General features: G+C 32.3%; 90 protein-coding genes, 1 tRNA gene and 4 riboswitches. Of the genes, 76 read left to right on the forward strand and 15 right to left on the reverse strand.

Annotated features, from left to right (window positions below; translation table 11 throughout):
* Window positions 1-14: 14 nt before the first annotated feature.
* The 4 genes from QJ521_RS02575 to QJ521_RS02590 all read left to right on the forward strand — a co-directional run bounded on the left by QJ521_RS02575 (window position 15) and on the right by QJ521_RS02590 (window position 3,356).
* The gene (locus QJ521_RS02575; protein WP_282838854.1) at window positions 15-1,136 is read left to right on the forward strand and encodes a GGDEF domain-containing protein; all 1,122 of its coding nucleotides are present in this window, start codon (window positions 15-17) and stop codon (window positions 1,134-1,136) included.
* A 97-nt stretch (window positions 1,137-1,233) separates the two neighbouring features.
* Window positions 1,234-1,740, forward strand: coding sequence for an LURP-one-related/scramblase family protein (locus QJ521_RS02580; protein ID WP_282838855.1), 507 nt, complete (start codon window positions 1,234-1,236; stop codon window positions 1,738-1,740).
* 2 nt (window positions 1,741-1,742) lie between these two features.
* Window positions 1,743-2,201, forward strand: a complete 459-nt coding sequence (locus QJ521_RS02585) for a methylated-DNA--[protein]-cysteine S-methyltransferase (RefSeq protein ID WP_282838856.1) — start codon at window positions 1,743-1,745, stop codon at window positions 2,199-2,201.
* Window positions 2,202-2,228: 27 nt separating this feature from the next.
* A complete protein-coding gene (locus QJ521_RS02590; protein WP_282838857.1) occupies window positions 2,229-3,356 on the forward strand; it encodes a M20 metallopeptidase family protein in 1,128 nt (375 codons plus the stop codon).
* 86 nt (window positions 3,357-3,442) lie between these two features.
* On the opposite strand, the gene QJ521_RS02595 is transcribed toward QJ521_RS02590, so the two are convergent.
* Window positions 3,443-5,047: a PAS domain-containing hybrid sensor histidine kinase/response regulator gene (locus tag QJ521_RS02595; RefSeq protein WP_282838858.1), complete on the reverse strand. Its 1,605-nt coding sequence runs from the start codon at window positions 5,045-5,047 to the stop codon at window positions 3,443-3,445.
* 166 nt (window positions 5,048-5,213) lie between these two features.
* A riboswitch (Lysine riboswitch) is annotated at window positions 5,214-5,361 on the forward strand.
* Between the two features lie 69 nt (window positions 5,362-5,430).
* Between QJ521_RS02595 and lysA the strand changes: the two genes are divergently transcribed.
* The 30 genes from lysA to QJ521_RS02745 all read left to right on the forward strand — a co-directional run bounded on the left by lysA (window position 5,431) and on the right by QJ521_RS02745 (window position 49,693).
* Window positions 5,431-6,720 (forward strand): diaminopimelate decarboxylase, encoded by a 1,290-nt coding sequence (gene lysA, locus QJ521_RS02600; RefSeq protein WP_282838859.1) that lies wholly within the window; start codon window positions 5,431-5,433, stop codon window positions 6,718-6,720.
* Window positions 6,721-6,728: 8 nt separating this feature from the next.
* Window positions 6,729-7,934, forward strand: coding sequence for an aspartate kinase (locus QJ521_RS02605; RefSeq protein ID WP_282838860.1), 1,206 nt, complete (start codon window positions 6,729-6,731; stop codon window positions 7,932-7,934).
* 9 nt (window positions 7,935-7,943) lie between these two features.
* A complete protein-coding gene (gene dapF, locus QJ521_RS02610) occupies window positions 7,944-8,759 on the forward strand; it encodes a diaminopimelate epimerase (RefSeq protein ID WP_282838861.1) in 816 nt (271 codons plus the stop codon).
* Entirely contained in the window at window positions 8,746-9,732 is a 987-nt protein-coding gene (locus tag QJ521_RS02615; RefSeq protein ID WP_282838862.1) for an aspartate-semialdehyde dehydrogenase, read from the forward strand. The genes dapF and QJ521_RS02615 overlap by 14 nt, the downstream gene beginning before the upstream one ends.
* Window positions 9,729-10,616, forward strand: coding sequence for a 4-hydroxy-tetrahydrodipicolinate synthase (gene dapA / locus QJ521_RS02620; protein ID WP_282838863.1), 888 nt, complete (start codon window positions 9,729-9,731; stop codon window positions 10,614-10,616). Before QJ521_RS02615 ends, dapA begins: the two co-directional genes overlap by 4 nt.
* The gene (gene dapB / locus QJ521_RS02625; protein ID WP_282838864.1) at window positions 10,613-11,344 is read left to right on the forward strand and encodes a 4-hydroxy-tetrahydrodipicolinate reductase; all 732 of its coding nucleotides are present in this window, start codon (window positions 10,613-10,615) and stop codon (window positions 11,342-11,344) included. Before dapA ends, dapB begins: the two co-directional genes overlap by 4 nt.
* On the forward strand, window positions 11,337-12,047 hold the full coding sequence (gene dapD, locus QJ521_RS02630) for a 2,3,4,5-tetrahydropyridine-2,6-dicarboxylate N-acetyltransferase (protein WP_282838865.1): 711 nt from the start codon (window positions 11,337-11,339) through the stop codon (window positions 12,045-12,047). Before dapB ends, dapD begins: the two co-directional genes overlap by 8 nt.
* 4 nt (window positions 12,048-12,051) lie before the next feature.
* The gene (locus QJ521_RS02635; protein WP_282838866.1) at window positions 12,052-13,230 is read left to right on the forward strand and encodes an aspartate aminotransferase family protein; all 1,179 of its coding nucleotides are present in this window, start codon (window positions 12,052-12,054) and stop codon (window positions 13,228-13,230) included.
* Window positions 13,231-13,446: 216 nt separating this feature from the next.
* A complete protein-coding gene (locus tag QJ521_RS02640; protein WP_282838867.1) occupies window positions 13,447-16,032 on the forward strand; it encodes a putative bifunctional diguanylate cyclase/phosphodiesterase in 2,586 nt (861 codons plus the stop codon).
* Entirely contained in the window at window positions 16,029-17,507 is a 1,479-nt protein-coding gene (locus QJ521_RS02645) for a bifunctional diguanylate cyclase/phosphodiesterase (protein ID WP_282838868.1), read from the forward strand. The genes QJ521_RS02640 and QJ521_RS02645 overlap by 4 nt, the downstream gene beginning before the upstream one ends.
* A 320-nt stretch (window positions 17,508-17,827) precedes the next feature.
* Window positions 17,828-18,535: a hypothetical protein gene (locus QJ521_RS02650; protein ID WP_282838869.1), complete on the forward strand. Its 708-nt coding sequence runs from the start codon at window positions 17,828-17,830 to the stop codon at window positions 18,533-18,535.
* 3 nt (window positions 18,536-18,538) lie between these two features.
* Window positions 18,539-19,516, forward strand: coding sequence for a hypothetical protein (locus QJ521_RS02655; protein ID WP_282838870.1), 978 nt, complete (start codon window positions 18,539-18,541; stop codon window positions 19,514-19,516).
* 62 nt (window positions 19,517-19,578) lie between these two features.
* Window positions 19,579-20,523, forward strand: coding sequence for a hypothetical protein (locus QJ521_RS02660; protein ID WP_282838871.1), 945 nt, complete (start codon window positions 19,579-19,581; stop codon window positions 20,521-20,523).
* 110 nt (window positions 20,524-20,633) lie between these two features.
* On the forward strand, window positions 20,634-21,335 hold the full coding sequence (locus tag QJ521_RS02665) for a signal peptidase I (RefSeq protein WP_282838872.1): 702 nt from the start codon (window positions 20,634-20,636) through the stop codon (window positions 21,333-21,335).
* Window positions 21,336-21,359: 24 nt separating this feature from the next.
* Entirely contained in the window at window positions 21,360-22,886 is a 1,527-nt protein-coding gene (locus QJ521_RS02670; RefSeq protein ID WP_282838873.1) for a hypothetical protein, read from the forward strand.
* A gap of 12 nt (window positions 22,887-22,898) precedes the next feature.
* The gene (locus QJ521_RS02675; protein WP_282838874.1) at window positions 22,899-23,663 is read left to right on the forward strand and encodes a hypothetical protein; all 765 of its coding nucleotides are present in this window, start codon (window positions 22,899-22,901) and stop codon (window positions 23,661-23,663) included.
* A 32-nt stretch (window positions 23,664-23,695) separates the two neighbouring features.
* Window positions 23,696-24,352 carry a hypothetical protein gene (locus QJ521_RS02680; protein WP_282838875.1) on the forward strand — a complete coding sequence of 219 codons (657 nt, stop codon included), beginning with the start codon at window positions 23,696-23,698 and terminating at the stop codon, window positions 24,350-24,352.
* A gap of 2 nt (window positions 24,353-24,354) precedes the next feature.
* On the forward strand, window positions 24,355-25,038 hold the full coding sequence (locus QJ521_RS02685) for a hypothetical protein (RefSeq protein ID WP_282838876.1): 684 nt from the start codon (window positions 24,355-24,357) through the stop codon (window positions 25,036-25,038).
* Between the two features lie 11 nt (window positions 25,039-25,049).
* Window positions 25,050-32,093 (forward strand): autotransporter outer membrane beta-barrel domain-containing protein, encoded by a 7,044-nt coding sequence (locus QJ521_RS02690; RefSeq protein WP_282838877.1) that lies wholly within the window; start codon window positions 25,050-25,052, stop codon window positions 32,091-32,093.
* Between the two features lie 283 nt (window positions 32,094-32,376).
* Window positions 32,377-32,450, forward strand: a riboswitch (cyclic di-GMP riboswitch).
* A gap of 61 nt (window positions 32,451-32,511) precedes the next feature.
* Window positions 32,512-32,585: riboswitch (cyclic di-GMP riboswitch) on the forward strand.
* A 60-nt stretch (window positions 32,586-32,645) separates the two neighbouring features.
* Window positions 32,646-33,347: a hypothetical protein gene (locus tag QJ521_RS02695; RefSeq protein WP_282838878.1), complete on the forward strand. Its 702-nt coding sequence runs from the start codon at window positions 32,646-32,648 to the stop codon at window positions 33,345-33,347.
* Between the two features lie 9 nt (window positions 33,348-33,356).
* Complete coding sequence (locus QJ521_RS02700; protein WP_282838879.1) at window positions 33,357-34,325, forward strand: hypothetical protein; 969 nt, start codon at window positions 33,357-33,359, stop codon at window positions 34,323-34,325.
* Between the two features lie 75 nt (window positions 34,326-34,400).
* Window positions 34,401-35,339 carry a hypothetical protein gene (locus QJ521_RS02705; RefSeq protein ID WP_282838880.1) on the forward strand — a complete coding sequence of 313 codons (939 nt, stop codon included), beginning with the start codon at window positions 34,401-34,403 and terminating at the stop codon, window positions 35,337-35,339.
* 141 nt (window positions 35,340-35,480) lie between these two features.
* Window positions 35,481-36,146, forward strand: coding sequence for a signal peptidase I (locus QJ521_RS02710; RefSeq protein WP_282838881.1), 666 nt, complete (start codon window positions 35,481-35,483; stop codon window positions 36,144-36,146).
* Window positions 36,147-36,177: 31 nt separating this feature from the next.
* Window positions 36,178-37,713, forward strand: coding sequence for a hypothetical protein (locus tag QJ521_RS02715; protein ID WP_282838882.1), 1,536 nt, complete (start codon window positions 36,178-36,180; stop codon window positions 37,711-37,713).
* Between the two features lie 18 nt (window positions 37,714-37,731).
* The gene (locus QJ521_RS02720) at window positions 37,732-39,597 is read left to right on the forward strand and encodes a DUF2357 domain-containing protein (RefSeq protein ID WP_282838883.1); all 1,866 of its coding nucleotides are present in this window, start codon (window positions 37,732-37,734) and stop codon (window positions 39,595-39,597) included.
* 21 nt (window positions 39,598-39,618) lie between these two features.
* Window positions 39,619-40,371, forward strand: coding sequence for a hypothetical protein (locus QJ521_RS02725; RefSeq protein ID WP_282838884.1), 753 nt, complete (start codon window positions 39,619-39,621; stop codon window positions 40,369-40,371).
* An 11-nt stretch (window positions 40,372-40,382) separates the two neighbouring features.
* On the forward strand, window positions 40,383-41,048 hold the full coding sequence (locus QJ521_RS02730) for a signal peptidase I (protein ID WP_282838885.1): 666 nt from the start codon (window positions 40,383-40,385) through the stop codon (window positions 41,046-41,048).
* Between the two features lie 67 nt (window positions 41,049-41,115).
* Window positions 41,116-41,190, forward strand: a riboswitch (cyclic di-GMP riboswitch).
* 60 nt (window positions 41,191-41,250) lie between these two features.
* On the forward strand, window positions 41,251-41,907 hold the full coding sequence (locus QJ521_RS02735) for a hypothetical protein (RefSeq protein ID WP_282838886.1): 657 nt from the start codon (window positions 41,251-41,253) through the stop codon (window positions 41,905-41,907).
* On the forward strand, window positions 41,907-42,590 hold the full coding sequence (locus QJ521_RS02740) for a hypothetical protein (RefSeq protein WP_282838887.1): 684 nt from the start codon (window positions 41,907-41,909) through the stop codon (window positions 42,588-42,590). Before QJ521_RS02735 ends, QJ521_RS02740 begins: the two co-directional genes overlap by 1 nt.
* Before the next feature lie 29 nt (window positions 42,591-42,619).
* A complete protein-coding gene (locus tag QJ521_RS02745; RefSeq protein WP_282838888.1) occupies window positions 42,620-49,693 on the forward strand; it encodes a hypothetical protein in 7,074 nt (2,357 codons plus the stop codon).
* Window positions 49,694-49,742: 49 nt separating this feature from the next.
* Here QJ521_RS02745 and QJ521_RS02750 read toward each other — a convergent pair whose 3' ends face one another.
* The 7 genes from QJ521_RS02750 to QJ521_RS02780 form a co-directional block, all read right to left on the reverse strand.
* Window positions 49,743-49,937 (reverse strand): hypothetical protein, encoded by a 195-nt coding sequence (locus QJ521_RS02750; RefSeq protein ID WP_282838889.1) that lies wholly within the window; start codon window positions 49,935-49,937, stop codon window positions 49,743-49,745.
* Window positions 49,938-49,946: 9 nt separating this feature from the next.
* Window positions 49,947-50,663, reverse strand: a complete 717-nt coding sequence (locus tag QJ521_RS02755; RefSeq protein WP_282838890.1) for a hypothetical protein — start codon at window positions 50,661-50,663, stop codon at window positions 49,947-49,949.
* Between the two features lie 2 nt (window positions 50,664-50,665).
* On the reverse strand, window positions 50,666-51,400 hold the full coding sequence (locus tag QJ521_RS02760; RefSeq protein WP_282838891.1) for an ABC transporter permease: 735 nt from the start codon (window positions 51,398-51,400) through the stop codon (window positions 50,666-50,668).
* Window positions 51,393-52,250 (reverse strand): ABC transporter ATP-binding protein, encoded by an 858-nt coding sequence (locus QJ521_RS02765; protein ID WP_282838892.1) that lies wholly within the window; start codon window positions 52,248-52,250, stop codon window positions 51,393-51,395. The genes QJ521_RS02760 and QJ521_RS02765 overlap by 8 nt, the downstream gene beginning before the upstream one ends.
* 1 nt (window position 52,251) lies before the next feature.
* Entirely contained in the window at window positions 52,252-52,860 is a 609-nt protein-coding gene (locus QJ521_RS02770; RefSeq protein WP_282838893.1) for a TetR/AcrR family transcriptional regulator, read from the reverse strand.
* 117 nt (window positions 52,861-52,977) lie between these two features.
* On the reverse strand, window positions 52,978-53,289 hold the full coding sequence (locus QJ521_RS02775) for a hypothetical protein (protein WP_282838894.1): 312 nt from the start codon (window positions 53,287-53,289) through the stop codon (window positions 52,978-52,980).
* A gap of 35 nt (window positions 53,290-53,324) precedes the next feature.
* Complete coding sequence (locus QJ521_RS02780; RefSeq protein ID WP_282838895.1) at window positions 53,325-53,828, reverse strand: hypothetical protein; 504 nt, start codon at window positions 53,826-53,828, stop codon at window positions 53,325-53,327.
* Window positions 53,829-54,080: 252 nt separating this feature from the next.
* Here QJ521_RS02780 and QJ521_RS02785 point away from each other — a divergent pair, with 252 nt between their 5' ends.
* From QJ521_RS02785 to uxaC, 5 genes are all read left to right on the forward strand, one after another.
* Window positions 54,081-55,379 (forward strand): ATP-binding cassette domain-containing protein, encoded by a 1,299-nt coding sequence (locus tag QJ521_RS02785; RefSeq protein WP_282838896.1) that lies wholly within the window; start codon window positions 54,081-54,083, stop codon window positions 55,377-55,379.
* Window positions 55,379-56,233 carry an ABC transporter permease gene (locus tag QJ521_RS02790; RefSeq protein WP_282838897.1) on the forward strand — a complete coding sequence of 285 codons (855 nt, stop codon included), beginning with the start codon at window positions 55,379-55,381 and terminating at the stop codon, window positions 56,231-56,233. Before QJ521_RS02785 ends, QJ521_RS02790 begins: the two co-directional genes overlap by 1 nt.
* Window positions 56,214-57,026: an ABC transporter permease gene (locus QJ521_RS02795; protein ID WP_282838898.1), complete on the forward strand. Its 813-nt coding sequence runs from the start codon at window positions 56,214-56,216 to the stop codon at window positions 57,024-57,026. The genes QJ521_RS02790 and QJ521_RS02795 overlap by 20 nt, the downstream gene beginning before the upstream one ends.
* Complete coding sequence (locus tag QJ521_RS02800) at window positions 57,023-58,201, forward strand: ABC transporter substrate-binding protein (protein ID WP_282838899.1); 1,179 nt, start codon at window positions 57,023-57,025, stop codon at window positions 58,199-58,201. The genes QJ521_RS02795 and QJ521_RS02800 overlap by 4 nt, the downstream gene beginning before the upstream one ends.
* A 313-nt stretch (window positions 58,202-58,514) precedes the next feature.
* Window positions 58,515-59,909: a glucuronate isomerase gene (gene uxaC, locus QJ521_RS02805; RefSeq protein WP_282838900.1), complete on the forward strand. Its 1,395-nt coding sequence runs from the start codon at window positions 58,515-58,517 to the stop codon at window positions 59,907-59,909.
* Here the strand turns inward: uxaC and QJ521_RS02810 are convergent.
* Window positions 59,906-60,802, reverse strand: coding sequence for a pectinesterase family protein (locus QJ521_RS02810; RefSeq protein ID WP_282838901.1), 897 nt, complete (start codon window positions 60,800-60,802; stop codon window positions 59,906-59,908). The genes uxaC and QJ521_RS02810 overlap by 4 nt on opposite strands.
* Window positions 60,803-60,853: 51 nt before the next feature.
* On the opposite strand from QJ521_RS02810, the gene QJ521_RS02815 reads away from it, so the two are divergent.
* The 22 genes from QJ521_RS02815 to recN all read left to right on the forward strand — a co-directional run bounded on the left by QJ521_RS02815 (window position 60,854) and on the right by recN (window position 81,405).
* Window positions 60,854-61,405: a hypothetical protein gene (locus QJ521_RS02815; protein ID WP_282838902.1), complete on the forward strand. Its 552-nt coding sequence runs from the start codon at window positions 60,854-60,856 to the stop codon at window positions 61,403-61,405.
* Window positions 61,406-61,408: 3 nt separating this feature from the next.
* The gene (locus tag QJ521_RS02820) at window positions 61,409-62,467 is read left to right on the forward strand and encodes an ABC transporter permease (protein ID WP_282838903.1); all 1,059 of its coding nucleotides are present in this window, start codon (window positions 61,409-61,411) and stop codon (window positions 62,465-62,467) included.
* A gap of 9 nt (window positions 62,468-62,476) precedes the next feature.
* Entirely contained in the window at window positions 62,477-63,340 is an 864-nt protein-coding gene (locus tag QJ521_RS02825) for a carbohydrate ABC transporter permease (protein ID WP_282838904.1), read from the forward strand.
* 20 nt (window positions 63,341-63,360) lie between these two features.
* Window positions 63,361-65,472, forward strand: coding sequence for a type 2 periplasmic-binding domain-containing protein (locus QJ521_RS02830; protein ID WP_282838905.1), 2,112 nt, complete (start codon window positions 63,361-63,363; stop codon window positions 65,470-65,472).
* 94 nt (window positions 65,473-65,566) lie between these two features.
* A complete protein-coding gene (locus QJ521_RS02835; RefSeq protein ID WP_282838906.1) occupies window positions 65,567-66,097 on the forward strand; it encodes a hypothetical protein in 531 nt (176 codons plus the stop codon).
* The gene (locus tag QJ521_RS02840; protein WP_282838907.1) at window positions 66,094-66,585 is read left to right on the forward strand and encodes a hypothetical protein; all 492 of its coding nucleotides are present in this window, start codon (window positions 66,094-66,096) and stop codon (window positions 66,583-66,585) included. The genes QJ521_RS02835 and QJ521_RS02840 overlap by 4 nt, the downstream gene beginning before the upstream one ends.
* Complete coding sequence (locus QJ521_RS02845) at window positions 66,566-67,672, forward strand: ABC transporter ATP-binding protein (RefSeq protein WP_282838908.1); 1,107 nt, start codon at window positions 66,566-66,568, stop codon at window positions 67,670-67,672. The genes QJ521_RS02840 and QJ521_RS02845 overlap by 20 nt, the downstream gene beginning before the upstream one ends.
* The gene (locus QJ521_RS02850; protein WP_282838909.1) at window positions 67,656-68,186 is read left to right on the forward strand and encodes a hypothetical protein; all 531 of its coding nucleotides are present in this window, start codon (window positions 67,656-67,658) and stop codon (window positions 68,184-68,186) included. The genes QJ521_RS02845 and QJ521_RS02850 overlap by 17 nt, the downstream gene beginning before the upstream one ends.
* Entirely contained in the window at window positions 68,164-68,682 is a 519-nt protein-coding gene (locus tag QJ521_RS02855; RefSeq protein ID WP_282838910.1) for a hypothetical protein, read from the forward strand. Before QJ521_RS02850 ends, QJ521_RS02855 begins: the two co-directional genes overlap by 23 nt.
* Window positions 68,683-68,684: 2 nt before the next feature.
* Entirely contained in the window at window positions 68,685-70,229 is a 1,545-nt protein-coding gene (locus QJ521_RS02860; RefSeq protein ID WP_282838911.1) for a glycoside hydrolase family 28 protein, read from the forward strand.
* A 112-nt stretch (window positions 70,230-70,341) separates the two neighbouring features.
* Window positions 70,342-70,989, forward strand: a complete 648-nt coding sequence (locus QJ521_RS02865) for a bifunctional 2-keto-4-hydroxyglutarate aldolase/2-keto-3-deoxy-6-phosphogluconate aldolase (RefSeq protein ID WP_282838912.1) — start codon at window positions 70,342-70,344, stop codon at window positions 70,987-70,989.
* Between the two features lie 32 nt (window positions 70,990-71,021).
* A complete protein-coding gene (locus QJ521_RS02870) occupies window positions 71,022-72,044 on the forward strand; it encodes a sugar kinase (RefSeq protein ID WP_282838914.1) in 1,023 nt (340 codons plus the stop codon).
* Window positions 72,041-72,751: an IclR family transcriptional regulator gene (locus QJ521_RS02875; RefSeq protein ID WP_282838915.1), complete on the forward strand. Its 711-nt coding sequence runs from the start codon at window positions 72,041-72,043 to the stop codon at window positions 72,749-72,751. Before QJ521_RS02870 ends, QJ521_RS02875 begins: the two co-directional genes overlap by 4 nt.
* Entirely contained in the window at window positions 72,744-73,562 is an 819-nt protein-coding gene (locus tag QJ521_RS02880) for a sugar phosphate isomerase/epimerase family protein (RefSeq protein WP_282838916.1), read from the forward strand. The genes QJ521_RS02875 and QJ521_RS02880 overlap by 8 nt, the downstream gene beginning before the upstream one ends.
* Window positions 73,563-73,566: 4 nt before the next feature.
* Window positions 73,567-74,403, forward strand: coding sequence for a 5-dehydro-4-deoxy-D-glucuronate isomerase (kduI, locus tag QJ521_RS02885; protein WP_282838917.1), 837 nt, complete (start codon window positions 73,567-73,569; stop codon window positions 74,401-74,403).
* A gap of 12 nt (window positions 74,404-74,415) precedes the next feature.
* Entirely contained in the window at window positions 74,416-75,186 is a 771-nt protein-coding gene (gene kduD / locus QJ521_RS02890; RefSeq protein ID WP_282838918.1) for a 2-dehydro-3-deoxy-D-gluconate 5-dehydrogenase KduD, read from the forward strand.
* A 103-nt stretch (window positions 75,187-75,289) separates the two neighbouring features.
* Window positions 75,290-75,679 carry a transcription antitermination factor NusB gene (locus QJ521_RS02895; RefSeq protein ID WP_282838919.1) on the forward strand — a complete coding sequence of 130 codons (390 nt, stop codon included), beginning with the start codon at window positions 75,290-75,292 and terminating at the stop codon, window positions 75,677-75,679.
* 4 nt (window positions 75,680-75,683) lie between these two features.
* Window positions 75,684-77,012: an exodeoxyribonuclease VII large subunit gene (gene xseA, locus QJ521_RS02900; RefSeq protein ID WP_282838920.1), complete on the forward strand. Its 1,329-nt coding sequence runs from the start codon at window positions 75,684-75,686 to the stop codon at window positions 77,010-77,012.
* Window position 77,013: 1 nt separating this feature from the next.
* A complete protein-coding gene (xseB, locus tag QJ521_RS02905; protein WP_282838921.1) occupies window positions 77,014-77,199 on the forward strand; it encodes an exodeoxyribonuclease VII small subunit in 186 nt (61 codons plus the stop codon).
* Complete coding sequence (gene dxs / locus QJ521_RS02910; RefSeq protein ID WP_282838922.1) at window positions 77,199-79,025, forward strand: 1-deoxy-D-xylulose-5-phosphate synthase; 1,827 nt, start codon at window positions 77,199-77,201, stop codon at window positions 79,023-79,025. The genes xseB and dxs overlap by 1 nt, the downstream gene beginning before the upstream one ends.
* Window positions 79,022-79,762: a TlyA family RNA methyltransferase gene (locus QJ521_RS02915; protein ID WP_282838923.1), complete on the forward strand. Its 741-nt coding sequence runs from the start codon at window positions 79,022-79,024 to the stop codon at window positions 79,760-79,762. The genes dxs and QJ521_RS02915 overlap by 4 nt, the downstream gene beginning before the upstream one ends.
* The gene (gene recN / locus QJ521_RS02920; RefSeq protein WP_282838924.1) at window positions 79,756-81,405 is read left to right on the forward strand and encodes a DNA repair protein RecN; all 1,650 of its coding nucleotides are present in this window, start codon (window positions 79,756-79,758) and stop codon (window positions 81,403-81,405) included. The genes QJ521_RS02915 and recN overlap by 7 nt, the downstream gene beginning before the upstream one ends.
* 20 nt (window positions 81,406-81,425) lie before the next feature.
* Here recN and QJ521_RS02925 read toward each other — a convergent pair whose 3' ends face one another.
* On the reverse strand, window positions 81,426-81,608 hold the full coding sequence (locus tag QJ521_RS02925) for a hypothetical protein (RefSeq protein ID WP_282838925.1): 183 nt from the start codon (window positions 81,606-81,608) through the stop codon (window positions 81,426-81,428).
* Between the two features lie 67 nt (window positions 81,609-81,675).
* Here QJ521_RS02925 and QJ521_RS02930 point away from each other — a divergent pair, with 67 nt between their 5' ends.
* A complete protein-coding gene (locus tag QJ521_RS02930) occupies window positions 81,676-82,863 on the forward strand; it encodes a Y-family DNA polymerase (protein ID WP_282838926.1) in 1,188 nt (395 codons plus the stop codon).
* On the opposite strand, the gene ispH is transcribed toward QJ521_RS02930, so the two are convergent.
* The gene (gene ispH / locus QJ521_RS02935) at window positions 82,858-83,787 is read right to left on the reverse strand and encodes a 4-hydroxy-3-methylbut-2-enyl diphosphate reductase (RefSeq protein ID WP_282838927.1); all 930 of its coding nucleotides are present in this window, start codon (window positions 83,785-83,787) and stop codon (window positions 82,858-82,860) included. The genes QJ521_RS02930 and ispH overlap by 6 nt on opposite strands.
* Window positions 83,788-83,882: 95 nt before the next feature.
* Between ispH and QJ521_RS02940 the strand changes: the two genes are divergently transcribed.
* From QJ521_RS02940 to QJ521_RS02950, 3 genes are read left to right on the forward strand one after another with little or no spacing between them, the layout of a single operon-like run.
* Complete coding sequence (locus tag QJ521_RS02940; protein ID WP_282838928.1) at window positions 83,883-85,124, forward strand: DEAD/DEAH box helicase; 1,242 nt, start codon at window positions 83,883-83,885, stop codon at window positions 85,122-85,124.
* Window positions 85,108-86,001: a deoxyribonuclease IV gene (locus QJ521_RS02945; RefSeq protein ID WP_282838929.1), complete on the forward strand. Its 894-nt coding sequence runs from the start codon at window positions 85,108-85,110 to the stop codon at window positions 85,999-86,001. Before QJ521_RS02940 ends, QJ521_RS02945 begins: the two co-directional genes overlap by 17 nt.
* A gap of 39 nt (window positions 86,002-86,040) precedes the next feature.
* Window positions 86,041-86,652, forward strand: a complete 612-nt coding sequence (locus QJ521_RS02950) for a DNA alkylation repair protein (protein ID WP_282838944.1) — start codon at window positions 86,041-86,043, stop codon at window positions 86,650-86,652.
* A 26-nt stretch (window positions 86,653-86,678) separates the two neighbouring features.
* Here the strand turns inward: QJ521_RS02950 and QJ521_RS02955 are convergent, their stop codons facing one another.
* Window positions 86,679-88,103, reverse strand: a complete 1,425-nt coding sequence (locus tag QJ521_RS02955) for a glycogen synthase (protein WP_282838930.1) — start codon at window positions 88,101-88,103, stop codon at window positions 86,679-86,681.
* Between the two features lie 179 nt (window positions 88,104-88,282).
* Between QJ521_RS02955 and QJ521_RS02960 the strand changes: the two genes are divergently transcribed.
* The 7 genes from QJ521_RS02960 (at window position 88,283) to QJ521_RS02990 (ending at window position 95,512) form a co-directional block, all read left to right on the forward strand.
* Window positions 88,283-89,548, forward strand: coding sequence for an adenylosuccinate synthase (locus QJ521_RS02960; RefSeq protein WP_282838931.1), 1,266 nt, complete (start codon window positions 88,283-88,285; stop codon window positions 89,546-89,548).
* Window positions 89,549-89,560: 12 nt separating this feature from the next.
* On the forward strand, window positions 89,561-90,865 hold the full coding sequence (gene purB, locus QJ521_RS02965) for an adenylosuccinate lyase (protein ID WP_282838932.1): 1,305 nt from the start codon (window positions 89,561-89,563) through the stop codon (window positions 90,863-90,865).
* 92 nt (window positions 90,866-90,957) lie between these two features.
* Window positions 90,958-91,551 carry a hypothetical protein gene (locus QJ521_RS02970; protein WP_282838933.1) on the forward strand — a complete coding sequence of 198 codons (594 nt, stop codon included), beginning with the start codon at window positions 90,958-90,960 and terminating at the stop codon, window positions 91,549-91,551.
* A gap of 36 nt (window positions 91,552-91,587) precedes the next feature.
* On the forward strand, window positions 91,588-93,261 hold the full coding sequence (argS, locus tag QJ521_RS02975; protein WP_282838934.1) for an arginine--tRNA ligase: 1,674 nt from the start codon (window positions 91,588-91,590) through the stop codon (window positions 93,259-93,261).
* Between the two features lie 83 nt (window positions 93,262-93,344).
* A tRNA-Leu gene (locus QJ521_RS02980) sits at window positions 93,345-93,432 on the forward strand.
* Window positions 93,433-93,658: 226 nt separating this feature from the next.
* On the forward strand, window positions 93,659-94,735 hold the full coding sequence (locus QJ521_RS02985; protein WP_282838935.1) for a PTS sugar transporter subunit IIC: 1,077 nt from the start codon (window positions 93,659-93,661) through the stop codon (window positions 94,733-94,735).
* 81 nt (window positions 94,736-94,816) lie between these two features.
* A complete protein-coding gene (locus tag QJ521_RS02990) occupies window positions 94,817-95,512 on the forward strand; it encodes a hypothetical protein (RefSeq protein WP_282838936.1) in 696 nt (231 codons plus the stop codon).
* A gap of 71 nt (window positions 95,513-95,583) precedes the next feature.
* Here the strand turns inward: QJ521_RS02990 and cls are convergent, their stop codons facing one another.
* Both cls and QJ521_RS03000 read right to left on the reverse strand, forming a co-directional pair.
* The gene (cls, locus tag QJ521_RS02995; protein WP_282838937.1) at window positions 95,584-97,065 is read right to left on the reverse strand and encodes a cardiolipin synthase; all 1,482 of its coding nucleotides are present in this window, start codon (window positions 97,063-97,065) and stop codon (window positions 95,584-95,586) included.
* Entirely contained in the window at window positions 97,062-97,784 is a 723-nt protein-coding gene (locus QJ521_RS03000) for a YaaA family protein (RefSeq protein ID WP_282838938.1), read from the reverse strand. Before QJ521_RS03000 ends, cls begins: the two co-directional genes overlap by 4 nt.
* 88 nt (window positions 97,785-97,872) lie before the next feature.
* On the opposite strand from QJ521_RS03000, the gene QJ521_RS03005 reads away from it, so the two are divergent.
* The 4 genes from QJ521_RS03005 to QJ521_RS03020 all read left to right on the forward strand — a co-directional run bounded on the left by QJ521_RS03005 (window position 97,873) and on the right by QJ521_RS03020 (window position 101,849).
* A complete protein-coding gene (locus QJ521_RS03005; protein ID WP_282838939.1) occupies window positions 97,873-99,309 on the forward strand; it encodes a nicotinate phosphoribosyltransferase in 1,437 nt (478 codons plus the stop codon).
* Between the two features lie 96 nt (window positions 99,310-99,405).
* On the forward strand, window positions 99,406-99,942 hold the full coding sequence (locus QJ521_RS03010) for a tRNA (cytidine(34)-2'-O)-methyltransferase (protein ID WP_282838940.1): 537 nt from the start codon (window positions 99,406-99,408) through the stop codon (window positions 99,940-99,942).
* Complete coding sequence (gene trhA, locus QJ521_RS03015; protein WP_282838941.1) at window positions 99,939-100,595, forward strand: PAQR family membrane homeostasis protein TrhA; 657 nt, start codon at window positions 99,939-99,941, stop codon at window positions 100,593-100,595. Before QJ521_RS03010 ends, trhA begins: the two co-directional genes overlap by 4 nt.
* A gap of 75 nt (window positions 100,596-100,670) precedes the next feature.
* Window positions 100,671-101,849 carry an acetate/propionate family kinase gene (locus QJ521_RS03020; protein WP_282838942.1) on the forward strand — a complete coding sequence of 393 codons (1,179 nt, stop codon included), beginning with the start codon at window positions 100,671-100,673 and terminating at the stop codon, window positions 101,847-101,849.
* 25 nt (window positions 101,850-101,874) lie between these two features.
* Here the strand turns inward: QJ521_RS03020 and QJ521_RS03025 are convergent.
* Window positions 101,875-102,774: BadF/BadG/BcrA/BcrD ATPase family protein (locus QJ521_RS03025; RefSeq protein WP_282838943.1), on the reverse strand; the 900-nt coding region annotated here is incomplete at its 5' end.

The following is a 102,774-nucleotide window of genomic DNA, read 5'->3' on the forward strand; positions in this document are numbered from 1 at the left end:
TATAAGGGGATATTATGGGAGTTTTTTTGAAAATCGATATTAATTTGATATCAATCTTTATGTTAAGTCTAGTTTTTTTAATTGCTTACAGAAGACTTGATCGATCAGATACACTTAACAGATTATATTTATATACAGTTGTTGCGATTATATTTGGTTTACTCATCGAAGCAGCTACAGTTGTCATGAATGGTGTCAATATACCTTGGCTCATTTTCGTAAACAATGGTTTTCACGCAGTTCTCTTTATAGTTGCACCAATCTTGAGTTGCTTATGGTACTTTTTACTTCGTAATTTTATTTCTGTTAAAGTTAAAGTGACTAAACAACAAAAAATATTACTTTTTATTCCAGTGGCTTTAAATCTTGTATTAAGTTTATTATCGCCTTTCTTTGATTTTTATTTCAACATTAGTCAAACCAATGTTTATGCTAGAGGATCATGGTTTATGATTTCTATCATTATTATTTATTTCTATTTGATACTCGGTATAATACATGTAATTACACATCGAAAAAACATTATAACAACAGAGTATTATTTACTGATTGCATTTGGGTTTTTACCGATTATGGGTGGTATTGGACAAGGTTTGATTTATGGTATCCTTTTAATGTGGAGTAGTGCTGCATTTGCACTGATTATTGTATATATTTATTTACAAGAACGACTTATACATTTGGACAATCTAACTGGTGCTTGGACGAGAAAATCATTTATTTACTATATGAATAAAAAACTAAATCAAAGGAAAATTGAACCATTTGGTGGTATTTATTTTGACATTGATGATTTAAAGAAAATCAATGATAATTATGGTCATTTAGAAGGAGATTTCGCAATTTCTGAAATTGTAAAAAGAGTCAAAGGTATTATGTATGATGGAGAAATCATAGCAAGACTTGGTGGCGATGAGTTCGTAATCATAACGAATGATAATAGCGAAAAACGACTTAAATCATTAGCTGAAGACATTGATTTCTCATTATCCGTATTTAATGAAAATTCAGATAAAGCTTATCAATTATCGTGTAGTTATGGAACTGGTGTGTTCAATGATGAATTCAAAAGTGTTGATCAATTCTTAAGATATATTGACTATAAAATGTATTTAAACAAAAAGAATAATCACTAATAAGTTGCTTAGGCGACTTATTTTTTTACAGATATGTTTTATCTAAACTCATGGTGTTGTATAATAGAGTTATCATGATTCAAAATAGAGGTGAACAATGAAACATTTTTATTTGAAACAAAAGGTTTTTTCTGTTAGAGATAAGTATAAAGTGCATGATGCAAATCAAAATGTAGTTTATCATTGTAGAAGTAGTATGTTTTCATTGAGACATAAACTCAATTTTTTTGAAACAAAAAGTGAGAAACTTCTTTTTACATTTAAAAGAAAGTTATTAAGCTTTATGCCTACTTATTATCTTTATGATCAAGAAGGTGAGCATTTAGCGAAAGTAAGAAGAAAATGGACACTGTTGAGGCCAAAAGTATTTGTAGAAAGTTCAATAGCTAATTATCAAATTGATGGTGATTATTGGAGCCACAGTTTTGTAATTCTTGATCAACAACACGAAGTGGCAAGCGTAAGGAAGAAATTTCTGTCGTGGGGAGACTCATATGAGATTTCTATTGACGATGATCAAAACGATGAGTTTTTATTAGCATTAGTTGTTTCTATAGATAGTATTTTCCATAGTAAAAAATCTAAAAAAAGAAGAAGATATTAAATATGTTAGGTAAATATAAATCCAAATATGGAATGATTTATTATCTTGTGCAAGATGATAAACTTCGAGAATTAATGATTCAAGACTTAAAAATGGAAACTGATGAAAATATGTTGATCAACGAGGTTAAAAATCAACTCAATTTATATTTTAATCATCAGTTAAGAAAGTTTGATCTGCCCATTGGCTTTAATCGGGGAACAGATTTTCAAAAAGATGTATGGCAAGCATTATTAACGATTCCATATGGTGAGACAAGATCTTATCAAGATATTGCAAACCTAATTGGAAAACCTAAAGCTGTCCGTGCAGTTGGGCAAGCATGCAAGAAAAATCCAATTGGTATCATTGTGCCTTGTCACCGTGTTATTGGAAAAGATGGATCAATGACTGGGTATTCAGGGAAAGAGCATACTGATTTAAAACAGAAATTAATCAATCATGAGAAAATATTAGATTAATAATAAGACATTTGAAAGTAGGTTATTATGACGAAAGATAAGTTGAAAATATACCGACAAGAATTGCATCAAATCCCCGAGTTAGCATTCGACCTTTTTAAGACACATCAATACGTGGATGAAAAATTAAAAGGTTTAGGTTATCAAACAGAAACGGTTGCTAAAACAGGTTTAATTGCAGTTAAAAAAGGGAGAATTAAGGAAGCAATTGCCTTTAGAAGTGATATGGATGCACTTCCAGTTACCGAAAAAACAAATGTTTCTTTCAAATCAAGACATGTGGGAAATATGCATGCATGTGGACATGATGGTCATATGGCTATGCTTTTAGGGTTTGCAGAATATGTTAGTCAACTCAAAGAAATCAATCAAACGATTGTCTTTATTTTTCAACCTGCAGAAGAAGGACCAGGAGGGGCAAAAGTCATCATTGAGGAAGGTGTTTTCGAAAAATACCATATTCAAAAGATTTTCGGTATTCATTTATATCCCGACCTAGAAGAAGGATTGTATGGACTTGTTAATGGTCCGATGATGGCTCAAAATGGCGAGTTCAATCTTAAAGTTACTGGTCTATCAGCTCATGGGGCACAGCCACATTTCGGTCATGATGCGATTTTAGCAGCATCAAATCTAGTGACTCAGTATCATCATATTGTTTCAAGATTTATTGATCCGCTAGATCCTGTTGTCGTAACGATTGGAACCATATCAGGAGGAGAAGCAAGAAATATTATTGCTCAAGAAGTTAAATTAACTGGAACCATAAGAAGTTTTAATCAGTTAAATTATGATACAATCAAGCAAAAAATGAGAGAAATCGATCAAGGCGTATCGATAGCTTATGATGTCAAAGTTGAAAATGATATTATTGATTATTATCCACCTGTTATCAATGATGGGCAACTATTTGAAATGTTAAAATCTAGTTTAGATGCAAAGCAATATCAATATTTAAAACCCATGATGTTTGCTGAAGACTTCGCTTTCTATCAACAAAAAGTTCCGGGTATGTTTGTTATGCTAGGTACTAGAAATGAATCCTTAGGATATGTTCATCCACTTCATAGTTGTTATTTCAACTTTAAAGAAGATGTTTTAATTAAAGGTGTTGAGTTATATATACATATCGGTAAGACATTAAAACTATTTTAAATTACTTAAATAAATATAAAAAGAAAAAAATAAACCATATCTATGATAAGGTTATTTTTTTTATAATATTGATTTATTTTTTTAGCTTAATCTTCTGATGGTAACCAGTTTGATAATGCCTTACTTAAGGACTTTGGATCAATTGGTTTAGCTAGAAAATCATTCATACCTGCATTTAAACATAGGGCTCGATCTTCAGCAAAAGCATTAGCAGTCATCGCAAGTATAGGTGTTTTTTCATCAATTTTTCTAATTTCTTTAGCAGCTTCTAGACCATCCATAATTGGCATTTGAATATCTAAGATAATCAGATCATACTGATTTGTTTTAGAAAGATCAACAGCAATCTTCCCGTTATTAGCAACCGTTACAATCATCCCCATATTGGTTAAAATACGATGTGCTAATTTTTGACTTAAAAAATTATCTTCAGCAACCAATATTCTCGAACCTACTTTAGGTTTAGGTAAAACTTCTTCATCTTTTTCAATTTGCTTTCTTGTAGATTCGTGTTCATCAACTTCTAAAGGTATTGTAACGATAAATTCGCTACCTTCATTTAATTCAGACTCAACTTCGATTTTTCCGTGCATTAATTCAGCCAACTTCTTACTAATGGATAATCCTAAACCTGTTCCTCCATAAATTCTCGTTGTTGATGTATCAGCCTGTTCAAATTCTTCGAATAGACGTTTTTTCTGACCTTTTGTCATCCCAATGCCTGTATCTTTTACTTTAAAACTTATTTTAACAAGGTGATCTTCTAACTTTTCATCAACATAACATACAAGGCTAATACCGCCAGTTTCCGTAAACTTAACAGCATTACTTAAAACATTGATCAATATTTGACGAATTCGATTGACGTCTCCAATAAATACTTCGGGACAGTCGATTTTTTCGATATCAAAAAATAGATTTTTTTGTTTCACATTTTCATAAACCAAGGACTTGACTTCTTCAAGTAGTTTATCTAATTTAAAAGCTCTTTGTTCAATTAACATTTTGCCAGCTTCAATTTTAGATAAATCTAGAATGTTATTAATAATCCCTAGCAAATGGTTAGAAGCATCCTTAATCCGATTAATATATTCTAAATGTTCAGGATCGTTTGTTTTTTCCTCAATTAAATGTGTGAAGCCAATAATCGCGTTCATTGGTGTTCTAATTTCATGGCTCATATTAGACAAGAAACTCGTTTTTGCTAAATTGGATTGTTCAGCTTGAGATTTTGCGTGTTCAAGTTCTAGTATTTTTTCTTCAATGCTTTGTATTAACTCACTTTTCTGACTTTCTAATAAATGAATGTGGTCTTGATGATCCGTAACGTCTAGCATTGATCCATAAGCACCAATCACCATTTTTTCATCATTAAAAAGTATTTTGGAATGGACAGCAACCCATTTTATACCTTTGCTCGTTATAATACGATGCATGATATGATAAGGTGTTCCAAAAGTCTTACTTTCATCCCAGGTTGCTAAAACCACTTCATAATCTTCTGGATGAATCATTGAAATAAATTTTTCTTCTGTAATCGGTATTTTAGTATCCAACTCAAAAATTTTGTAACTTTCTTTAGACCATAACAATTGGTCATCTTCAAAGTTAAAATACCATTTTCCTATTTTTGTTAAGGCATCGATTTCATTGAAAATGTTTTCTACATGTTTTGGTAGTGTGGATTTCATCATCGTTCTCCTAATATGTATTAGTATTGATTATTTTTATTATATCACGTATGTAAGCATCACACATTTTAGATATCTTATATTTAATGGATAAAATTAGAATAATGATACATTTTCATAGACATTTGATTAAACTTATGTTATCCTTTTTTTATAATTAAATCACTACGATTTTAGAGGCTGCGTTGATTCAATAGTACCATTAGGGAAAGGGAGTGACGCCGAAGCATTGAAAATATGCTGGGCTTATGTTGAACAAACATAAGACTGTTCCCACAAGTTGCCCAACTTGAAAGGAGTGCGCTAGATCGTGGAAGGGCGAAAGCATTGTACATTAACCGCAGGCTTTTGCTGTGGTTTTTATTTATTTTAAGGAGAAAGTTATGTCAAAAAACACAATAAACAATCATTTATATATCGGTGGAGTCAGTGCTTTTGATTTGGTAAGAACATATCATACGCCACTTTATGTGATGGATGAATCAAAAATAAGAAGTCAATGCCAAATGTTTAAAAAACATTTTGTTAGTGACCATATAGAAACTGAAACGATTTATGCATCGAAGGCTTTTTTGAGTCTTGCAATGTGTGAACTTGTTGATTCTGAAGGTTTATCATTAGACGTTGTTTCAGGAGGAGAATTATATACAGCTCATCAAGCTGGTTTCCCGATGCACAAAATTTATTTTCATGGAAATAATAAATCACTTGAGGAATTGAAACTTGCAATAGAGTATCAAGTAGGAACGATAGTTGTTGATCATAGACATGAGTTATTAACTTTGATCAATTTAATACCAAAGAATCAGAAGATCAATGTGATGTTAAGAGTTAATCCAGGCATTGAAGCGCATACACATGAGTATATTCGTACGACACATCATGATTCCAAATTTGGTTTGAGCATCTATGATGAGTCAACACTTGATTTAATCAAAGAGATCAATCAATATGACTCTTTGATATTTAAAGGCTTCCATAGTCACATTGGCTCACAGATTTTTGAAGAGCAATCCTTTATTGAACATGCACAAACCGTATTAACTTATATATCTGATGTCTATTTAAAAACAGGTATTGTTGTTGAAGAAATGAATTTAGGTGGTGGGTTTGGTGCAAAATACACAGCTGAAGATAAACCATTTGAACTAAAGTTTTTTTTACCTACACTATTAGAGCATATTGGTGAAACTTCTAAGAAATTAAGGATTAAAGTTCCTAAAGTGTTCATAGAACCTGGAAGAAGTATTGTTGCTGAAGCTGGATATACATTGTATACCGTAGGTGGTACAAAAAAGACAACCAGTGGTAAGCAATATGTTTTTATTGATGGATCTATGGCTGACCATATGAGAACTGCTTTATATCAAGCTAAATATGATGCTGTTATTGCAAACAAGTTAAATGATGAAGCAAATACATCATATACAGTTGCTGGAAAAGCATGCGAATCAGGTGATATTATCATTAAAGATGTAAAACTTCCAAAACCAGAAGCAAATGATATTCTTGCAGTTAAAACTACAGGTGCTTATCATTATTCTATGAGTTCAAACTACAACCGTTTAACAAGACCTGCAGTTGTATTTGTAAAAGATGGTAAATCAAAATTGATTGTTCAAAGAGAAACTTATCAAGATTTAATTAGAAATGACTTGAAGTTAGAGGACTAAACATAAAAATGGAAAATAAAATCGTTTTAAAGTTCGGGGGTTCATCTGTTGAATCCATCGAAAAGATGCAACAAATCGTTCAAAAAATTATTAGAAAGAAAGAGAAGTACCAACAAATAGTTGTTGTTGTATCCGCAATGGGAAAAACAACAAATCAATTACTAGATCTTGCAAAACAAGCATCTAAGTCTCCTTCTAAAAGAGAAATGGATATGCTGATTTCAACTGGTGAACAAGTCTCAATCTCTTTATTAACAATGATATTAAATGAACAAGGACAACCTGCTATTGCGTTAACTGGATTTCAAGCAGGTATCAAAACTGCTGGTCTCCATACGAAAAATAAAATATTGGATATAGATACCTCAAAAATAGAGAAACATCTTGATTCAGGAAAAGTTGTTGTTGTTGCTGGATTTCAAGGGTTTAATGAAGATGGAGATATTACAACACTAGGTCGTGGTGGATCTGATACGACTGCTGTTGCAATCGCTGCGAAACTTAAGTGCCCTGCAGAAATATATACAGATGTTGAAGGTATTTATGGTGTTGATCCCAGGTTATATCCATATGCAAAAAAACTGGATGTTATTAGTTATGAAGAAATGAAAGAAATGGCGTTTTTAGGTGCTAAAGTGATGGAACCAAGATCGATAGAGATTGGACAGAAATATGGAGTTGTTATCTATGTTTCATCATCACTAACCGAAAACGGTGGAACATACATAAAGGAGTATAAGAAAGTGGAAGAAAAAAGTATAACAGGTTTATCAATAAGCGAGAAAGTGATGATGGTGACCATTAAAAACTTTCCGAATCATTCGAGTGATATTGCAGCGTTATTTATTCTATTAGCTGATAATGAAGTTAATGTCGATATGATTAGCCAGACACCTACAGAAAATGGGTATATCAACTTATCATTTACTGCATCAGCTGACGATTTAGATGCGATTAATGAGGTTTTAGGTTTAATGGGCAAAAAGTATCATGATATTGAAACTGTTAAAAATATAAATGTTGTTAAATTGTCTGTTGTTGGTTCAGGTATGAGAACACAATCAGGTGTTGCTGCTGATATGTTTAAATTATTTGCAGATCATAACATTGATTTTATGTTAGTTACGACATCAGAAATCAGTATTTCATATACGATTGATAAAAAGTTAATGAAAAAGGCAGTATTAGCAATCTCCGAAAAATTCGGATTATAGGAGGAAACCATGGAATTTCAAAAGTATCATGGAACAGGCAATGATTTCATTTTGATTCATGAAATACCTAATAACCCAAATCAGTTAGCAAAGAGCATTTGTGATCGTCATTTTGGTATTGGTGCTGATGGTTTGATTTATGCAAGTCCATCTCAAATCGCTGATATCAAATTTAACTACTATAACAGTGATGGTTCGATTGCACCTATGTGTGGTAATGGCATGAGATGTTTTGTTAAATATTTAAAGGATAACGATTTAATTGCTAAAAACGAGTTTATGGTAGAAACATTAGCAGGTTTAGTATCTGTATGTTACAACACAGAGACCAAACATATTAAAATAGGTCTAGGACAACCGAAATTTGATCTAGACACACCAGATGTAAATCCACCTATCAAGTCACTAGAAGAACAATCAATTGCTTATGAAGGGCAAATCATTAGATTTTATGTTGTCAACCTAGGAACGTTACATACAATCGTTTTTGTGAATGACTCAATTGATATCAATCAAATAGGTCCTTATCTATCATCAATTCCGTTGTTTCCTAATTTAAGTAACATTAATTTTGTTGAAATTGTTGATCAAAATATACTTAAAGTAACAACATATGAGCGGGGTGCAGGTTGGACATTATCATGTGGCACTGGTGTAAGTGCTAGTGCAGTTGTTTCCTATCAATTAAAAAAAACAAAACAAGATGTTAATATCATTGTTCCAGGTGGCAAATTAAAAGTATATGTGCAAAAGCAAGTTTTCCTAGAGGGACCAGCAGTTAGAATTGCTACAGGAGATTATGAGGTTTCAAATGAGAAAATATAGAGTTGCAATTGTTGGAGCAACCGGTATGGTTGGTCAAACATTTATTGAAGTGTTGAAAGAAAGGCAATTTCCAATAGAATCTATTTCATTTTTTGCATCAGCAAATTCTCATGGTAGAGAAATTGCTTTTGATGGGAAAATATACTTAATAGAAACGTTAACAAAGTCATCTTTTGATCGTGGTTTTGATTTTGCATTATTTTCAGCAGGTAGCGATATAAGTTTAGAGTATGCGCAAATTGCAGCTGACCAGAATATTATTGTGATTGATAATTCAAGCGCATGGAGGATGAAACCAGGTATTTCTTTGGTTGTGCCAGAAGTGAATGCAAGTGTATTAACTAAAAATGATAAAATCATTGCGAATCCAAATTGTTCAACCATTCAAGCGGTTGTACCATTAAAGATTATCGATGACTTATTTAATATCACACGCATTACTTATAGTACATATCAAGCAGTATCAGGCTCAGGATATCAAGGTATTGCTGATCTTAAAAGAGGATACAATAACGAGGAAAATCTATTTTATGATAAATCAATATATGACAACTGTTTTCCTCACATTGATGATTTTTTAGAAACAGGGTATACTAAAGAAGAACAAAAAATGATTGATGAAACGATGAAAATCTTAAATAAGAAAATCAAGATTTCAGCGACATGTGTTCGTATCCCAGTAACCATTGGTCATAGTATTTCTGTTCATGTTGAATGTGAAAAGGCAATTGATTTAAATCAATTAAGACATGCTTATAAGGAAAATAATGATATTGTGTTCTATGAACACAATACATATCCTACTCCAAAAGATGTTGTTGGAAATGATTTGGTTCATGTAGGCCGATTAAGAAAAGACTTAAGTGTAGATCATGGTGTTATATTATGGGTGGTGGCTGATAATATCAGAAAAGGTGCAGCAACCAATGCAGTTCAAATTGCTGAATATTTAATCAAGGAGGATTTAGTATGAAACTATTTACAGGATCAGGCGTTGCAATCATTACACCGTTTAATAAAAATGGTGTAAATTATGAAGTTTTTAGACAACTTATTGAGTGGCACATTAAGGAAAAAACGGATGCAATTATTGTTTACGGAACAACTGGAGAGTCAGCAACTTTATCACTTGAAGAGAAAAAGGAGATTGTAAAATTTGCAGTAGAAGTTGCACAGAAAAGAGTGCAAATTATTGCAGGAACAGGCAGTAACAATACCCAAGCAAGTATTGAACTATCTCAATATGCAGAATCTGTTGGTGCAGATGGACTTTTATTGATAACACCATACTATAATAAACCAACTCAAAAAGGTTTATATGCGCATTTTAAAGCCATTTCAGACCATGTTAATATTCCGATTATTTTATACAATGTTCCATCAAGAACAAGTATTAATTTACTCCCAGAGACAGTCTTAGAACTTTCAAAAATAAAGCAAATATTAGCAATAAAAGAGGCTTCTGCAGATATTAGTCAAATCGCAAAAGTTATTGAATTATGTCCCAAAGATTTTATTGTTTATTCGGGTAACGATGACCAGACTTTACCTATTCTTTCTTTAGGAGGAAAAGGTGTTATTTCTGTAACCGCTAATATAACTCCCAGATTAATTCATGATCAAGTTATCAGATACTTAAATGGTGATCAAGGCGTCATAGAATCATTTCTAAAAACAAGAGAATTACATCAAATGATGTTTATTGAAAGTAATCCAGTACCTGTTAAAAATGCACTCAATTTGATGGGATTTAATGTTGGATCTGTTCGATTACCCTTAGTTGAACTAGAGTCAGAAAATTTAATAAAACTTAAAGATATTTTAGATAAATATAAGTTATTAGGTGATTCCAAATGAAAGCTTTAGTGATTGGTTCATTAGGAAAAATGGGAAGTTTAATTAAGCAATTGTTAATACAAGATTCATTTTTTAGTGAGGTACTAGGATATGATATTAATGATGAAAATCATCAGTTACTATCAGAGTATCCAAAAGTTGATGTTGTTATTGATTTTTCTCATCCTAGTTTGATTACACATATCTTATCTTATGCTAAAAAAAATAAAACTGCTTTAGTTATCGCTACCACGGGTTATTCGACCCACGAACAAGAACTTATTGAAGACGCACAAAAAGATATTCCTATCTTTATGAGCTCAAATTTTTCGTTTGGTATTGAAATTGTGACTCAAGCTTTGAAACATATATCAAAATGGATTGAGCATGATTTTGATATTGAAATCATTGAAAAACATCATCACCATAAAATTGATGCTCCTAGTGGAACAGCAATTCATCTAGCTAGAACCATCAATGAAGCTTTAAAAAGTCCGAAAAATGTTATTAACGAACATAAACAAGCTCATTCTACTGATCTTGCTATTCATTCCATTCGGAGTGGGTCCATTGTTGGTGAACATACGGTTATGTTTGCAGGAAATGATGAAATTATTGAAATTAAACATACCGCACAATCAAAGTCAATTTTCGCATATGGTGCCATTAAGGCTGCAAAATATTTAATCAACAGGAAACCTGGTTATTATACAATGGAAGACTTAACAAAGGAGAATAGTCATGAGTGAATTTTTACTAGATGCATATGAAATTGCTAGATACATTAAAGAAGCTACTAAAAAAACACCAATTAAACTACATTTAAAAGGTGATATGAATCAAATTGACTTTAGCCAAGTCAAAGCTTTTGGTGATCAAAATCATCAAACAGTTTTTGGTGAAATCAAAGATATTGAGCTTATATTAGAAAACTATAAAAATTATATAACTGATTACGTTATAGAATACGATCGAAGAAATTCTGCAATTCCATTACTAGATATTACGAAAATACCAGCACGTATTGAACCAGGATCATTCATTAGAGAGCATGCTGTCATCAATCAAGATGCAGTTATCATGATGGGTGCAGTCATTAATATTGGTGCGGTTATCGGTGAAAAAACAATGATTGATATGAATTGCGTTATCGGTGCACGGGCTATTATTGGACAACGGTGTCATATTGGTGCTGGTGCAGTCGTTGCTGGTGTTTTAGAACCGCCATCAAAAGATCCAGTCGTCATAGAAGATGACGTCTTAGTTGGAGCTAATGCTGTTATTTTAGAAGGTGTAAGAATCGGTAAAGGAGCAGTAGTTGCTGCTGGAGCGATTGTTACACAAGACGTCCCTGAATTATCGGTTGTAGCAGGATCACCTGCTCGTGTGATTAAAATGAAAGATGAAAAAACGAGTGACAAAACAAAAATACTTGATGATTTAAGAAAGTGAACTTATGAATGATTTTAATTTAGACCAAAAATATATATTAAATACCTATAAAAGACTACCTATCGAAATCAAAAAAGGTCGAGGGTCTTATTTATATGACATCAACAATAAGAAATATTTAGATATGTTCGCTGGTATTGCTGTATCAAGTTTAGGACATCATCATCCGAAAATTATAAAAGCAATTAAAAAGCAGTCAAAGAATTACTTACATTTATCGAATTATTATACATCAAAAACATCCGTTGCACTTGCGAAAAAACTTGTTGAACATAGTTTCGCATCAAAAGTTTTTTTCACAAATTCTGGAACAGAAGCAAACGAAGCTGCACTTAAACTTGTTAGAAAATATGGCAAAACAATTGATTCTAAAAAAACAAAGATTATTGCCCTTCATGAAGCGTTTCATGGCAGAACATATGGTGGACTATCCTTAACAGGACAACCTCATTATCAAGAAGCATTTAAGCCTTTAATTCCAGATATTATTCATATCCAAAGAAATGATGTTAAAGCATTAGAAACTGTAGTTTCAGATGATGTATGTGCGATTTTTATTGAAATGATTCAAGGTGAAAGTGGTGTTCAACCCTTGGATTCAGATTTTATTAACGCGATTAATATATATGCAAAAAAACATCAATTTTTAATTGTTGCTGATGAAGTTCAGACTGGCTTACTTAGAACAGGAAAACTATTTGCATATGAACATACGAATTTAGTCCCAGATATTTTAACATTAGCGAAATCCTTAGGTGGAGGTCTTCCATTAGGTGCCATGCTTGTTAGTAGACTCTATGAAGATATTTTAAAACCAGGAGATCATGGAACCACATTTGGGGGAAACCCATTATCATGTGCAACTGGCCTTGTCGTCATGCAGGAACTATCAAATTCAAAAATGATTTTAGCAGTACAAGATAAATCAGAGTACTTGTTTCAACAACTAGAAAACTTGAAAAGCAAATATCCGGTCATCACAGAGATTCGTGGAAAAGGATTAATGATAGGGGTTGAGGTTGGACAAAAGGCATTAGATATACAGGTTAAGGCATATGAGTTAGGTGTTTTACTAAATGTAACTCATCAAACGGTAATTCGGTTACTACCGCCATTAAACATTCATAAAAAAGAACTTGATCAGTTCATCAATATATTTGAAAGTATACTAAAAACCGTATAAAATATACGAATATTAATAAAAATGGGGACGAGATGCTACCCATTTTTTCTTTATAAGGTATAATGTTTTCAAAGCACAATAGTTTATAATCATTTTTAATAAAATGAGATTAGACGATTATTATAACCTCTTTAATTTAACTGTTCACTTGTGAAAGGTTGAATTTATATTCGATATACACTAAAATAATATTATACAAAAGAAAGAAGGACATGAATGAAACGCTACACGTGGAAACTTGCAATTGCTTTTATCTTATCCTACGTACTGCTTATGGTAGTTGTTGTTTTTTCGTATACCCGAATTTCTGAAAACTTTATTTTAAATCAAGCAAAACAAAACTTGATTGATCAAAATCAAATTATAACAAATAGAATCAACGCTCAATTTGATTTCGACTATCAACAGTTTAATGAGTTAATTTTATATTATGAAAACTTATCATTAAATCCGATTGATGAGTTAAATGCAAATATCGAAATGATTTCAGTTAATGGCCAAAACTTTGAAGGATTTGGAACCCTTGATCAAAGAACTTTAAGTTTATTAGAAGAAACTTTTACTTATCTATCTGCTTTTGATAATGAAGACTTTGAGCAAAACATTGCAATCTATTCGTTTGCTGAAGCTTTTGGCGATGCTAATCAAACCGTCTACATATTTTTTATGGTTGATGAATATGTTGCATATTTTGATGCGCAAATATACCTTGACTCTATTCTAGATTTATCAGATATGCATGATCATTACTTGATTGTTAGTGCTGATAATGTAGTTGCATACCGTAGTTTTTTAAACGGATCATTTAATTATTTCTATGACTACTTAAGAGCTGAAGGTGTTAGTGAAAGCTCAATTGATGTTATAAAGAGTAAACTGATGAGTGGCACTAGTGGTGCGAGCCAACATAAATTTTTAGGTGTTAACTCTTTTATTGTTTATAGTCCATTAAATACAGAGCTATCAACAAAGAACTATTACCTAATTCAAACATTTAATGAGAATGTTGTGATTACATCATTGGGATATTTAACAAACATTTTATGGGCATTATTCTTTGTTATATTTATTTTGTTTGCAGGGGCACTTGTTTTGCTCTTTAAAATCCTTGAACAAAAAGTTAATGATATTGAAAATGCAAGGTTAGCACATTATTATGCGAAACCATATATCGTTAGAGTCTCTCATAAAGGCAAGATTAAGTCATACAATCATAGTTTTAAAAAACTACTTGGAGATTATGATATCTATGATTATGTAACTGATTTTGATACAAGACAAGATTCAGACCTTGATTTAATTGAGGACGTATTAAAAAGACAACGTGCCTTTACTGCAATATTTGAACTTGGATTTCACAAACTGGTCTATGTGCGTTTTATTCCACTGAAGACGACAGGTGGATATATTTTAATTGGTGATGATATTACATCTATTGAAGGTAAATTTGATGAATACCGTCATATGGCATTGTTTAACAAAGTAACTCATTTACCGAACTATAATAGTTTAAAACAAGATTTGCAATCATTTTTTGATAATGTAGAACTCCTTGAAAAGAAAAATTCATTGTTAGCTTTAGATATTGTCTCTTTTTCTAAGATTAATTTACTTCTAGGAGAAAAAAGTGGGGATCGCTTCTTAGTCATTGTTTCAGAATTAATAGATGAATCACTAGAAGGATACCCCGCAACCCTTTACAATATCGTCGCTGATAGTTTTGTCGTATTCTTTAAAGATATTGAAAACTATAATTGGGTAACAAGGTGGGCACAAAAATTGATTACCACTTTTGAAAAACCGATAACCATTGACAAGAACTTTATTAACATCGATGTTAAAATGGGTATTTTCAATATTGAAGTAGCAAAATATGAAATCATGAATAGTGAAATTGTTTATGAGAATATGCAGTTAGCACTAAACCATGCAAAAGAGTCTACACAACAAAAATACTTTATCTATGACGTTAGTTTAAGTATGGTAGCATCAAGAGAGCAGCGCATGGAACAAGACTTGGCATATGCAATTAAAAATAATGAGTTTTATATGGCACTTCAACCTCAATATGATAATCAAAAGGAAAAGATTACAGGTTTTGAAGCTTTAATTAGATGGAACAATCCTAAATATGCATCTGAATCACCACTTAAGTTTATTGAAATGGCTGAAAGAAACAATATGATTATTGACATTGGTCGTATTGCACTTCATGAAACATTTTTAATTGCTAAAGAATTAGAAAGATACGATATTCATATTTCTATGAACATCTCACCTGTTCAGTTGTTACAAGCAGGGTTTGTTAATGAAGTATGTACCATTTATGAACAATACGATTTAAAAAAAGGTGCTGTAAGCTTAGAGATTACCGAAACATTTTTAATTGGTTCATTTGAATTGATTATTAATAAATTGAAGCTATTAAAAAAATATGGATTTAATATTCATCTTGATGACTTTGGTACTGGCTATTCATCACTTCAATACCTAAAAGATTTACCAATTAATACTTTAAAAATTGATAGAGCGTTTATTATTAATCTTGAATCAGATGCCTATTCAAGAGCAATTGTTCAAATGATTTCATCTTTAGCGAAAAACGTTGGACTTGAAGTTATTGCTGAAGGTATCGAAAACGATCGTCAAAATCAATTGGTGTACAAGAGTGGATGTAACATTATTCAAGGTTACTTAATTTCACCAGCTGTTGTCAAATCAGAAGCAATTAAGTTAATTGAGGATTATAATATAAATAAGACTAAAAAAGTAGAAGTGCAAAAAAAGGAGATTAAGCGATGACATGGTTCACAATTTATCAAATCACTGATCAAGCAACTATCATATTATCCATCTTATCTATGCTCATCATGCTAGGTGGCATTTATTGGCTTGCACGTTCTTATTTTAAAGAAAGACAACGAATTATTGAAGAAAAAGCTATGACAATTGAAGGTGTTTTGACAAAAGCAGAAATTTCTTCAATTATTACAACTCATATTGCTAGATCTGGAAAAGATGGTCAATTTAGTTTGGTTTATTTGGATTTAGATAAGTTTTCTGATTTCATTAATGCATTTGGTCAAAATGAAAGTGAAAAGATATTAGAAAAGATTGTTAAGAATATGGAGTATGCAATACCAAAAGGTGTAAAAATTGCAAGACTTCAAAATGATGAGTTTCTGATTTTCTTATCGATGGATTATGACCGTACTGAAGCTGTTGATATCGCTAACAAGCTTAAAGCAGCAATTGCAAGACCAATTAAACTCTTTGGTGATACAGCAATCAATGCGACAGCATCGATAGCGATTGCCTTTTATCCAATTCATGGTGGAACGTTAAAAGACTTAATAACTTCATTGAAACTAGCAACCTATATTATTAAAAAAAATGGTGGTAACAATATTAGAGTCTATTCTGATGAAATGGATAATGAAGGTGGAGAACATGTTGAGTATTACTATCAAATTAAACATGCGATCCAGCACAAAGAATTCCAACTGTATTATCATCCAATGATTGATTTGAAAAATAACGATATTTACGGTGTTGAAGCACTTATTCGTTGGAATCACCCTGAACACGGTTTATTATCACCTTTTAAGTTTTTAGGGATTATGGAACAATCAGGTGATATTAACTGGATTGGTCTATGGGGATTAGAAACTTGCATTAAGACATATCAAGAGTTGAAACAAGAGTTTCCTAAAAAAGATATCAAGTTCAGTATTAACTTGAGTCCTAAGCAATTAATGAATGAGACATTGCCAAATGAATTTCAAAAAGTATTGAAAAAGTATAGAATGAACGCTGAACATATTATATTAGAAATCATTGAGTTTGCAGTGTTCGATCGCCCACTACAAATCCATAAAAACATTGAGACATTAAAGAAAATGGGATTTAAGATTGCAATCGATGGTTTTGGACTAGACTATGCAACACTTTCAAAAGTTAAAGTATTAGATATTGATATCTTAAAACTTGATAATGAGTTTTTAAAAGAAGAAGAATCTTATATGAAAGCTAAGTTTGCATCATTACTAGTAGAGTTTGCTAAGAAGAATAACTACGAAGTTATATGTGAAGCGATAGAATCTTTAGAAATGCTAGAAGAAGCTAAGACATATGACATTAATATTATGCAAGGCTTTTATTACACGAAACCATTATCAGCAGAAGCACTAAGGGGATATATCGGAACAGAGAGTTGGAAAGATGTCAGTAGACATGGCGTAGACTCACCTGATCAAAGGAATGAACTTCTAAAATAAACAATATTATTTTAGCAAATAAAATCAATTAAGGAACAACTTACTTTAGGTAGGTTGTTTTTTTTATACCATGAAAACGAATGAAAATGTTGTATGAAATCAAAAGATTTCATATACGTGTAAGATGTAAAATTAAGAATAATAGTCGTATAATCAATTAAAATATGTGCAAAAAATAGTATAAATTAACTTAATAATCGATTTTTAAGGAAAAGTAAGAAAAGTGAAAGAAAGTTAATAAAAACTTAACTGGAACTTAATTTTATTTTGATTGACAGGGTGATATAATCGACCATGTAAAAGGAAAGAAGTGATCTTAAATGAAGCTGTCCAGAGTGCTACAAGTTAAGAAATCGATGCAGCGTAAGAGGATTCACACACTGATGTTTATTAGTAGTGGAATCTTGTCTATCATCTTTGTTTTAATTACCTTTTATGGAACACAAGCTGGAAATTTCATCATGACAGTTGACTATGATGCATATAAGCGAGGGATTGTCTTATCACAAAATGATGACTTCGATGATCCACAAGCTAGATTGATGACAAGACCTGTCACAGAAGCAAGAGACATGACATACTCCTGGTTAAAGATTGAAGAAGTATTATCAACAACCGGAAACTATACAGACCCAGATTATGATTATGTCGCGTACACATTCTATTTACAAAACAATGGATTAGAGACAGTCAACGTCATCTATCACATCCGTATTACAGAAGTTTATAAAAATATGGATGAAGCAATTCGAGTTCTTGTTATTGAAGAAGGTGAAGAAACAATTTATCAAAAGCCTGATAAGAAAGTTGGTGGTGTATTGATCAGTTACCCACTCGAACTACAAGAAACAAAACACTTTCTATCAGACACAATTGTTACTAGAAAGAAAATTGAGAATTTCAGACCAGGCCAATTAAGAAAATACAGTGTGCTGATGTGGATTGAGGGAACAGACCCTGATACGACAGATGACATTTTAGGTGGTATGGTCAAGTTACAAATGAACTTCTCAATTGAGAATCCATAAAATGTGAAGATAGCTCATTTTAGAAAAATCAATTTATCAATCTTATCACTGATCTTCATCTTATTAATCTTTGGAACTGTAACATATGCTTGGATATCCATGTCAACCATTAACAACATTGAAGGTATGTCGATTACAGCTACAGCAGGAAATGAACTTGAAATATCACTCGATGGTGAAAACTTCGCAAACAACTTAACCATTCAAGAACTCAATGATCTCTTTGAAAACATTGTTCTAAGAGATGTTACAACAACAGATGGTATAGATTTCACGCGAGGTGGACTAACACTCGGTGGACGAGCAACTCCAAATCAACATTATTTATCATTTGAGTTGTGGTTTAGAACAACAAGAACTGAACTTAACGTTTATCTCATCAACAATGTCAGTCATGAAATGGAATATGACTCAATAAAAGACGGTACTTATGTAGTATCAAGAGGCATAACTTGGATGAGTAGTCATGATTTCCAATATGGTCCTGAAATAACAGATATGATCTTTAGAGGAGAAACAAGACAATATTTTGCAAGTGAAGCAATCAGAATCGGTTCAGTTGAACTACATGATGAATCCAATGAACTTGACAATAGAACCGATGAGCAACTCAAAAGATTTATATTTGATCCTTCAGAAAATGAAGGCAGAGGATATGGAAAACCCTACGGAGCTTATAGCTTCTTCAAAGAAAGAACAAGGGTTACTCTGGAATTACCCGAAACCCTACCTAATACATCATATCGATTATCAACACTTGATCCAATCAATCCGTATCAAGCACTAGATAATGAGAGTTTGATTGCTACCTTGCAGGAAACCAATCAAGTCGATGCACAAGGTAGAACAATTTATCAAGGCAAAATCAGAATTAATGTATGGATTGAAGGATGGGACGCAGACGCATTCGATGCAATTATCAATGACCGCATCAAAATACAACTGCAATTTAAGATAGCTAGAAGAGCTATAAATGAATAGGTTTCAATTTAACAATCGTTAATTGATAAAAAAAATAAAAAGAAAAAATAAGGAGAAAGAAAATGAGTAAAGTTACTAGAAAATTATTATTATCAGTATTATCAGTCGTTTTAACAGTCGTAGCACTTGGAACAACGACATTTGCGTGGTTTACAATAACCAATATTGCATCAGTTCAACCGTTTGAGGCACAAGTACTAGCAGATGCCGGTATTGAAATTGCATTAGGTGATCTCGGTGATGGTGTAAACCCATCGACGTTAAACTGGGTGACTACTTTAACAACAGAAGATATTATGGCATATATAGGAGAATTAGGTACATTTAGATTTGATCATGTTACTACTTCAGATGGAATAGAGTTCTGGACTTTAGGTAGTGGATCATTATCACGTGTTTATAGTGGATTTTTAGAAATCCCATTGCATTTTAGATCTAATAATGCAACTGGTATTAATTGGACAAGTGTTTCTTTAACGTCTGGTTTAACACCGTGGATTGCAGATGTTGCGTTTACTTCAGCACAAGGTGATGCTGTTCAATCAGGACAATCTATTTCAGTCGATGCAGCAAGTGCAATGAGAATAGCTATTCAAGGTACAGTTAATGAAGATCCAAATCACGTTGTTGGTTATGAAAAAGCTGGAAGCACAACAAATGTTTATTTAGGCACTGGTGGAGACTTACGCGGTGATGAAATTGGTGAGCCTGAATCAGGTATATATTATGGTGCTAATGGTGCGATGAACTATTTCTATAGAAAAAATAATGAACTTCCTGCTGGAATTGATGCAGTAGCAACTTTAGCTACATTAACAGAAATTGGAGCAGAAAAAGTTCTAGATATGGAAAGTGGTCAAGCATTAACAGCTGGAAATGAGTATTATGGAAAAGTTACATTACGTATTTGGCTAGAAGGTTGGGATGCAGATGCATACAACGCAATTTTAAACCGAGTAGTTACAGTTGCTTTAAGTTTCCAAGGCGACGTTGAGGACCAAGAATAATTAAACTTTCTAGGTAACTTCATTTTAGTGAGGATTGGTGTAAATGTTTACACCAATCCACTCCATCTTGAAGTTAATATAGTTTATTAGATCAAAACAAGGAGTATTATATGGAAAAGAAAAAACCAGCAGGCATCAAAGTCCTGAGAGTATCCATGAATGTATTATTTTACACGTTAATCCTATTTTTAATGGTCTTTTCAATTGCAAACATTAAAATCAAAACAGAAAATGATATTGCTAATGTCTTTGGCATGGGCTTCTTATCTGTACAATCTGATTCGATGGCTGGCAATGAAAAAGATTCATTTAGCCAAGGTGATATGGTATTCGTTAAGCTGTTAAATGATAGTCATCGTCAAAACCTTCAAGTCGGCGATGTTATTACTTATTATGATATATCTATTAAAGCTTTTAACACGCATAGAATTGTTGAAGTTTTAGAACTTGATGGAGAAAAGTTTTTATACACTAAAGGTGATAATACATCAGGTATAGATAAGCCCATTCATATATCAGAAGCTATAGCGGTTCACCAATCATCAGTAAGTTCATTAGGAACTACATTAGATTATTTACAATCACCTGGAGGATTCGCATTATTTGTGATCTTACCAGTCGCAGTATTGTTAATTGTCGAAGGTATATTCTTAGCAAGAAATTTATTGAATATGAATAGAGTTAAGCTTGAAGAGAAATTTAAAAAAGAAGTTAAACAAACTCAAGAGAGCTTAGAAACAGAGTACGAGAAAATCCGTAAGCAAGTCTTAGCAGAGATAGAAATGAACAAGAACTTAAAAACAAGTAGATAGCAAACACGATTTATTGGAGGATATATGGTCGAATTTGGACGTTATTATATCAACTTCATTAGAGAATTTTTTGAGAATGTTGGTGCATTTTTTAGAGGTTTATTCGAAGTCTTCGTAGGATTCTTCGTTAATGATATTGGTCAAATGTTTAGCAACTTCATCATATCAAGTATCCACTTTACATTACTCGATTGGGTAATGACTTTAATCGTGTTTGCAATTAACATTGTCTTTATTGTCTTTTTGACAATGAAAGTTGCACAAGCACTTAAGAAATATATTAAGTTTAGAAAAGAAGAAATAGAAAAAGATGAATTGGTAGCTGAAATAGCTTTCTTGAATCAAAAAACGATGGAACTCATCGATGAGAAAAACAAGATATTAGCTTTAAAGGTATCTAATTTAGGCATTAATCCAAATGGTGATGATGAAGATATTGAGTTAACAGAAGAGGAAATAGCAACTTCAAGATTTGTGAAATTACTTCAAGTCGATAAAAAATATGAAGATACAATTACACAAATTCATATGAATGAAAATGATATGATTACACTGAATGAACTCGTTGTTAGATTTATAAACTTTTCTGCAAACAAACTTGGTCTTTATTATGATCGAAAGATCATTTCAGCATTCTTTTCTGGTATGGCAGCATCTAAAACAATGATTTTAGAAGGTATTTCTGGTACAGGTAAAACATCATTACCTTACGCAATGGGAAAATTCTTCCAACATGATGCAAGTATTATTGCTGTTCAGCCTTCGTGGAGAGATCGTGCAGAAATGATTGGTTATTTAAATGAGTTTACCAAAAAATTTAACGAAACAGATTTTTTAAAGGCAATTTATGAGACAACATATCGTGATGATATCAATATCATCGTCTTAGATGAAATGAACTTAGCACGTGTAGAATATTACTTTGCTGAGCTACTGTCATTACTAGAAATGCCAGATCATGATGCTTGGTTAGTAGATGTTGTACCTGATACACAACCTGGTGACCCTAAAAATCTAATCAACGGTAAATTATTGTTACCGCAAAACGTATGGTTTATTGGTACAGCAAATAAAGATGATTCAACATTTATTATTACTGATAAAGTTTATGACCGCGCTACACCGATTGAAATTAACACGAAGAGTCAATATATTGATGCACCAAAAACTGAGGGAGTAACATTTAGTTATGATTATCTTCAAGAGTTGTTTGGACAAGCATATAAAGATCATCCAATGAGTTTACCAGCAATTGAAAATCTTGAAAAATTAGATAACTTTATCACTAAAAACTTTAAAGTTACTTTTGGTAACCGTATTATGAAGCAAATTAGAGCATTTGTTCCAGTCTATGTTGCTTGTGGTGGTTCAGAATATGAAGCACTTGATTATATGGTTGCACGTAAGATCTTTAGAAAATTTGAAGGATTGAACTTGCCATTTTTACAAACTGAAATTAATGACTTGTCAAAACTTCTAGATAAACTATTTGGTAAAAATAATTTTGAAGAGTGTCAAGCATTTCTAAACAATATTAAAAAGCAGTTTTAAGGTGGTGAAATGATGACAAATAATAATACAAACACATTACGCCGTTTAATGCTTGTCTCTGTTGTATATTTCCTTTTAGCATTAAGTGTTTTTACAGTCGTTGTTTATGCATGGTTTACATTAACCAATACGAATCTCACAGCTTTAGTATCTAAAGTATCTGAAGTTGAAGCAGAATATGAATTTTATGTGTATAAAGATCAATTGCATAATGGAAGTACAAATTTAACATTAATTGATAATGTATGTCTAACAGAAACTGATGATTTATGTTATCGATATATTCCGAATCCAACAACAGCACATTTAATTGATGGTAGTGTTGCACCTGGAGAGCGCTTTTCATTTGCAATAAAAATTTTAAACATCGGATCATCACAGGCTTATTTGAAACTTGATTTTGGTGGTGTAGAGTCTAGTGGTTACGATTTAGCAGTTAATAAGATACAAACAGCATTTTTATATGAAGTCACCCAGATATCATACATCATTGATGGGGTTGAATCAGAAGATATGAAAGAAAATGCTCCTAGTATTTATCATTCAAGTTATTTTTCATCTAACAGTGAGATGATATATCCACTGGTAAAAAACATACCTATGACTGTAGGTGGAGCTAATAACTCCATGGTCGTTATTTATTTTGATTTATATTTTGATCCAACTATATATGGTGAGGATGAGTTTGGTGTTCCTTATACAAATAGTAATATATTTAAAAAACAGTCTTTTATCGTAGAGCATGTCTATATGATTATTACTGCAAATACGGACTAAACCAAAGGCTTTAAGTTAGAAAGGAGATCCTGATGAAAAAACATTTAATCATTGCACTTTCTATCTTTTTAATCATTGTCTCTATCACTGGAGTAACGTATACTTGGTTTACTTATGTGCATAGGAAGTCTTTAGCACAGTTTGTTTCTAACGAGATTGAAGTTATCGCGGAAATCAATCAAACGATTGTTATCGACGAAATTCTTATGGATAATTTATCATTTATCGATTATGAAAATGATTTAATTCAAGATCAGACCGGTATGTTAAGTTATATGTCATCAACAATTGAAATTGTCGTTAGAATTCCTAATGGATCTCCATTATCAAAACACAAAATTCAATTTGAGAATTTATCTAATGATGATAGTCTTATTTATTTAATTGTCTATGATGGCATGAATTTAGAAGAACCCTATACATTTACAAAAAACTATCATGAACGCATTGGAATTATTATTGATGGATTAACGACTAAAGCAGATCGGTTGAATGCGATTAGTAGTTATAATCAACAAGTACTAGATGACTTATATCAAGTAATAACCAAATCAGATGATGTCCTATTTTTGCAAATTGCAATCTGGGGAGACTATGATGCAGTGGTTGATCAAACCAATTATCTCAATCAAGTCTATGCATTTCGTTTCGTTATTGATACTGTAAGCTCAAAAGGTGAGGTGAGTTAGATATGAGAAAATTAAATAATAAATGGGTAATCATAACCATACTATATTTGATATTATTGATATCATCTTTTGCGATTACCTATGCTTATTATGTCTCACAAAAAGCGTATGGCATAACTTTACAAACAGGAGAGTTTGAAGTAGAAATCTTTATCTCTTTTGATAACAATGCCATTTTAATTGATAGTCCTTATTATGATCAAGAAAAAAATGTTGTCCTGGTTAATAGTTATGATCCAAATAGCGAAAACTATATCGGGAAACTTAAAATATCAGTTTTAATTACACCAGCAGTTGCTGCTCGTGTCCGTTTTAAAATTATGGATGAATGGGAACTTACAAGAACTTACTTAGATCAAAACCCTGAATATCCAGTTGATCCCGTTGTTGAATCAATTTATCATACTGCTAAAGATGAGACATACTATCCGTTTTCATTGTTAAAAGTTGATCCAACATTTGATGTTAAATTTGATTTAGATAGCTATGCCTATTTTAATGATGTTCTTCAACATGGTAAGCCAAGAATGATTCATTTGATTGACGGTGGAGACAGGTTTTTAGTACGTTCGAATAATATTTTCGAAGAAACAGTTTATATTAAACTTGGTTTTCTAATTGAAGTTGTTCAAGCAAATCGTATCGTAGAATTATGGGGGATCGATCAAACATTTTATACAGAATAAGAGGTGAAAATATGACAAAAACAATTGTAAAAAAAATCGTCTTACTTGTTTTTGTCGTGGTTTCACTTTTTTTGTTTATAAACTCTGTGGGACTTTCAAAAATAGGTGCATATGACGTTCAAATGTTTAGTCCTTGGAAAGGAAACGATTTAGATTTTAGTCATCTAGAAGATATCCCTTTTGAAAGTTCATATCAACCATTTAAGACCATCATAGAATCAACACAAGAAGTTAATATGAATCATTATTATGTTATCGAAGACGCCTATGACTTATATAAACTGTCAGAACTTAGTTTGGGTGAAGATAAGATTACTTATTTGAGTTTAAATTATGTATTAGGTAATAATATTGACTACTATGATACTGTATTAGAAAATATTAACCATAGATTCCATCCAATAGGCTTTATAGAGCCTTTTGTTGGAACATTTGATGGACAGGGTTTTGAAATATCAAACTTGTATTTTCAAACGATATTAGATGAAGAAACTTATAACAATCAATATTCAGGATTGCGTTTTTTCTCAATGTTTTCTAAAGTTGGGATTCAAGGAACAATTAAAAATTTAGGATTGATTAATCCGATTATTATTCAACCAATTGAATGGGGAATCATGGATCATGCTTCAGCTTTAGTTGGTGAAAATTATGGACACATCGAAAATGTTTACCTAATTGATACAAGAATGGAAACTGCTGGTTTCCATGTTGAAGGTGCATTTCATGTATCTGGTATGATTTCTATTAATCAAGGAACTGTTAGCAATGCATTTATAGCAACTCCTTATGTTAAATCAAATGCTGTCGTTAATCTTCAATCGATTAATGTCTTTATGCATCAAAATTATGGAATTGTTACACAATCATATTATGATCAAAGTATTTATGGAGATATCAATGGATTAACCAATCATGTTGTTGGTTTGAGTACAGAAGATTTTCAAGATGATGCATATTTTTCTAATGCTTGGTACTTTAACGATCATTATTTAGGATTAACTTTGCAAGTCTATGAAGAATCACAAGCATCCTTAAACCATACATATCCAATTTTACAAGGTTTATCATATGATCAAGGTGTTTTGCAAATAAGTAACGCTATTGAGTTTAATTATATGAATAAGCTTTTGGTTCTATCAGGATTTTTTAGATCTAGACATTATCAAGTTGTAAAAGATATTGATATGAATCAAATTGCACGAGGTGCATATCGAGGTGCAAGTGTTGGATTTAATGGTGAATTTTCAAGTGCACTTCGCACACCACAAAGTTCACTTTATGAAAGAAGTATTGATCAAGGTGGAGATCTTAATTATCACACAGTGATAGGATTAAAAATATGTCATGCCTCAGAAGTAGGTAATTTTTCTAGTTATGCGATGTTTGCTTCATTGTTTGGAATTGTTAGAAATGTCAATTTTGTTCGTTTTGAAATTACAACAAACGACTTGCAAACTCATACGAATAAAACAAAAATTTTAATCGGTACAATTGCTGGACAAATGAACAATGGCAGAATAGAAAATGTTCATATTCTAGGTGATATTGATATAATATCTATTCAAACCTCTACAACTAGAATATACGCTGGAGGCGTTATTGGTGAAGGTTCAGGTACAATAAAAAATGTCTCTACTAAAGGAACAATAACACATGGAGTACAAATCTATGCATCTAAGAACAATGAAAGTTCTACTGCAGGTATCATCGCTAAATCGAATGGTATAACCATAGAAAATCTCATTAATAGCTTTGATGTAATGGGTATGAGTTATTCAAATCATGTATCATCAAAACATTATGTATCTGGAGTGATTGGATACGGAAAAGTAAATAGTTTAACTAAAGTAGTTAACTTAGGACATATTAAGTCTCACGATGTTTTAGGCTATATGGATACACTGTATATCAGTGGTATTATCGGACTACAAATGAGTCAAAATAATGAAATAGAAAAAGTATACAATCAAGGTTCTATAACCACTTATATGACAAATCCAATGACGCTAAGTCTATCTGGATTTGGTTCAGTTGATGGTAGTTTGGATGCTAGTGAATCAACATATCTCTACCGAAGCTTAACGAATAATGGCATCATTTCATTAAACCATCCAAACGGCAATCAATTTACGGAATTAGAGTTAAGTGAAATGGATATAAAAATATCAAGCTTAATTATTGCTGATGCAGTTGATGCATCCTTTTATGGCTTGTTTAATGAAAGAAGTATATCTCTGGATTTAAGTTTAATTGACGCATATAGTTCAAATCTAATTATTTCTAACTCTAATAAATCATCAATTACTCAATCTTATAACACTGGAAATATTACATTGACATCAGAAAATACTATAGTTAAAGAAAATATTAGAGTGTCTGGGAATATATTGGGGTCTAATATTTCAATGACGCATTTGAGAAATGAAGGAAACATTAATGTTTCGTTTAACAATGCATCACTGAATAACAATGGTCAATTATATGTATTTGGTTTGTTTGAAGATGTTAGTCAAGATATGACTGCAAACGATGGTTTCAATGGAGGAGACATCACGATATCAAAAGCACCATCAGTTGATGTTTATCATGATATATGGGTATCAGGTATTGGTTACAAACATTCAAATACAAATTATATGGATGAACACCATATCGATCCAACATCGATTCAAATTACTGATATTACAGGATCAATGAATCATTTTATTAATGATGGTGATTTATCGATTGTAGGAGATTATCATAGCTCTACAAGAGCATCAGGTATTCTGCTTCATAATTATGGATTGCTTACTAAAGCAATCAATCTAGGTTCAATTCAAAATAAAAATAATCTTCAGGTCTTAAATCACGAAGTTGAGTCATCAGGTATTGTTTATATGATGATTGGTGCATATGCTCAAGTTAAAGACTCAGCAAATTATGGTGATATTGTTTCAGTTTCGACAACAGATCAGGGTTATACATCAGCATCAGGTATCGTTGGAAGAAATGATCGTTTAGAAAATTTAAGTTATACAACTCAAGGTACAAATCATAAGTATGCTAAAATATTGTTTAGTATTAACTATGGAGATGTTTATGCATATAGTGGTGTTGATGAATCAACATATACCATAACAAATGAGACGAGATCTAAAGCATCTGGTATTTTTGGTCAAGGTTTATTAAGTATCGTGAATGTGATTAATTATGGAGATACTTTCTCAAAATATTTAGCAGCTGGTATTTTTGGGTTTGTTGACTTCCCTAAGTTTGGTGAAATCGCTAAAACTCAAGTTTACTTAGCAAACGCAATCAATTATGGAAAAGTAAGAGCAATCACAAGTTATGATGGAACATTTAATATAGATATGACTTCATATCCTATGAGAACAAGCTATAATGCCTTTAGTTCATTTATCGGTAAATATCATACAGGAACATCATCATGGGAATTCTTATCTGTATCCTCTAGTGCATTATATCCTATTGACAATATAAACTTTGGGTACATCGTTAACTTTGATGATTTAGGCAATATGTTAGGCAATGCACCACAATTTACACTAGCCGATAATTTAGCCGATAACGGTATAGGAAACTCAGATTTATTAGCTATTATCAATAAATTTTCAACTACAAATGATACAGACAGCTCAAAAGAACCATTTAAATTATTTTATGTAGGTACACATCCAAAAGGTTCTAATTATGGTAAGGCTATTCATAGTTACTTATTAGATGAAACTAGTTTTGGAATTTTCAACACAAATTTTATCCTAAAAACACCACCTGTATCATTTACTGGAACTGATCAGTATTTGAGAAACTATATATCATATGTACCGATTGATAAAGCAAATAGTGTTTTAATTGATCAACTTGAATCGAATACAACACAGGAATACATGGGGCTTTATGTTTTAACCAGTAGTCGTGGAGTTGCAAATGGTATTTATATGCCTGACCATATGGATCTAGAAGCTCTACATCCATATTATGGTGAAATCGAAGATACGACATGGTTAGGTGATACTAGTGATACAAACAGTGTTATCTATAAGTTGACGCACGGTATGCGTCAAATTCAAGTGTCTTATGCAACAACGATTTATGATTTAGAAATCATGCAAGTTGATGAAAGTGGAAATCCAATTCAAAATGGGTTATCACTGCAAAAACCAATTATTGATGAACAAAGAGGTTTAATTACTTATTATTTACCTAGTAATGCACAAATATTAAACCATTTAACATCACAAACCAAATCGACCTATAGTTTCGTTGAAGCATCTCAAGGTATGGAAGGTGTTAGAAAAGTACCTTATGTTTATGATGAAGCTTCGCAAACATGGAGTTATAAGTATGTTGGTGATTATCAAAAAGTTGGATATTATTATGAAGAAATAGGTCCCTATCATTCAACTGGGACAGTCAATTTAACATTTTCTGTTGATCCTATATTGATTGAAAGTAAGAATTCAGAAAACTATGTGACAAACGCTACTTACACATATCAAACACAAGAAGCAGAATCTATATTGAATCAAGTCTTTAAACATTTACCACATTACCAACGTTACGTTTCACATAACTTTTGGTGGACACAAACCGGACATACTGTCACTGGTATTTCAACAGTTCTTGGTAGCTATGGTGCATATAAAAGAGTTGTTGAACCTTATCCAGCATCAATTTATGGTGATGGAGTTTATGAGTATGTTGGACCCCATGAAGCCATCGTCACCTATATGCGTTCAGAATCAGAGACGATGACAATTTTTGAAGATGCAGGTGTTTACTTTAAAGCAAGTACAGCAACAGGAAGTTACGTGATTGCTGATGGTGCATCACTTTTGAATAATGGAATGCCACAATTAGAACTGATTACAATCCCTAAATCATTTGGTGCTTATGATGTGATTCATGATAGTACAAATGATGATTTAATTGATAGTTTAGAAAGTCATTATGGCAAAGTTAGAATTTATTCATCAAACTATGAATCAGCAGATCCACAAACATATCGCGATTATGACATTAGAATCATTCGTACAGCTGATCAAAGTTTAATAGATATTGAGTCTTTACATGTTAATGGAATTGACGCAATACCGACAGTTACAGACTTTAGAGATATAACATCGACTGTTGATATCAATTTTATTTCTGATGGCTCAAATGGTGTTTTAAGTGTGCGCTATCAAACGATGAATATGGCTACGGGATATAATATTTTATCTTTGGTGTCGTTGTATGATGAAATCACATCAAATATGATAGAATCAGATTTATATTTGCTTCATAAAGGTGTTGTAGAAAACACGAATGTCTTTAATAATTTGACAGGTGTATGGGGAAATGGTTATGTGACCTATGATTTTGAAGTAACAGATTTACTTCCAAGTGGGTCTTATCGTTTAGAACTAGAGCTTGTTACTGGAGAAGTCGCAACCATATTTTTTGAAAAAATAGAGAGTTCTAACGGATTTATTGTTGAATTTAATTATCAAAATGAAGTGATTCATCCAGATGGTTTAATAGAAATTTCAATGATTCCTTATGGTATCTTTTATGATGTATCTGATGCTAGAACTGAAATTGTCAATTTTTCTAACTTATCAAGTTTATCGAATATTGATTACTTAGACATAGAAAACAATATCCCTAGTTATTTAAATCATTTAGTAATTTCACCGTTTTCTACGCTTATTAGTATTGATTTATCGATTGCTCAAATTGGAGGATATAAATATCAATACGATATCCTATACACTATTGAAGCAGAAGATGGTACTTTAAGTGGTTTCACACATCGTTTGTTAGAATATGATATCAATCCAAACCCGATTTATATTTATAATAATGGTGGGGAAGTTGATTTACCATTTGATGAACTCGTTATCGGATATATGGATGCTCCAACAGTACGTGTTGAATTTAATTTAACCAATGTTTATTTACCAGATACACAAACACTCAATGTATCATCATCCATGACACCAACAGATCAAACAATAGGTTATCCAGATGTCGATTTCTTTATAACTTATTTAGGTGGCATTGGTTATAGCGTTGACTTCAATCAAAACATGCCTTTAGGTTATTATGAGTTTAATTATGTCTATACATCTGAAGTTAGCCTATGGGGAGAGTTGCTATTATGGACATTTGAGTTTGAGGAAGTTACTGTTTTAAAAGTTAAGAATAGTGATAGTTTATTAAAAAATATCTTGTTTGTTTCAGACTCTATTTTCACAGGATTTAATACAATCGTGGATATTGCAGAAATGACAGTTGAAACGTATGTTGGTTACCTAGAAAACCCTGAAACAAGAAAAATGACTGTGCTACCTACAAAAGGTATCTATTATGGAGACTATGATCATTATCCGATTTATTGGATTGTTGGACAAGTTCAAAAAACAAATCTAACTGTATATCAACCATCATTTGAACTTCCAAATGGCGCAGTAATTAGAAAAGTCGTTGACTTTATGAATGTTGGTATTGAATATCAATCTGAAGAGTTAACAGCAGATTTTTCTCCAGTTGGAGATATGCTCAACTATATTCTTTATCGTGTATATGCACATGATTTTGATGATTATCCTACACACTATACAGATTATTATGTAGCAGTTCAAGACATAACCAATAACATTAGATTTAACTTGACAGTTGAAAATGATACGAATTATCCATTTAGTGAAATCTATATTAAAGTTAATGTTTGCCAAGTTGAAGTTGGATATACTGGTATATGTAGTCAAAAAGATCGCATATTGGGTATGGGTGTATTCTCACATTATAATCAGTCAACTGAACAATTTGAAAATAATCAGTTCCAAACGACGATGTATGGAACATATGTTATTGAAGCTGTACTTCCAAAAGGATTTACATTTACCCTAAGGGTTCAAGATGTTGAAGTTCCTGGTCGATCATTTTATTTAGAAGATTCATTGTTACCAAGAAAGTATTATATAACATTAACCATTATTGAAGATGGAACACCGATTCAATGGGGACAAGAAGAGATTATTGACTATGTTCCTAACAGTAATTAATCCAATTTTCTTCCTAAAATAAAACAATAGAAATGATAAAATGATAGGAATATTTCGGTATTTCTATCTTTTTTATGAAAAAAATAAAAAAAAATTTTTATAAATATTTCTCTATTTTATGAAGATGATGAGAAAACCTTACATAAGTAAAGTTTCAAAATAGCGCAGATAAGGGTAAAAATTTAGAATCAAAATAAATAGAGTTCAAAAAGAAAATGAGTTAAAAGTATTGACAGCGTTTGCAAAATGAAATATAATTATGGCGAAATGAGTAATTTCATACAAATGTAAAAGGCAAAACTAGGGAAACCTAGCGACGCAAAGCTATAGGGCCTTCAATGGTAGCCAGTTGTCATCTTAAATGACGCGGGCTTTTTTGTTTCTATTAATATAAGAAAAAAGCGCGATAATTCAATAAAAATGTAAAAGGCAAAACTAGGGAAACCTAGCGACGCAAAGCTATAGGGCCTTCAATGGTAGCCAGTTGTCATATCAATGACGCTGGCTTTTTGTTTCTTAAAAAGTAAGTAAAAATAAAGGAAGTGATGAAGGATGCGACTATCTACAGTTCTTGGCATTAGACGAATAAAGTTAAGAAATAGAATATTCTCACTCGGAATCATCATCACTGGGATGCTATCATTAGTTTTTGGGGTTGTTACATTTTATGGACAAAATGCAGGTAACTTCGTCATGTCAGTTGATACAGCAGCAAGACTTAGAGGTATTGTACTATCAACTGATCCAGAGTTTGAAACGAAATCAGCAAGATTAATGAGTGATCCAATCAATGAAGCAAGAGATATTACATATGCATGGCTTAAATTAGATGAGATTACACAAACAAATGGGAATTATACAGATATAGATCACGATTATGTTGCCTATACCTTCTATCTGAAAAACGAAGGAATGGAAACAGTTGATCTTAACTACTATATAAGAATCACGGAGGTATATAACAACTTAGATCGTGGTATTCGCATATTGGTTATTGAAGATGGTGTAGAAACCATGTACATGAAAAGAGATACAATTAGTGGAAACTTCTACCCAGAATATATGCCAGAAGCTGAATACTTTCTAACAGATAATACAGTTATGAGAAAGATGATTGTTAACCTCAAACCAGAACAAGTCAAAAAATTTAGTATCGTTGTTTGGTTAGAAGGTAATGATCCAGATACAACAGATGATTTACTTGGTGGCATGATCAAGATGCAAATGAACTTCACGATTAATAGGCTAAACTAGGTGATCATGATGAGAAAAACGAAAAGAATTTATATTTCTCTTCTAGGTTTAGTTATTTCAATGTTTATTTTCGGTACTGTATCATATGCCTGGATTAGCTTAGCAACGATTAACAATATCGAAGGATTAACATTAACAGCATCATCAGGAAACGAATTACAAATTTCTATAGACGGTATTGAGTTCTCAAATAGATTACCAACTGCAGTCTTAACAGAAATTTTTGAAGATATTAGATTAATTGATTTAACGAGTTTAGATGGTATCAACTTTGAATTAGGCGGATTAAGAGATTTTGAAGGCGTAATAGCAAATGAACACTATTTATCATTTGATTTATGGTTTAGGACAATTAGACCTGAAAGAACGATTTACTTAATTAATAATGTCAATGATCAAGTAGATTTTAATACAGCTATTCAAGGAACTTACGTCGTATCTCAAGGTGTTAGTTGGAGAGCAGATCATTCATTTATCAACGGAGCAACCATGGATGATATCGTCGAAAAAGGTGATATTGGAATCTATCATGCTAGTGACGCGATTAGAATTTCAGTCATTGAATTAAATGATGATTTAAATCCTCTTGATCAAAGAGATGAAGAGGAGTTAAGAAGATTTATATATGACCCTTCTGAAAATCCAAGTAGAGGTTATGGTGTACCAATTGGCATGTTTAGTTACTTTGTACAAAAAACAAAATGGTATATCAAACTTCCAGACACATTTCCAGAAACAAGTTATAGATTGACAAAATTTGATACTCATAACCCTTATCAAGCTTTAGATAATGAATCATGGGTAGCAACACTTCAAGAAACTGATGAAGTAGATAACTTAGGAAGAACTTATTATAAAGCAAAGATTAGAGTTAACATTTGGGTAGAAGGATGGGATGCAGATGCATTTGATGCAATCGATAAAGACACAGTCTTGATCCAACTACAATTTAAAGCGGCTGACAAAGCTATTGAATAAGGATTAACTTAACGAAAGTTAATAGAAATAAAAAAATAAAAGAAAAAATAGAGAAATAAAAGGAGACTAGAAAAAATGAACAAAATTGCAAGAAAATTAGTATTATCGATTTTAACGGTCGTTCTCACAGTGATTGCACTGGGAACTACGACATTTGCGTGGTTTACGTTAACCAATACAGCACAAGTACAACAATTCCAAGCACAAATTGTTGCTGATACCGGTATCGAGATTGCTATAGGTGTTCCAAATCCTGCAGAACCTAACTATGGATTAAACTGGGTTACTACACTTACAACTGCAGCTGTTAATCAATATATTTCAGATGCATATGGTGGAGCATTTAGATTTCAACATGTAACAACAACTGATGGTAGAAGTTTTAGAACTTTAGGTCTTGATGAGTTTGGTAATCCAATTACATCACAAGGTACCACTACTGGTATTCTTGTTCTTCCAATCCATTTTAGATCAGCATCATCAAATCAAATTAGATGGACGGGGGCTTCATTATCAAGCACTAAAGCAGATTGGATAGTTAACCAAACGTTTACTGATGAAACAGGAACACTTATGAATGCTGGTAGTACAGTAGAAATTGATGCATCTGATTCTATGAGAATTTCAGTATTTGGTACTTTAAACGAACCTACTGGGATAGCACTTGCTTATGAAAAACCTGCTGGTGATCGTAATGTTACCAGTCAAACAGGTGACTTAACTAATGGTGGAATTGGTGTTAATGGAGCAATGAACTATTACTTTAGTTCTACAGCTTCTTTACCTGGTGGAGCTGATAATGTTCAACTAGTTCCAACATTAACTTCAATGGTAACTTCACCTCTAGTATTAGATATGGCTAGTGGATTTGCTGCAACAGCTGGTCAAGAATACTATGGTACAGTTAACGTTAGAGTATGGATCGAAGGTTGGGATGCAAATGCATACAACTCAATTCTTGATAGAGTAATTAATGCATCATTAGTCTTTGAAGGCGATTACTTAGCACCTTAATAATTAGTAATCATACATTTCAATAAATAGAGTTTAAAAATTATTCTAGTCGGGTAAGTACAGCTTACAAAAATAAGTTGTACTTACCATCCATCTTGGATAAAACTAGATCCATGTTTAAAAAACAATTGGGGAGTACATATGGAAAAGAAAAATACGCAAGTTGTTAAACGTGTCTTTAAGATTGTTTTTAACACGATATTTTATAGCATGATTGCCTTACTTATAGGTTTTTCAATTGCTACGATGAAGATCAAAAGTGAAGATAACATTGCCAATATATTTGGTGCTGGTTTTCTATCTGTTCAATCAGATTCCATGGAAGGTGACTTAAAAGATTCATTCTTTAAAGGTGACATGGTTTTTGTAAACATGCTTAACGATCAAACAAGAAAAGAACTTCAAGTCGGAGATATCGTTACATATTTTGATACCAATATTAGAGCGTTTAACACCCATAGAATTATTGAGGTTGTTCAAATTGAAGATCAACTTTATTACTTAACAAAAGGTGATAATACATCTGGTGATGATGGTTTACTTCATAGTAACCAAGCACTGGCTGTTTATCGTTCATCTGTTTCAGGTTTAGGTACCGCACTTGATTATTTGCAAACACCGTCAGGATTTGCATTATTTATCATATTACCTGTTGTTATGATCTTAATTTTTGAAGGTGTTGTACTTATTAGGAACATCATGGCACTTAACCATGCGAAACTTGAGGATCAATATACATCTGAAAAAGAGAAGATTCGTCAGCAAATATTAGCTGAAATGAAAAAAGAACAGGGAACACAAGTATAATCAAATCACGTAATGAATTATAGGAGAACGTATGGTAGAATTTGCTCGTTACTATATTAACTTCATTAGAGAATTCTTTGCAAATATCGGTGAATTTTTCAGAAGAATTTTTGAGGCATTTTCCGATTTATTTTTTAGTGGAGTCGCAGATTTTTTTAGAAATTTCATCTTAGCAAGTTCAAATTTCTCATTACTCGATTGGGTAATGGCTTTTCTCGTTCTTATTATCAACATGGCTTTTATTGTATTTTTGACTCTCAAACTATATCAATTAATCAGAAGATATATTAAGTTTTCAGTCATTGAAATCGAAAAAGACGAATTACTCGAAGAAATATCATTCTTAAATCAAAAAACTGTCGAATTAATTGATGAAAAAAACAAGATTTTAGCATTAAAGGTCTCAAATTTAGGTATTTCACCTGAAGATGAAGAACGTATCCTAGGCGAAGATGGTAAAGGTGATGAACCTTCAGGTCCATCAAGATTTGTTAAGTTAATTCAAGTTGATAAAGAATACGAAAACATGGTCACATCGATCCATATGAGAGATGAAGACATGATCAACTTAAACGACTTAGTGAAAAGATTTATTAATTTCTCAGCTTCAAAACTAGGTTTATTTTATGATCGTAAAATTATATCAGCATTCTTTGCTGGTATGGCAGCATCAAAAACAATGATTTTAGAAGGTATCTCTGGTACCGGAAAGACTTCTCTTCCTTACGCGATGGGTAAATTTTTTGGTAACGACTCAGACATTATTGCTGTTCAACCATCATGGAGAGATCGTGCTGAAATGATTGGTTATTTAAATGAATTTACAAAGAAATTCAATGAAACAGACTTCTTAAAAGCAATTTATGAAACAACTTATAGAGATGATATATGTATTATTGTCCTAGATGAAATGAACTTAGCACGTGTAGAATACTACTTTGCTGAATTATTATCCTTACTTGAAATGCCAGATAGTGATGCATGGTTAATTGATATTGTTCCAGATATGCAACCTGGTGACCCAAAGAACCTAAAAAATGGTAAAATGTTATTACCGCAGAATGTTTGGTTTATTGGGACTGCAAATAAGGATGATTCAACGTTTACGATTACAGACAAAGTCTATGACCGTGCGACACCAATTGAAATTAATGCAAAGGCTGCATATATCGATGCACCTGAAACAGAAGGCGTTACTTTCAGTTATGATTATATGTCTGAACTATTTAGACAAGCTTATAAAGATCATCCGATGACCATTAAAGCGGTCGAAAATCTAGAAAAATTAGATGCTTTTATTACCAAGAACTTAAAAGTAACGTTTGGTAACCGTATTATGAAGCAAATTCGTGCATTTGTACCTGTCTTTGTTTCATGTGGTGGTTCAGAATATGAAGCACTGGATTACATGGTAGCACGTAAAATTTTTAGAAAGTTCGAAAGCTTAAACCTTCCATTCTTGCAAGATGAAATCAATGAATTGTCAAATCTACTTGATCGTTTGTTCGGTAAAAACACATTTGTTGAATGTCAAACTTATTTAGCAAACATCAAAAAACAATTCTAATTCTTGTTAGGAGGAACTATGAAAAAAATTAGCGATCTTAGAAAATTTCATGAACAGCTAACAGATGCATTTTATGAGCTAGAAAAAGAAGAAGAATTTCCCAATCATTTTTATCAGGCATTTTTATCAGGGGAAAACAGTTTATCTCAAAAAAGTATATCTGAAACCAAAACTTTTCATGAAGATTGGATAGGGACGATTGAGTCCTATTTTCCAAGTTTAGATAAAATAACAAAAGATCCAAAATCAGGGTTGAAGTATCTTCAAGAAGTTACAGCAATCGAAAAAGCAAAAAAGACCAATAGTGATTCTATTCGTCATTTAGCTGCTAATACGCATTTGATTAAAGAAATTAGAAATCATCAAGTGGTCCCTAAAAAGATCTTAACAACTCAAGCTGAAATTGAATATGCAATTTACGAAAATCGCTTTATTAAAACGTTAGTTGAACGTCTATTTGATTTTGTTAACAGACGATATAAACTCGTAAAAGAAAATGTGGATTCATTTCAAGATAAGCTATTTAACTTGAATTCAAAATTCAATATTCGTGATACAGAAATACAAATGGATATTGATTTAAAAATAAGAGAAGATTTAGGTGATGAAACTGTTAATAAATATAATCACGATGTGTTAAATCGGATTCAAAATTTATTAAAGAAAGTTAATGGTATTAGAGTTTCTCCGTTTATGGAAGAAATTAAAAATGCTAAGCCAATTACACCACCTATTATGAAGACATCAATTATTTTAAAAAATATTGATTACAATAACTGCTACAACTTATGGTTATTTTTAGATAAATATAACACTCTAAGTTTTGATATTGATGTAAAAGAACAAAATTTAACATTTGATAAGTACTATTTAAAAAATATATATCAAACAGCATTAACGACATTTACAACAGTTTATGGAAATCAAAAAGCATTAGAAGACCATTATCAATATTTAGATGTAATGGAATATCAAAGAAAAAGTCCAAAAATCGCCAAAAAGAGTTTAAAAGATATTATAAAAAATCCTGATCCATTGGTTGTTGAAGATAACCTAATGAATCAATACTTCCTAGATCAAAACAAAGAATTATTCAAAGAAAAATTAAATCAAAACGTTGATGAATCTTCGACATATGAAATTGGACTAAGAAAAGCTATTCGAGATACATTAGCAATTACCAATGCATTGTTTGAAGACTATTTTGAATTTAATGATGAAGATAATGATGAAGATATGTTTTTCCAAAGAATGGTTAAGACAGATCTTGAGACTGAACACTTAAAAGCAAAAGATAAAGCAAGGGTTGCCAAAATCATTCGAGAAGTTAAAGAAGTTGATTATAATAATGCCATTAGATTAGAAAAACGAATGCTTAAAGAAATTGAGTATTATGATAAACAAATCGCTAAAGAGTTAAAGAAGAAATCAATTAAAGAATCTAAGAAACAAGCGATTGAAGAAAAAATAAAACTTGAAAGAAAAAATTTAGACAGAAATCAAAAGATTCTTACTGAGTATCTTGAATTCGTAAGTGCTCAAAAAGAAATCTTGACAGAAGAACATCGAGCGGCTCAAGAAAAATTAAGACTTGAGACCAAACGAATCAAAGAAGAAGAATTAGCTTTAATTGAAGTTGAAAAGAAAAAAGTTAGAGAAAAATATGAGCAAGAAATGAAGAAGCTTAAAGAAAAACAACGTATTCAAAAACAAAAAGTTGTTTCTCAGGCAAGAAAAGAGAAACAAGATGAAAAGCGCAACCTAAAGAATGAACAAAAGAAATTAGAAAAAGCTTCCAAAACTCGTATTAGAAAAGAAAAGACAAAAATTAAAAAGCAAATGGATGATAAAATCAAGAAAGAAAAGGTTAAATTAAGCAAATAAAAGGATATAGGTGGTGATTTCATGTCAAACAAAAAATATCAATCACTTAATCGTTTGATTATGATTTCAGTCGTATATTTTATCCTTTCATTAGCCATATTAACATCAGTGATCTATGCTTGGTTTACATTGACAAACATATCAAAAGCAGATTTAGTAGCACAAATTGCAGGTGTTGAAGCAGAGTATCAGTTTTATGTTTATAAAGATGAAACGCATACAGGTAGTTTAAACCCTACTTTAACTGATAATGTGTGTTCCATAGGTCAAGATTTATGTTATGAATATATTCCTAATCCAACGTATTCACATTTGATTGATGGGTATGTTGCTCCTGGTGAAAGATTTTCTTTCGCAATTCGTATAGTAAGCGTTGGTGCAGCTGGTGGAATGTTAAAACTTGATTTAAGTGGTTTAGTTTCAGCAGGGTTTGATATCCCTCAAAATAAAATTCAAAGAGCATTCTTTTATGAAGTCACTAAACTAACATATATTAATAACAATGTAGAATCTAGTGATTATAAAGACCATGATCCAGTTGTCTATTATGCTCAACATTTTCAATACGACCATGATGGTATTTATCCGCTTATTGCCAATGTTCCTATGGGTGTTGAAAATACAAGCAACTCTATTCTTATCGTTTTCTTTGATATATATTTTGATCCTGAAATTTATGGTCAAACAATTGATGGTGTATCACATGAAAACAGCAATATTTTTATGAATCAACTATTTATTATCAACTTTATATTTATGAACATTTATTCTTAAAGGAGTCACACATGAAAAAGATAATTGCTTATACTTTTACAACTATTGCCATCTTAATCTTTATCTTTTCCATCGCAATTATGCTTATAGGTTCTAGAGCTATGAGAAACAATGAACCCTTATATATTTTTGGATATACCTTTTCAATCATCCCAACAGATTCAATGATTGGTGATCAAGATGACTCATTGGATCGTTATGATATAGCTATTGTTCGATCTGCAAGTTTTGATGAAATCGAAATTGGTAATGTGGTTGTTTTTCAAAGTGAGGTAAGTGGTGTAGAAATACTTGTTATCCATAGAGTCATTGGTTTGCATCCTGATGGAGGATATCAGACTCAAGGTGACAATAATGAATTTGCAGATTCTGAACCTGTAACCGAAGAAAATTTCCAAGGTATCTATTATTCAAAAATAACTTTCTTGAAACCGATTGCAAGTATTGCAGTAAATTCAAGAAATCTTATTTTTGGATTACTCAGTGTTGTTTTAATTGTGTTACTCGTTACAGAAGGAACTCATATCATTAGGACAATTAGTAAAGAGAAAAAGGCAGAATTAGAGCAGCAACATCAACAAGATTTAGAGTCACTTCGAGAAAAAGAAAGACAAAAAATAAAAGATCAAATCATGGAAGAAGAAAAAGCTAAAAATAAGGACAAAAGCGAGTCATAACTATTGAAATAATTAGCTTTTTGAAGTATAATTAAATCAAAGATATATATATATATTATATATATCACATAAAAAAGGGCAAAACTAGGGAAACCTAGTGACGCAAAGCTATAGGGCCTATAAACGGTAGCCAGTTGCATCTATTTATTTAGATACGGCTGGCTTTTTGTATTTTTATAAACCGTCGAAAGGAGGCAAGTCGATGAGAAAATATTTGATATCCATCATAACCATTACATTGCTAATAGCATCTATTGCAACTGTGACTTATGCATGGTTTACTTATGTAGAAAAAAAATCACTTGCTACTTTTGAAGCAGGAGAAATATCGATTACAGCTGCTGCCAATGATCAATTGTTGGTTGACAATATTTTGCTTGAAGATTTAGCCTTTATCGACTACCAAAAAGATTTGATAGACGATACAACAGGTCATTTTGATTTAATGGCATCCACATTGACGATTACGATTCAAAATTCTGATCGCTCAGTTTTAACTAGAAACAAAATTGTTTTAACCGAAGAAGGAACTATTGATGGTTTACTTTACTTTCTAGTTTTAGATGGTGTTAATATTGGCGGAACTGAAAATATCAGTACAAATTATCAATCCATGATTCTTTCAGTTATATCTAGTTATGCTACGAAAGAAGAGCAATTACTTGCTATCATGGACCATAATACTTTAGTTCTAGATGATATTTATAACACTGTTATTGGTGCATCCGACGTACTAACATTCCAAATCATATTTTGGGGAGATTATGACGAGTTAACCGATCCAGAGTCATATTTGGATATGATATATAGTTTTAGTATTTTCATTGATACCATCAACTCTAAAGGCGAGGTGGTATAATGACATTTCGACTAAAAACTAGATTAATGACATTATCACTCGTGATTATCCTCTTGCTATCAAGTTCATTACTTGTTGTTTATGCTTACTTTATTAAGAAACAAGATCATGGCATTATCGTTGTTACAGGTGAGTTTACGGTTGAAATTTTTGCATCATTTAATGATGAAGTTATCAACATAGAAAGTCCCTTTTATGATGCTGATAAGAAGATCATTATCGTTAATGCGTATGATCCTGAAAGTGAAAACTATATTGGAAAATTAAAAATTGATATCGCTATAACTCCAGAAGTAGCAGCAAGAGTTAGAATCAAGCTAAAAGATGAATGGGAGCTTACAAGAATATACTTAGACCAAAATCCTGAGTATCCGATTGCTCCAGTTATTGAAAATGTATATCATACGCCAAAAGGTAGTGGTTATTATCCATTTTCATTACTCAAAGTTGACCCATCACTCAATGCTTTATATGATTTACAAGGTTATACATATATCAATCAAATTATTCCTAAGAATAAAACAACAGTAGTTCATTTTATTAATAGTGGTGATCGTTATCCAACACGATCTAATGAGGTTTTCCATGAAATGAGTTTTGTCTACATTGACATGATTGTCGATGTCGTTCAAGCCAATAGATTCGCAGAAAAATGGGGTATTGAACCAAACTTCTTCGGATAATAATTAATTAAAAGAAATGAGGTGACAGAATGAAAAGAATCATGTTAAAGAAAATGATTTTAAGTCTTTTTATTGCTGTCGCTTTTTTGTTTTTAGTTAACCTATTAGGATTTCATGGCATTAAAGGTATTGATTATCAAGAATCAAGTTCTTGGAAGGGTCATGATTTAGGATTTGTTCCTCAATCGGATGTAAATTTTGAAAGTCAATATGTACCATTTGGTGATATTATTGAATCCATTAGTTCAATTGATGTTAATAAGAAATATGTTATTGAATCTGCTTATGATCTATATATGTTTTCTGAACTCAGTAGAGGTCCTCATAAGACAGCATATTTATCATTAAATTATGTGCTCGGTGGACATATCGATTACTATGAAATTGTTCAACAAAACATTAGTTATCGATATATACCTGTTGGTTTCTTAGAACCATTTACAGGAACTTTTGATGGACAAGGTTATGAAATTACCAATCTATTTTTCCAATCAATTTTAAGCGAGGATGACTATAATAATAATTATCCTGGGTTAAGATTTTTTGCTATGTTTTCAAGAGTAAGTTCAACAGGTGTTGTAAAAAATCTAGGACTTATCAATCCAATTATTATCCAGCCTATTGAATGGGGAATTATGGATCACGTTTCCATCGTTGCTGGAGAAAATTTCGGTTTAATTGAAAATGTTTATGTGATCGATGAAAGAGGAACAACAGCTGGATTGAATGTCGAAGGGGCATTTAATATCTCAGGATTAGTCTCCATTAATCAAGGTACTTTTAGATATAGTTATATCGCATCGCCACATATTAAATCTTCAGCAGTCGTCGACAACATTTCTACGCACGTAGTGTCTTACTTAAATCTAGGAACAATGAATCATGTATATTATGATGAATCTATATTAGTAGGTGTTGATACGATAACAACAATTGGTATCGGTTTAACAACTGAAGCCTTTCAAAATCATACTTATTTTTCTGAAGATTGGTTCTTCAATGATTCATATCATGGACTGGCAAATGGATCAAACGGTCATGCGTTACTAACTTTAAATGATACATATCCAATCTTACAAGGCTTAAAAGTTAATGAAACCAAAATGTATATAACAAATGCAGTTGACTTTGTTTACATGAATAAGCTTTTGAATACTTCAGGGTATTTTAGAGATAGTCATTATCAAATCACACATGATATTGACATGAATCAGGTTTCAGCAACCGCTTATCAAGCAGCAAGAGTTGCCTTTACTGGAACATTGTCAGGTTCAGTTTCTAGTGAATCTACAAGACTTTATGAAAGAAATTCAAGTCAAGGTGGAGATATTAATTACCATACGATTCTTAATTTAAGAATCACAATTGCATCAGAAGTTGGTAACTTTGCAAGTTATGCTCTATTCTCGTCTTTCTTTGGAACGGTTGAAAATATTAACTTTGTAAATTACTCAATCGAAACGAGTGGTATTAACAACTATACACATAAAGCGAAAATTCTAGTTGGTTCAATAGCTGGACAAATGAATTCTGGAATGATTCATAATGTACACGTTCATGGAAACATTCATGTGGTCCAATCACCATCAGATATGACAAAACTTTATGTCGGTGGTCTCGTTGGTGAAGGTAGTGGCTTGATTGATTATGCATCAACCAATGGAACATTAGTTCACGATTTGCAGTCCTATCATGCGAAAAGTAGTGGAAGTGCAACCGGAGGTTTTGTAGGACGATCAAATGGCTTAACGGTTGAGTATGGTTATAATGCGTTAGACATAACTGGTTTAGGTTACTTAAATATGAACACATCAGTAACTTATATTGGAGGCATCATCGGTTTTGGTCAAATCGACTCTATGTTAAAAGTCATCAATGAAGGATTGGTTTTATCACATGATGAAATGGGATATCTTCATACTTTATATGCAGGTGGTATTATTGGTCTTAGTTCGAATCAATTAGGTGCGATTAAGCAAATCTACAATGAAGGTAATGTTGATGTGATTGTAAATAATCCTTTAACACTGACTTTAGCTGGATTTGGCTTTGTTGATGGTTCTAATAAAGAACTTGAATCTAGATATGAATTTGTTAGCATTACCAATAATGGACGCTTAAGAATGGTGTTACCAAGTGGTAACAATTTTAATCAAAGTGAATTAGGACAGTTTAATATACGAATGGCTGGAGTTGTTATAGCTGATCAAGTTGATGCAGCTTTTTATGGCTTATTTAATGATAGAAATGTCGGAATTGACATGAGTTTAGTCAATCAATATGCTGGTGTTCTATCTATAGAAAATACGACAAATTCTTCAGTTACACAAGCCTATAATACTGGTTTAATTAATGTGGTTACAGAAAATGTGATTACAGATCAAACTGTAAAAATATCAGGTAACATCTTAGGCTCAAATATGGATTATGAACACTTACGTAATGAAGGAGATATCAATATCGAATTCAATCATAATACGACATTTGCATCAGGTAATCTATATGTCTATGGGCTATTTGAAGAAGTTAGCCAAAATAAAACAGCAAACAATGGTTTCAATGGCGGTCATATCTCTATCATTCAAAATCAAGCAACAATCATTAACTTTAATGTGTTTGCATCTGGTGTTACACACGCTAACAAAAACACAAACTATTTTTCAGAGCACGATATTAATCATATGTCTATTGAGAATATTACAGGCATTCATGGTTCAATAGATAACGTATTAAACCATGGGAACATTCTCATTGATGGATCATTTAATGGTTCAACAAGAGCATCAGGAATCGTGATGATTAATGAATCATTATTAACAACAGCAATCAATTTGGGGAATATCATCAATCATAATGATATCGCATTAACGAATGGTGAAGTCGCATCTGCTGGTATATCATACCTACTTGCAGGTCAATATGCCCAAGTCAAAGACTCTGCAAACTACGGTAGAGTAGAAGCGCTATCTTTAACAACTAACGGTTTTGCACATGCTTCAGGTATTGTTGTAAGAAATGATTTAAATGCGAACTTATCTGTTGTAAGTAGTGGCACACTCAGTAAATACGCTAAGATCCTATTTAGCATTAACTATGGCGACATTTATGCCTTTAGTGGTAACGATGAATCAGCATATGCCATAACAAGTGAAACAAGATCAAAAGCCTCAGGTATATTTGCCTCAGGTCTTTTAACCATTATGAATACCATCAACTACGGTAATGCGTATTCTAAATATTTAGCTGCGGGTATCTTTGGATTTGTCTATTTAAATAGATTTGGAACAATCCAATCTAATCAAGTCTATATTGCTAATAATATGAATTACGGGAAAACTAGACAAATAACTGGATATGTTTCAGATTACACCATCAATATGATGAGTATTCCAACAAGAACTTCATTCAATGCATTTTCATCATTTATTGGTAAATTCCATACTGGAACAACAACTTGGGAATTCTTATCAAATTCATCTTATGCTTTATACCCACTTGATTTAATTAACTTTGGGTTTAATCATAACTTTGATTCAATCGCAAACATGCTAGGTAATGCACCAGCAACAACGATGGATCCAAATCTCGCTGGTGGGGATCCTAGAGGTCAAGGTAACACTTTACTAACTGCGATTGTAGAAAAACTATCAACAACCAATTTAAATGATCAATCGATTGCACCATTCACACCTAAAGAACTAGGAGAGCATCCTAAAGTTGCTATTTACGGGATGCCAATACCAAAGTATCAGATGGATGAAACAACAGCAGGTGTTTTCAATCCACTATTTATCTTTAGAAGATTACCAGTAAGAACATCTGGTCCTGATCAATATTTAAAAAACTATTTTGCTTATATGCCTTTAGATAAAGCTAATAGTGATTTAGTCGACCGACTAGAAGAAAACACATCAAATACATATATGGGACTCTATGTTTTGTCCAGTAGTGAAGGGATTAATAATGGGATATTTATTCCAGATCATCTTGATTTAGAAACGCTTAATCCACATCATTTAAATGAGGATCCTGATACAACATGGCTTGGAGTTAAAGAAGATTCTAATAGTATTATCTATAAACTAACGATTGGTATGAGCCAATTAGAAATGACTTATGCAACGACAATTTATGATTTAGAAATTATGCAAGTTGATTCAAATGGCAATCCAATTCAAAATGGATTAACGTTGAAGAAACCAATCATTGATGAAGATCGTGGCATGATTACTTATTATTTGCCAAGTAATGCATCAATCATCAATCACATTACATCTAGTCAAGTTATGACAACAAGTTTCGTAGAAGCATCAGAAGGTGTTGGACGTAAAGTTCCAGATTACTATGATGCTAATTTAGGTGACTGGGTTTATAAATGGGTTGGAGATTATAAAAAAGTTGGCGATGATTACGTAGCGATTGGTCCATATGATACTGTTGGTACACATCATGTTACTTTCAGTTCTATTCAATACGAAATAGAATACAATAGATCCAATGAAATATTAGTGCCTGTTTATTCAAGATCACCTGTACTTTCAAATATTCCAGGGTTAAATTATGTTCATAAACATGTTGATCATATTTATAGCTGGACAGGTAATCAAGGCAACTATCGTTATATTGCTACAGGATATACAAGAAGTACTGCAACACCTGCAGATCCAGGATATGGAGCATATCGTTTTGTCACGCATTCTAACCCAGGAACACAAACATTACCCTATTACATTAATGGAACTTATGAATATGTAGGTCCAAGTAAAGAACTTGTTACTTATGTTGAATCAGAACAAAGCATTAATACAGTTTTTGATGATGCTGGTGTTTATTTCCAAGCTAATTTAGCACCAGATACTTACATGCTAGCTAATGGAGCAACCTTCTATGAAAACGGATCTCCTATCTTAACTTCTACAACCATTCCGTTATCCTATGGTATATATGATAGTCTAAATGATGCGACCACTGGTGAGTTGATTGACAAATTAGAATATCATTATGGATCAGTAAGAGTTTTTTCTGATCAATACGATGGTATGAACCCTAATACTTATAGAGATTATCAAATTCGAATTATTAGAACTGCTGATCAATATTTAGATAGCTTAAATACATTATCTGTTAATGGTATCAATGCAATGCCATCATATAGTGATTTTAGAGACGTCATTGCCACACAAGATATCCATTATGAAAAAGATGGAGATTTAGGTGTACTAAGTTTCTCTTACAGTATTTTAAATGCATCTAATGAATACAATGTTTTACCATTAATCAATTTATATCATGATGTAACTGATGAAATGATTGACAGATCACTTTATATCCTATTAAGTGGTGTTGTTGTTAATGAGAACCAATTTAATAACTTAACAGGTGTTTGGGGGATAGGGGTAACTGTAATTGATTTTGAGGTTACTGATAAACTACCAAGTGGTGCTTATCGACTTGAGCTTGAGCTTGTTACTGGTGAAGTCGCGATGATTCACTTTAGTAAAATTGAAAGTTCTAATGGATTCTTGCTGGATATTACCTATCAAGGAAAAGTTGTCGTTCCTCAAAATGGAAATATTTTCTCAAATATACCATTTGGGATTCATTACCTAACATCAGATGAAAGTACTCATATTGTCAATTTTACAAATCTAGAATCACTAACAAACATATATGAAGAAGATTTGACAAATGGGTTGTTGCCTGATTATTTAGAAAATATGACGATATCTCCTTTTGCTACATTGATTTCTGTTGATTTATCAATTACCATGATAGATAGTTATCGTTATCGCTATACAATCACATATGATATTGAAGCAGAAGATGGTACGCCATTTACATATACCCATGTTTTAGAAGAAAATGAAATATCAACGACACCAGAATTTGTTTATCAAAATGGTGGTGAAATTGAAAAACCTTATGGAGATTTAATGATTGGTTATAATGAATCACCAACCATACGTGTTGAGCTAGATACAGATCGTATTTATTTTCCACATGATGAGGTTCTCAATATATATGCTACATTTACGCCAGAAAATGGAGTTGATCAAGCAATTGAAAATCAACATTATTTCATGTCATTAATTTCTGGTATTGGTTATCAAGTGGATTTTAATAAAAACACACCTATTGGATATTATCAAACACATGCTGAATATGAATATACGATTAATCTTTGGGGTCAGTCTTTTACTTGGGTATATGTATTTGATACAATATCTGCACACAAGTTAAAGAATAATGAGAGTATGCTTTTAAATATTACGTTTGTATCTGATACAGTATTTTCTGGCTTTAATACGATTGTTGATACTGAAGTTATTAATGAACCAATGTATATCAATTACTTACAACATCCAGAAACAAGAAAAATGTCTGTCTTGCCAACAACTGGTATTTTCTATGGTGAATATGCAAACTTACCTGATTATTGGATTATTGGTCAAGTGCAAAGAACTTCATTAACTGCTTATACACCAAACTTTATCTTACCTGATGGAGCAATCATCCGACGTGTTGTTGATCAAGAAAATATAGGTTATGAGTATCAAAGTATCTTATTAACAACAGATTTTGAAGGAACAGATGGTGTGATTAAGTACATTCAATATCGTGTCTATGCACATGATTATGATGACAATCCTACAAATTATACGGATTATTTTGTAGCGGTTCAAGATGTTACGAATAATATTAGATTTAATTTGACAGTGATTAATGATACTGATGAGATTTTTGATAAAATATTTGTTAAGATCAATGTATGTCGTGTTCTAGATGAAGAAACACCTTGTACAATCAACGATATGATTTTATCTATGAATGCTTTATCATATTATGATGCAACAACAGATAGTTATATCAATAACCAGTTCCAAACCACCGCATACGGAGTTTACTTAATCTATGTTGACTTACCTGTTGGTTATACATTTAGTGTCCAAGTTCAACAAGTATCGATTGATGGCAGTCAATTTTTCTTAGAAGACTCAGTTCTTCCCCGTAAGTATTATGTTACGATTACCATCATTGAACAAGCATATGATGAAGCATGGGGCTATCAAGAAATCATTGATTATGAACCACAAGATAATTAACAAAAAAAGTTATGAAAAAAGGACCGTTTTGGTCCTTTTTTTGTCTTACTTAGCCTAAAATTAAGATGCCACCGACAAGTGCTGCTATACCGAAGACAAGAATCAAAATATTAAAACCTGTCTTTCCCATCATTTTAATAAACATTTTAGATTTTGCGTTGTTGTAGAAAAATGGGAACTGAAACAATAAACCTGCTAACATGAATGCTCCATAAATAATTAAAATTATACCTAATATTTCCATGATCTCCTCCTATATATTAACTCTTTTTGTATAGAGCTTGAAAAACAATAATCCAATGACGATATTGACGATACATCCAATAACAAAATAAATCCATGATGCAGAAAAGAAAAACTCAATTGGTAATAACTGCATCGACACAATTCTTGCTGTCCAAAAACCAGGAATTATACCTAAAAGTAATTCAGTCCAGTTCGTTAGGAATAAAGCTGCAATAGGTACTAATAAGATAATCCCGGATAACTTCATAAAAACAAAACCTTCAACTTTGTTCGTAGCAAACGAATTAATAAACAAAGCAATAATAGGGCCTTGCATCGGTGCTAAAAGGATAATGAATAGGAAGTCTATTAAAGATATCGAATTTAAAAACCCAGTTACCAAAATTAATAGCATTGTTGCTAGGACGCCTAGCACATAACTAATGGATAGTTTGATTGCTACATAGTATTTGACGTTAATTGGTGTAATTCTTAAGGATAATAAGACTTTATCATCTTGATCATCTAGTAATGTAAATCCAGTAATCGCACCAAACATAAAGCTATTCATTAAAACAAAGATTAAAACAACGATATCTGCAGCAATTTGACTATCTAAATCTCTTAAATAAGGAACTAGAAAATAGGCGATAACTGCCATAATGATTGGATAAACAAGTAAGAATGTATACATTTTATCTCTCGTCATGCTTTTTAATTCGTGAATAAATACTCGATTAAACATCATTACACCCCACTTTGCTTAACAGCATAAGCTTTAAATTTTGGTAGAATAAAGTATTTGTACCCTAATATACTTCCACCAAACAATAAAACGAATGCGATGATTGATTTTACTGCAATATCTGCACCAAATCCTAATTCAATCAGTTTGGTTGCTGATTGTGTAGGTGCGATCAGTAATATATGTTCCCAGACTTCACCTTTGAAAACCAAACCAAAGAAATTTAATGCTGAAGGTATTAAAAATACAAATGTATACATCATTACACCAACAAGCATAGATGTGAAATCTTTAGAATAAAATGAGAACACAAAGCCTAATAAACTATGAAAGAAAATCGATACGATTAGAGCAATAATAATAAAGATCCAATTGACCTCAACACCTTTAACAAGATGAAAGACTAAGATGATTAAAAGTGATGATAATAGGTTATGGATTGTGTTCGCTACCGCTTTTGATAGGATGAGTTCTTGATTGGTAACAGGTGTAACAAGCATGGTTGAAAATGTTGATTCTGTTTTTTCAAAAAACATCACTGCTCCAATAAAGATGATTGACATCATGGTTGCATCAACGATAATAACAAAGGGTAACATGGCTGCTAGTATATCCATATCATCGATAAAGTATAGAAGAAGAAACCATAACAAAGCTACAACAAAACTAATCGTTGTTACATTGTATTTGTTTAATCTTTGCAATTCTCCTTTAACCAATATTAAAAATCTACTCATGGTTCAATCCTACACCAGTTACATGGATGAATATATCTTCTAGAGTTGTTTCTCCACTATGAAGGGTTTCGATATCTTTGGTTTGAAGTAAGTTTAAAAATGTTTGGTTTTGACCAATACCGTCCATAGGGAATTCTTCAATAACTGTCTTTCCATTTTCTTTATATTCAAGTTTCATGGTTCTTTTTCCATACTTAAGTTTTAAGTTTCTTGGTGTATCCATTTCTTTGATTTGACCGTCGACAACAAAAGCTACACGATCACATAATTGATCGATATCAGACATAATATGACTTGTGATAAATACAGTTCCACCATCTTTTTTAAATTCTTTAATCATATCTTTTAAAATCATAGCGTTTGTTGGATCAAGACCATTTGTTGGTTCATCTAAAAATAACATTTCAGGAGAGTTGAGCATCGCTCTAACAAAGTTAAGTCTGATTTTCATACCTTTTGAATACTCTGAGACCATCTTATCTTTATCTTCCCATAAACCTACACGCTTCATTAATTTTTCTATATCATTATTTTTCTTATACAGTTTTAAGAAGAAGTTGATGTTTTCCATTGCTGTCATTTTTGAGAAATGGATTGGCATTTCAAAGCTAACTCCAATACTTTCAAAAAAGGAATCATTGATTTCAGCAATATTTTGATTGTTATAATAAATTGCACCTTTGTATTGATCTAAAAGCTTTATTAAAATCTTTTGTGTTGTACTCTTGCCAGCTCCGCTTGGCCCTAAAAATCCAAAAATCTCACCTTTAGAGATTTCAAAAGATATACCTTTTATGGTTTCATCTTTATTTTTTGGATACGTAAAATGTAAGTTTTCTACTTTAAACATGTTATTCGATTCCTTTCTTGAGAATGTCAATGAGTTGATTGACAATATCTTCTATATTTTCTAGATGAATATCGTCTTTTAAATACTCATCTAGCGTAACTTTATTCATAAACTCTAAAATAAAATTAGCGAGCAATCTTGGTTCAATGTCCTTCCTGATTCGACCAAGTTTTTGATCGCATTCGATAAAACCTGCATACATGGTAACAGCTTGCTTAAGACCTTCTTTAACTCGAGGACTTTGCTTGTAGTAATCTGAATCCATCATTTTTTTTGCTGCTTTGACTAATCTAGGGTTCTCTTTTGCATAATAGAATCCTTTAATGTAGATTTGATAGAAGCGCTCTAAAAATGGTAAATCTTGGTTAGATGTAAATAAATCACCCCAATATTTAAACTTGTTCATAGCAACATAAGTCAAGAAGTAATCAAATAGGTCGTTTTTATCTTTAAAGTACTGGTAAAAACTACCTCTTGGAATTTGAGACTCTCTAATGATATTTGCAAGATTTAAGCTTTCATAAGCATGAAGTGATAGTTCATTTAGAGTCGCATCCATTATACGTTCTTGTTTTTCTTTTGGTAAGTTAAAAAATGTTTGTGTTGGCATAGATTCACCTCAATGTGACAACCTTGTCATATTGATATTGTACACCAAAAAATACAGGTTGTCAATAAAAAAAGAAGAGAACCCGAAAGTTCTCTAATGTAGGTGAATATATTTTATTTATTCTTCTGAATCTTGGCAACAATCGTCGTCATGATCTTTGCAACAATCTTCATGTTGTTTTCTTCGCATGACTAAGACTTTGTATAAATCATTTTCAATCTTGAATACTTCGACATTTTCGATATCTTCAAGACCATTGACATATTCAACCATTTCGGCTTTGTCAGTAAATAACTTAACTTCTTTTTTCATATGCATACCACCATGTCTACGCTTTTTATCGTAGTTAAACGGCCCATGCTCTGCAATATCTTTAAATCTTTTTTTAAACTCTTCTTTATCGATTTCTATGATCTTTTTCTTTTCCATAAGATCTCACGCTCTCTCTCACCTACACTTATATCTTATTCAGATTCAGTGTCTGTGTCAAGCGAGTTTGTTTTTATGGTACATTTCCCATTTTTAATCTCATGCATTACCCATGTCAATCCAATAACGATTAAGATAAGTGAAAACAATTTATAAGGTAGACCTGCTAGTGGTAATGCAATGACTGAAAATGCGATACCAACAGCTGCGAAAAATGCGATGACACAAGATGTACAACCATAAGTTAGGATACCGAAGAAGACGGAGAAGAAGCCAAATTTAGCACCTTTACCTTCTTTACCTTTAAGTTCAACCATCGCAGTACTTAAGTTCATTAATAATGCACTTAAAAATGACATTGTGAAGTTTAGAACAATGTTAATGATGACTAAATATAATCCATATGTAGAAATCATATTGATATAGGACATATTGAGCCCGTCAACCAATGTATAAATTAAGAGAAATGTCAAAAAAAATAGAGAACCTTGAATGATATATTTTTTTGTTTTCTGCAGTTTGATTGCTTCTGTTAACATATAAATGCTCCTTTTTAATAGTTTATATCTTCCATTTATTTAAGTATAACATAGAGGGGTCTATTTTTTGGCGAAATTGCTATGCCATGATTTAACTTTTAATATTTATATTATTATCATTGACAAACAATTCATATCTTATATAATATATGTGTTATGGTTTAGATAAGGTTAACGAAATGTTTATAAATAATAAACATCTACATGTTTTTAACGCTTAGCGTTTAACACAAGTAAACTTGAGGTGAGCATATGGCAGCATTAATTGAATTAAAAGATATAACAAAAGAATTTAATGGTCAAGTCGTTTTACGAGGTATCGATTTAACTATAGAACAAAATGAGTTTGTAACCCTATTAGGACCATCTGGTTGTGGTAAGACAACAACACTAAGAATTATTGGTGGGTTTGTCGAACCTAGCGCTGGAGAAGTCCTTTTTGATGGCAAAAACATTTTGGATACTCCTGCTCATAAAAGACCTACAAATACTGTGTTTCAACGCTATGCATTATTCCCTCATTTAGATGTGTTCGAGAATGTTGCTTTTGGCTTAAGAGTTAAAAGTGATCCTTTATCGACTTTAATGCAAATCAGACAACTACAAGATGACTATCAAGAAAAGATTAGAAAATTAAAAGATAAATCGGAGATTCATAACTTAAAGAAAATGCTTAAAGAAGAAATCAAAATACTAAGAGATCCTAACTCTGATCGAAAAAAGGAAATTTCAAAACTTCAAAAATCTTTAAAAACGTTATCTAATCTCGATGAACAAGAAAAAATTAAGAATCAAATTCAAGAAATCAAAAATACATTCGTTACTAAAAAGACTAAAGAAAAAGAAATTCAAGATAAAGTCAGTAAATATTTAAAGATGGTTGGACTTGAAGGATATGAAACAAGACCAGTTCATAAATTATCAGGTGGTCAACAGCAAAGAGTTGCCATTGCAAGAGCTTTGATTAACGAGCCTAAGGTTTTACTTTTAGATGAACCACTCGCTGCTCTTGACTTAAAATTAAGACAAGAAATGCAATATGAGTTAAAAGAGATTCAAAGAAACTCTGGGATTACTTTCTTATTTGTTACGCATGACCAAGAAGAAGCTTTAACCATGAGTGATAAAATCGTTGTTATGAATCAAGGTGAAATCTATCAAATCGGAACACCTGAAGATATATATAATGAACCAGCGAATACGTTTGTTGCTAAGTTCATTGGGGAATCGAATATTATTTCTGGGACGATGAAAGATGATTATTTAGTATCTTTTGATGATGTGGATTATCCATGTGTTGATAAAGGTTTTGCTCGTAATGAGGCTGTAGATATCGTTATCCGTCCAGAGGATATCGATATTGTAGAAAAAGGAAATGGGTTATTAACCGGACTTGTAGATAGTATTGCATTTAAAGGTGTACATTATGAGATTGATGTAAAAACTAAGGATAGAATCTACACCATCCATACAACAGATTATGCAGATGAAGGTTCAGAAATTGATATTACGTTTGGACCTGAAGATTTGCATATTATGGAGAAATGGTAATGCAAGCAAATGCATTAAGGGTTAAAAATAAACCTAAGAAGAAGCTAGAATTCTTCTTAAGTATCCCCTATTATTTTGTTTTAATATCATTGGTTGTTGTTCCTATTTTTCTACTCGTTATCTCATCATTTCAATTTGATAATCGAAGTGGTATCTATCCAATTAGTTTTACATTTGATCATTACCTTGATTTTTTAAGAGCAACAGCATTTGTTAGAGCAATGACAGCATCGCTTTGGATTGCTGCAGCAACAACTGTTGTGACATTAATGATTGGTTATCCATTAGCTTATATTTTAACAAAGATGAAATTAAGGACTCAAATTGCATTGCTTTTATTAATTAATGCTCCAATGTGGATCAACATGTTATTAAGAGTTAGAGCGTTAGAACAAATTATGCGAATGTTCTTCCCTTATTTAATTGATACCGTACCAGGTGTTGTGTTAGGACTTGTATATGTTTATTTACCATTTATGGTTTTACCAATCTACGCAGTATTATCAAAGATAGATCCTAATTATTTAGAATCATCTGCTGATTTAGGAGCAAATAAATTTAAAACCATTGTTAAAGTTGTTATTCCTTTATCATTATCAGGCGTTTTAGCAGGAATACTTATGGTATTCTTACCAGCAGCAACTACAATTATTATTCCTCAATATTTAGCACCTAGTCAAAATATTTATATGATTGGGACATTAATTGAAAAGAGTATTATCAATAATGGAAGAATTAGTTATGCATCAGCGGTTGCGATTGTTTTATCGATTGTAATTCTTGGTATTGTTTATTATATTAAAAAACTTGATCGCTATAAGGGGGTTAATCAAAATGAAAAAGAAACGTATTAACCCTACGCAAATCATTTTTATTATTTTAGTATTTCTATTTATTTACGCACCAATTATTTCTATTGCGGTTTTCTCATTCAATGAAGCGAACTCATTAACAAGATGGTCTGGTTTTACACTGCAGCGATATGTTGATCTATTTACAGACCGTGAACTATTTAATTATAGAAATCCAAGGGAAAGTATTGTCTTTATGACATTATGGATTGCAATTGTATCAACATTGGTTTCGACTGTCTTTGGAACGTTTGCAGCCATTGCTTTAACGAAATCGAAAAAAATAATTAGAGATTTAACGATGAGTGTCAATAACATTCCAATTGTTAGTCCAGAAATCATTACTGCAGTCTCTTTAATTGTATTATTTGGTGCACTACAAATTGCTCCTAGTTATAATACGATGTTAATCGCACATATTGCTTTTAGTACACCCTATGTATTAATAACAGTGTATCCAAAAGTAAAAAGCTTAGATCCAAATATAGCAGATGCAGCCTACGACTTAGGTGCTTCACCATTTAAAGCTTTGATTAAGGTTATCCTACCTCAAATTAAAGTAGCAATTATCGCTGGTGCGGCTATTGCGTTTACCATGTCATTTGATGATTTTATCATTTCATACTTTGTTGCTGGATCATCAGGGGATAAAAATATATCGATTTACTTATATACGAATCGTTTAAGCCCCAAACCTATTATTAATGCATTATCCACCATAATTTTATTGATTATTGGTGGTAAAATAACCTATGATTATTTCAAATCTGGGAAAAAGATGGAGGAATTAGAATGAAAAAAAGTTTTTTAATGATCTTATTATTGACACTTACCTTATTATTGGTATCATGTGAAACAGGACCAGTTTTGAGGTTATATAACTGGGGAGAGTATATTGACGATGAATTAGTTGAGCAATTTGAAGCAGAAACTGGCATACGTGTTAAACAAATTGCGTTTGATTCAAATGAAGTTGCGATTACTCAAATCAAAGGTGGAAATCAATATGATTTAGTAATTCCAAGCGACTATGCGATTGAGCAATTGGCAAGTGAAAGTTTAATCATACCCATCAATTGGACAAAAATAACAACATTTGATCCTGAGACTGATTTAGCTGATGGATTGGATTCAATATTGGATACATTAGAAAGTGGAGCAAACGGTTTTGATTTATTAGAATATGCGGTTCCATACTTTTGGGGCAATGTAGGCGTTTTATATAATACTGAAATAGTCGATGAAAATGATTTAACAGGTTGGGATGTTTTAAAGAATACTGACTATAAAGTTGCCTTTTATAACAGTTCAAGGGATGCCTTTATGCCTGCTTTAAAATCTATTGGTGCAGGATCGATCAACCATCCTACAACAGCAGAATTTGATGCAGCAGTTGCATGGCTAAATGAAGCTTTGACAGCACAAACTGACGTGATTACAGATGATATCTTTGAAGCAATGCTACATCCTGCAAGATATGATCTAGCTGTTGCGTATTCAGGTGATGCAAATTATTTAATGTCTGAAAATGATACGTTAGGATTCTTTGTCCCTGAAGAAGGAACAAACATTTGGGTAGATGCATTTGTTATACCTGTTCAAGCAAATCAAGATTATGCATATCAATTTATTAACTTTATGATGTCTTATGAAGCTGCACTACAAAATACAGAGTATGTAGGATACTCTACACCTAGAAAAGATGTGTTTGAAGAAGTTTTAGGTGTTGGTGGTGAGTTTGAAGACTATAGTGATTCTTATAACGTAAGAATTAGTGTAAACGATGAAGTCTATCGCTACAATGAAAGCTTAAAGCTTCAAATGGATACAAAATGGCAAGAAATTCTAGCAAACAAGGGTTATGATGATGATGGATTAGGATTTGCTGCTATTTTAACCATTGTATTGATTGGCGTCATTGTCGTCACGACAACAGGATATTCAATTATTAGAAAACGAAGAAGAACATAATATGTATAGAAAGTGGATCTTATAGATTCACTTTTTTTATGAATAAAAAGAAAGAAAATCAAATTATTTGTCTCATCAAAATTTATGAAAGCGTATGTCAAAAAACTATTGACAACGGTTTCACATCATGGTAAAATAAATCTAGATATAAACAGTGTCCGTATATAAAGACGGTTTAGAGTTAGATATTCTTTAAAGATTCTAAACTCAAATATAATAAATGAGTCATCAAATTAGCAGAACAATGAAATTCGATGATTTATTGTAATGTGCTTATCTAATCATTTCAATAAGTACTCAAGGAGAACGACCGATGAAAACTTTTATTCATGAAGATTTTTTATTACATAATGAAGTGGCTAAAAAACTATTTCACCAACATGCTAAAAAAATGCCGATTATTGATTATCATTGTCATTTAGATCCAAAAGAAATTTATGAAGATAAAAAATTCAGAAATTTATTCGATGCATGGCTTTCAGGAGACCACTATAAGTGGAGATTAATGAGAGCAAATGGTGTTACAGAAGACTATATAACTGGAAATAAACCAGAATTTGATAAATTTATGAAATGGGCAGAAGTTGTTCCAACGCTTGTTGGTAATCCTTTGTATCATTGGACACATTTTGAGTTAAAGCGTTTTTTTGGAATTGATACACTATTAAGCCCTGAAACAGCAGAAGACATCTATAAAGAAGTTAATCAAAAATTAGAGAGTTTAACTGCTAGAAAGTTAATCGAAATGAGTCATGTTGATGTGATATGTACAACAGATGACCCAATCGATTCGTTGGAATGGCACGATAAGTTAAATGAAGATCAAAACTTTAAAACTACGGTTTTACCAGCTTTTAGACCGGATAAAGCAATTAACATTGAATTACCGTGGTTTCAAGAATGGATTATTAAATTAGGTAAAGTAGTTGGTTATACATTATCTAACATTAATTTACTAAAAAAAGCAATCACCGAAAGAATTGAATTTTTCCATGAAAAAGGATGTAGATTATCTGATCATGCACTTGATGTTGTTTCATATGAGAGAACAACCAATGAAGAGATTGCGATGATTTATGAAAAAGCAATGCAACACGAAGATTTAACACCTAGAGAAATTAGAAAGTATAAAGGATATTTACTCGTTTTCTTAGGTCAAGAATATAAAAAAAGAGACTGGGTCCAACAATATCATATTGGTGCACTCAGAAACTTATCAGAACGTATGCTTAAAAATTTAGGACCAGATACAGGTTTTGATGCAATTAATGATGGTCTTATTGCTAAACCATTAAGTCAATTGATGGATGCACTAGATGCAACCGGAGATCTGCCAAAAACCATTTTATATACTCTAAATCCAAGAGATTTTGAAGTTGCGATTACGTTGATGCAAGCTTTCCAGGGTGGTGGCATTGCTGGTAAGATACAATTTGGTTCAGCTTGGTGGTTCTTAGATACCATTGATGGCATGACAAAGCAAATTAAAGCACTAGCAAATAACGGATTGTTATCTAGATTTGTTGGCATGTTAACAGATTCAAGAAGTTTCTTATCTTATCCAAGACATGAGTACTTTAGAAGATTGTTATGCAACATTATTGGTGAACAAGTAATGCTAGGTTATTTTCCTGAAGATTACACATTATTAGGTAAAATGGTTGAGGATATTTCTTATAGAAATGCGAAAGACTATTTTAACTTTTAATCATTTATGGAGCAATTAAAATTATCCAATATATAAAGTTTTAGTTGCTCCATCCCCTCCGTTTTCAAGTCATGGGAAAACTTGGATTCTATATAAGGAAACTCATAAAATCTATAATGTGTCTTATCCCAATTATCATAGCGTTCCTTTGCAAAGTTTCCTGTGAATTTCGAATTCACAAATACAGTTGATCCGTAGTCTCTCCATGGTCTTGCAAGAAAGACAGTTTCAGATGTCATAGAGACTATTTCACATTGATTGAAAATCATCCCATACAATGATGTTTCATAAGTTGATGGTGCAGCTATATATCCTTTGGCTAAGGCAACAATGGTTGATTGATTAAATAAAGCTGTTCCACTACCAAAGATAAAATCAACATCACCTTCGATATGGCAGGTCTCAAAGTAATGAAATAAATGATGGGTATGTCGCTGTTCATCTAGAAGAAAACCTTCATAACGTTCAGTTAGGTCAATAGGTAGTGGACCTAAAAATAAAGTATCTTGATGACCCATCAAATTGCAGTTTATCACTCTTGTATGATTGCCATACAAAGAAAGAGCAACCGCTTGACCGATTTTTAATCCGGATCCAGAAGTATTTTGAATGGTTAGGTAATTAAGTTCAACATAATCTCCTAAGACCATAACAGTAGAAGTACGAAACGTATTATATAATAATCCGTCTTCATGCATTTTATAGCTATAATCGTTATAGCATATTAAAGTTTTACCTGATTTTGAACCATATAATTTTAGATGATTATGCTTTATGCGAAGTTTTTGTACATAAACTCCAGGTTCTAAATAAACCTCCAAAGTTTCGCTTAAAGGATAACCATCAATGGTTTCTTGGATATTATCAGTTGTGTTTAAAGATAGCTTGATCATAGGGTATGCTCCTTTTTAAGTCTATCTATATTATATAAAGGAGTTGTTAGTTTGACAATAAAGAAATTTCGAACAATGGACTTAATTGTTTTGACAACAGCTGCTATCATCACTGATATATTGCTTGCTCTATTTGGATTAATTGGTATTCGTTTGTATTTAGCAATATCATATCCAATCATTATTCTTTGTTATATTCGTTGGAGAAAATATGGACTCTTTAGTCATATGGCGGTCGTATTTGCTCATTTCATTCTTTATGGTCTTTATTTAGATGTCGGTTGGTTGATTACGTTAGCTCATATTTTAGCATTGATGATGTTTGCACTTATCTTACCGATATTAAAGACTAAAACTTATAACAAAAAGCGTGTTGAAATGAAGTATAACATCTTATTATACTTAGGTATTTATTTAACGGTATTTCTTGCAGAATGGATATTATTTGCAATCTTTGGATTTGGTTTAGAATTGCTTAATCATGCGCTAAATCATTCTCTAAATTTATTATTAGGGTTAGGACTTATTATGATCATGGCTTATCAAAAAGATTTAATGGTCAATATGCATCAGTATCTTTTAGAAAAAGATGAGGACAAGTAATATATGAATAAAGAAAATATGACTAAAAATCAAATTTCCATTGAAGAGATAAGAAGAGAAGAACTTATCGAAGAAATGGAACGCACTAGATTTCATCGCTATTGGCACCAAGTCAAAAAAGACTGGCCAATTTATGTGATGCTTATTCCTGTCATCTTATTTTTCTATTTCTTTAGATATCGTCCAATTGGCGGTATTATGATTGCGTTTAAAAATTATGATAATTATAGTGATACCGTAGGGAATGCAGATTTCTATGGTTTTTATGCGTTTAGATATATTATGTTTGGTCCACAAGCAACAGCTTTTTGGCAAGCATTTAGAAATACATTTACATTAAGCACCTATGGATTGTTCTTTGGATTTCCAATTCCAATTATCTTAGCTTTATTATTTAGTGAAATGAAAAATGAAGCCTATCGTGCAACAACTCAGATTATTTCATATTTACCAAGATTCATCTCTACGGTTGTTATTACATCAATCTTAGGATTAATGCTTGCTGGTGGTAATCAAGCCATGGCACCAGGCTTATTAAATGGTATGTTCGTAAGATGGGGTTGGATAGAGTTAGGTACGCCTATGCTATCAAAACCTGAATATTTTAGGTCTATTTATATCTTATCGAATATTTGGGAATCAGCTGGTTATGGATCCATTGTATACTTTGCAGCAATTATGGCGATTAGTCCTACCAATTATGAGGCAGCTAAAATTGATGGTGCAAATAAACTAGCTCAAATCAGATATGTAACATTACCTGGAATGGCACCAACGTTAACGATTATGTTGATTCTTAGAATCGGTGAAACGCTTAATGTCGGATATGAAAAAGTTATGTTATTAACAGCCAATCGAGGAAGTGAAGTGCTTCGAACAGCAGAAGTTATTTCCACATATGTTTTAAAGCTAGGTAATATTGGTATTGGTGCGAGTGCTGGTTCTGCAGCTGGTGTGAATTTTGCAGCTGCAGCAGATGTGTTTAACTCATTTATCGCAATGTTTTTGGTACTTGGGGCTAATTTTATTAGCCGTCGTGTCTCTGACACTTCGTTATTTTAGGAGGCATCTATGAAAAGACTAGATAAAAGTGAGTTAATCTTTAAAATACTAGCATATGTTTTAATAACTTTATTTGCCTTAACGACTTTATATCCTTTTATCTATAGTATTTCTATGGCTTTAAGTGGTATTGATGCAGTAGAGCAAGGTCGAGTTGTTTTATGGCCAGTAGAGCTTCAATTTGATGCCTTTGGTGCGCTTTTATATGGCGAAAGAGCGAAAAGTTTTTGGATTTCTTATACAAATACTTTGTTTTATACATTTTATGGTACTGCATTTAGTATTATCTTATCGATCTTTGCTGCTTATGCATTAGCAAAATCGAATTTATTATTCAAGCGTCAAATCGCATTCTTAATCGTATTTACAATGTGGTTTAGTGCAGGTTTAATTCCTACTTATATTAACTACAGAGAACTATTAGTCAACAACCGTTGGGGTATTATTTACGGTTTTGGTGTTCAGGCATTTAATATTTTGTTATTAAGAAATTATTTCAATGGTATCTCCAAAGAGATTGAAGAAGCAGCAATTGTTGATGGGGCAAACGAATTCCAAGTACTCGGTAGTATCTACATTCCAATGTCGAAGTCAGCACTAGCAACGGTTACATTATTTTATGCTCTAAATCGTTGGAATGGATATTTTTGGAATATGCGTCTTGTTCAAGGTAATGAACATCCGCTTCAAGTTATATTAAGAGGTATCACTGAGGCAGCACGTGATACTGATGTTGTTGTTAATTATCCGTATTCACTATTTTCACTTGCGTATGCTGCTATTATCTTGTCTATTATTCCAATCATCGTTATATATCCTTACTTGCAGAAGTATTTTGCTAAAGGTGTTAACGTTGGTGGGGTTAAAGAATAAAAATAGAAAGGGAGAAAGAAATGAAAAAGTTTTTCAGCTTTATGCTAGTTTTACTAGCGCTATTCACAATCGCTGCTTGTGCAGACGATGCAACTGATCCTGTAGACACACCTGTTGAAACACCAACAGAAAGTGACCCTGTTGTCTCAGATCCAGATACTATTGATTATGATTCACAAGTTACTTTAAATGTAGCACTTAACTACACTTCAGGTGGAAACTTGATGAGTATCAGTTATCAAAAAGATGCTGCTTATGAGTCTTTCAATGGTAAAACTTATACAAAAGGTGATTTATTGCCAGCTTGGGAAAGAATCGGACAAAAATTGAATGTCACATTTGTTGACAGAGCAACTTCTGCCGATAATAACACAAATGCACAGTTTACAAGACTTCAAACTGAAGGTTTTGCTAACGTTGACCTAGTTAACGGTACTGGTGCATTGATTGGTCCTGAAGGTGTAAATGGAAACTTCGTTAACATAGGTAAATACTTAAGTGTTATGCCTAACCTAAATGCATTCTTAAATGCAAACCCATCAGTTAAAGTATCAATGACTTCAGCTGACGGAGGTATTTATTTCACACCTTATTTTGATGGTTTTGGCGAAATGGAACAAATGTTCTTAGCTCGTATTGACTGGATTAAAGATATTTTAGACGTTGCATCTCCAACATTTGACACAACACCTGGTTTTGTACCAACTAATTATGAGCGTCGTCAAGTAGAAACTCCAATCGATGTGAATATTACAGTTGCTAATGCTGATGGATCAACACGCGTTGTGAACAAAGCTTATACGAATAATATTCTTGATGTACTTGCTGGATTAAATAATCCTACTGGTGCAACTGTAGCTGCTGCATTTAAGACACATATGCAAAATACTTATGGTGATCAAGGTTATGCTAAATTATCAGACGTATTCGCTGGAACTGATGCTGCTTATGATACTGATGAATTAGTTGCTTTAATGTATGTTATTAAATCTAATCCTCAGTATATTACGCGTCAATTAACTCTACCTTTAACTTCAGTGGATATTATCTTCCCACGTGAAGCTGCTGGTAACCGTATCCGTAACTTATTTAGAGGTATGGAAATGTTTGGTCTACGCGGCATGTTCTCGAGACATGAGTGGATTTACTTTGACCAAGATGGTTTATTACAAGATGCACGTCATGATCAATCATTTGTTGATGGTGTTAATGACTTAGCTGGTTTATATGCAGACAAGTTAATTATCCAAAATCCAGAAGAAGGTCCAGCTAACTGGAGACAAATTCATTTAACAAACTCTTCAGCATTTATGACTTATGACTATAATGCTACATCTACTGCTCAAAGTTTAATTACTGGTGGTAGAGCTAAAGATGCTGATTTTGAATTCCAAGCGATCCTTCCTCCAGTTATTGACTGGTTAGGCGATGGTAACTATTTCCACTTCTCAGAAGCAACACGTTCTGTTAAAAATGAAGCATGGGGTATTCCAAAGCATGTTGAAGCTAACGAAACTAAGCTTTATAGAGCTTTAAAACTTGTTGATGAAATGTATGATTATTCAACTGATGATTCTGTAGGTACAATTCATTTGTATGGTCCTCAAGGTTGGACTGATGGAACATTAGAATATGGAACTGATACAGTTTATAAATTAAGTGATGCTGCAAAAGCAGAAATGACATCATTAGCTGGTGGTAACCACATTAACTACTTACGTCAATATGTAGGTGCTACAATGCCAATCGGACATATTCGTTCTATGGGTCTTGAGTTCCAAACATTGTCAGAAGAAGGACAAATTGGTATTGATCGTATTAATGTTGCTGTTGAAGCAGGCGTATTAAAACTTGCTGGTCTTGTTGATAGCGACAATCCATGGTTCCAATTATCACCAACTTTCTTCCCACTGACTAAGAGTGAGAGTGACATGATTACAGCTGCTGCATCATTTAGAGATATCTTTAATGATAACCTATTAGTTACAATGGTTAAATATGGATTCTCTGGTGAAGGTGCATCATTAACAGAACAAGAATATTGGAATTCATTTAAGATGAATAATATTGACGTATACGATGCGATTTGGATTAATTTCTATCGTCAAGCATACGCAAGAAGTCAAGGTTAATTTTTGATTGTTTTAACGATTGAATAAAATTTAGATGTTGGTTGGAAGGTAGTTTCTACCTTCCTCCAAACATCATTTAAAAAGAGGTTTATACGTGAAGAAAATACAAAAAATCATCTATTTACTCGGTTTGTTCGTAGCACTTTCATTTTTTATCTTTACATTAGGTTTTTCTACAAACTGGGCAGTTGGACAAATGCTAGGTGACTTCTTTATCAAAGCGCAAATAGCAAACAAAGATATGTTTAGATGGGCACTAGGTGGACTTGTGCTTTCTGGACTATGTTTGGTGTTTAGAGTTCATATTAATACTAAGTTTTTCCTAAGCAATTATATACTTTCAGGTCTATTTGTTTATTACCTTGTTGGTTCAGCTTTTACTACGTTAAAGTATATGGAACCATTAAAAGCAATGTATTTAGAACTAGACGAATTTTGGTTGACTTTGATTGTTGCGATTAATTATGGGAAAATTAGTACTGATATATTTGATATAGGTATTATGCTTTCGTATTTGATGTTTATTCAAGCGGGTTTAATTATATTTATGATGATTTTCAAATTGGTTAAAAGATTAAAACGTGCTAAAGCAAAAAGATTGATGCAAGCGGAGGTAACCGCATGAAAATAGTAAATATTAAAGCTGATAAAATGCGTTACCAAAAGAATACTTCTGCATATGGTCTTGTGTTGTTATCGATTGCAACAAGTTTGATTGCATTATTTACAATGATTAATTTCGATACATTTGGCTCTGGTGAAGGCACAATGCGTGTAATTCCTAACCTTAGAGTTGGTGTTGAGATTGCATTAGGTATTGTCTTGATGTTGTCAACATTTATGGCTGCAGAAAAAGTTAAATATTATGATCCAACGTGGTCGTTCTTTGGTCTTTTTATTTTAGCAGGTATTAATTTTTTAAGAATCTTTAATTTGCCAATCTATGCTCATGAAAGAGGATGGATTCCAACAAAAACAATGCAACTCGTTATGTTGGAGTTTGCTGTAACTGCGGGACTACTTGTAGTTGCTGGCATTATATCGCTGCGTAAGGTCATTATTTTACACAAGCACTTAAAGGAGATTGATGCTTATGGCAACGATGCAGTTTAAAAATATTAATAAAGTTTATATTAATGGTGTTCAAGCTGTTTTTGATTTTAATATGGAAGTTAAAGATGGCGAGTTTATCGTTTTAGTTGGTCCATCTGGATGTGGGAAGTCGACAACTTTAAGAATGGTTGCTGGACTTGAAGAAATTTCTTCGGGTGATTTGATTATCGATGATGTTCGAATTAATGATAAAGCTCCAAAAGATAGAGATATTGCTATGGTTTTTCAAAACTATGCTCTATACTCTCATATGACTGTTTACCATAATATGGCATTTAGTTTAATTTTAAGAAAAGAAAACTCTGATTTTATCCATGAACGTGTTTTATGGGCAGCAGAAGTACTAGGACTAACACCATACTTAAACCGTCGTCCCGCCCATTTATCCGGTGGTCAGCGCCAAAGAGTTGCTTTAGGTCGAGCAATCGTACGTGATCCTAAAATATTTTTACTAGATGAACCACTTTCGAATCTTGATGCGAAACTAAGAGGGAGTATGCGTAAAGAATTAAAGGCATTACATCACCGCTTAGGAACAACAATGATTTATGTTACGCATGATCAAATTGAAGCATTAACACTTGCAGATCGCATTGTGATTATGAAAGACGGATATGTGCAACAAATTGGTACTCCAGTTGAAGTTTACAATAATCCTGCAAACTTGTTTGTTGCGAATTTTATTGGAACACCTCCGATGAACTTTTTCGATGCGATGATTACCAAAGATGGTAAAATAGTTGTAGCAGGCAATGAAATTGATATTCAAGGACATGATGTGTTTAATGCCCTCAAAGAGAAAAAGTATTTGGGTAAAGAAGTCATTATGGGCATTCGTCCTGAATATATTCGTGTTGAGAAGAAAAAATCGGGTTATAAAGGTTTTCCTTCTGTCTGTGATATTTATGAACTGTTAGGATCTGATGCATTAATTCATTTTGATATTGCAAATATCGCAGTAACAGCTAAGATTAATTCTAGAGAAGTTATTGATCCAGGTGAAGAAATTACGTATGATTTCGATATTGAACATATTTATTTCTTTGATAAGGATACGGAGATGAGAATATATGCAGAACACAAATGATCAAATCAAAACGTATATGTCACAACCGTGGCATAAACGTTGGTATTCATTTAACAAACAAAAAATTCCAATGATTTTCGTTATGTTTGGTGTATTCTTTTTCACTGCTTTTTTAGACTTCGAGGTACAAGGAACTGAAATTAAATTGTTATCTCATATTGCAGCGATGCAAAAGTTTTTAAATACACCTTATAATAATTTATCTGCGTTTTATTTATTTGTACTTTATTTAGTAGCTTTGATTCAAATATTCAATGTAGTTACATTTGCACAGAAAAGATCACCATTTTCTTTAATTTCAATTACAGTTCTTACTGCAGTTCAAGTGGTTGTTTCTGGATTATATACATCAATATTTTTTGTAGAACAAGCAAATAGATTAGATTATACGATTGATAGTGTGGCAAGACTAGCGTATTCAACGACTATTATTGGTTCAATATTCTTTATTATCGGAACAGTCTTTGCTTGGTTTTATGTGGATTGGAAATATGTCAAAGAAAAAGAAGACTAATAACAATAGAACAAGTAATCCATACTTTGTAGATAAACTTGCAAGCATACCGCCACACGTCAAAATTGGTTTTTTGAAGTTTTGGCTTGCGGGTGCTTCTTTCTTTTTAACATTTAATGGATTACCTTATATGTTTGACTTTTTAGATCGCATTGTTATCTTATTTTTGGTACTCATATTAGGGATTGAGTATATTTCTAATATGATCATTATATGGATGCACACAGATCAAATTGATACAAAAAAATATTTACCTCATGAGGTCAATAGAAAGTCATTTTTATCGTTTATTGCAACTGCAGGATATTTAGCAATTATGATTCTTGCAATTCATTTTACCTTAGAATTATGGGTATCAATTGGATTACCTACTATTGGAGATATTATGAGTGAGCAAACTGCAGATCCATTTAGTTTCGCACTACTGTTTTTACTCTATGACTATATTTGGTATACAACTAGAGGTTTCATCAAAAATAAAACAAAGAAGGTATAAATATGTTTAAACTAATTTTTAAATCAGCAAGAAGCTTGTCATTTGAATTGGTGAATACAGATATCTATTATGCAAAAGAAGCATATGATGTCTATCTTGATCTAGAACTAAAACTAAAAGATGTGAAAACGAATGTTTTCTCTTTATATGATTTAAATCCAAACCAGCTTTATACGATTAGGGTTGGTGAACATGAAGTTAAAGTAACAACCCTTTTAGCAACCACTATTGTAAATGTTAGAGATTTTGGTGCAAAAGGTGATGGGAAAACTGATGATACTAAAGCCATTCAAGCAGCAATTCATGCTTGCCCTAAAGATGGTTTAGTTCATATTCCAAAAGGTGTGTATTCAGTTTTACCTTTATTTTTGAAGAGTTATACAACCATTGAAATTGTCAAAGACGCTGTTTTATTAGGCAATACGGATCGAAACTTATATCCTATATTACCAGCTCAAATAGAAAAAAGTGATGGTTCTATTTTAGAATTGTCAAGTTGGGAAGGTATTCCTGCACCAACATTTGCATCTACAATTACAGGTATTGAAGTAGAGCATGTCAAAATTATTGGTGAAGGTATTATTGATGAAAATGCTCATAACTCTGATTGGTGGGTTGATCATAAAGTGATGCGTGGTGGTGCATGGAGGCCAAAAGGTGTCTTTTTATCGAACTCGAAACATATTGGAATGCACGGTGTTACCGTTATGAATACCCCATCATGGAATCTGCACCCATATTTTTCTAGTTATATTGATTTGATTGATATGAAATTGATAAGTCCTAAAGATTCACCAAATACTGATGGCTGCAATCCAGAATCTTGTGATCATGTCAATGTTATTGGTGTTAATTTTTCTGTAGGTGATGATTGTATCGCGATTAAATCCGGTAAGTATGAAATGGGGATGAAGTATCGCAAGCCAACTTCAAATATGGTTGTTAGAAACTGTATGATGGCTTATGGTCACGGTGCTGTTGTTTTAGGTAGTGAAATGAGTGGTGGTATTAAAGATTTATCAGTTACTCAGTGTTACTTTAAAGAAACCGATAGAGGGCTTAGAATTAAGACTAGAAGAGGTCGTGGTGAATCTGCAGTTATTGATGGCATAGTTTTTGAAAACGTCTATATGAAGGATGTTTTGACACCTCTCGTGATGAATATGTATTATTACTGTGATTTTGATGGTAAGACAGAATATGTTTGGAGTAAAGAAATGCACGAAGTTGATGAACGAACTCCATATTTGGGAAGTTTTACTTTTAAAAATATGGTTTGTGAAAATGTTCATGCAGCTGCAGGATTCTTTTATGGACTTCCTGAACAACCGATTAAATCCATTAAACTAGAAAATATTAAGTTTACCTATGCTAAAAATCCTAAACCTGAATTGCCAGCAATGATGAGTTTTTTAGACCCAATGACAGGTGAAGGCTTACAGTTTAGATATGTTGATCATGTCAGCTTGAAAAACGTAAAGCTTGAAGGTCCAACTGGACAACCTGTTTTATTAGAAAACGTTATTGATTTCAAAGAAGAGTCATAATTAACATATATGTTTGACAGCGTAACAAGAACATACTATAATTATAGTGTATGTTACTATAGACACATTGGTGATATAACAAACACCGTTTATAAGAAAGAGGTAAACTTTTATGTTTAAACATGAAGTTTTGAAAAAAATTACAGATGTGGGTGTCGTTGCAGTTATTAGAGCTGAGACGAGTAAGCAAGCAATTGATATCGCAAAAGCATGTATTCAAGGTGGCCTTGCAGCAATTGAGGTAACATTTACTGTTCCCAATGCTCTAAAAGTCATTGAAGATCTCGTAAAAGCAATTCCACAAGATGAACTCATTATTGGAGCAGGGACTGTTTTGGACAGTGAAACAGCAAGAATTGCTATTTTAGCTGGTGCTCAATACATCGTTTCTCCTGGTTTTGATCTAAAGACTGCACAACTATGTAATAGATATCAAATACCTTATATGCCTGGTTGTTTAACCATTACAGAAATGATAACGGCAATGGAAGCAGGTTGTGATGTTGTTAAGTTATTCCCTGGTAGTGCATTTGGTCCAAGTTATGTTAAAGCAGTTAAAGGACCGTTGCCACAAATTAATATCATGCCAACAGGTGGTGTATCACTAGATAACGTTAAAGAATGGGTTTCTAATGGTGTCGTAGCAGTTGGTGTTGGTAGTGAGCTAACAGGTCCTGCTAAAAAGGGTGACTTTGAAAGTGTTACTCAAAACGCAAAAGCATTTGTTAACGCTGTAAAAGATGCTAGAAAAAGTCAATAAGACGATAATGATATGAAAGTGAGATGGTTTGTATGGCGAAAGTCGTAACGATGGGGGAAATAATGCTTAGACTTTCAACACCGGGACAACAAAGATTTGTTCAAGCAGAATCTTTTGATGTTGTCTATGGTGGTGGGGAAGCAAATGTCGCAGTAAGTCTAGCGAATTTTGGTCATGAAGCATATTTTGTAACGAAGTTGCCCGAGCATGAAATCGGACAAAGTGCAATTAATCAATTAAATCAATATCATGTCAATACGAAATATATCGCAAGAGGTGGAGATCGGATAGGTATTTATTACTTAGAAACCGGAGCAAGCATGAGACCTTCAAAAGTCATTTATGACAGGGCAGGTTCAAGTATTGCTTGTGCAGATGTAAAAGATTTCGATTTTGATGAAATCTTTAAAGATGCAAATTGGTTCCACTGGTCAGGTATTACACCAGCGATTAGTAAAAAAGCAGCAGAATTGACGAAAGTAGCGTGTATCGAAGCAAAAAAAAGAGGTATCACTGTTTCTGTTGACTTAAACTACCGTAAAAAGCTATGGTCACCTAGTGAAGCTCAAAGTGTGATGAAAGACTTGATGCAATACGTTGATATTTGTATTGGTAATGAAGAAGATGCTGAGTTAGTATTAGGCTTCAAGCCTAAGCATACTGATGTTTCTTCAGGAAAACTTGAAATAGATAGTTATAAAGAAATATTTAAAGAAATGAACGAAGTGTTTGGCTTTGAGATGGTAGCAACTACCCTAAGAGAATCATATTCTGCAACAAAGAATGGTTGGTCTGCATTATTATTTGATGGAAAAACGTTTTATCAATCTAAACATTATATCATTGATCCAATTATTGACCGTGTTGGTGGTGGAGATTCGTTCTCTGGTGGTTTAATCCATGGATTATTAACTAAAAATCCGCAAGATGCAATAGAGTTTGCGGTTGCAGCAAGTGCACTAAAGCATACGATCTTTGGCGACTTTAATCAAGTCAGCGAAAAAGAGGTCGAAGCGCTTGCTAAAGGTGATGCGTCAGGACGTGTACAAAGATGAAAGATAACAGATCAGTAGCTAGAACGTTAGCTATCTTAGAATTAATTGCAAAACATGATGAAGGGCTAACGCTTGGTCAAATTTATAGGATGCTTGATATTCCTAAAGCAACCGTTTATGATTTTCTACAAACACTATATCGAGCAGATGCAATCTATTATAAAGACCCAAGATTAAAAAATTATGTGATTGGATCAAAAATGTTTGCTATTGGCTCAGTTTATACGAAGAACTCTAATTTAATTGAAGCATCTCAATTTGAACTAAAAGATTTTGCAGATCGATATGGACGTACTGTATTTATAACAAAACGCATTAATGATAAAATTGTTTACGTTTATAAATACCAACCATCAAGTTCAAAAATAGTAACACCACAAGAAATTGGTACTGTATCTAGAGACTTTGAGTATGGACCTATCGGAAAGTGTTATGCAGTATTCGATAAAACAGTCAGAAATGGAAATATCCCTGATTTTGACGAAATCAAGAAAAATAAATACGTCTATAGTAGTTTAGAAGATAATAGTCATATTTGTACACTAGCAACACCTGTTTGGAATTTTGAAAACAGAATTGTAGGTGTTCTAGTCGCATCTGATTTAGCGATGGATGGCGTTAAACGTGATGCAATCGCAAAAGATTTTGTTGAAATCGCTAAACATATCTCAAGAAGATTAGGATATTTAGGAAACTTTGATGAATAAGATTGGTATTCGTGCCCATGACATTGGAAAGTTCGATGAGAAAACTTTATCGAAAAAAGTTATGGAGTATGGATTTGATGGTGTACAACTCGTCTTTAAAAAAGCGATTGACCATCCAGTAGATTTTAACAACTTAATTGAAATGAAAAAGCATTTTCAATATCCAATGATTATGATGCTAGGTGCATATTTTAATCCAATCCATCCTGATCCAAAAGTTGTTGAAGAAGGTATCGAAAACTTTAAAAACCATTTAAAGATTGCCAACAGTTTAAAAACAAAGTTTGTAGGAACTGAAACAGGTTCTTTAATGGGAAGTCCTTGGGGTTATGTCAAAGAAAATCATTCTAATGAATCCTTAAACCAAATGATTCATGTCATTAAAGATTTAGCAGACACTGCAAGCACTTATAAAAGCTATATCGCAATAGAAGGTGCTTATGCACATGTTGCTTATTCACCACAAAGAATTAAAAAAATATTAGAGGAAGTCAAGTCACCTTATGTCAAGGTAACTATTGATTTATTTAACTATTTACATCTTGGTAATTATCAAGATCGAATGGAGATTTTTGAGACATGTTTAAATCTTTTAAGAGATGATATTGTTATTTTCCATTTAAAAGATTTTATTGTTCAAAATGAAAAACTCGTACAAGTTGGTCTAGGTCAAGGTTTGATGGACTTTCCAAAGATCATTCGACGCATTCAAGAAGTTAAACCTGAAGCATATCTGATATTTGAAGGTGTAACAGGTGAAGATATAAAGACCAGTTATGACTATATAAAAAGTTTATTAGAAGGGAAGTGAGATTGTGAAATTCAATATTTTATATAACAATCATCCACAAGATTCAAAAACATATGACACAAAGACATTAAGGGAAAGATATTTAATCGAAAAAGTATTTGTTAAAGATGAGATCTCTTTAACTTATTCGCATCATGACCGTATTATTGCTGGAGGTGTTATGCCAGTAAGTCAAGAAGTTGATTTACCTGTTACTAAAGATTTAGGTACTGATTTCTTTTTGGAAAGAAGAGAAATGGGTGTTATTAATATTGGTGGTGAAGGTTATATCATTTTAGATGGCAAGAAACAAAAGATGGAAGCTAGAGATGGTATTTATCTGGGTGCTGGCGTTAAAGCAGTAAAATTTGGTAGTATTGATTCAAAAAAACCAGCTAAATTTTATATCAATAGTGCCCCAGCTCACAAAAGTTATCCAACAGTTCATATTCCATTTAAAAATGCAAACCCAAATCAATGGGGTGATGCTAAGACATTGAATCAAAGAACCATTTATCAATATGTACATCCAGCAGTGTGTGAATCTTGTCAACTCGTGATGGGGTTAACAATCTTATCACCAGGCAGTGCATGGAATACGATGCCTTGTCATACCCATGAAAGACGTATGGAAGTTTATTTCTATTTCGATATGGAAGAAAAAACAAGAGTCTTCCATTTTATGGGTGAAAAAGATGAAACCAGACACTTGGTTATTCAAAACGAACAAGCAGTCGTCTCACCAAGTTGGTCAATACACTCGGGCGTAGGAACATCAGATTATACGTTTATTTGGGGTATGTGCGGAGAAAATAAAACATTTGATGACATGGACTTCGTTGATATGTCTGATTTAAAATAAGGAGGATTTTTTATGTCAATATTAAATTTATTTAGTTTAGAAAATAAAGTCGCAATCGTTACTGGTGCTTCAACTGGTTTAGGTCAAGGTATGGCAATAGGTCTAGCGGAAGCTGGAGCAGATATCGTAGGTGTTGACTATGTTGAATCCGATGAGACGAAAGCATTAATTGAAAAATTAGGAAAAAATTATTTAAGTGTTAAAGCAGACTTAATTAAAATCAATCCTGCAGGACTACAAGATATCGTTGATCAAACCGTCAAAAGATTTGGTAAAGTCGATATATTAGTGAATAATGCAGGTATCATTAGAAGAGAAGATTCTCTTAATTTCAGTGAAAAAGACTGGGATGAAGTGATGAATATCAATGTTAAAACAGTCTTTTTCTTCTCACAAGTCGTCGCAAAACAATTTGTAAAGCAAAATACAGGTGGTAAGATCATTAGTATCGCATCGATGTTGTCTTATCAAGGAGGCATTCGTGTACCATCTTATACGGCATCTAAATCAGGTGTTAAAGGTATTACCATGACCATGGCAAACGAATGGGCAAAATATAACATCAACGTCAATGCCATCGCACCAGGCTATATGGCAACCAATAATACAGCTGCACTTAGAGATGATGAAAAGCGTGCCGGAGAAATTTTGGAACGTATTCCAGCAGGTCGTTGGGGTACACCTCGTGATGTCGCAGGAGCTGCAGTATTTCTTGCAAGCGATAATGCAAACTATATCAATGGTTATACACTCGCTGTTGATGGTGGTTGGTTAGGTCGCTAAAGATGATGTAATTGATAAAACCATCGATTTTGATGGTTTTTTTTTGTGTCCAATCGTTACAAAATCAAGACAAATATGCTACAATACTTATGAGGTAGAGAATATGAAAGTAACTAGAAGAGAATTGCGTATCGAACTGATGAACGCATTATATCAATATGACTTATATCAAAGTGAAAAGCTATTATTCATTCCGAGTTTTGAAATAGAAGAAGCACTTGGGATTTTTCATGAAATCATGGATGCAATCAAAGAAATTGATGAAACCATTGAAAGCAATTTATACGATTATAGTTTATATCGGTTAGCCTATGTTGACCGTGCAATTATTAGACTTGCTGTTTTTGAATTATTAAAAACTGATTTGCCAAAACAAATCGTTATTGATGAAGCTGTTGAAATTACTAAGATTTATAGTAATCTAGACGACGAGAAACAACATAAGTTTACGAACAAAGTTATTGATAATATCGCAAAAAAGATTAAGGGATGATACGGTGGAACAATATTTAACGGTCACAGCCTTAACTAAATATATAAAAGCGAAACTTGAAGGTGATAAACACCTTTTTTCCATCTTATTAAAAGGAGAAATCTCTAACTTTAAACATCATAGTAGAGGACATTTTTATTTTACTTTAAAAGATGAAAATGCACAGATATCAGCAATTATGTTTTCTAGAGATGCTCAAAAGGTTTTGTTCACACCTAAAGAAGGTGATCATGTACTAGTTTCTGGTAGAATGAGCGTTTATGAACCTAGTGGTACTTATAGTATTCAAGTATCTACGATGAAACCTGATGGTATAGGAGAACTATATTTAAAGTATGAAGCTTTAAAAAAGGAATTAGAGGAAAAAGGATACTTTGAGGCTACTCATAAGAAGGAAATCCCAAAGTTTCCGAGTAAAATTGGGGTCATCACATCTCCTACTGGTGCGGTTATCCAAGACATCATAAACACAGTAACTAGACGTTATTTATTGGCTGAAATACATTTATACCCTGCAGCAGTGCAAGGCCCAGGTAGTTCAGAAAGTGTTAGGAATCAAATCTTACTTGCTAATCAAAAAAATGAAGTTGATGTTTTAATTGTTGGTCGTGGTGGTGGTTCAATAGAAGACTTGTGGGGATTTAATGAAATGCCTACAATTCAAGCAATCTATGATTCGAAGATTCCAGTCATAACTGCTATTGGTCATGAAACCGATTATACGATTAGTGATTTCGTCAGTGATCTTAGAGCTCCAACACCTACTGCAGCTGCAGAACTTGCAACACCAAATACTGAAGATATAGTTCAAAAAATTAAAGATGCTAAAGAGCAAATTGAATATCGTACGCATCAATACTTTAATCAAAGAAAAACTGAACTACTCTATTTAGATCAACGATTAGAAAGATTATCACCTGAACATAAATTAGAACAATTAAAAATAGATTTGAAGCGTATGGAGTTAGACTTAAGAAAATCTATAGTTTATCAACTAGAACATAAAAAAAACAAAGTTGATACCTTCAAAAATATGATGAAAAGTCCTGATGATAAGATTAAAAACTATCGAGAAAGACATACCAATCTAGACCAAAAGTTAAAACATATGATCGAGCAAGTTGCTCAAAGAAAGAATTATCAGTTTGATTTACTAAGATCTACTTTAAATGCTTTAAATCCACTCATCATTATGGATAAAGGATTTGCCTTAGTTACTAAAGATAATCAAGTCATGACATCTATTGAACAAATTGATTTAAATGATCAAATACAGATTCAATTTAAAGATGGCACCTTAGGTGCTAAAGTCACTGATAAAAAGGAGAAATGACATGGAGAAGAAAACATTTGAACAATTATTAAAAGATCTTGAACAAGTGGTAAAAGATCTTGAAAACAAAGAAATCACTCTTGATGAAGCCGTTGAAAAATACCAAAAAGGTCTTGAGCTATCAAAGGCATGCTATCAAATGTTAGAGGACGCAGAAAAATTAATCGTGAAGGAAATTAAAGCATAATGAAGTTAACAGACATCAAGGATCCTAGCTTTCTAAAAAACTTAAATCATAAAGAACTTAAAGCCGTAGCAGACGAGATACGCTTGTTTTTGATTGATTCAATTTCAAAAACAGGTGGTCATTTAAGTTCAAACCTTGGTACTGTAGAACTTATTATCGCATTACATTATGTTTTTAATAGTCCTGAAGATGTATTTGTATTCGATGTTGGTCATCAAGCTTACACACATAAAATATTGACAGGTAGAATTAGTCAGTTTGATACACTTAGACAAACCAATGGTTTATCAGGATATATAAACTATAAAGAATCTATTCATGATCAATGGGAAAGTGGACATGCAGGTACAGCATTATCTGCTTTATTAGGTGTTTTATACGCTAAAAAAATTAAAAAAGAGCGTGGTGAAGGTATCGCGGTTATTGGTGATGCCTCTATTACAAACGGTATGGCATTTGAAGCGTTAAACTTATTGGGTAGTGATCCAAATACTAAAGGGATTATTATTTTAAATGATAATGAAATGAGCATTTCTAAGAGTGTTGGGTCTATTTCTAAGGCTTTAACGAAGTTTAGATCTATGAAAGTTGTTATTAAGTGGAAAAGAATTTGGCAAAGTATTTTACCGAGATTTATTTTATCTTTTTTAAGTCGTGTCAAAAGAGGATTACGGGGATTTTTCCAACGACAAAATATCTTTGAAGATTTAGGATATATGTATGTTGGTCCTATTGATGGTCATGACCTTAAGGGATTAATATATAATCTTAAACGTATTCAAAAAATAAAGAAATCTGTTGTATTGCATATTATTACTGAAAAAGGTAAAGGACATATTGAAGCAGAAAATGATAAGATTGGAACTTATCATGGTGTTTCTAAACCATCTAATTCTAAAAAGATAGGTATTTCGTGGAGTGAAATGATTTGCTTAAATCTAATTGAACTCCAAAAGTATAAAGAAACATTTGTTGTTATGCCTGCGATGGAAGTTGGGGCAAAGTTTAGTGCTTTTGCTAGTCAATTCCAAGATCGCTATTTAGATGTCGGTATTGCAGAAGAACATGCAGCAACCATGGCAGCTTCACTTGCTCATCAAGGTATTCCTGTATTCTTACCATTATATGCAACGTTTGCCCAAAGAGCATTTGATCAAATTTTAAATGATATTGCTAGATCAAATCATCATGTTGTCTTTGGTATTGATCGAGCTGGTATTGTTGGTGAAGATGGTTCAACCCATCAAGGATTGTTTGATGTCTCGATGTTTTACTTAATGCCCAATATGACGATAACGATGCCTTATGATGCAAAAGAAGCCAGTGAACTTCTCTATTATGGCTTTATGTTGCAAAATAAGCCTTTCGTGATTAGATATCCAAGGGGTACTGTTTTATATGATAAGGAAAAAGATATTATTGAATTCACTGAGATTAAACCTGTTTGGAAGATTTTAGAAAAAGGAACAGGTTTACAGATGATTAGTTATGGACCAAGTCTTGATTTATTAAAGCATGTCAATGAAGAACTTAAGTTAAATGCACAAATTGTAAATGCCAGATTTATTAAGCCGATGGATGAAAAAATGTTGCATGCAGTTTGCAAAACGAATGATCCTATCTTTGTCTATGAAGAACTTGCGAATACAGGATCTTTATATCCACAGATTTTAAAATTTATGGCAACACATGGTTATCAAAATAAAATAACATCCATGTCAATAACCGATCAAGTTGTCGAACATGGTCACTATAAAGATATGCTTGCACAATATCAAATGGATCAAAAAGCAATGATTAAACATATAAAGGAATTTCTAAAATGAGATTGGATCACTATCTTGTTGAACATAACTTAGCAAAATCAAGAAGTAAGGCCACGGATCTCATCAAACGTGGTCTTGTTTTAGTTGATGGTGAAGTGATGCTAAAAGCTGGATACGAAATTAAAGATCATATCGTTTTTGTGTTAGAAAATGAACAATTCGTTAGTCGTGCTGGCGAAAAATTGAAACAAGCTTTATTGGATTTTGGTATTGATCTTCATGGTAAAATCGTAGTTGATGTAGGCTCATCAACAGGTGGATTCACCGATTGTGCGATTCAACATGGAGCAAAAGAAGTTTATGCTTATGATGTTGGGACAAACCAAATGGATGAGAACTTAAAAAAAGATCCCAAAATTCATTTATTTGAAGGTACGAATATCTTGGATGTTGATCTACCAAAAGCTGATGTGATTTTAATCGATGTCTCATTTACTTCAATTAAACCGATTTTAGCGCACCTGGTATCATTTCAAAATGAAATCATCGCTTTAATCAAACCTCAATTTGAAGCTGGAAATATCCACTTTAAACAAGGTGTATTAAAAGATTTAAAGAAACATAGAGAAATCTTAACCTCTGTTTTAGAAGAAGCTAGAGCATTAGGTTTTTCAATCTATGATTTAAAGAAATCAGGATTAAAGGGAAAACAAGGAAATCAAGAGTATGTTTTATATATAAAAGATACGAAAAATGAACAAAACATAAGAAAATTGGTGGGAGATGTTTTATGTTAAAAGCATTGCATGTCAAAAACTTTGCGCTAATCGATGACTTAGAAATGCAATTTGAATCTGGATTAACTGCATTAACCGGTGAAACTGGAGCTGGTAAGTCTATTATTATGGAATCCTTACAACTTCTTTTTGGTAAGCGCAGTGATGCACAAATGATTCGCCATGGTGAAAGTAAAGCCTATGTCCATGGTCTTTTTGAATTAAATCAAAGCCAACAGGAAATTCTTGACCTACCAAAGTTAATAGATGTAGAAAGAGAAATCGACCAAAATGGTCGTCATACGATGCGTATAAACGACCAAATCACAACACTATCAAGACTTAAAGAAGTGATGAATACCATTGGTAGTATCCACTCACAAAACGAAACAATGAACTTATTTGACAAATCATTTTATTTAACATTTATTGATCAAGTCGATCAAAAAAGTGTTGATCAACTCTTAAACCAATATTTAATTGACCGCAGTCATTACCTAGCTAAGAAAAAACATTTTGAAACTCTAAAACAAAAGAAAAGTCAAAGTATAGAAAAACAATCTTTTTTAGAATACCAAGTTAAAGAACTTAAAGGATATAATCTAGAACCAGATGAAAAAGATGTGCTTGAAGATAAAATTGAGAAGCTAAAAAATCATGATAAAATCATGAATCAATTAAGAACAGCTTATCAACAATTAGATAACGAAATGTTTCAAATTGATCAGGTCTATGAGGCAGGACGTGCTTTAGAAAAAATATCAAATCTTGATCTTGAATATAAAGAGATGAGTGAACGATTAGTCTCTGCATATTATGATCTTGATGACGTCAAATCAAAAGTCTATCAAACCATTGAAGGACTTGACTTTGATGAAGAAGCTTTTAATCTGATGCAAGAAAGAAGTTTTGAATTGATCAAAATCGAGCAAAAATATCAAAAATCAATTAATGAAGTCATCGACTATTTAAAAGAAATTGAAGAAGAATTACATCTTATAACTGATTATGATGCCTATATCGAGAGTTCATCCCAAGAAGTAAAAAAAGCCTTTCAAAAGGCTTATGAGAGTGGTTTAAAGTTATCTAAGTTAAGAAGCAAACTTGCACTACAATTATCTAAAGATGTTTTAATTGAATTAAAAGATTTAGATCTAGATAAATCTGTTTTCAATATTGAATTTGAAAAAGATGATTCTGGTGACATTCAATTGATGGAAACTGGATTAGATCAAGTTGAGTTCTATATATCTTTAAATGAAGGCGAGCCTGTTAAACCATTAGCAAAAGTCGCTAGTGGTGGCGAGCGTGCACGCTTTATGTTCGCTTTGAAAAGTATTTATGCTAAAGCCAATAAGTTATCACTACTGATACTAGATGAAATTGATATTGGTATTAGCGGAAAGACTGCAGCTAAGGTTGCTACTAAGATGAATGTCTTAAGTGATATGATGCAATTATTGGTCATTACCCATTTACCACAAGTTGCTGCTAGAGCAAATCATCACTATGGGATTACTAAGATTAAAGAAAAAGACCGTATGGTCACGAGAATTCAAAAATTAAATGAAGATGAACGGATTGAGATGATTGCATTAATGCTTTCTGATGAGAAACTCTCACATTTTGCAATAGAGCAAGCAAAAATGCTTTTAAGAAAATAAAAAAAGCTTAAAAGCTTTTCTTATGCATTACCATGTATTAGCGCTAAAACGAAACTCAATATAACTAAACCAACCATACCAAACACAATTATCCAGACAATGAGTTTACCCCACCACGTTTCGGTTGGATTTTGATAATGTTTCTTTTTGGGTGCTGTTTCTTTGTTTTCAGTTTTTTTCTTTGTTGCTTGTTGTTTTGCCATGATTTCACCTCATTTAAGTAATCATTGATATTATACTATAAATTAAGTTTTAAAGAAAGGGGTTTGTATGAAAAAAGACATTAAAATAATCTTTCATATTGACCTCAATGCGTTCTTTGCAAGTTGTGCAATGATTAAAGACCCTTATTTGAAAGATAAGGTTTTTGTCGTTGGTGGTAGTTCAACATCTAGAAGAGGTGTTATATCTACAGCATCTTATCCTGCAAGAAAATTAGGCATACATAGCGCAATGAATATCAATGATGCTTTAAGGATATATCCTAAGTTGATTATTGTACCTACAGAGTTTAATCTTTATCAGAAATATTCGAATTTATTTTTCTCGTATTTAAAGCAATTTTCCAATATTATTTTAGCAGGATCAATTGATGAAGCGTATGTTGATATGACAGAAGCCTCGAAGAATAAGCATCCACTTGAACTTGCTAAGCAAATTCAAGATGGATTGATGGAAACGCATGGATTACCTTGTTCAATTGGTATTGCATCCACTTTGTTTTTAGCAAAGATGGCTTCAGATATGCTAAAACCCATGGGTATTACGGTTTTAAGAAAAAAAGATATCGTTCATAAACTTTTTTCGTTACCTATACAAGATATGTATGGAATTGGTAAAAAAACATATCCTAAGCTGATGGCTTTGGGTATTAAGACCATTGGTGACTTTACGAAAGATGAATATAAAAAAGATATTTTAGATGTGATGAGCGAATCATCATATCAATCATATCTTGATCATATCTTAGGCAGAAGTAGCGATGTGATTGATCCTAAGAAATACGCTATTCCTAAATCAATTAGTAATGAAACTACGCTAAACTATAATATGGATCAAGATGAAGCGATATTTAAAGTTATTGAAGAGTTGCTAGAACAAACGCATGAACGATTAGTTTCTGAAGAGTTGGTTGCTAAAACGGTTGGTATTAGAATTAAAGATACTCACTTTGAAATGATTAATCGCAGTTTTACGTTTAATGAACATACTGATGAGTATGCATTATTCTATGAAGCTATTGATACATTGTTCGAAGAAAACTATAATCATGAACCTGTTCGACTTGTTGGTGTATTTTTGAGTCAAGTTGTCCAAAAGAAAGATTTAAAAAAAGATTATAATCTGTTTACTTATCAAGAAATGACAAAACGAGAAGAAAATATATATAAAGTGATCTCTGATATTAATAAAAAATACCCTAAAAGCATTACTAAAGGAACAAAAAAGACATCATAGGATGTCTAATATGTCTAGTTTAGATTCATGATCCCACGTTGTGGGGTCATCTTTTTTATATTGTTTCAAGAAGTTAATGACTTCTTCGGTGACAACAGTTGGTGTTGATGCTCCTGATGTTACACTGACACTTTCAATACCATTTAGCCACTCAAGATGAATATCTTCTACACCATTAATTAAATAACTAGGAATGTTTTGATAATGATTGCCAACAAAAGCTAATTTATTGGAGTTAGAACTTTTCTCATCGCCAACAACAAGCATTAAATCTACTTTTTCTTGTTTTTGAACAGCATCTTGTCGAACAGTTGTTGCATTACATATTTCATTATCAAATAAGTAATCTGGATATTTAGATTCAATAATCTTCAAGACAGAATCTATATCATATAGACTTAAAGTTGTTTGATTTGTAACAAATACTTTTTTCTCTTTAAGCTCATTGGGGAGTAAAAGGGCATCTTTTTCATCTTCAACGAAATAGATTTTTGGATCAATGTCTAAAATTGCTTCAGGTTCAGGATGATTGCGGTGACCAATATAGACGATTTCATAACCTTCAGCTAATTTATCTTTAACTGCTTTATGAACCTTATAAACATCACGGCATGTCGCGTTTAAATAGGTCAATCCCTTTTCTTTCGCTTTTTCAATTACTCGATCGGATATACCATGGGCAGTAAAAATTACTGTTCCACCTTCGACATCATCAAGCATTTCTAGTCTCGTTTTACCTTTTTGATCTAAACTAATAACACCAAACTCATTGAAAGCTTGGGTAATTTTTTGATTGTGTATAATTTGACCTAGAACATAGATTGGTCTAGGATAGGATTCAGTTTTGATAACCTTTTTGACGATTGCAAGGGCATTTAATACGCCGTGACAATAGCCTCTAGGTGTTAAATCTATGACTTTCATAATATCACCATTTCTATTATACTAAAATTATAACCTATTATGCCGATTTTTTTACTTTAGATGCCTTTTGATGTTATAATACATTTGGTGATTTGATGTATATAGAAGACAAATTAAAACAACTTGGTTTTGAAAAAACGACACCTATTCAAGAAGGTGTTTTTAAGGCTATATCAAGTAAAAAGCATTTGGTAGGACTCGCTCCAACAGGTACAGGTAAGACGCATGCGTATTTGCTACCCATCCTTAAAAATCTAAATTTTGATAAACAAGAAGTACAAGTTGTCATTTGTGTTCCAACCAATGAGCTTGTTATTCAAGTTGATAAGATGCTTAAAGAGATTGAAAAAGATGTTCGTGTTAAAGCCTATTATGGTGGTTCAGATAAGCAAAGAGAAAAAGAATGGTTGGAAAGACATCAACCACAAATCGTTATTGCCACACCTCAAAGATTAAATGAGTTTGTGGTTGAGTTAAATATTTTAAAAATACAGACAGCGAAGTATTTTGTCTTAGATGAAGCAGATATGATGTTTGATTATGATTTTCTTTCTTTAATTGATTCAATTTTACCAGCGATGTATCGTGCAAAATATCTATTATTTTCAGCAACGATTTATCCGGGTATGGAACCATTTATCCAAAAGTACTTTGGAAGTTATGACTTTATTGATACGACGAAAAATCATGTATTAAATATTGAATATCGATTAATCAATATCAAGTCTAATGATCGATTAGAATCTTTAAATCGAGTTATAGAAAGTATTAATCCTTATCTTTGTTTTATTTTTGTTAGTAAAAAAGAAAATCAAGAAACCATCTATCAGAGCTTATTAGAAAATAATAAGTCAGTTGTTAATATTAACGCCACTTTAGGTGTTAAAGCAAGAAAGAAAATTATTGAGGATATCAACTTATTAAAATATCAGTATGTTGTCACATCGGATTTAGCAGCAAGAGGTCTTGATTTTAAAATCTCTCATGTGATTCATTATGATTTACCACATCACCTAGAGTTTTTTATGCACAGAAGTGGTAGAACCGGAAGAATGTATGATAGCGGTGTCGTGATTACTTTTATGAGTGTTAACGATCATCGAAAAATTGAAAAACTTAAAGAAAAAGGGATACCTTTTATAAACTATAATTTAACAAAAGAAGGCATAACAAAGGTTTTAAAGAAACCTAATACACTTTCTGAAGAAGAAAGAAACGCGATTAAAAAAATTAAAAAACCTAAAAAGGTAACACCTAACTATAAAAAGAAAAACGCTATTAAGATTAAAAAAGCGAAACAAGAAATTAGGAGGAAACAATATGCTAAGAATCGGTAGTCATGTCTCTATGTCAGGAGATGAGATGTATCTAGGATCTGTGAAAGAAGCATTAAGTTACCAAGCAAATGCATTTATGATTTATACAGGTGCACCACAAAACACAAGACGTAAAAATCTTAGTGATATGAAAATTGATGAAGCTGTAGCTTTTATGAAAGAAAATAAATTGGATTTCGATAACGTCGTTGTCCATGCACCCTATATTATTAATCTAGGAAATCCAGATCCAGAAAAAAGAGCTTTCGCTGTATCCTTTTTAACTGAAGAGATTAAAAGAACAGCAGCAATGCACGCTAAGCAAATCGTACTTCATCCAGGAAGTGCTGTTGGTGGCGATCGCAAGTTAGCAATCATCTGGATTGCTGAAGGTATTAAAGAAGTTATTAAGAATACGAGAGCTTTAGATGTTAAAATTGCTTTAGAAACAATGGCTGGAAAAGGAAATGAAATCGGTAAGACTTTTGAGGAGTTAAAAGAAATAATAGATTTAGTCAATGAACCTACAAGAGTTAGTGTCTGTTTTGATACATGTCATACACATGATGCAGGATATGCAGTCAAAGAACAATTTGATGAAGTAATCAAAGAGTTTGATCGTATTATCGGAAAATCATTGATTTCAGTATTTCACGTTAACGATTCTAAAAACCCTTTAGGAGCAAGTAAAGATAGACATGAAAACTTCGGATTTGGATATTTAGGATTTGATGCTTTAATCAAAGTGATTTACCATCCAGATTTTAATCATATCCCTAAAATATTAGAAACACCTTATGTAGAAGGCAATCCACCTTATAAAGAAGAAATCGAAATGATTAAAACCCTGACTTTTGATCCAACGATGGTTGAAAAATTAAAACAAAAAAATGGATAAAGAATATGTCGTTTCCGTTCTTAAAAAGAACTTGATCAAATCAGCCCTAAAACAACACCTAAAGTTCGAGCAGTATCTAAAAAACATTATCCACATGTCAAAGATTTACCTTTAGATAAGTTTTTTGAGCTTTGTGAAGCGTTTTTAGAAGAAAGACGATGGGATTTAAGCTTGATCGCTTATGACTTTGCGTATCGTAAAAGAAAGCACTATCGTCTAGATACATATGATGTTTTTGAATCATGGCTATATAAGTATGTTAACGATTGGGGAGATTGTGATGATTTCACGACGCATGCTTTTGGTTATTTAATCCATGACTTTCCGGAGTTATCACAACGGATTATATCTTGGACAAAACACGAGAAGTTTGCAGTAAGAAGAGCAGCAGCAACCGTCTTAATTATCCCTATTAAAAAGCAAAATGAAAGCATCATTAGTCCATTTGTTATTTCTGATTTGTTAATGCATGATCATCATTATTTGGTTTTAAAAGGATATGGTTGGATGTTGAAAATCTATTTATCAACACATTTTGATGATGTCATCGAATATTTGAAAAGACATGAGATTGCAATGCCTAGGATTTCATTTAGATATGCGATTGAAAAGTTAAATCAAGAAGAAAAGAAAAAATATTTCAACTTATAAACTACAAAAAAAGGACGCTTGTCCTTTTATTTTTGGTTAATTGTTTTTAGATACAAAGTTTCATATTGTTTCGCCATTTTTTCTAGGCTATGATTCACATGCATAGCTTGTTTAATTAAAGCTTGCCATGCTTCTTGATCGTTATGAAGAATATCAAGTGCTTGATCAATGGCTTCAGTAAGTTCAGTTGCATCATAATTCTTAAACGTAAAACCGACTCCAATGCCTGTAAATTTATTATATGGTGTTACGGTATCTTTTAATCCACCTGTCTCTCTTACAATCGGAAGTGAACCATATTTCATGGCAATCATATGATTTAAACCACATGGTTCAAATAAACTTGGAAGAACAAAGATATCACTCGCTGCATATGCTTTTTGTGATAATTCGACATCAAATCCCTTTTCATAGTAAACATGGTCAGGATATTGTTCTTTTAAATCTTTGAAGTAAGATTCATATAATGCATCACCAGAACCGATAGCAATTAAATTGAACTTCTTATCTGCTAAATATTGTTCAAGGACTGGCATTAAAATGTCTAGTCCTTTTTGTCTAGCAAAGCGGTTAATAAAGATAACAAGCGGTATATGATTATCTTGAATGTTTAATTCACTTAATAGTTTTTCTTTATTGATCTTTTTACCTTCAAGGAAGTTTGATTCATCATAGTTTTTATATAAATTTGAGTTTGTTTCTGGGTTATAAATATCTTGATCTAAGCCATTTAAGATACCACAAAGATCCTCTCTTCTTGACTTTAAAGCACCATCTAAAGAGAACCCGTAAAACCTTGTAAGAATCTCATTTGTATAATTTTCACTTACGGTATTAATAGCATTAGCTCTCATAATCCCACATTTAAGGAAGTTTACACGGTCTAAATGAATATACGTAAAATTTTTATTTCCAAATAGTTTTTCTGTCTCTAGTGGATATGAACCTTGTTTCTCTAAATTATGAATGGATAATATCGTTTTGATAGAAGCAAACTTTTTACTATATTGACGATACTTTACATCCAGAAAAAATGGTACCATACCGGTTTGCCAATCATTGACATGCAAAATATCAGGAAAATCATTGGTTAATTTAATATATTCAAGAATTGCTAAATTAAAAAAAGTAAATCTTAAAGCGTCATCTTCATAACCGTAATATTTCATACGATCAAATAAATCATCATTTTCTACAAAAATATAAGTAACATCTTCATAATCAATGGCGTAGTAGTTAGCTAATTTTTCGTATAGTCCCATTTTGATGTTTACTTGACCCAAATGTGTCATATCGACAATATGGACTTTGATTTGTTGATACAAAGGTGTAATGATTTTAACTTGATGACCTAATTGATTTAATGCTTTGGGTAATGCTGCGGCAACATCTGCTAAACCTCCAGATTTACTAAAGGGATAAGCTTCACCACTACAAAATAATATGTTCATAATTTTCACCTGACTTCATTATACATAACCTAATCAATATAGACAAGAAAATAAGTCTATTTCATCATTTATTATGTGTAAACTCTAATTGACTAAAGTTATCTTTTATGCTAAAATCATTGTGGTTGAAAAACCAATTTTTATTTTATAAATGAATTTAATTATTTGGAGGAAAATAAATGAAACGCATGGTGATTGTTGGTACCCAATGGGGCGATGAAGGAAAAGGCAAAATAACTGACTATTTGGCCCAAAGAGCAGATTTAGTTGTTCGTTATCAAGGTGGGAATAATGCAGGTCATACTGTCGTTTTTAATGGGAAAAAGTATAGTCTACATTTATTGCCTTCTGGTATATTAAGTCCTAAAATAGAAAATGTTATGGCAAATGGTATGGTCATTAATCCAAAAGCTTTTGCTGAAGAGTTAGCAAAAGTTGATGATTTCAATTTACATATATCAGATCGAGCACATGTGGTCTTACCTTATCATCAAGAATTAGATAAAGCTTACGAGTTATCTAAGGGAAGCGATAAGATTGGAACGACTCATAAAGGTATTGGTCCAACTTATACAGATAAAGCGTCCAGATTAGGGATGCGTATATCTTCATTTGTTCATCCAACGCGTTTTAAAGAAAAACTATATGAGCTTATCGAAATTAAAAATAGAGAACTAACGTTGTTTGGTTATCCATTACTAGACTTTAAGTCAATTTATGATGAGTATCAATCCTATGCGAAGTTAATGGCACCTTATGTTACTGATACATCTTTATATTTGAACCAAGCTATTGAAAAAGATCAAAAGATTTTATTTGAAGGCGCACAAGGTGTGATGCTTTGTTTGGATCACGGAACTTATCCTTTTGTCACATCAAGTTCTCCAACAGCATCAAGTGTTCCATTAAACACAGGGGTAGCCCCTTGGCTAATTGATGGAGCAATCGGTGTCACGAAAGCTTATACAACACGTGTTGGAAGTGGTCCAATGCCAAGTGAAATTCACGACGCATTAGCTGATCAAATACGAATTACAGGTAATGAATTTGGAACGACTACTGGTAGACCTAGAAGAATTGGATGGCTTGATACAGTCATTTTAAGACATACAAGACGCGTAAGTGGATTAAGTTATTTAGCAGTGACGTTACTGGATGTTTTGACAGGCATTGATGAGTTAAAGATTGCTGTTTCATATGACTTTAATGGAGAGACGATTGATCGTATTCCTGCAGATATTGAAGACTTTATGGATTGTAAACCTAATTATATTACTGTAAAAGGTTGGCATGAAGACATTACGAATGTGAAGTCTTATGATGACTTACCACAAAATACTAAAAACTATTTAGATAAAATTAGTGAACTCGTTGGCGTTCCAATTGGCATGTTTTCAGTAGGTCCTGATCGTGAACAGACGATTATGGTAAAAGAAATATTTTAGGGGTGAAATAAAATGATTGCAAGATATCAACGTGAAATCATGAAAGAACTTTGGAGTGAAACAAACAAGTTTGATGCATATTTAAAGGTTGAACTTGCGTGCAGCTATGCATGGCTAAAACAAGGTTTGTTTGATGAATCAACTTATGAAGCACTAGAGAAAGCCAGTTTTAACTTAGATGACATCTACCGAATTGAGCAAGAGACAAAGCATGATGTGATTGCCTTTACTAAAGCTGTGTCGCTAACTTTAGGTGAAGAGAAAAAATGGCTTCATTACGGTCTTACTTCAACAGATGTTGTTGACACAGCTCAATCTTTAATTTTAAAGAAAGTTAATCGAATCTTAATTGAAGATATGCAAAAAATGATGGCTGTATTAAAGGAAAAAGCTTTATTATATAAAGATTTACCGATTATGGGAAGAACCCATGGCATCCATGCTGAAGTCACCAGCTTTGGATTAAAATATGCATTATGGTATGAAGATTTTAAACGTTTATTTAATTTATTTATAGAAGCAGCTAAAAACGTGGAAGTTGCAAAAGTCAGTGGTGCCGTAGGCAACTACAGCGCAAATGGTCCGATGATCGAAACCATAGCAGCTAAGAAACTAGGTTTAGAAACTTCTAACATCTCTACACAAACTTTGCAAAGAGATCGTCATGCAAACTATATCAGCGTTATTGCATTAATTGGTGCTGAACTAGAGAAAATAGCAGTTGAAATTAGACATCTTTCAAGAACAGAAGTTAAAGAAGTCTCTGAATATTTTTCAATTGATCAAAAAGGCTCATCAGCAATGCCACATAAAAAAAATCCAATTAGCAGTGAAAACATTAGTGGATTATCAAGAGTCTTAAAAGGCTATATGGTTACAGCCTATGATAATATTGCTTTATGGCATGAACGTGATATTTCACATTCATCAGCTGAACGAATTATTATCGCAGACGCAACAACACTTTTAGATTATATGTTGAATCGTTATGCGCATACTTTAGATCAACTTGTTGTTCATGAGTCTCAAATGATGAGAAATATTGATTTAACACAAGGTGTTGTCTTTGCACAAAGTGTTTTACATCAGTTAATTGACCAAGGATTAGTCAGAGAAGCAGCCTATAATATCGTCCAATCACTCGCACATAAAGCATTAAATGAACGAACATCATTTAAAGAGCTTTTACTAGGTGATAAAGACATTAACGAGTATTTGGATAAAGATCAAATTGAAGCGTGCTTTGACATTAAAAAACATTTAAAATATATTCCAGATATCTATCAAAAGGTCTTTGGTGTAGATATTTCTTTATAAAAGATAATTTATAGATAAAATCAGTGATTTATCATTGATAAAGCAGTGGTTTTATGCTATAATGATGAGCAGTCTAACTAGGAGGATTTACCATGGCAGTCAAAAAGAAAAAAATAAAAGTTGATAAATACAGCAAGGTTCAACCCAAAGTACCACCATTAACAATAGGCATCATTATTGGATCCTTAGTTTTAATATTTGCATTAATCTTGATTTTTAGACCAACAAATCAGACAGTCGTTTATAAATCATACAATATTTTTGTAAGTGATTCTCGTTTTACTGAAGATCACCCATTTTATCAAGTGAATTATAAAAGTTCACTATTTAACAAAGGTTTAGATAAAATCATTGAACAAGATGAAGTCGTTATCGTTTATGTAGGCTATACAGGATGTCAATCATGTCTCGTTCATATCGCACCTTTCCAAGCATACTTTGAAAGTGAAGGTATGGATGCATATGTTGATTATATCTATTATTTAGATCCATCGAAAAATTTGAAGGAATTTGAAGCTTTTCAAACTGCATTTTCAGAAGTGAAACAAACGACACCTCAATTAATCGTTTTCCTAAATGGTGAAATCATTGAATCGTTCGAACCACAAAGCAGTGAAGACATGCAATTAGTTAATCGTAGTGTTCGTGACTTTTATAGAGCAGCAAAAGCTCAAATTGATGAATAAAGAAGCACTTTGTGCTTTTTTTGATAAGGTGATTATATGATTGAGAAAATCAAAAAGGAAATTAAAGAAGCCATAGAACAAAAGTTCGAGATCGATAGTATTGTGATTGAAGAACCTAAAAAAGGTGTTGCTGATATAGCGATTCCTTTGTTTGCGTTTGCAAAACTATGGAAAACATCACCGATGCAAGTCTATGATCAATTTTCAAAAATTGTTATGGAACATCAACAAGTAGACAAAATTGAATTTATGAATGGTTTTTTAAATATTTATCTAGAACGTCAAAAATTGTCTGAAGCTATTTTAAAAGAAATATTAGAGAAGAAAGAACACTATGGTTATCAAGATGTAGGTCATGGTGAACCAGTTGTTATGGATTATTCTTCGCCTAATATCGCGAAAAGTTTCGGCATTGGACATTTAAGATCGACGATGATTGGTAATGCTTTAAATCATATTTACACCAAGTGTGGTTATCATACGGTCTCCGTCAATCATTTAGGTGATTGGGGAACTCAATTCGGAAAAATGATTGTTGCTTATCAAAAATGGGGTAACGAAGAAGCCGTTAGAAAAAATTCGATAGCAGAACTTCAAAAATTATACGTTCGTTTTCATGATGAAGAACATCAAGATCCTTCTTTAGAAAAACAAGCGCGTCATGTATTTTCTAGGTTAGAGTCTAATGATGAAACATATTTCGAACTATGGAAGTGGTTTAAAGAAGAATCGCTTAGAGAATTTATGGAAATGTATGATTTATTAGGTGTAACTTTTGATTCATATGATGGTGAATCCTTTTATAACGATAAAATGGATGCTGTTGTTGAAGAATTAGAACAAAAAGGATTATTAAGAGTTGACGAAGGAGCAACCATTGTTGATTTAGGACAAGATTTACCTCCAGCATTAATTAAAAAATCAGATGGGGCAACTTTATATATTACAAGAGATATTGCGGCGATTTTCTATCGCCAAAGAACTTATAAAGCAAATAAGTTTTTATATATTGTTGGTAATGAACAACAACTTCATTTCAAACAATTAAAAGCAGTAACAGACTTAATGGGATACCACTTTGATATCGTTCATGCAAACTTTGGTTTAGTCATGATTGATGGCAAGAAAATGTCAACCCGTGGTGGTAAGTTCAAACGTTTAGAAGATGTCATTAAAAAAGCGATTGATGAGTCTAAAAAAGCGATTACTGAAAAGAACCCTGATTTAAAAAATCAAGATAAGGTTGCTAAAGCTGTTGGTGTTGGTGCGATAATATATAATGACTTAAAAAATGAAAAGCATTTGAATGTGGATTTCAATTTAGAAAACATGTTGAAATTTGAAGGACAAACTGGGCCTTATCTACAATACAGTAGTGTTAGAATAGAGTCTATCTTAAAAGAAAACACATTAGATCTATCCAATATAGACACAACATTTTATCAAGAAGACCATTACTTTGAAATCATTAAACAACTCTCTCAATTTCCACATGTCATCTTAAAATCTATGGAAGAAAATGCACCTAACTTAATTGCTAGATACATTATGGGACTTGCTCAAGGATTCAATAGTTTCTATGGTAAGCAAAGAATCAATGTTGAAAATGAACAACATAAAAACGCTAATCTATATTTCATTCAAATGATTCAAATTGTTATTAATGAGGGTTTACGTTTATTAGGTATAGAACCTTTAAAAGAAATGTAGATATTTTATGAAAACAAATTGCATTTTTAAATATTAGATGTTATAATTTTCTAAGGTAAAGTCAGTGGCTTTACCTTTATATTCCCCGCGTGATGAAATTGGTAGACGTGCCAGACTCAAAATCTGGTGGATGAATAATCCGTGCTGGTTCGAGCCCGGCCGCGGGGACCATAAATGAGATCAATACCAATTTTTTGGTATTTTTTTTGTCAAAAATGAAATAAATTCATCACAATAATAAAAAAGATATGACATTCAAAGCTTTTTGTTTTATAATAAGAGAGGATTGAATGAAGACATTTTGAAGTATAGTGTTTTTGTTCAACCTAGATGACACTATAGATATAGGTTATACTAATCGGTAGAGTGTTAAAATCACTGAAAGAGAGATCATAACATGAACAAAGAAAAAGAAGTAAAGGTAGAAAAAGTAGAAGCAAAGAAAGAAAAGCGTGTCAAGAATTTTGTGATGACCACGATGAATGGTATGGTTTACGGTTTATTTGCAACGTTGATTATTGGGGTTATTTTTCAACAGTTCGGCAGATTGTTAGGTATTTACCTAATAGAAGTCACTTTATTTGAGACTTTAAGAAACTTAATGGGAATTGGTATCGGTATTGGTATCGCATTAAGCTTAAAGATGAGTGGATTGAAACTTGTCGTTGCATCTGTTATTGGCGGTATCGCAACAAGTTTTAAATATAGTTTTGGTGTAGGTATGGTTTATGCGTTGAATAACGATCCAGTTACCGTTTATTTAGTTGTTATATTTGGTATTCTAGCAATGCGTTATGTATTGGTAAGAAGAACACCAGTCGATATTTTACTAGTTCCATTATTCGGTTCATTGGTTGCTGTTATATTAACCTTAGTTTTAAGCGGACCTGTTGGCTTTGTTCTATCATATATTTCGAGTGGGATTGATTCAGCTACTGCATTTGCTCCATTTCCAATGAGTATCGTTATTGCTGTTGTCATGGGGATGTTATTAACATCACCGATATCCAGTGCAGCAATTGCTATTGCATTGCAATTAGAAGGTATTGCGGCTGGTGCAGCAGTTATTGGCTGTACAACACAAATGATTGGTTTTGCAGTACAGTCTAGAAAAGACAATAATATAGGTATGGTTTTATCAATAGCATTTGGAACATCGATGCTACAATTTAAAAACATCTTAAGAAAACCTGTAATATGGTTACCTACCATTATTGCATCTGCAATCTTAGGTCCTATCTTTGTTTTAGTCGTTGGGACTGAAACATCAAGATTTGGTGCTGGTATGGGTAGTTCAGCATTTGTAGGACAGTTACAAACACTAGATTATATGGGTTATTCATTTGCGTCATGGCTAAGTGTTTTATTAATGTTAACTGTATCAGCAGCATTAGTTTTTGCATTCGATATTCTATTTAGAAAAAAGAACTGGATCATTGCTGGTGATTTAGCGGTTAATAGAGACATTAACTAAAAAATACAAATATATTACAATTTTCTTAATTTATGATAGAATATATAATGTATAGATTTTTTATAGAAAGTGGTGGTTTTTGTGAATAAAAGAGTTTACAATGGGACTTTTGGTAAAATCGTTAGGACCTTAGGTTTCTTATTGGTTTTAGGATCTTCTGTATTTTTAGCAACTGCTTTAATCCTAGAAAATGATAGTTTGCCATTTATAGATAATTTAACACCTTTTGCAGATATGCTAAATAACATGCTAGCAGGTATGCCATTTGTTAGTGAATATGCTGGTATTGCACTTATTGCAGGGTTAATTATGTTGTTATGGGCGATTAGAAGAGGGTTAATTCTTCGCATCGTTTTAACAGCAGTTTTAGTGTTTGTCTTTATTGAAAGTGCGATTTCAGGGACTTCTCCGATTGTTCCAATAGCTTTACCTTCACCAGATTGGTTAACATCTGTATTAAGTAGTGTTTCTGGATTGGTCAATCAATTAACAGCTATTAGTCCATATATTGTACCTGGAGCTGGTATTGCTGCACCATTCTTATTATGGATGCTATTTGCAACCAAGAAACCTGGAAGATTATCAATCTTTATGCTTAGAATCGGTAGTACAACATTATTCTTAGCAGCTTTGATGGCAGCAATCGCTAATGTCTTTGTAACCTCATTGTTGACTGTAGATATTTATAGTACAATTACCATTGCATTTTATATTGTCACTTATTTATTCTTTATATTAGGTGGCGCATTTGGAGTCTTAGGATTTACAAGAAAATAATTGAACTAAACATCACTTCGGTGGTGTTTTTTTTTGCATTAAATAAAAAAAGTTCGCTAGGAACTTTTTCTTTACATAATACTCGAAAATCCTCTAAAGATAACTTGCAACAATTTGTAAATCAAATTTCTTTTTCCTGTTTGTGTTACACAAACACTTTGTTCGAGCGTTTCATTGATAAAGGCATTCATTTGTTGAATCGATGTTGTGTGATCTAAATACACTGTATTTTCGAAGTGTAAATACAAACTTCTAAAGTCAAAGTTAGCAGTACCGATAACCGCTTTTACTCCATCGATGATCATCATCTTTGAATGAATAAAACCTGGTTCATAACGATAGACTTTAGCTCCAGCAGCAATCAATTCAGGAACATATGTTTCAGTAACCATAAAGACAATTTTTTTATCAGGAACATATGGAATAATAATCTTAATATCAATACCTGACTTCGCTGCGAAAGTAAAAGCCGTTGTAAGTTCATGATCGATAATTAAGTAAGGAGTTGTTATATAAATTGATTTCTTTGCTGAATAGATTAATGACAAGAAAATATTTTTGGTCGTTAATTCTTTATCTAAAGGAGTATCAGAAAATGGTGCTACATATCCATCTGATTCAACGATTAAATCACTTTTATAAGATAAGTAGTCAACTTCTTGATGGCTAATGAACTGATAAGTTTCTAAAAATGAAATGACTAAAGACCATACAGCCTCACCTTCTAGTCGAATACCTGCATCTAGCCAATGACCAAAAGGTTTTATTTTGTTAATATACTCATCACCAATGTTTATCCCTCCGGTATAACCTACGTTTCCATCGATGACAACGATTTTACGGTGATCACGGTAATTCATCGCGAAGTTCAAATGAATACGCATAGGATTGAAATTTAGGGCATCTATACCCATCTTTTTAAGGTGTTTAGTATATCGGTAGGGTAGTGATGAACTACCAAAGTCATCATAAATGATTTTAACATCAAGTCCAGCTTTAGCTTTTTCTTTTAAGATATCTAAGATGGTATCCCACATAAAACCTTTATTGATAATAAAAAATTCCATAAAAATATATTTTTTTGCATTTTTTAAATCTTCAAGAAGTTTTTCAAACATTAACTCTCCAGACCCTAAAAAGTCTGTTTTTGTCTGTTTATAAGTTGGATAGCCTTGTTGTTGTAAATAGACGGTATCTTGAAAAGGTTTCGGATTTTTAATATCTTTAACGTATTGTTCTCTTTGCTTTTCGATTTCTAGCTCTCTTTGAATAACTTTTTTACTGAAGTTTCTGTTTCTGTAGATTAAGTAAAATAAACCTCCAAATAATGGAAAAATGAGAATAGGTATAATCCAACTCATTTTGTATGCGGGATTTTCATTTCTTGTGATTAAATAGATAATAATTAAAATAGATATTGCATAGAAAATAGTACCCCAACTACCAATTTGAGAAATATAATTAATTAAGACAAACAGTAAAATGATTTGTAGCAGAAGTAAAATTAAAATCAAAAATGTTCTTGATAAAACCATTCTTAATAATCTTTTCATAGGGTTAACTCCTTGGTAAAGACATATTCGAAAGTATTGGAAAGATGTTCATCGTAGTGGTATCCATCAAATGTAATTGATTTGATCTTTGATACATCATCAATTGGATTTGAAATAAGGTGTTTTGCCATCATACCTCTCGCTTTTTTCGCATGCATGCTAATCGTTTTGTATTGTCCATTCATTTTTTGTAGGAATGAAATCGTTAATACGTGTTTAGATGGTTCAATGATTTTACTGTATTCATGCGATGCAAGATTGATAATCCATTCATTTGGATGTTGTTGATTCATGTAATCATTGATTTTTTTCTTCCAATAGCGATAAAGATTTAGTATCGTTTGATCTTGCATCTCTAATCGATAATATGAAATCCCATCATAAGGACGCAAAAGACCATAAAGACCAGATAAAATATATAAATGGTTTTTCATATACGATAATGCTTTCTCATTTAAAGAAAAAACATCAAGTCCTTTATATGCATAACCATCATAAGCATAAATAGCACGCAGTGATTCATTGCCAAATGTTTGATAATAATCATAAGTTTTTTGTGCTAGATCCTTAGATATTTTCATTTTTCGATGAATCGATAATACAGATAGTTTCTTGAGTTTAGAAATCAGATACGAAGCATCTTCATTAAAAAGCGGTTTATTTTCTGAGGTCACTTTGATTTTTGAAAATGTTTTTGCCGGAGATAGTAAGATAATCATAGAAAATAACCTCGCTTTGTATGACATTATTATAACAAAAATAATGAAAAAGTGTTACAATATAAGAGTCTAAAGGGAGGCTATAACATTGAATAATAGAAAACTTTCACTTTTAATGGACTATTATGAATTAACCATGGCAAATGGGTATTTTAAAGATAAGAAACATAATCAAATCGCTGTTTTCGATGTATTTTTTAGATCAGTACCTGATCAAGGCGGTTATGCCGTTTTTGCAGGATTGGAGCAAGTCATAGAATATATTCAAAACTTGACATTTGATGAAGAAGAGCTTGAATTTTTAAGATCTAAAAAAATATTTGATGAAAAGTTTTTAGAATACTTAAAGCATTTTAAGTTTTCTTGTGATGTGTACGCAATGAAAGAGGGGACACCAGTTTTTCCTCATGAACCATTAATCATCGTTAAAGGTCCGATTATTGAATGTCAATTAATTGAAACGATGATATTATTAACAATTAATCATCAAAGCTTAATCGCAACAAAAGCTGCTAGAATTGTTTATGCTGCTCAAGGTCGTTCGGTTTTAGAATTTGGTGCACGTCGTGCTCATGGCTATGATGCATCGATCTATGGAGCAAGAGCTGCCTATATTAGTGGCGTTATTGGTTCATCTAATACGTATGTTGATTTTAAGTATCAAATACCTGCATTAGGAACGATGGCACATAGCTATGTTCAAAGCTATGAAACAGAATATGATGCATTTAAAGCTTACGCTCAAACATATCCTAATAATACCGTTTTATTAGTCGATACTTATAATACACTACATCAAGGTGTCCCAAACGCAATTAAGATCCATAAAGAGATTTTAGAACCTATGGGATGTTCTTTGAAAGGCATTCGCTTAGATAGTGGAGACTTAACATATTTGTCAAAAGAAGTTAGAAACATGCTAGATGAAGCAGGTTTAAAAGATACTAAGATTACCGTATCTAACTCGCTTGATGAGTATTTAATTAAGGAATTACTCCATCAAGGTGCGAAAATTGATGCCTTCGGTGTTGGAGAGCGTTTAGTTACTGCGCGTTCTGAAGCGGTTTTTGGTGGTGTCTTTAAATTAGCTGCGATTGAAGTTGATGGAAAATTGGTCGATAAAATTAAGATAAGCGACAACATTCAAAAAACTACAGTACCTGGCTTTAAACAAGTGTATCGTTTTTATGATGGAAAATGTATGGCAATTGCAGATGTAATAACATTGCATGATGAAGTCATAGATGAGACAAAACCATATTTATTATTTGATCCAAACTTCCCATGGAAGAGTAAATTAATTGAAAACTTTAATGTAAAATCTTTATTAGTTCCGATCTTTAAAAATGGTAAATGCGTTTATGATTTACCTAGCTTAGAGCAAATTAGAGCTTACGCAAAAGAAGAGCATGATCGTTTATGGCAAGAAGTTCTAAGATTAGAAAGACCACATTTATATTATGTCGACTTATCTAAAAAACTTTGGGATATAAAACAGGACTTAATTCAAAAATATAAAAAATAGATTATGATTAAACGATGATTTGATGATAATCGATGGTATTGTCGACTGACAATACCCCTTTTTATGAGAAAAATATTCGAGATTGGAGCTAATCATATGTTTGATATTGTTTTATATGAACCTGAAATTCCACAAAATACAGGTAATATTATGAGAACATGTGTTGCTATTGGTGCGAAACTGCATTTAATAGAGCCACTTGGTTTTAAAATAGATGAACAAAAATTAAGAAGAAGTGCATTAGATTATTACGAACATTTAAATTATGTTATCTATAAAGATTTTAATGACTTTGCAGCAAAAAATAAAGGTACTTATTTGTTTTTAACAAGATATGGCAAAAAGAATTATGCTGATATCGATTATCCTAAGTTTGAAGAGCCTTTATATTTAATCTTTGGTAAAGAATCAACTGGTGTTGATAAAAAGATTTTAGCAAAGCATTTGGATTATTGTTACCGGATACCAACCACTGACAAAGTCAGGTCTTTAAACCTTTCTAATGCAGTAGCAATCGTAAGTTATGAAGTCTTAAGACAATTTAATTATTTCGATTTAATTCAAACTGAGCCAGAAACACATAAGGGTAAAGATTTTTTAGACCAATTTATAGAAAAAGAGGATGAGCTATGAAACTAGATAACAAACAAACATTAGGTGAAGAAATAGCGAATGCGGTATCCCATGGTTTAATGGCAATCTTTGGGATTGTTGCGCTTGTTTTATTGTTAGTTAGGAGTGAAACAAAATTAGAAGTTTTTGCAGCGATTATTTTTGGCTTTGGGATTGTTAATTTGTATACCATGAGTACTTTATATCATGCAATCTTTAATCCGAAAGCGAAAAGTTTATTTCAACGCTTTGATCATTTATCCATTTATATTTTAATTGGTGGCACATTTGCCCCTGCACTATTGTTACTTCCTGAACTTCAACGACCATTATTTGGAATAGAAGGATTAGGGTTAGGACCCATCTTATTTATCATACAATGGATTTTGATTGGTGTTGGTGTTATTTTTAAATCGATATGGATTAAAAAATATGCAAAACTTCACGTATTTATATATCTTGCGATGGGTTGGAGTGCTTTAATTTTTGTCGAACAACTGTTTGCTTATCAACCTGGAGCATTTTGGTTTGTCTTTGGTGGTGGGGTTGCTTATAGCTTAGGTGTCGTCTTTTATTCCTATCCGAAAATCAAGTATTTTCATTTTATTTGGCATCTTTTCACAAGTTTAGGAACCATATTACAGTTTGTAGCAATCTATGGCTTCCTGTATTAACATGAATGTTTATTCGCCTACTTGAATTATAGTTATAAATAAGGTATCATAGTATTAATAAGGAGATTACAATATATGAAAATTTTAGCAGTAAATGCAGGAAGTTCGTCACTTAAGTTCCAATTATTGGAAATGCCTGATGAAATGGTTATTACCTCTGGCATTGTCGAAAGAATTGGTTATGACAACGCAGAGTTTACGATTAAAGTCAATGATAAAAAAGTAACAGAAAAACTAGAGATTAAAAATCACAAAGTTGCTGTTCATTTAGTCGTTGAAGGTTTAATCAAACACAAGATTATTAAGTCACTTGATGAAATCAAAGGTGTTGGTCATCGTGTGGTACAAGGAGGAGAACTCTTTAAGGACTCAGCAATTATCACTGATGAAGTTGTTGAAAAGATTAAAAGCTTAAATGATTTAGCTCCGCTTCATAATCCAGCAAACATTACAGGTATCCAAGCATTTAGAGAAGCACTACCTGATGTTATTCAAGTTGCCGTATTTGATACGACATTCCATCAAACGATGAATGAACTTGCTTATTTATATGCTGCACCATACGAATGGTATAAAAAGTATGGCGTTAGAAAATATGGATTTCATGGAACATCTCATCAATATGTATCTGAAAGAGCAGCTGAACTATTAGACAATCCAAATGCTAAGATTATCGTATGCCATTTAGGAAATGGTGCATCTTTATGTGCAGTAGATGGCGGTAAATCAGTTGACACATCAATGGGGCTAACGCCACTTGAGGGTATTCCAATGGGCACACGTTCAGGAAACGTTGATCCCGCTGTTTTAATGCTTATTGCAGCAAAGGAAAATAAAACATATGCTGAAGTCTTAGATGATTTAAATAAAAAATCAGGATATTTAGGTGTTTCTGGAATTTCAAACGATTCAAGAGATATTATTGATAATATGAACAAAGGTGATTACCGTTCAATGTTAGCGCATAAGATTCAAATTAAACGAATTGCTGATTATATTGGATCATATTATGTCTATATGGGTGGTCTTGATGCGATTGTCTTTACTGCAGGGATTGGTGAAAACTCACCAGAGATTAGAAAAGGCATCTTAGAAGCAATTAGTGTCTTAGGTGTAACCGTTGATGAAGAGCAAAACTCTAAACGTGGAGAACGCATGGTTTCAACATCTGATTCAAGAGTTAAAGCTTTTATTATTCCTACAAATGAGGAAGTTATGATCGCAAGAGAAGTTATTAGACTTGAAAACTTATAAGCAGCAAAAAGGACGATTCACTGAATCATCCTTTTTTTTGTATTTGATGGTAAGCCATCATTGCTGCAGCTAATGATGGATCTATTGTTGGTGATATGATTTGAATCGATTGATCAATTGTTTTGATCTTTTGATGTAATTGATCTTTAAAATAACCTTGGGCATTTCCTAAACTACCCACAACAACTAATGTTTTGTTTTTTAGCTTTAAGTGTTCATAAACCCCTTTTACTGCAAGACTCAATTCGTTTGTAGCATGATCAACAATATGCTTTGCATATGGATTGTTTAGGTTTGCGTACTTCGTAACAATTGGTGCTAATTGAGCAATTTTTGTTCTTTGATCATAATATCTATCCATAACATCCATAATATCAGTTGGCTTTGTCATCGAAATTTGTTTTGCGATTTCTTTGGCGAAATCGTCTATTTCATAACGACCATCAAATGCTCTAATCACATAATGAATAGCATCAAAACCTAATGCATATCCAGATCCCGCATCGCCTTCTTTATAACTCCAACCACCACATTTATGCTCATTTCCTGTTGAATCTTTTCCGAAGGCTACCATACCTGTACCACAGATTAATGTCATCCCCCCATTGAAACAGTTTCCACTATATAATGCATTTTCCATATCGTTTTTAGCAATCACGGTTGTTTGATTTGTTACACCTTTAAGATCTTTTAATAATTTCTCAACTTGTTTAGAGTCATTATCAAAAACAATGCCTCCAATACCAGCAAAAACAGATGTAAAAATAGGATCAAGGTGTTTTTCATAAAAAGGTTTCAATGCCTTTTGAATCGCGAAAAACGTTTCTTGATTTGTGACAGTATCAATACTTGATGGACCACTTTCTCCAACAAATATGACGTTTTGCTGCTGATCAATGACGGTTACTTTTGTTTTCGTACCTCC

It is taken from the genome of Peloplasma aerotolerans, from assembly GCF_030012175.1.
Lineage (GTDB): Bacteria > Bacillota_I > Bacilli_A > Acholeplasmatales > Acholeplasmataceae > Peloplasma > Peloplasma aerotolerans.

Excerpts from the sequence above, each read along its gene's own strand:
- QJ521_RS02575 (WP_282838854.1), top strand. The coding sequence starts at position 15 with ATGGGAGTTTTTTTGAAAATCGATATTAATTTGATATCAATCTTTATG.
- QJ521_RS02580 (WP_282838855.1), top strand. The coding sequence starts at position 1,234 with ATGAAACATTTTTATTTGAAACAAAAGGTTTTTTCTGTTAGAGATAAG.
- QJ521_RS02585 (WP_282838856.1), top strand. The coding sequence starts at position 1,743 with ATGTTAGGTAAATATAAATCCAAATATGGAATGATTTATTATCTTGTG.
- QJ521_RS02590 (WP_282838857.1), top strand. The coding sequence starts at position 2,229 with ATGACGAAAGATAAGTTGAAAATATACCGACAAGAATTGCATCAAATC.
- QJ521_RS02595 (WP_282838858.1), bottom strand. The coding sequence starts at position 5,047 with ATGAAATCCACACTACCAAAACATGTAGAAAACATTTTCAATGAAATC.
- lysA (WP_282838859.1), top strand. The coding sequence starts at position 5,431 with ATGTCAAAAAACACAATAAACAATCATTTATATATCGGTGGAGTCAGT.
- QJ521_RS02605 (WP_282838860.1), top strand. The coding sequence starts at position 6,729 with ATGGAAAATAAAATCGTTTTAAAGTTCGGGGGTTCATCTGTTGAATCC.
- dapF (WP_282838861.1), top strand. The coding sequence starts at position 7,944 with ATGGAATTTCAAAAGTATCATGGAACAGGCAATGATTTCATTTTGATT.
- QJ521_RS02615 (WP_282838862.1), top strand. The coding sequence starts at position 8,746 with ATGAGAAAATATAGAGTTGCAATTGTTGGAGCAACCGGTATGGTTGGT.
- dapA (WP_282838863.1), top strand. The coding sequence starts at position 9,729 with ATGAAACTATTTACAGGATCAGGCGTTGCAATCATTACACCGTTTAAT.
- dapB (WP_282838864.1), top strand. The coding sequence starts at position 10,613 with ATGAAAGCTTTAGTGATTGGTTCATTAGGAAAAATGGGAAGTTTAATT.
- dapD (WP_282838865.1), top strand. The coding sequence starts at position 11,337 with ATGAGTGAATTTTTACTAGATGCATATGAAATTGCTAGATACATTAAA.
- QJ521_RS02635 (WP_282838866.1), top strand. The coding sequence starts at position 12,052 with ATGAATGATTTTAATTTAGACCAAAAATATATATTAAATACCTATAAA.
- QJ521_RS02640 (WP_282838867.1), top strand. The coding sequence starts at position 13,447 with ATGAAACGCTACACGTGGAAACTTGCAATTGCTTTTATCTTATCCTAC.
- QJ521_RS02645 (WP_282838868.1), top strand. The coding sequence starts at position 16,029 with ATGACATGGTTCACAATTTATCAAATCACTGATCAAGCAACTATCATA.
- QJ521_RS02650 (WP_282838869.1), top strand. The coding sequence starts at position 17,828 with ATGAAGCTGTCCAGAGTGCTACAAGTTAAGAAATCGATGCAGCGTAAG.
- QJ521_RS02660 (WP_282838871.1), top strand. The coding sequence starts at position 19,579 with ATGAGTAAAGTTACTAGAAAATTATTATTATCAGTATTATCAGTCGTT.
- QJ521_RS02665 (WP_282838872.1), top strand. The coding sequence starts at position 20,634 with ATGGAAAAGAAAAAACCAGCAGGCATCAAAGTCCTGAGAGTATCCATG.
- QJ521_RS02670 (WP_282838873.1), top strand. The coding sequence starts at position 21,360 with ATGGTCGAATTTGGACGTTATTATATCAACTTCATTAGAGAATTTTTT.
- QJ521_RS02675 (WP_282838874.1), top strand. The coding sequence starts at position 22,899 with ATGACAAATAATAATACAAACACATTACGCCGTTTAATGCTTGTCTCT.
- QJ521_RS02680 (WP_282838875.1), top strand. The coding sequence starts at position 23,696 with ATGAAAAAACATTTAATCATTGCACTTTCTATCTTTTTAATCATTGTC.
- QJ521_RS02685 (WP_282838876.1), top strand. The coding sequence starts at position 24,355 with ATGAGAAAATTAAATAATAAATGGGTAATCATAACCATACTATATTTG.
- QJ521_RS02690 (WP_282838877.1), top strand. The coding sequence starts at position 25,050 with ATGACAAAAACAATTGTAAAAAAAATCGTCTTACTTGTTTTTGTCGTG.
- QJ521_RS02695 (WP_282838878.1), top strand. The coding sequence starts at position 32,646 with ATGCGACTATCTACAGTTCTTGGCATTAGACGAATAAAGTTAAGAAAT.
- QJ521_RS02700 (WP_282838879.1), top strand. The coding sequence starts at position 33,357 with ATGAGAAAAACGAAAAGAATTTATATTTCTCTTCTAGGTTTAGTTATT.
- QJ521_RS02705 (WP_282838880.1), top strand. The coding sequence starts at position 34,401 with ATGAACAAAATTGCAAGAAAATTAGTATTATCGATTTTAACGGTCGTT.
- QJ521_RS02710 (WP_282838881.1), top strand. The coding sequence starts at position 35,481 with ATGGAAAAGAAAAATACGCAAGTTGTTAAACGTGTCTTTAAGATTGTT.
- QJ521_RS02715 (WP_282838882.1), top strand. The coding sequence starts at position 36,178 with ATGGTAGAATTTGCTCGTTACTATATTAACTTCATTAGAGAATTCTTT.
- QJ521_RS02720 (WP_282838883.1), top strand. The coding sequence starts at position 37,732 with ATGAAAAAAATTAGCGATCTTAGAAAATTTCATGAACAGCTAACAGAT.
- QJ521_RS02725 (WP_282838884.1), top strand. The coding sequence starts at position 39,619 with ATGTCAAACAAAAAATATCAATCACTTAATCGTTTGATTATGATTTCA.
- QJ521_RS02730 (WP_282838885.1), top strand. The coding sequence starts at position 40,383 with ATGAAAAAGATAATTGCTTATACTTTTACAACTATTGCCATCTTAATC.
- QJ521_RS02735 (WP_282838886.1), top strand. The coding sequence starts at position 41,251 with ATGAGAAAATATTTGATATCCATCATAACCATTACATTGCTAATAGCA.
- QJ521_RS02740 (WP_282838887.1), top strand. The coding sequence starts at position 41,907 with ATGACATTTCGACTAAAAACTAGATTAATGACATTATCACTCGTGATT.
- QJ521_RS02745 (WP_282838888.1), top strand. The coding sequence starts at position 42,620 with ATGAAAAGAATCATGTTAAAGAAAATGATTTTAAGTCTTTTTATTGCT.
- QJ521_RS02750 (WP_282838889.1), bottom strand. The coding sequence starts at position 49,937 with ATGGAAATATTAGGTATAATTTTAATTATTTATGGAGCATTCATGTTA.
- QJ521_RS02755 (WP_282838890.1), bottom strand. The coding sequence starts at position 50,663 with ATGTTTAATCGAGTATTTATTCACGAATTAAAAAGCATGACGAGAGAT.
- QJ521_RS02760 (WP_282838891.1), bottom strand. The coding sequence starts at position 51,400 with ATGAGTAGATTTTTAATATTGGTTAAAGGAGAATTGCAAAGATTAAAC.
- QJ521_RS02765 (WP_282838892.1), bottom strand. The coding sequence starts at position 52,250 with ATGTTTAAAGTAGAAAACTTACATTTTACGTATCCAAAAAATAAAGAT.
- QJ521_RS02770 (WP_282838893.1), bottom strand. The coding sequence starts at position 52,860 with ATGCCAACACAAACATTTTTTAACTTACCAAAAGAAAAACAAGAACGT.
- QJ521_RS02775 (WP_282838894.1), bottom strand. The coding sequence starts at position 53,289 with ATGGAAAAGAAAAAGATCATAGAAATCGATAAAGAAGAGTTTAAAAAA.
- QJ521_RS02780 (WP_282838895.1), bottom strand. The coding sequence starts at position 53,828 with ATGTTAACAGAAGCAATCAAACTGCAGAAAACAAAAAAATATATCATT.
- QJ521_RS02785 (WP_282838896.1), top strand. The coding sequence starts at position 54,081 with ATGGCAGCATTAATTGAATTAAAAGATATAACAAAAGAATTTAATGGT.
- QJ521_RS02790 (WP_282838897.1), top strand. The coding sequence starts at position 55,379 with ATGCAAGCAAATGCATTAAGGGTTAAAAATAAACCTAAGAAGAAGCTA.
- QJ521_RS02795 (WP_282838898.1), top strand. The coding sequence starts at position 56,214 with ATGAAAAAGAAACGTATTAACCCTACGCAAATCATTTTTATTATTTTA.
- QJ521_RS02800 (WP_282838899.1), top strand. The coding sequence starts at position 57,023 with ATGAAAAAAAGTTTTTTAATGATCTTATTATTGACACTTACCTTATTA.
- uxaC (WP_282838900.1), top strand. The coding sequence starts at position 58,515 with ATGAAAACTTTTATTCATGAAGATTTTTTATTACATAATGAAGTGGCT.
- QJ521_RS02810 (WP_282838901.1), bottom strand. The coding sequence starts at position 60,802 with ATGATCAAGCTATCTTTAAACACAACTGATAATATCCAAGAAACCATT.
- QJ521_RS02820 (WP_282838903.1), top strand. The coding sequence starts at position 61,409 with ATGAATAAAGAAAATATGACTAAAAATCAAATTTCCATTGAAGAGATA.
- QJ521_RS02825 (WP_282838904.1), top strand. The coding sequence starts at position 62,477 with ATGAAAAGACTAGATAAAAGTGAGTTAATCTTTAAAATACTAGCATAT.
- QJ521_RS02830 (WP_282838905.1), top strand. The coding sequence starts at position 63,361 with ATGAAAAAGTTTTTCAGCTTTATGCTAGTTTTACTAGCGCTATTCACA.
- QJ521_RS02840 (WP_282838907.1), top strand. The coding sequence starts at position 66,094 with ATGAAAATAGTAAATATTAAAGCTGATAAAATGCGTTACCAAAAGAAT.
- QJ521_RS02845 (WP_282838908.1), top strand. The coding sequence starts at position 66,566 with ATGGCAACGATGCAGTTTAAAAATATTAATAAAGTTTATATTAATGGT.
- QJ521_RS02850 (WP_282838909.1), top strand. The coding sequence starts at position 67,656 with ATGCAGAACACAAATGATCAAATCAAAACGTATATGTCACAACCGTGG.
- QJ521_RS02855 (WP_282838910.1), top strand. The coding sequence starts at position 68,164 with ATGTCAAAGAAAAAGAAGACTAATAACAATAGAACAAGTAATCCATAC.
- QJ521_RS02860 (WP_282838911.1), top strand. The coding sequence starts at position 68,685 with ATGTTTAAACTAATTTTTAAATCAGCAAGAAGCTTGTCATTTGAATTG.
- QJ521_RS02865 (WP_282838912.1), top strand. The coding sequence starts at position 70,342 with ATGTTTAAACATGAAGTTTTGAAAAAAATTACAGATGTGGGTGTCGTT.
- QJ521_RS02870 (WP_282838914.1), top strand. The coding sequence starts at position 71,022 with ATGGCGAAAGTCGTAACGATGGGGGAAATAATGCTTAGACTTTCAACA.
- QJ521_RS02875 (WP_282838915.1), top strand. The coding sequence starts at position 72,041 with ATGAAAGATAACAGATCAGTAGCTAGAACGTTAGCTATCTTAGAATTA.
- QJ521_RS02880 (WP_282838916.1), top strand. The coding sequence starts at position 72,744 with ATGAATAAGATTGGTATTCGTGCCCATGACATTGGAAAGTTCGATGAG.
- kduD (WP_282838918.1), top strand. The coding sequence starts at position 74,416 with ATGTCAATATTAAATTTATTTAGTTTAGAAAATAAAGTCGCAATCGTT.
- QJ521_RS02895 (WP_282838919.1), top strand. The coding sequence starts at position 75,290 with ATGAAAGTAACTAGAAGAGAATTGCGTATCGAACTGATGAACGCATTA.
- xseB (WP_282838921.1), top strand. The coding sequence starts at position 77,014 with ATGGAGAAGAAAACATTTGAACAATTATTAAAAGATCTTGAACAAGTG.
- dxs (WP_282838922.1), top strand. The coding sequence starts at position 77,199 with ATGAAGTTAACAGACATCAAGGATCCTAGCTTTCTAAAAAACTTAAAT.
- QJ521_RS02915 (WP_282838923.1), top strand. The coding sequence starts at position 79,022 with ATGAGATTGGATCACTATCTTGTTGAACATAACTTAGCAAAATCAAGA.
- recN (WP_282838924.1), top strand. The coding sequence starts at position 79,756 with ATGTTAAAAGCATTGCATGTCAAAAACTTTGCGCTAATCGATGACTTA.
- QJ521_RS02925 (WP_282838925.1), bottom strand. The coding sequence starts at position 81,608 with ATGGCAAAACAACAAGCAACAAAGAAAAAAACTGAAAACAAAGAAACA.
- QJ521_RS02930 (WP_282838926.1), top strand. The coding sequence starts at position 81,676 with ATGAAAAAAGACATTAAAATAATCTTTCATATTGACCTCAATGCGTTC.
- ispH (WP_282838927.1), bottom strand. The coding sequence starts at position 83,787 with ATGAAAGTCATAGATTTAACACCTAGAGGCTATTGTCACGGCGTATTA.
- QJ521_RS02940 (WP_282838928.1), top strand. The coding sequence starts at position 83,883 with ATGTATATAGAAGACAAATTAAAACAACTTGGTTTTGAAAAAACGACA.
- QJ521_RS02945 (WP_282838929.1), top strand. The coding sequence starts at position 85,108 with ATGCTAAGAATCGGTAGTCATGTCTCTATGTCAGGAGATGAGATGTAT.
- QJ521_RS02955 (WP_282838930.1), bottom strand. The coding sequence starts at position 88,103 with ATGAACATATTATTTTGTAGTGGTGAAGCTTATCCCTTTAGTAAATCT.
- QJ521_RS02960 (WP_282838931.1), top strand. The coding sequence starts at position 88,283 with ATGAAACGCATGGTGATTGTTGGTACCCAATGGGGCGATGAAGGAAAA.
- purB (WP_282838932.1), top strand. The coding sequence starts at position 89,561 with ATGATTGCAAGATATCAACGTGAAATCATGAAAGAACTTTGGAGTGAA.
- QJ521_RS02970 (WP_282838933.1), top strand. The coding sequence starts at position 90,958 with ATGGCAGTCAAAAAGAAAAAAATAAAAGTTGATAAATACAGCAAGGTT.
- argS (WP_282838934.1), top strand. The coding sequence starts at position 91,588 with ATGATTGAGAAAATCAAAAAGGAAATTAAAGAAGCCATAGAACAAAAG.
- QJ521_RS02985 (WP_282838935.1), top strand. The coding sequence starts at position 93,659 with ATGAACAAAGAAAAAGAAGTAAAGGTAGAAAAAGTAGAAGCAAAGAAA.
- cls (WP_282838937.1), bottom strand. The coding sequence starts at position 97,065 with ATGAAAAGATTATTAAGAATGGTTTTATCAAGAACATTTTTGATTTTA.
- QJ521_RS03000 (WP_282838938.1), bottom strand. The coding sequence starts at position 97,784 with ATGATTATCTTACTATCTCCGGCAAAAACATTTTCAAAAATCAAAGTG.
- QJ521_RS03010 (WP_282838940.1), top strand. The coding sequence starts at position 99,406 with ATGTTTGATATTGTTTTATATGAACCTGAAATTCCACAAAATACAGGT.
- trhA (WP_282838941.1), top strand. The coding sequence starts at position 99,939 with ATGAAACTAGATAACAAACAAACATTAGGTGAAGAAATAGCGAATGCG.
- QJ521_RS03020 (WP_282838942.1), top strand. The coding sequence starts at position 100,671 with ATGAAAATTTTAGCAGTAAATGCAGGAAGTTCGTCACTTAAGTTCCAA.